At 59.5% G+C, this 115,343-nt stretch carries 93 protein-coding genes and 9 pseudogenes (2 of these 102 cut by a window edge); 45 read left to right on the forward strand and 57 right to left on the reverse strand.

The features are described from left to right. The 3 genes from BFE01S_RS44305 to BFE01S_RS15555 form a co-directional block, all read right to left on the reverse strand. Nucleotides 1–560, reverse strand: partial view of a sulfotransferase family 2 domain-containing protein gene (locus BFE01S_RS44305; RefSeq protein WP_042337721.1) — the beginning only. Its footprint begins 1,465 nt before the window's first position; only the first 560 of its 2,025 coding nucleotides appear in the window; its start codon is at nucleotides 558–560; its stop codon lies off the left edge, out of view. A 141-nt stretch (nucleotides 561–701) separates the two neighbouring features. Further along, complete coding sequence (locus BFE01S_RS15550; protein ID WP_028226322.1) at nucleotides 702–1,880, reverse strand: polysaccharide biosynthesis/export family protein; 1,179 nt, start codon at nucleotides 1,878–1,880, stop codon at nucleotides 702–704. Between the two features lie 224 nt (nucleotides 1,881–2,104). Next, the gene (locus tag BFE01S_RS15555; protein WP_245621108.1) at nucleotides 2,105–3,424 is read right to left on the reverse strand and encodes a glycosyltransferase family 4 protein; all 1,320 of its coding nucleotides are present in this window, start codon (nucleotides 3,422–3,424) and stop codon (nucleotides 2,105–2,107) included. Nucleotides 3,425–4,003: 579 nt separating this feature from the next. On the opposite strand from BFE01S_RS15555, the gene BFE01S_RS38735 reads away from it, so the two are divergent. The 4 genes from BFE01S_RS38735 (at nucleotide 4,004) to BFE01S_RS38745 (ending at nucleotide 9,329) form a co-directional block, all read left to right on the forward strand. After that, nucleotides 4,004–5,200, forward strand: a complete 1,197-nt coding sequence (locus BFE01S_RS38735; RefSeq protein WP_042337722.1) for a glycosyltransferase family 4 protein — start codon at nucleotides 4,004–4,006, stop codon at nucleotides 5,198–5,200. Nucleotides 5,201–5,281: 81 nt separating this feature from the next. Further along, entirely contained in the window at nucleotides 5,282–6,712 is a 1,431-nt protein-coding gene (locus BFE01S_RS15565) for a mannose-1-phosphate guanylyltransferase/mannose-6-phosphate isomerase (protein ID WP_028226324.1), read from the forward strand. Between the two features lie 120 nt (nucleotides 6,713–6,832). Then, complete coding sequence (locus BFE01S_RS38740) at nucleotides 6,833–8,191, forward strand: capsule biosynthesis protein (protein ID WP_042337723.1); 1,359 nt, start codon at nucleotides 6,833–6,835, stop codon at nucleotides 8,189–8,191. A gap of 70 nt (nucleotides 8,192–8,261) precedes the next feature. Next, entirely contained in the window at nucleotides 8,262–9,329 is a 1,068-nt protein-coding gene (locus BFE01S_RS38745) for a phytanoyl-CoA dioxygenase family protein (protein ID WP_042337724.1), read from the forward strand. Between the two features lie 82 nt (nucleotides 9,330–9,411). Here the strand turns inward: BFE01S_RS38745 and BFE01S_RS38750 are convergent, their stop codons facing one another. Further along, nucleotides 9,412–11,223 (reverse strand): capsular polysaccharide export protein, LipB/KpsS family, encoded by a 1,812-nt coding sequence (locus tag BFE01S_RS38750; RefSeq protein WP_169742633.1) that lies wholly within the window; start codon nucleotides 11,221–11,223, stop codon nucleotides 9,412–9,414. Nucleotides 11,224–11,528: 305 nt separating this feature from the next. Between BFE01S_RS38750 and BFE01S_RS15585 the strand changes: the two genes are divergently transcribed. Both BFE01S_RS15585 and BFE01S_RS15590 read left to right on the forward strand, forming a co-directional pair. Beyond that, nucleotides 11,529–12,353 (forward strand): formyltransferase family protein, encoded by an 825-nt coding sequence (locus BFE01S_RS15585; protein WP_028226325.1) that lies wholly within the window; start codon nucleotides 11,529–11,531, stop codon nucleotides 12,351–12,353. 485 nt (nucleotides 12,354–12,838) lie between these two features. After that, nucleotides 12,839–13,348 (forward strand): GAF domain-containing protein, encoded by a 510-nt coding sequence (locus BFE01S_RS15590; RefSeq protein WP_028226326.1) that lies wholly within the window; start codon nucleotides 12,839–12,841, stop codon nucleotides 13,346–13,348. Here BFE01S_RS15590 and BFE01S_RS15595 read toward each other — a convergent pair. After that, entirely contained in the window at nucleotides 13,345–14,121 is a 777-nt protein-coding gene (locus tag BFE01S_RS15595) for an AraC family transcriptional regulator (RefSeq protein WP_042337726.1), read from the reverse strand. The genes BFE01S_RS15590 and BFE01S_RS15595 overlap by 4 nt on opposite strands. 99 nt (nucleotides 14,122–14,220) lie before the next feature. Here BFE01S_RS15595 and BFE01S_RS15600 point away from each other — a divergent pair, with 99 nt between their 5' ends. Beyond that, complete coding sequence (locus tag BFE01S_RS15600; protein WP_028226328.1) at nucleotides 14,221–15,147, forward strand: DMT family transporter; 927 nt, start codon at nucleotides 14,221–14,223, stop codon at nucleotides 15,145–15,147. 47 nt (nucleotides 15,148–15,194) lie between these two features. On the opposite strand, the gene BFE01S_RS15605 is transcribed toward BFE01S_RS15600, so the two are convergent. After that, a complete protein-coding gene (locus tag BFE01S_RS15605; protein ID WP_245621109.1) occupies nucleotides 15,195–16,106 on the reverse strand; it encodes a LysR family transcriptional regulator in 912 nt (303 codons plus the stop codon). 109 nt (nucleotides 16,107–16,215) lie between these two features. Between BFE01S_RS15605 and BFE01S_RS38755 the strand changes: the two are divergent. Both BFE01S_RS38755 and BFE01S_RS41905 read left to right on the forward strand, forming a co-directional pair. Then, nucleotides 16,216–16,770, forward strand: a pseudogene (locus BFE01S_RS38755) (oxidoreductase); the annotation flags it as partial. Nucleotides 16,771–17,014: 244 nt separating this feature from the next. After that, nucleotides 17,015–17,407, forward strand: coding sequence for a hypothetical protein (locus tag BFE01S_RS41905; RefSeq protein ID WP_028226330.1), 393 nt, complete (start codon nucleotides 17,015–17,017; stop codon nucleotides 17,405–17,407). Between the two features lie 510 nt (nucleotides 17,408–17,917). Here BFE01S_RS41905 and BFE01S_RS43040 read toward each other — a convergent pair. The 4 genes from BFE01S_RS43040 to BFE01S_RS15630 are packed head-to-tail and all read right to left on the reverse strand — an operon-like array spanning nucleotide 17,918 to nucleotide 20,689. Next, a complete protein-coding gene (locus tag BFE01S_RS43040) occupies nucleotides 17,918–18,238 on the reverse strand; it encodes a 2Fe-2S iron-sulfur cluster-binding protein (protein ID WP_084169898.1) in 321 nt (106 codons plus the stop codon). A gap of 56 nt (nucleotides 18,239–18,294) precedes the next feature. Then, complete coding sequence (locus tag BFE01S_RS15620; protein ID WP_028226331.1) at nucleotides 18,295–18,678, reverse strand: nuclear transport factor 2 family protein; 384 nt, start codon at nucleotides 18,676–18,678, stop codon at nucleotides 18,295–18,297. After that, nucleotides 18,678–19,898 carry a cytochrome P450 gene (locus BFE01S_RS15625; protein WP_028226332.1) on the reverse strand — a complete coding sequence of 407 codons (1,221 nt, stop codon included), beginning with the start codon at nucleotides 19,896–19,898 and terminating at the stop codon, nucleotides 18,678–18,680. The genes BFE01S_RS15620 and BFE01S_RS15625 overlap by 1 nt, the downstream gene beginning before the upstream one ends. A gap of 29 nt (nucleotides 19,899–19,927) precedes the next feature. Then, a complete protein-coding gene (locus BFE01S_RS15630) occupies nucleotides 19,928–20,689 on the reverse strand; it encodes an SDR family oxidoreductase (RefSeq protein ID WP_052420910.1) in 762 nt (253 codons plus the stop codon). Between the two features lie 271 nt (nucleotides 20,690–20,960). On the opposite strand from BFE01S_RS15630, the gene BFE01S_RS15635 reads away from it, so the two are divergent. After that, nucleotides 20,961–21,749 (forward strand): TetR/AcrR family transcriptional regulator, encoded by a 789-nt coding sequence (locus tag BFE01S_RS15635; protein ID WP_084169900.1) that lies wholly within the window; start codon nucleotides 20,961–20,963, stop codon nucleotides 21,747–21,749. Between the two features lie 102 nt (nucleotides 21,750–21,851). Here the strand turns inward: BFE01S_RS15635 and BFE01S_RS15640 are convergent, their stop codons facing one another. From BFE01S_RS15640 to BFE01S_RS15700, 13 genes and pseudogenes are all read right to left on the reverse strand, one after another. Further along, on the reverse strand, nucleotides 21,852–23,000 hold the full coding sequence (locus BFE01S_RS15640; protein ID WP_028226335.1) for an acyl-CoA dehydrogenase family protein: 1,149 nt from the start codon (nucleotides 22,998–23,000) through the stop codon (nucleotides 21,852–21,854). Between the two features lie 14 nt (nucleotides 23,001–23,014). Beyond that, the gene (locus BFE01S_RS15645; RefSeq protein WP_028226336.1) at nucleotides 23,015–24,211 is read right to left on the reverse strand and encodes an acyl-CoA dehydrogenase family protein; all 1,197 of its coding nucleotides are present in this window, start codon (nucleotides 24,209–24,211) and stop codon (nucleotides 23,015–23,017) included. A gap of 132 nt (nucleotides 24,212–24,343) precedes the next feature. Beyond that, nucleotides 24,344–26,464 (reverse strand): 3-hydroxyacyl-CoA dehydrogenase NAD-binding domain-containing protein, encoded by a 2,121-nt coding sequence (locus tag BFE01S_RS15650; RefSeq protein WP_028226337.1) that lies wholly within the window; start codon nucleotides 26,462–26,464, stop codon nucleotides 24,344–24,346. A gap of 237 nt (nucleotides 26,465–26,701) precedes the next feature. Next, nucleotides 26,702–27,676 (reverse strand): NAD(P)H-dependent flavin oxidoreductase, encoded by a 975-nt coding sequence (locus tag BFE01S_RS15655; protein ID WP_028226338.1) that lies wholly within the window; start codon nucleotides 27,674–27,676, stop codon nucleotides 26,702–26,704. A 35-nt stretch (nucleotides 27,677–27,711) separates the two neighbouring features. Continuing rightward, entirely contained in the window at nucleotides 27,712–28,662 is a 951-nt protein-coding gene (locus BFE01S_RS15660; protein ID WP_028226339.1) for an electron transfer flavoprotein subunit alpha/FixB family protein, read from the reverse strand. Between the two features lie 34 nt (nucleotides 28,663–28,696). Beyond that, nucleotides 28,697–29,446: an electron transfer flavoprotein subunit beta/FixA family protein gene (locus BFE01S_RS15665; protein ID WP_028226340.1), complete on the reverse strand. Its 750-nt coding sequence runs from the start codon at nucleotides 29,444–29,446 to the stop codon at nucleotides 28,697–28,699. Nucleotides 29,447–29,488: 42 nt separating this feature from the next. After that, nucleotides 29,489–30,265, reverse strand: coding sequence for an enoyl-CoA hydratase (locus BFE01S_RS15670; protein WP_028226341.1), 777 nt, complete (start codon nucleotides 30,263–30,265; stop codon nucleotides 29,489–29,491). Nucleotides 30,266–30,273: 8 nt separating this feature from the next. Continuing rightward, the gene (locus BFE01S_RS15675; RefSeq protein WP_028226342.1) at nucleotides 30,274–31,056 is read right to left on the reverse strand and encodes an enoyl-CoA hydratase-related protein; all 783 of its coding nucleotides are present in this window, start codon (nucleotides 31,054–31,056) and stop codon (nucleotides 30,274–30,276) included. Between the two features lie 9 nt (nucleotides 31,057–31,065). Further along, nucleotides 31,066–31,284: pseudogene (locus BFE01S_RS15680) on the reverse strand (SDR family oxidoreductase); the annotation flags it as partial. Nucleotides 31,285–31,355: 71 nt separating this feature from the next. After that, the gene (locus BFE01S_RS15685) at nucleotides 31,356–32,123 is read right to left on the reverse strand and encodes a glucose 1-dehydrogenase (protein WP_028226344.1); all 768 of its coding nucleotides are present in this window, start codon (nucleotides 32,121–32,123) and stop codon (nucleotides 31,356–31,358) included. Between the two features lie 154 nt (nucleotides 32,124–32,277). After that, nucleotides 32,278–33,504, reverse strand: coding sequence for a CaiB/BaiF CoA transferase family protein (locus tag BFE01S_RS15690; protein WP_042337731.1), 1,227 nt, complete (start codon nucleotides 33,502–33,504; stop codon nucleotides 32,278–32,280). After that, nucleotides 33,504–33,983, reverse strand: coding sequence for a MaoC family dehydratase (locus BFE01S_RS15695; protein WP_028226346.1), 480 nt, complete (start codon nucleotides 33,981–33,983; stop codon nucleotides 33,504–33,506). The genes BFE01S_RS15690 and BFE01S_RS15695 overlap by 1 nt, the downstream gene beginning before the upstream one ends. Before the next feature lie 33 nt (nucleotides 33,984–34,016). Then, a complete protein-coding gene (locus BFE01S_RS15700; protein WP_028226347.1) occupies nucleotides 34,017–35,180 on the reverse strand; it encodes an acyl-CoA dehydrogenase family protein in 1,164 nt (387 codons plus the stop codon). Between the two features lie 191 nt (nucleotides 35,181–35,371). On the opposite strand from BFE01S_RS15700, the gene BFE01S_RS15705 reads away from it, so the two are divergent. From BFE01S_RS15705 to BFE01S_RS15715, 3 genes are read left to right on the forward strand one after another with little or no spacing between them, the layout of a single operon-like run. Further along, entirely contained in the window at nucleotides 35,372–36,520 is a 1,149-nt protein-coding gene (locus BFE01S_RS15705) for a CaiB/BaiF CoA transferase family protein (RefSeq protein WP_028226348.1), read from the forward strand. Between the two features lie 11 nt (nucleotides 36,521–36,531). Next, nucleotides 36,532–37,398, forward strand: a complete 867-nt coding sequence (locus BFE01S_RS15710) for a MaoC/PaaZ C-terminal domain-containing protein (RefSeq protein WP_028226349.1) — start codon at nucleotides 36,532–36,534, stop codon at nucleotides 37,396–37,398. 15 nt (nucleotides 37,399–37,413) lie between these two features. Next, nucleotides 37,414–38,205, forward strand: coding sequence for an enoyl-CoA hydratase/isomerase family protein (locus BFE01S_RS15715; RefSeq protein WP_042337733.1), 792 nt, complete (start codon nucleotides 37,414–37,416; stop codon nucleotides 38,203–38,205). 170 nt (nucleotides 38,206–38,375) lie between these two features. On the opposite strand, the gene BFE01S_RS15720 is transcribed toward BFE01S_RS15715, so the two are convergent. The 3 genes from BFE01S_RS15720 to BFE01S_RS15730 form a co-directional block, all read right to left on the reverse strand. Continuing rightward, nucleotides 38,376–39,170, reverse strand: a complete 795-nt coding sequence (locus BFE01S_RS15720; RefSeq protein ID WP_028226351.1) for a crotonase/enoyl-CoA hydratase family protein — start codon at nucleotides 39,168–39,170, stop codon at nucleotides 38,376–38,378. A 65-nt stretch (nucleotides 39,171–39,235) separates the two neighbouring features. After that, nucleotides 39,236–40,129, reverse strand: coding sequence for an IclR family transcriptional regulator (locus BFE01S_RS15725; protein ID WP_245621111.1), 894 nt, complete (start codon nucleotides 40,127–40,129; stop codon nucleotides 39,236–39,238). A gap of 89 nt (nucleotides 40,130–40,218) precedes the next feature. Further along, on the reverse strand, nucleotides 40,219–42,330 hold the full coding sequence (locus tag BFE01S_RS15730) for an acetate--CoA ligase family protein (protein WP_028226353.1): 2,112 nt from the start codon (nucleotides 42,328–42,330) through the stop codon (nucleotides 40,219–40,221). A 196-nt stretch (nucleotides 42,331–42,526) separates the two neighbouring features. Between BFE01S_RS15730 and BFE01S_RS15735 the strand changes: the two genes are divergently transcribed. The 11 genes and pseudogenes from BFE01S_RS15735 to BFE01S_RS15770 all read left to right on the forward strand — a co-directional run bounded on the left by BFE01S_RS15735 (nucleotide 42,527) and on the right by BFE01S_RS15770 (nucleotide 52,652). After that, on the forward strand, nucleotides 42,527–43,681 hold the full coding sequence (locus BFE01S_RS15735; RefSeq protein ID WP_052420887.1) for an acyl-CoA dehydrogenase family protein: 1,155 nt from the start codon (nucleotides 42,527–42,529) through the stop codon (nucleotides 43,679–43,681). Between the two features lie 35 nt (nucleotides 43,682–43,716). After that, complete coding sequence (locus tag BFE01S_RS15740) at nucleotides 43,717–44,856, forward strand: acyl-CoA dehydrogenase family protein (RefSeq protein WP_028226355.1); 1,140 nt, start codon at nucleotides 43,717–43,719, stop codon at nucleotides 44,854–44,856. Nucleotide 44,857: 1 nt separating this feature from the next. After that, entirely contained in the window at nucleotides 44,858–45,661 is an 804-nt protein-coding gene (locus BFE01S_RS15745; protein WP_028226356.1) for an enoyl-CoA hydratase/isomerase family protein, read from the forward strand. Between the two features lie 299 nt (nucleotides 45,662–45,960). Further along, on the forward strand, nucleotides 45,961–46,359 hold the full coding sequence (locus BFE01S_RS46735) for a GFA family protein (protein WP_084169902.1): 399 nt from the start codon (nucleotides 45,961–45,963) through the stop codon (nucleotides 46,357–46,359). 136 nt (nucleotides 46,360–46,495) lie between these two features. After that, nucleotides 46,496–46,927 carry a DUF5372 family protein gene (locus BFE01S_RS46555; RefSeq protein ID WP_407668218.1) on the forward strand — a complete coding sequence of 144 codons (432 nt, stop codon included), beginning with the start codon at nucleotides 46,496–46,498 and terminating at the stop codon, nucleotides 46,925–46,927. 202 nt (nucleotides 46,928–47,129) lie between these two features. Beyond that, a pseudogene (locus tag BFE01S_RS46560) lies at nucleotides 47,130–47,954 on the forward strand (hypothetical protein); the annotation flags it as partial. Nucleotides 47,955–48,626: 672 nt separating this feature from the next. Further along, nucleotides 48,627–49,922 carry an NAD(P)/FAD-dependent oxidoreductase gene (locus tag BFE01S_RS38765; protein WP_052420888.1) on the forward strand — a complete coding sequence of 432 codons (1,296 nt, stop codon included), beginning with the start codon at nucleotides 48,627–48,629 and terminating at the stop codon, nucleotides 49,920–49,922. After that, nucleotides 49,894–50,223 carry a 2Fe-2S iron-sulfur cluster-binding protein gene (locus tag BFE01S_RS15760; protein ID WP_028226357.1) on the forward strand — a complete coding sequence of 110 codons (330 nt, stop codon included), beginning with the start codon at nucleotides 49,894–49,896 and terminating at the stop codon, nucleotides 50,221–50,223. The genes BFE01S_RS38765 and BFE01S_RS15760 overlap by 29 nt, the downstream gene beginning before the upstream one ends. A 160-nt stretch (nucleotides 50,224–50,383) precedes the next feature. Further along, nucleotides 50,384–50,938 (forward strand): cupin domain-containing protein, encoded by a 555-nt coding sequence (locus tag BFE01S_RS38770; RefSeq protein WP_042337735.1) that lies wholly within the window; start codon nucleotides 50,384–50,386, stop codon nucleotides 50,936–50,938. A 100-nt stretch (nucleotides 50,939–51,038) separates the two neighbouring features. After that, nucleotides 51,039–51,257: a hypothetical protein gene (locus tag BFE01S_RS44310; protein ID WP_156967025.1), complete on the forward strand. Its 219-nt coding sequence runs from the start codon at nucleotides 51,039–51,041 to the stop codon at nucleotides 51,255–51,257. Between the two features lie 219 nt (nucleotides 51,258–51,476). Next, entirely contained in the window at nucleotides 51,477–52,652 is a 1,176-nt protein-coding gene (locus tag BFE01S_RS15770) for a porin (protein ID WP_156967026.1), read from the forward strand. Between the two features lie 167 nt (nucleotides 52,653–52,819). On the opposite strand, the gene BFE01S_RS15775 is transcribed toward BFE01S_RS15770, so the two are convergent. From BFE01S_RS15775 to BFE01S_RS15805, 7 genes are all read right to left on the reverse strand, one after another. After that, nucleotides 52,820–54,838, reverse strand: coding sequence for an oxidoreductase (locus tag BFE01S_RS15775; RefSeq protein WP_028226359.1), 2,019 nt, complete (start codon nucleotides 54,836–54,838; stop codon nucleotides 52,820–52,822). 1 nt (nucleotide 54,839) lies between these two features. Beyond that, nucleotides 54,840–56,204, reverse strand: coding sequence for an MFS transporter (locus BFE01S_RS38775; RefSeq protein ID WP_042337737.1), 1,365 nt, complete (start codon nucleotides 56,202–56,204; stop codon nucleotides 54,840–54,842). Nucleotides 56,205–56,341: 137 nt separating this feature from the next. Then, nucleotides 56,342–57,598, reverse strand: a complete 1,257-nt coding sequence (locus tag BFE01S_RS15785; RefSeq protein ID WP_028226360.1) for an MFS transporter — start codon at nucleotides 57,596–57,598, stop codon at nucleotides 56,342–56,344. A 337-nt stretch (nucleotides 57,599–57,935) separates the two neighbouring features. Further along, nucleotides 57,936–59,174, reverse strand: a complete 1,239-nt coding sequence (locus BFE01S_RS15790; RefSeq protein WP_052420890.1) for an MFS transporter — start codon at nucleotides 59,172–59,174, stop codon at nucleotides 57,936–57,938. Nucleotides 59,175–59,315: 141 nt separating this feature from the next. Next, a complete protein-coding gene (locus BFE01S_RS15795; RefSeq protein WP_028226362.1) occupies nucleotides 59,316–60,152 on the reverse strand; it encodes an enoyl-CoA hydratase-related protein in 837 nt (278 codons plus the stop codon). Nucleotides 60,153–60,238: 86 nt separating this feature from the next. After that, the gene (locus tag BFE01S_RS15800; protein ID WP_245621120.1) at nucleotides 60,239–61,048 is read right to left on the reverse strand and encodes an enoyl-CoA hydratase/isomerase family protein; all 810 of its coding nucleotides are present in this window, start codon (nucleotides 61,046–61,048) and stop codon (nucleotides 60,239–60,241) included. After that, on the reverse strand, nucleotides 61,045–61,899 hold the full coding sequence (locus BFE01S_RS15805; RefSeq protein WP_042337740.1) for an enoyl-CoA hydratase-related protein: 855 nt from the start codon (nucleotides 61,897–61,899) through the stop codon (nucleotides 61,045–61,047). Before BFE01S_RS15805 ends, BFE01S_RS15800 begins: the two co-directional genes overlap by 4 nt. 187 nt (nucleotides 61,900–62,086) lie before the next feature. Here BFE01S_RS15805 and BFE01S_RS15810 point away from each other — a divergent pair, with 187 nt between their 5' ends. The 7 genes from BFE01S_RS15810 to BFE01S_RS15840 are packed head-to-tail and all read left to right on the forward strand — an operon-like array spanning nucleotide 62,087 to nucleotide 69,820. Further along, on the forward strand, nucleotides 62,087–62,887 hold the full coding sequence (locus BFE01S_RS15810) for an enoyl-CoA hydratase/isomerase family protein (protein WP_028226365.1): 801 nt from the start codon (nucleotides 62,087–62,089) through the stop codon (nucleotides 62,885–62,887). 40 nt (nucleotides 62,888–62,927) lie between these two features. Then, nucleotides 62,928–63,701 carry an SDR family NAD(P)-dependent oxidoreductase gene (locus BFE01S_RS15815; protein ID WP_028226366.1) on the forward strand — a complete coding sequence of 258 codons (774 nt, stop codon included), beginning with the start codon at nucleotides 62,928–62,930 and terminating at the stop codon, nucleotides 63,699–63,701. 16 nt (nucleotides 63,702–63,717) lie between these two features. Then, entirely contained in the window at nucleotides 63,718–64,866 is a 1,149-nt protein-coding gene (locus BFE01S_RS15820) for a thiolase domain-containing protein (RefSeq protein ID WP_028226367.1), read from the forward strand. 2 nt (nucleotides 64,867–64,868) lie between these two features. Beyond that, nucleotides 64,869–65,276 (forward strand): Zn-ribbon domain-containing OB-fold protein, encoded by a 408-nt coding sequence (locus tag BFE01S_RS15825; RefSeq protein ID WP_028226368.1) that lies wholly within the window; start codon nucleotides 64,869–64,871, stop codon nucleotides 65,274–65,276. An 8-nt stretch (nucleotides 65,277–65,284) separates the two neighbouring features. Then, the gene (locus BFE01S_RS15830; protein WP_028226369.1) at nucleotides 65,285–66,433 is read left to right on the forward strand and encodes an acyl-CoA dehydrogenase family protein; all 1,149 of its coding nucleotides are present in this window, start codon (nucleotides 65,285–65,287) and stop codon (nucleotides 66,431–66,433) included. A gap of 23 nt (nucleotides 66,434–66,456) precedes the next feature. Then, the gene (locus BFE01S_RS38780; RefSeq protein ID WP_042337742.1) at nucleotides 66,457–67,629 is read left to right on the forward strand and encodes an acyl-CoA dehydrogenase family protein; all 1,173 of its coding nucleotides are present in this window, start codon (nucleotides 66,457–66,459) and stop codon (nucleotides 67,627–67,629) included. A gap of 7 nt (nucleotides 67,630–67,636) precedes the next feature. Continuing rightward, nucleotides 67,637–69,820, forward strand: a complete 2,184-nt coding sequence (locus BFE01S_RS15840; protein WP_042337744.1) for an acetate--CoA ligase family protein — start codon at nucleotides 67,637–67,639, stop codon at nucleotides 69,818–69,820. A 151-nt stretch (nucleotides 69,821–69,971) separates the two neighbouring features. On the opposite strand, the pseudogene BFE01S_RS44315 reads toward BFE01S_RS15840, so the two are convergent. Continuing rightward, a pseudogene (locus BFE01S_RS44315) lies at nucleotides 69,972–70,121 on the reverse strand (IS110 family transposase); the annotation flags it as partial. Between the two features lie 361 nt (nucleotides 70,122–70,482). Between BFE01S_RS44315 and BFE01S_RS43065 the strand changes: the two are divergent. The 3 genes from BFE01S_RS43065 (at nucleotide 70,483) to BFE01S_RS44320 (ending at nucleotide 73,933) form a co-directional block, all read left to right on the forward strand. Then, nucleotides 70,483–71,460 (forward strand): TauD/TfdA dioxygenase family protein, encoded by a 978-nt coding sequence (locus tag BFE01S_RS43065; RefSeq protein ID WP_169742635.1) that lies wholly within the window; start codon nucleotides 70,483–70,485, stop codon nucleotides 71,458–71,460. A 92-nt stretch (nucleotides 71,461–71,552) separates the two neighbouring features. After that, on the forward strand, nucleotides 71,553–72,974 hold the full coding sequence (locus BFE01S_RS15855) for an aromatic ring-hydroxylating oxygenase subunit alpha (RefSeq protein WP_028226373.1): 1,422 nt from the start codon (nucleotides 71,553–71,555) through the stop codon (nucleotides 72,972–72,974). 629 nt (nucleotides 72,975–73,603) lie between these two features. Beyond that, nucleotides 73,604–73,933 carry a DUF4286 family protein gene (locus BFE01S_RS44320; protein WP_156967027.1) on the forward strand — a complete coding sequence of 110 codons (330 nt, stop codon included), beginning with the start codon at nucleotides 73,604–73,606 and terminating at the stop codon, nucleotides 73,931–73,933. Here the strand turns inward: BFE01S_RS44320 and BFE01S_RS41910 are convergent. The 12 genes from BFE01S_RS41910 to BFE01S_RS38795 form a co-directional block, all read right to left on the reverse strand. Then, nucleotides 73,902–74,741 (reverse strand): SDR family NAD(P)-dependent oxidoreductase, encoded by an 840-nt coding sequence (locus tag BFE01S_RS41910; RefSeq protein ID WP_052420892.1) that lies wholly within the window; start codon nucleotides 74,739–74,741, stop codon nucleotides 73,902–73,904. The two genes, BFE01S_RS44320 and BFE01S_RS41910, sit on opposite strands and share 32 nt — an antisense overlap. Before the next feature lie 27 nt (nucleotides 74,742–74,768). Continuing rightward, on the reverse strand, nucleotides 74,769–75,542 hold the full coding sequence (locus tag BFE01S_RS42340; RefSeq protein ID WP_028226374.1) for a fumarylacetoacetate hydrolase family protein: 774 nt from the start codon (nucleotides 75,540–75,542) through the stop codon (nucleotides 74,769–74,771). Between the two features lie 305 nt (nucleotides 75,543–75,847). Beyond that, nucleotides 75,848–77,305 (reverse strand): carbohydrate porin, encoded by a 1,458-nt coding sequence (locus tag BFE01S_RS15870; protein ID WP_028226375.1) that lies wholly within the window; start codon nucleotides 77,303–77,305, stop codon nucleotides 75,848–75,850. Nucleotides 77,306–77,527: 222 nt separating this feature from the next. Further along, nucleotides 77,528–78,517: a TauD/TfdA dioxygenase family protein gene (locus BFE01S_RS15875; protein WP_028226376.1), complete on the reverse strand. Its 990-nt coding sequence runs from the start codon at nucleotides 78,515–78,517 to the stop codon at nucleotides 77,528–77,530. 825 nt (nucleotides 78,518–79,342) lie between these two features. Then, nucleotides 79,343–80,086, reverse strand: a complete 744-nt coding sequence (locus BFE01S_RS38790; protein WP_084169974.1) for a 2-oxo acid dehydrogenase subunit E2 — start codon at nucleotides 80,084–80,086, stop codon at nucleotides 79,343–79,345. A gap of 111 nt (nucleotides 80,087–80,197) precedes the next feature. Then, a complete protein-coding gene (locus BFE01S_RS15885) occupies nucleotides 80,198–81,964 on the reverse strand; it encodes an FAD-binding protein (RefSeq protein WP_084169917.1) in 1,767 nt (588 codons plus the stop codon). Between the two features lie 131 nt (nucleotides 81,965–82,095). Beyond that, nucleotides 82,096–82,326: a biotin/lipoyl-containing protein gene (locus tag BFE01S_RS15890; protein ID WP_028226378.1), complete on the reverse strand. Its 231-nt coding sequence runs from the start codon at nucleotides 82,324–82,326 to the stop codon at nucleotides 82,096–82,098. A gap of 310 nt (nucleotides 82,327–82,636) precedes the next feature. Beyond that, nucleotides 82,637–84,007 carry an MFS transporter gene (locus BFE01S_RS15895; protein WP_028226379.1) on the reverse strand — a complete coding sequence of 457 codons (1,371 nt, stop codon included), beginning with the start codon at nucleotides 84,005–84,007 and terminating at the stop codon, nucleotides 82,637–82,639. Between the two features lie 105 nt (nucleotides 84,008–84,112). Beyond that, complete coding sequence (locus BFE01S_RS15900) at nucleotides 84,113–85,801, reverse strand: FAD-binding protein (protein WP_052420896.1); 1,689 nt, start codon at nucleotides 85,799–85,801, stop codon at nucleotides 84,113–84,115. Further along, nucleotides 85,798–86,823, reverse strand: coding sequence for an alpha-ketoacid dehydrogenase subunit beta (locus tag BFE01S_RS15905; RefSeq protein WP_042337747.1), 1,026 nt, complete (start codon nucleotides 86,821–86,823; stop codon nucleotides 85,798–85,800). The genes BFE01S_RS15900 and BFE01S_RS15905 overlap by 4 nt, the downstream gene beginning before the upstream one ends. Beyond that, entirely contained in the window at nucleotides 86,823–87,809 is a 987-nt protein-coding gene (locus BFE01S_RS15910; RefSeq protein WP_028226382.1) for a thiamine pyrophosphate-dependent dehydrogenase E1 component subunit alpha, read from the reverse strand. The genes BFE01S_RS15905 and BFE01S_RS15910 overlap by 1 nt, the downstream gene beginning before the upstream one ends. A gap of 343 nt (nucleotides 87,810–88,152) precedes the next feature. Further along, on the reverse strand, nucleotides 88,153–89,538 hold the full coding sequence (locus BFE01S_RS38795; protein WP_052420897.1) for an aromatic ring-hydroxylating oxygenase subunit alpha: 1,386 nt from the start codon (nucleotides 89,536–89,538) through the stop codon (nucleotides 88,153–88,155). A 535-nt stretch (nucleotides 89,539–90,073) separates the two neighbouring features. On the opposite strand from BFE01S_RS38795, the gene BFE01S_RS44325 reads away from it, so the two are divergent. The 3 genes from BFE01S_RS44325 to BFE01S_RS15925 all read left to right on the forward strand — a co-directional run bounded on the left by BFE01S_RS44325 (nucleotide 90,074) and on the right by BFE01S_RS15925 (nucleotide 93,900). Further along, nucleotides 90,074–90,211: a hypothetical protein gene (locus BFE01S_RS44325; RefSeq protein ID WP_156967029.1), complete on the forward strand. Its 138-nt coding sequence runs from the start codon at nucleotides 90,074–90,076 to the stop codon at nucleotides 90,209–90,211. Between the two features lie 287 nt (nucleotides 90,212–90,498). Beyond that, nucleotides 90,499–91,197: a TetR/AcrR family transcriptional regulator gene (locus BFE01S_RS41920; protein ID WP_028226383.1), complete on the forward strand. Its 699-nt coding sequence runs from the start codon at nucleotides 90,499–90,501 to the stop codon at nucleotides 91,195–91,197. A 1,074-nt stretch (nucleotides 91,198–92,271) separates the two neighbouring features. Continuing rightward, nucleotides 92,272–93,900, forward strand: coding sequence for an electron transfer flavoprotein-ubiquinone oxidoreductase (locus tag BFE01S_RS15925; RefSeq protein ID WP_042337749.1), 1,629 nt, complete (start codon nucleotides 92,272–92,274; stop codon nucleotides 93,898–93,900). A gap of 826 nt (nucleotides 93,901–94,726) precedes the next feature. Here BFE01S_RS15925 and BFE01S_RS15930 read toward each other — a convergent pair. After that, nucleotides 94,727–95,605 carry an aldo/keto reductase family oxidoreductase gene (locus BFE01S_RS15930; protein WP_028226385.1) on the reverse strand — a complete coding sequence of 293 codons (879 nt, stop codon included), beginning with the start codon at nucleotides 95,603–95,605 and terminating at the stop codon, nucleotides 94,727–94,729. Nucleotides 95,606–96,356: 751 nt separating this feature from the next. Between BFE01S_RS15930 and BFE01S_RS45835 the strand changes: the two genes are divergently transcribed. Then, entirely contained in the window at nucleotides 96,357–96,722 is a 366-nt protein-coding gene (locus BFE01S_RS45835; protein ID WP_245621121.1) for an ATP-binding protein, read from the forward strand. Here the strand turns inward: BFE01S_RS45835 and BFE01S_RS43075 are convergent. Next, a pseudogene (locus tag BFE01S_RS43075) lies at nucleotides 96,716–97,204 on the reverse strand (aminopeptidase P family N-terminal domain-containing protein); the annotation flags it as partial. The gene BFE01S_RS45835 and the pseudogene BFE01S_RS43075 overlap by 7 nt on opposite strands. Then, nucleotides 97,191–97,418 (reverse strand): annotated as a pseudogene (locus BFE01S_RS43080) (transposase); the annotation flags it as partial. The pseudogenes BFE01S_RS43080 and BFE01S_RS43075, both read right to left, overlap by 14 nt. A 55-nt stretch (nucleotides 97,419–97,473) precedes the next feature. On the opposite strand from BFE01S_RS43080, the pseudogene BFE01S_RS43085 reads away from it, so the two are divergent. Next, nucleotides 97,474–97,983, forward strand: a pseudogene (locus tag BFE01S_RS43085) (Mu transposase domain-containing protein); the annotation flags it as partial. 209 nt (nucleotides 97,984–98,192) lie between these two features. Here BFE01S_RS43085 and BFE01S_RS15945 read toward each other — a convergent pair. The 5 genes from BFE01S_RS15945 to BFE01S_RS44330 all read right to left on the reverse strand — a co-directional run bounded on the left by BFE01S_RS15945 (nucleotide 98,193) and on the right by BFE01S_RS44330 (nucleotide 104,914). Then, entirely contained in the window at nucleotides 98,193–99,164 is a 972-nt protein-coding gene (locus BFE01S_RS15945) for a TraB/GumN family protein (RefSeq protein WP_084169924.1), read from the reverse strand. Between the two features lie 3 nt (nucleotides 99,165–99,167). Further along, complete coding sequence (locus tag BFE01S_RS38810) at nucleotides 99,168–100,481, reverse strand: TolC family protein (protein ID WP_169742636.1); 1,314 nt, start codon at nucleotides 100,479–100,481, stop codon at nucleotides 99,168–99,170. Nucleotides 100,482–100,524: 43 nt separating this feature from the next. Next, nucleotides 100,525–101,814, reverse strand: coding sequence for an HlyD family secretion protein (locus BFE01S_RS15955; protein WP_028226388.1), 1,290 nt, complete (start codon nucleotides 101,812–101,814; stop codon nucleotides 100,525–100,527). Beyond that, nucleotides 101,811–104,015, reverse strand: a complete 2,205-nt coding sequence (locus BFE01S_RS38815) for a peptidase domain-containing ABC transporter (protein WP_063834420.1) — start codon at nucleotides 104,013–104,015, stop codon at nucleotides 101,811–101,813. The genes BFE01S_RS15955 and BFE01S_RS38815 overlap by 4 nt, the downstream gene beginning before the upstream one ends. A gap of 89 nt (nucleotides 104,016–104,104) precedes the next feature. After that, complete coding sequence (locus BFE01S_RS44330; RefSeq protein WP_156967031.1) at nucleotides 104,105–104,914, reverse strand: hypothetical protein; 810 nt, start codon at nucleotides 104,912–104,914, stop codon at nucleotides 104,105–104,107. Nucleotides 104,915–105,424: 510 nt separating this feature from the next. Here BFE01S_RS44330 and BFE01S_RS43090 point away from each other — a divergent pair. Together BFE01S_RS43090 and BFE01S_RS43095 are read left to right on the forward strand one after the other, a co-directional pair. Then, nucleotides 105,425–105,667 (forward strand): annotated as a pseudogene (locus BFE01S_RS43090) (IS3 family transposase); the annotation flags it as partial. Nucleotides 105,668–105,725: 58 nt separating this feature from the next. Continuing rightward, nucleotides 105,726–106,194 (forward strand): annotated as a pseudogene (locus tag BFE01S_RS43095) (DDE-type integrase/transposase/recombinase); the annotation flags it as partial. Between the two features lie 81 nt (nucleotides 106,195–106,275). On the opposite strand, the gene BFE01S_RS44335 reads toward BFE01S_RS43095, so the two are convergent. After that, on the reverse strand, nucleotides 106,276–106,491 hold the full coding sequence (locus BFE01S_RS44335; protein WP_156967032.1) for a hypothetical protein: 216 nt from the start codon (nucleotides 106,489–106,491) through the stop codon (nucleotides 106,276–106,278). A 346-nt stretch (nucleotides 106,492–106,837) separates the two neighbouring features. Next, the gene (locus BFE01S_RS38820) at nucleotides 106,838–108,145 is read right to left on the reverse strand and encodes an MFS transporter (RefSeq protein ID WP_084169929.1); all 1,308 of its coding nucleotides are present in this window, start codon (nucleotides 108,143–108,145) and stop codon (nucleotides 106,838–106,840) included. A 329-nt stretch (nucleotides 108,146–108,474) separates the two neighbouring features. Here BFE01S_RS38820 and BFE01S_RS15990 point away from each other — a divergent pair, with 329 nt between their 5' ends. From BFE01S_RS15990 to pruA, 4 genes are all read left to right on the forward strand, one after another. Continuing rightward, nucleotides 108,475–109,629 carry a porin gene (locus BFE01S_RS15990; protein ID WP_028226391.1) on the forward strand — a complete coding sequence of 385 codons (1,155 nt, stop codon included), beginning with the start codon at nucleotides 108,475–108,477 and terminating at the stop codon, nucleotides 109,627–109,629. 186 nt (nucleotides 109,630–109,815) lie between these two features. Next, nucleotides 109,816–110,700, forward strand: a complete 885-nt coding sequence (locus BFE01S_RS38825; RefSeq protein ID WP_063834421.1) for an N-formylglutamate amidohydrolase — start codon at nucleotides 109,816–109,818, stop codon at nucleotides 110,698–110,700. Between the two features lie 75 nt (nucleotides 110,701–110,775). Next, nucleotides 110,776–111,777 (forward strand): LysR family transcriptional regulator, encoded by a 1,002-nt coding sequence (locus BFE01S_RS16000; RefSeq protein WP_028226392.1) that lies wholly within the window; start codon nucleotides 110,776–110,778, stop codon nucleotides 111,775–111,777. 235 nt (nucleotides 111,778–112,012) lie between these two features. Beyond that, nucleotides 112,013–113,623 (forward strand): L-glutamate gamma-semialdehyde dehydrogenase, encoded by a 1,611-nt coding sequence (gene pruA, locus BFE01S_RS16005; RefSeq protein WP_028226393.1) that lies wholly within the window; start codon nucleotides 112,013–112,015, stop codon nucleotides 113,621–113,623. 92 nt (nucleotides 113,624–113,715) lie between these two features. On the opposite strand, the gene BFE01S_RS16010 is transcribed toward pruA, so the two are convergent. Beyond that, a protein-coding gene (locus BFE01S_RS16010) for an electron transfer flavoprotein-ubiquinone oxidoreductase (RefSeq protein ID WP_028226394.1) crosses the window boundary here: on the reverse strand, nucleotides 113,716–115,343 show its 3' portion. It continues 46 nt past the right edge of the window; 1,628 of the gene's 1,674 nt are visible here — the last part of the coding sequence; the start codon falls outside the window, past its right edge; its stop codon occupies nucleotides 113,716–113,718.

The raw sequence follows: 115,343 nt of genomic DNA on the forward strand, positions 1-115,343 counted from the left end.
ACGATAGATGCCACTGCCGCCAGAAAATCAGGTAGCCGCTCATACAGTCCCCACACATCGTATTGCCGGATATTCTCAATGGCAACATCAATCCTTTCGGCATCCGTACGAAATGTATGGCCCGTTATTTTAGAAAAATGACTAACGTAGGGGTTATTGATATACGGAACGAGGAGATCAAACGCCTCCATATCAGGGACACTTCCATCAAGCTCCACAAACCTGCTGACCTGGTCCCACAATCCGGGCAACAGCACCGCGTCGTGGTTCTTGAGCACAAAGTAAATCCATGAAAGCGCCCGATCGAGAGGCTCCCGCACACACGTGAGATATTGATACCTCGGATCGAATCCGTTCCCCTCGAACTCGACATGAGCGGAAATTACTGGGTATTCTCCCCCGTAATTGCGGATGAGTTCTCGATGCCGGCCAATCAAATTAGACGTAACACTTCCGCTTCCCAGCGCTTTGAAAAGCCATGCGTTGACAGCTTGCCCGGCCGTCTTGGGCAAGTGATCAAAGACAATACGTCCAGAAAAAACCTGCGATTCCGCTCTCACTCTACCCCGCTTCCCGTTTCTTTTAGCGTTTCACCTGTCCGATTGCGTCAGTCTTACCGAGACCGCCCCAGGGAAATCGTCGTTCATTCAAGTGCCTCGTGAAGCACCGTCACGAGGCACATTAACTCAATGAGCATGCCGTTACTTAAACGTCTGTACCCCATTCACCACCGGATAAACCACGGAGAACACGAGATTCAGCACCTTCTGCATTTCCGTCACTGGCGCATTGGACACATACAACAGATCCCTGTTGTCCATCATGAAGCTCTGGGCAACGAAGAACGAGTTCGGGTCGCGAAGGTCGATGCGATAGATCACAGGAACCTTGCCGTCAACGGTAGTACGAACCGGCTGATCGGGCCAATTCTTGAGCGCCTGGGGATCTTCAAAACGGAAGATGAATACACCCCGCGCATTCGCACGCGAGTCATCCAGTCCGCCCGAACGAGCCAGTGCCTGGGCCAGCGTGATCCCCTGCGCCTCGAAGTTGATTTCTTCGTTCTTGCCTGTCGCACCAAGCGCCGTGAAACTGTAGGGCTGGAATAATGCCGTAACGACGTCGCCCGCCTTAAGTGGAACATTCTGCCGCGGATCCCGGATCACTCTCTGCAAAGGCTCAGCCGCCACGGTATCGCCGCGCGTAACCTGAATCATGATCTTGTCCACGGGCTGCTTGACCCCGCCGGCCGTTGCGAGCGCATCCAGCACACGTTCGCCGCGAGCGCTCAGCGGCATCCGCGTGCTGGCACTCACGTCACCCACCACGGTGACGTAAGATGTCTCATTCTTGGCCAGACGTACCAAAACCTGCGGATCGTGCGCGATATTCTTGAGCCGCTCCGCGATATAGGCCTGCAATTGCGACGGCGTCCGTCCGGCGGCGCGGACTGCACCAACAAACGGCACGCTGATATCACCGGAACCATCAACGATCTGAGACGGCAATGTGGTTACGCGAGCACCGCTGGGCGCACCAACGGACGAAGTATCCGCCGCCCCTCCGCCAAACAGCGTAGCGGGTGGCGCTTCCCAGATCGATACTTCAACTGTGTCGCCAACCCCCAATTGCTGCTGAAACGCGGTGCTCGTGCCCAGAACCGAAGAAAAGTCGGCGTTGTTCCGCTCTGCGTAAAGCGTGCGAGCAACCGAATCGGTCACGTCGACAATCTGGATGCCATTCGGGTTGCCGCCCGCTACCGCGTCGTTCACCTGCGCGCGACTGGGGCCCGAGTTGGATATCCACGACGAGCAGGCGCCCAGCCCGCTCATCACGCCAATCAAAACAGCCAGTCCTACCCCGCGATATAAACTTTGCATTTATTGATAGTCCAATCACTCAAAAGGCGCCGACGATAGCTGCTCGATGCACCGTTCACTTGTCCATCGAGAGCACAATTCGCCGGACCGCCCAGCCAGGCCAGTGCATGCCGGCTCCCGTCACGCCAGCCACAAAGACATTGTATCTGTGTTAAATGTCACCAACAAAACTGCTCCTGGGCGCCAAAGCTGGCGACGACTCCAACCAGTTCGCCAGGCACACTCTACAAAACCTGGCTGTACATCGTGCTTAGCCGCGCCTTATAAGCGTCCGGCTCAAAGAATCGAGCACGCTCAATGCCCTTCTCCTTTAATTGCCGGCGCAAATCCCGATCTTGATCGAGCATCCGCAACCCACCAGCCATGCTGGCCACGTCATAGGGATCGACACACAAGCTCGCATCCGCCGCAATCTCAGGCAATGCCCCGCCAGTCGAACACAGCGTCGGCGTACCAAGTTGCATGGCCTCCAGCACCGGAAGACCGAAACCCTCGTATAGCGAGGGAAAGACAACGGCCTTGGCCGACCGGATCAAGCTGATCAGAAATGCGCGCGGCACGTAGTCAAAAACGCTGATTCGCCGCCGAAGCTCCGGCCGCCCCTTGAGTATCTCGTTGACGAGTTTCATTTCCTCATCGGACTTCCATGCGAGCGAGCCCACAATGACGAGTCGCGCATCCAGGTGCGCGGACAGGAAGGCTTCGACCAGACGACCAACATTCTTCTTCGGTTCAATAGCGCCAAAGAAGAGAAAGTAGCTTTGCGGCTCGAGGCCAAAAATACCTTCTACCTCGGATTCTGCAACCTGCTGGTCTTTTGATTCAGCCCAAGAGGACACATCGACTGATTGATACGAGTTTGAGATCCGGTGCTCCGGCGTTCCGAAAAGATCAACAATATCGGTTTTGGAGCGCTCGGAAACAGTGCAAACGTGATCGGCAGTTTCAAGGCATTGCTTGATTAGCTGATAATAATATTTCTTGTTGTCCAGCGTGGTGTAAGGCAGTCTCAACGGAACCAGATCGTGGATCGTATAGATATTCGCCGCACCCGCCACCCTCACCGGCAACGGGTAGGTCCAGTGCATCACGTCTGGTGTCTCGGGCAGCGATATCTCAAGAAATTTGCCGAAGCACTTGAAGTAACGGCGTGCCGCGTTGAACAGATTGCAGACGTTGAATATCGCCGCCTTGCGGGGTAGCCGGTCAACGAACTTGCGTGTCTCCACTTTGCCACTCTGGGGAATATCCATTGCGCGGAATCCGAATGGCGTTGCGGCCATCTCCTTCAATACATCACGCGCTATTCCGCCCAGCTTTTTCTCGCGTTGTTCCCCGCCGAAGTAGTCGAAGAACAGAACCTCTCGCAACAATGGGGAAAGGCGACTCGCAAGCGGAGCCCCGTATACGGTGGAAACGCCCCACCCCATTTCGTGGAGGTTATCGGCCAGATTTCTGGCGTAGGTCGCAACGCCGGTCCCGCGCTGAAGAACAAGGTTACGTCCATCTATCCCCACCACGCGCATCGCTTTTGCCTCTAACATAACCTATCGAAAAGGCAGGACACACGGAACGGGATCATAAGTCCGGCTCTTCCAGTATCTCTTCTCGAATCCGCTGCCGGCAGATGGTCGGCTTCGCCCACTATCTGAACATCCGTATTCCGCTCGCCAAAAAAGGGCGGCACAGGATAATTGCTCCGCTGCCCGCGGACCAAGGTCCTATGATGCCTCGCTCCTCATGGATTTGACCGGCACCAGAAAATCACACAGGCACCTTGCAGGCAGCCAACGACTTGCCGCGCATAACCGCAGCACTTCATTTCTTGAGCAAGCCTCGATGGATTTCGAAAGGATGCCTTTACCGACTTAGGCGACCCTCAACGATGACGCGAAATCGTTGCACAACCCGCCAACCCCATGGCGACCAGTCAAAGGCCTTATCGTGCTTCGCGCTCGCCGACTCGATGACGTTTCAAAGAGACAAAATTCATATCGCGAGAACGGCGAGCATTGTCGCACGCCGGAAGTTAAAATAGAATACGACGTGGTAAAAAACCACGCATCAGCCATACACAATGTCCGTGCGACTCGAGCGGACTACCACACTTCTTTTTCGATCCTGTGTCAACCATCTTTCTGGACATCTCGCGGCTGGTGTTCCGCCTGTATAAGGGGCTGCTCCCAACCGGGATTGACCGGGTCGGGCTCGCCTATATTGAAAGGTATGGTAGCCGTGCTCGTGCCGTGCTTAGCGGCCGCGGATTTTCCACCTTTTTGACGGAAAGAGACTCGCAGCACGCATTTGATCTCCTTCTGTCGTCAATTCGCAGTCGTAGTGCACTTCGCAAGATTGTTGTGCGCGCATGCACCAACCAGCTACGCAGTCAAAATGGCGGACGCGGCATTCTCCTTCACACAAGCCATAACGGCATGGAGTATCCGCGGTATTACGGCACGATGACGAAGCGAGACATCCGCTCGGTTTTTATGGTGCACGATCTCATTCCGATGACGCACGCGGAATATTGCAGACCGGGCATCGATGAGGCGCACCGCCGGCGTATTCATACGGTGCTACAGCGCGCGGATGGCCTGATCGTCAACTCCACCGCAACGCTCGACGAACTGGCCACCGAAGCGAATCGGGCCGGTCTGCCCTTACCTCCAGGCGTGGTGGCGCATCTCGCGCCTGGAAATGCTTTGCACGCCCCCGGTGAACGCCCCATTGAGGCCCCTTACTTCGTCATGCTCGGCACGATCGAGCCGCGCAAGAATCACTGGTTCATGCTGCATGTATGGCGCCGTCTGGTCGAACGGCTCGGCGCGGCGGCACCCAAACTCGTCGTAATCGGCAATCGCGGCTGGGAATGCGAAAACGCGGTCGATATGCTCGAGCGCTGCTCCGGCTTGCAAGGCGCCGTTATAGAGGAATCGGGGTGTTCGGACGAACGGTTGGCTGCATGGTTTCATCACGCCCAGGCCCTGCTATTTCCGTCATTCGTCGAAGGGTTCGGGATGCCGATCATAGAAGCACTTGCAATGGGCACGCCCGTCATTGCAAGTGACCTTCCTGTCTTCCGCGAAATTGCCGGGGATACGCCCGATTTTCTCGACCCGCTTGACGGTCCCGGTTGGCTCTCGCGCATCGAAGCCTACGCGCGACCCAACAGCCACGAACGGGCCGCCCAGCTGGCAAAAATCGAAGCTTTCCGGACTCCAACCTGGCAAGAACACTTTTCCTGCGTCGACCGCTTCCTTGACACGCTTCATTCAATAAACCAGCCCGCTGCATTTCCAGACATCCTTCGCCGCGTGTAAGGCAGGCATTCAGAGAGCATATTTCTGCGAATTTTCGCAGACAGTTATATAACCAGACTTTTGATACGGGGATTGCAAAAAGTGAATGTATTTCCGGTAATTCTGTGCGGCGGAAGTGGTACGCGTCTATGGCCCATGTCGCGCGGCGGCTTTCCCAAGCAATATCTGAAACTGACGAGCGACTGCACCCTCGTTCAGCAAACGGCACAGCGCCTGAGCGGCATCACGGATATCGCGCGCCCCATCGTCCTGACCAACAACGAGCAGCGCTTTCTCGTCGCCGAGCAGCTTCGCCAGGTCGGCGTCAATCCGTCTTCGATCGTCCTTGAGCCGGTGGGGCGCAATACGGCACCCGCGATTGCTATCGCGGCAATGCTGGCGTTGCAGCAATCTCCCGATGCTGTGCTTTTGGTACTGCCGTCCGATCATGTGATCGGCAATGAATCGGCTTTTGTTGCTGCGGTCAATGCCGCTACCCGGCTTGCGCACGACCGGTATCTCGTGACCTTCGGGATCACCCCGACCGAACCGAATACGGGGTACGGCTATATCCGCACTGGTGCAAACCTGATCGATGGCACGTCGGCATACGCAGTGGACTCGTTTGTGGAGAAGCCCAACGCAGAAACTGCACAACGCTTCGTCAGCGAAGGCAACTACTACTGGAACAGCGGCATGTTCATGTTTGCCGCATCCACCTACCTGGAAGAGTTGCGCCGTCACGAACCCGAGATGGCTGCGCATGCCGAGCAGGCGTTGAAGGCCGCTAAACTAGACAACGATTTTGTGCGTCTCGACGCCGAGGCGTTCAGTGCATGCCCCAACGTCTCGATCGACTACGCAGTCATGGAGCGTACGGAACGTGCCTCCGTCGTTACAACGTCCGACCTTGGCTGGAGCGATATCGGTTCGTGGAGCGCACTGGCAGCACTCGGCCATGGTGACGAGAACGGAAATACGCTGCTGGGCGACGTAATGACCGACACAATGACGAACTCGTATATCCGCGCCGAACACCGTATGGTCGCCGCGATCGGGCTCGATAACGTCGTGATCGTGGAAACCGCGGACGCAGTGCTCGTCGCGCACCGCGACAAGGCTCAGGACGTCAAGAAGATCGTCGAAGCGTTAAACGCCTCCGGCCGCCAGGAGTCAGTCACGCATCGTCGCGTCGTGCGCCCCTGGGGCTCATATGAAGGCATCGATCAAGGCGAGCGTTTTCAGGTCAAGCGCATTGTCGTCAGTCCGGGTGCCCAGTTGAGCCTGCAAATGCACCACCACCGCGCTGAGCATTGGATCGTCGTGCGGGGAACGGCGCTTGTGACCAACGGCGAAACCGAGGTCCTTCTCACTGAAAATCAGTCTACGTACATTCCGGTTGGCGTTACGCACCGCCTGATGAACCCGGGCAAGATTCCGCTCGAGCTGATTGAAGTCCAGTCGGGCGCCTACCTCGGCGAAGACGACATCGTCCGTTTCGAAGATACCTACGGTCGAGTCGCCACTGCCTGAGGCCGGCGACATCCGGCACGCCAGCACACGCCCCTCTACCACCAGAAACAAAAGGGGCGGCATTTCACCTATCCCCGGGACTCCCGGGGCAACCGTTGCCAGATGTTCGGGGATTGACACGTGGCCAAGCAATGCTTCTTGTTCTTACAAGGACCGATTTCGACGTTCTTCAGCAGGCTTGGCGACGCGTTGAGCGCGGAAGGCCATCGTGTCATCCGGGTCAACCTCTGTTTCGGCGACTGGCTCATGTGGCGCCGGGCCGGCGCCATTTCATACCGCGGCAGTTTCGAACATTGGCCTGCGTTCATCGAAGACCTGATGGAACGCGAAAAGGTCACCGACCTGGTTTTGCTCGCCGAGCAGCGTCCTTTCCATAGAGTCGCAATCGCTGCGGCGGCCAAAAAAAATATCCGCGTCACCGCAACCGATTTCGGCTATCTGAGGCCGGACTGGATTACTCTCGAACCGGACGGCTTGTCCGCTCTTTCGCGATTCCCGAGGACGCCGGAGGGCATCCGTCGTCTGGCACGGGCGGTACCGGCCGCGGACCTGAGCCCCATCTATGCCGACAGCTTCCCCCGGCAGGCTGTGCTCGAAGTCGCCTACAACATCCTTTCCTGGTTGCTGTGGTTCCTCTATCCCGGTTTTCGCAGCCATCAAATCCACCACCCCGTCGTCAATTACATTTCGACAGGCTTGCGATTGTTGATGCGGCGGCGCCGAAGCGCATCGGCGGATGGCGAAATCGCAGCGCTTCATGAAGGCACGCGCCCCTGGTTCGTCTTTCCGATGCAGATGGAAGTCGACTATAGCCTGCGCGCCTATTCCACATTCCCCGATGGGGTTGCGGCGCTGGAAACGGTCATCACCTCGTTTGCACGGCATGCGCCCCGCGATGCCGTCCTGGTCGCGAAGCTTCATCCGCTCGACCCCGGCGTTCGCCGATGGAAGCGCATTATCGAAGGCATTGCCGCGGCAAAAGGCGCAGCAGGAAGAGTGAAATTCCTTGACGGCGGCAATCTGGAGCGATTGCTCGAGGGCGCACGCGGTGTCGTTATGGTGAACAGCACCGTCGGCATCTGGTCGATTCGGGCCGGCATCCCGACGATGGCGCTAGGCGCTGCGATCTTCGACGTTCCGGGTCTCGCATGGAACGGTACGCTCGATGCGTTCTGGCAAAAATCGCCGCCCCCCGACCCCGCACTGGCCGAAGCTTTTTTCCAGGCACTGGCCGGTACGATCCAGATGCGCGGCGTCTACTATCGGGATCCGGGCTTGCAAGTCGCGGTCACGGAAGCGGTCAAGCGACTGGACGCCAAGGCACAACAGCGCCTCCTCGCCATGCTCGAGCCTCGTGCAATGCCCAATGCCAAGGCGCCTCGCGCGGCGATCGTGCCATTTGCGGCTCCGGTAGCAGCCGAGACGGAAGAGCTGGATGCCGAAGCGGAAGCAATGAGTGCTGAAACCCTGTTTCAATAAATCGCGAGAGAATCGACTGCAGCCCGGTCGTACAGCAGCGACACAGTCCTTTTCCAGGGAGTCCAAAACAATGAAGCCGTATCAGTGGCCAATGCTGGTTGTCTATGCGGCCGCCATTTTTTCCAAGTCAAAGTCGTTCCGGGACAATCCGGTCATCGGCAGCACCTCTCTGAACAAGATGGGGTTGCATCTGTTTCGACGCCGGCTGGCATGGCGCATGGGTATCCGCCGGCGCGCCCAGCTTGCCTCGCTGATTACGGCGGAAGACCGCGCTGCCATCGATCGCGACGGTTACATCGTCAAGCGCGATTTTCTCGACCCGGAAACGTTCGAGAAACTCCGCAACGAAATTCTCGGACTCCAGACCGAGGCGCGCGAGGCCGTCATCGGCGACACCCTGACCCGGCTGATTCCGCTCGACGGCCGGAACATGGGGAAAGTACCCGCAACGCGCTCGGTGCTCGAAGGGCCGGCTTTCAACAATCTGCTTGCCTATGCCGGCTCGTTCAGGCGTCGGCCCCGACTGTTTGTCCAGACGGTATTCACGCGGGTCCTGAAAGATGCGCCGCCCGACGTCCAGTCGTTCTTCCACAGTGACACCTTCCATCCCACCGTGAAGGCGTGGCTGTATCTTGAAGACGTGGACCCGGCCTCGTGCCCATTTACTTACGTACCCGGTTCGCACATTGCCAACCGCCGCCGGCTCGCCTGGGAGCGCAGGGTTTCGCTGCATGCAGCCACGAGCCGCGAGCCGCTAACGGCGGAAGGATCGTTGCGCATCACGGAGCAGGAACTGGCTCGCCTTCGATACCGGGTGCCCGAAAGTCTCGCTGTCGGCGCCAATACGCTCGTCATTGCGGATACAAGCGGTTTTCACAAGCGTTCGCCCAGTGCCGATCAGGCCCGGCGAATCTCGATCTGGGCATACAGCCGCAGCAATCCGTTCCTGCCTTGGGCCGGCGGCGATTTCACGCGAGCCTTCCCCCGCCTCCATGGCTGGGGGCTACACCTCTTCTGGTTCGCGCAAGACCTCGTGAAACGGATGGGTAAAGCGCGCGGAGGATGGCGCTGGGTTGGAGTGCGTACACCGGCAACACCGCCTGCGCTCGATACCGGCGGTGGGCCCCGCCGGGGTTAAGCCCGCAAACGCCGGCCAGACCAGTTGGTCTGGCCGGATGGCAAACCGGAATCAACTAGAGAAACAGTTCGTACTCCTGCGCTCAGCGAAGTCCAAGAATGCGGCGTAGCTGCCCATAGGCCTGGCGCGCCAGAATACGCGGACCGCTCACCCATAGCGAGCGATCCTCCAGCCTCTCGAGCAATACTTCCGCCGGACAGGGCAGCTGGGTAACGGGGTCGAGGTAGTGGGGATAAAGCAATAGCGTACCGGCAACGAGTTCGTCGAGTGTCAGAGTACGGCTGCGGCGCGTCAGCGGCGCCTTGTCTTCGGTCAAGCCCCAGCCGGCGTAGAACGGTTGACCGAATACCACCACGCGACGGCCGCGAAGCAGCGCTTCGAATCCGGTCAACGACGTCAACACATGAACCTCATCGACTTCATCGAGGAGTGCCGGCATCGAAATGTCACGCACGACTTCGTTGGCAAACCGATGCGCGTCTTCATCGCGTACGATACCGGCGCGCTGGCCTGCATCGACGTCCGGATGGGGCTTGTAGATGATCCACGCGTCCGGCGCAACTTGACGCGCTTCGACCAGCAAAGCCAGGTTGTCGCGAATCGCACCACCGCCGAGCACGACGGAGCGATCATCGCTAACCTGCCCCGGCACCAGCACCACACGTTGCCCAGGCGCAGCGCGGCGCGGGTGGGCAATGCAGTCTCCCGTGTTGTACTTGCTGATGCGCTGCCGAATCAGGGCCTCGCGCAAACGCGCGGCACGCGCCACCAATGAAGGCGAAAAGTCCGTCTCTTGCAGAATACTTTCCAGATCGCTTGGGCGGCTCGGATCGAAGTAGATTCCGCGCCGATCCACGACGAGCGAATAGGGTGGCGTCGAGTTCGCCCCTAAACCGACCGACCGGACGAACCCGTCTTCCACCTGCCAGATCGCGACGTTCGCCTTGCTCGCCTGCTCCGTGAGATCTGCAGATATCAGCGATGACCAGGCAAGCACTGCCCCTTCGCGTGCCCGAGCCTTGTCGACCGCTACCGTTGCGGTATTGTCGAGCGTGAGCGTGCGATCGGTGTTCAACAGTGTCATGACTTCGCGCCGTTTCCACCACGCGATGCCGAATACGCAGCCTATGCCGCGCGTCGCCTCGGACAAACGACGCCATTCCGCCAGATAGTCGATTGCTTCTTCCGCCGAACTCGCGCGGCCGTGAAACGGATCGGCATGGCGCGCGGCCGACAATAGTGCGGCGCAGGCAAGCGCGCCGGGCGAGCGTGTGCCGCGGCGAGGAACGCCAGGCTCGTCTTCGGTGACACCCCAGCCGCTAAACGCTGACTGCGCATGGCAGACGAGGCGCTTGCCGGTTGCCAGCGCCAGTAGCGCAATTGGAGTCTCGCCGCCGACATGAATTTCGTCGACACAGTCGAGCAGCGGCCACGGATCACATGGTGCAATTATTGCGGCGCAGCCCAGGCGCTCGGCTTGCGCGGCGACGATGGTCGTGGGGGCCAGCACCACCACCCGCGCCGCGTCGTGTCGCGCCAATACCGTCTGCAACATGCGGGAAGCCTCGGCTACGGCACCCGGCAAACAAATCAATACATTGGCCTTTCGCGGCAGTTTGGGCGTTTCGGCCCAGAATGAGCCACCCACCCGGGCGCGAGCCAGTTGCGTAAGCAACGCCGCGCCCCTGGCGTCTTTGTCGGCGCCCACATCCTGTACGGCTATTTCCAGCCATGAATCAAGGCGTGCACTAATCCAGGGAGAGCCAATGCGAAACGGCGGGGTTTCCAGCTCCGTCTGAACGACATGCGTCCGATTCCAGCCGGGATTGCCATTTGCCGATGACGCCAATTCGGGAAACAAGATCAGCAGATTTTCTGGTTGCCTGTCGGCCATCCCTCGTCCTTCATTCCTTCGTGCAGACCAGTTGGCATTCAAGCCAGTAGAACCGCTCCGCATACGCCACAGACTGTTTGCAGGGCTCGCGCGACCACGCGTAATCCGGCGAGTCGCAATAATAGCGAGATTCTGTTACTAGAGGAAATACACTTTCGGCTGATTCAAGCAGGAGAGGACAAACGCACCGGATGCCCCTACACTTGCCCACAATCCTCCATTGCCCGGCGGTCCCGCCACCCGGTCCGAACGGCAGGGCGGATCAATCTTAATCGACGCAGATACCCACACAAGGAAGCATCGCTTTGCGCATCGCCCTCTTCACGCTCGAAAGCCTGGCTAACGCAACGGCCGTGCGCCGCTTCGTTGCGGCGCATGAACACGACCTCGTGCTGGTCGGTCTCTCGGACCCGTTCCGGAAATCGATGGGGGGCTCGCTCGGCCAGACCTTGCGCCATTTGAAGCGCTCCGGACCAAGATTCCTGCCTTATCTTGCGGCCAACTTCAGCTTGCCGAGACTGCGAGGCGCGCTGCCCGGGTCGCGCGGGAACGGCAAGGCGGAGGACCAGCCTTTAAGCGATCTCTGCGCAAAGCTGAACATTCCGACGACCGTGGTCAGTGCCGTCAACAGCGACGAGATCCGTAATCGGCTGCGTAGTCTGAATGTCGATCTCCTGGTCTCGTTTCACTTCGATCAGATCTTCGACGCGCAAACCCTTGAAATTGCACGCCTTGGTGGCATCAACGTGCATCCCTCGCTGCTGCCGCTGCATCGCGGCCCCGTGCCGACACTCTACGCGCTGCTGGAACAGCCGCCGCTCTTTGGCGTGACGGTGCACCGGCTCGTACCGCAAATCGACGCGGGTCCTATCCTCGCGCAGGAACAGGTCGCGTTGCCCGCGAACACCACGGCGCTACGCGCGGCGAGCCTGTTGCACGAAAGGGGCGGCGAATTGCTGGAAGGGGTACTGCAGTCCATCGAGGCGGGTACAACCACGGAGCAGGCACCCGCCCCGCTCCCCTACTGCCATTTCCCGACCTGGCCGCAGTTGCGCGACCTGTCCCGGCGCGGTCTGAAAGCTGCCGATCTTGCCGATATTCGGGCTGCACTCAACCTCTCGATCCGCTAAACCAGCCGGCGCAGTCCGAAGCCAACCACCGGACGCATCGCTTCGAGACGTCCCGCTGCGTCACGCATCGTTTCGCAGCGGGCACGCTCTCCCACGCATTTGCGGCATCGCGAATCGCTGGAACAACGTCTTTTCGACTCCCCGCTCCCCACGCATTACCGCTTCGCCAAAAGCCTTCGCATTTCTGCGGTGCACCATGCCGTTGAAAAAGTTCGCGCATGGTGCGATTTTCAATGGCGTGAGCAAACTCGATTTCCGGTCACAAAGGCCTTGGCACCACAAGCAATAATGTCATTCAAATTGCATATTTAATGCAGGCTACCGGCCAACCATTTCAGGAAGTTGCGCAGTCCAGGCATTCTTCACGCGTCAGTCCTTTCCCGGCGCCGCGCGAATCGCCCCCCAGGCAAAACCACCCAAACTCCCCTAAACTGGCGCCCTGACCCGATGCACCACCACCCGTGCATCCCCAACCCGGTACCGCCATGTTTTCCCTCTCCGAAACCCTCCCCGCCGACAAGGCCGCCCTCTACGCCACGCTGGCCGCCCAGGCCCGCGCATTGATCGAAGGCGAATCCAGCCTGATCGCCAACGCAGCGAACTTTTCCTCGCTCGTGTTCAACTCGCTGGAGGGCCTCAACTGGGCCGGCTTCTACTTCTTCGATGGCACCGAGCTCGTCGTCGGCCCGTTCCAGGGCAAGCCGGCCTGCGTGCGCATCGGTCTCGGCAAGGGCGTCTGCGGCACGGCTGCACAAACGCGCGAAACCCAACTGGTCCGCGACGTTCACGCCTTCCCCGGCCACATCGCCTGCGATTCGGCTTCGCAATCGGAAATCGTCGTGCCGCTCGTCGCGCCGGACGGTTCGCTCATCGGCGTGTGGGACGTCGACAGCCCGCTGCTCGCGCGCTTCGACGACGAAGATGCGAAGGGTATGGAAGCGCTCTGCCGGACTTTCGTCGAATTCGGCTGGCAGGCAGCCGCGCGCGCAGCCTAACGGTAAAACGCGGACGGTGCGATCCCGAAGTGCCGTCTGAACATCGCCGCGAAGGCGCTCTGGCTCGTGTAGCCATGATCGAGCGCCACGTTCACGATTTTCTCGCCGTGCGCGAGCCGCTCCAGCGCGAGAAAGAGCCGCGCGTGCTGGCGCCAGCGGCCGAACGTCATGCCCGTTTCGCGCTGGAACGCGCGGTGCAGCGTGCGTTCGGCCATACCTAGCACATGCGCCCACTGCGCGATTTCGTGAGCCTGTTCCGGCGCTGCAAGCAGGGCGTCGCACAGCCGGCGCAGCCGCTCGTCCTCGGGCCACGGCAAATAAAGCGGCAAGCGGGGAATCGCGGTGAGCTCCGCCAGCAGCAGGTGCATCAGCAATTCGTCGCGGCTGCCCGCCGCGTAGTCGAGCGGCACGTCCACCGCCGCGAGTATCAGCTCGCGCAGCAACGGCGGCACATCGACGACACAACTGCCTTGCGGCAGTCCCGCCGTCGCACCCGGCTCGACGAACACGGTGCGCATACGTACGTTGCCGCTCATGCGCACTGTGTGCTCGAGGCCCGCGTCCAGCCACACCGCCCGCGTGGGCGGCACGACCCAGCGGCCCGTATGCGCCTCGATCAGCATCACCCCTTCGATCGCATAGAGCAGTTGCGCGCGGCGGTGCCGGTGGGGCTCGATAAACGCGCCGTGCGGGTAGTCCGCGGCAAGCGCCGCAACGGGCATCGGCGTGTCTTCGAAGCGGACGTGGACGTCGCGGGGCGGGTGCTCGATCATGGCTGGCATTTTTGCGATAGCTTTCGCCATTTTAGCGCGAGACCGTCCCAGCATCCGGCGGGCATCATCGGGGCTCCCTTTGTTATCCGGAATGCGCCGATGCCCTCGCTCTACGCCCTGTTCCCCCTGATCGCGATTCTTCTGTGGTCCGGCAACGTGATGGTTTCCCGCCTCTCTGCCCACACCATCGACCCGTATGCGATCACGTTCTGGCGGCTCGCGCTCGCCGTGGCCCTCATGAGCCTGTTCGTGCTGCGGCCCGCCTGGCGCAATCGCGCGGCAATCCGTCCGCAATTGCTCAAGCTCGCGTTTCTCGGTCTGCTGGCGATGGCGCTGTTCCAGTGCCTTTCTTACGAAGCGGCCAAGACCACCACGGCCACGAACATGGCGATCATGACCGCCCTCGTCCCCCTCCTGACGATGCTGCTCTCCGTCGCGCTGCTAGGCGAAACGCCCACCGCGGGCATGCTGTGCGGCGGTGCGATCTCGTTCGCGGGCCTCGTCTATCTCATCACGGGCGGCTCGCCCGCCGTTCTGCTCGCGGGCGGCGTGCATCTGGGCGATCTGCTGATGCTGGCCGCCGCGCTGGCCTACGCGCTCTACAGTGTCCTGCTGCGGCGCTGGCACGTGGGCCTGCCCTCGTGGCAATCGACTTATATCCAGGCCATCGCGGCGTTGCTCGCCATGTCGGTGCTGATGCTGCGGCTGCCGTTGCACGAAGCGTTGCCCAACCGCGCCAGCCTGCCGCTGATCGCCTATGCGGGCGCGCTCGCTTCCGTCGTGCTGCCGTTCTTCTGGATGCAGGGGGTGAAGCATCTCGGGCCGAACCGCTGCAGCATGTTCATGAATCTGCTGCCTGTCGCCACGGCGGCGCTCGCGGTGGGTGCATTCGGCGAGCAACTGCATGTCTGGCACCTCACGGGAGGCGGCATGGCCCTCGCCGGCGTGCTGCTCGCGCAAACCTGGCGCCAGCCGCTCACGTGGCGTGCTTCGGGTGAGGGGGCGAGCGAGACTCAGGGCTCCTGAGTGCGGCACGAAGCGGGACGTACCTTTCTCAGGCGAGGACCTCTACTTCATAAGGATTGCAAATCTTCGCCTGCCGGATGCTCGCGCAGAAATTCCACAAACGCGCGCAACGGCGCGGGGAGATGTCTGTGCCCCGGATAGTAGAGAAACGGCCCGGAAAAATTCTGCCACCAGGGTTCCAGTATCGGCTCCAGTGCCCCGCTATCCAGATGCGAACGCAACATCCCCTCGAACAGATGCACGACGCCGGTGCCCGCGAGCGCCATGCTGATCGCCAGATCGACGGCCGCACCGGGTCTGACCACCAGCGGCCCGCGCGGGTCCAGCCGCACGACCTCGCCCGCACGCTCGAACTGCCAGACGGCCATGGCGCCGCCCGAAAACTGGGCTCGCAAGCACGCATGTTCCAGCAGTTCGCGCGGGTGGGAGGGGCGCCCGTGCACATCGAGGTAAGCCGGTGCCGCTGCCGTCGCGAAGCGTTGCACGCGCGGCCCGATTGGCACGGCAATCATGTCCTGCTCAAGACGTTCGTCGTAACGGATGCCCGCGTCGCAGCCAATCTCCAGGACATCGACGAATCCGTCCTCCACCACCACTTCCACGCGTATCTCGGGATACGCCCGGTAGAAGGACGCGAGGATGGGTGGCAGGATAATCCGCGCAGCGCTCGAAGGTACGTTCAGCCGCAGCGTGCCCACCGGCCGTTCGCGAAAGCCGTTCAGCACGTCTAACGCCGCCTCCATTTCTGTGAAGAGCGGTGAGAGCCGTTCGAGCAGGCGCTGCCCTGCCTCGGTGGGCGCCACGCTCCGCGTGGTACGGTTCAGGAGGCGCAGACCGAGCTTCGTCTCGAGCCGGCGCACGGCGGTGCTGAGGCTCGAGGCCGAAACGCCCGCCACCCGAGCCGCGTCGCGGAAGCCACCCGCCCGCGCAACCGAAACGAAGGCGGCCAGGTCATTCATCTCCGGAGACATTGTTCACATTCTTGAACGGCCCGTGCACATTTGCGCGGATTATCCAACAAGGGGAATCTTGCCATACTGCACGCATTCATTTCCAGGGAGAAACACCATGGCGAATTCCGCACCCGTCAGCACCTACCCGTTCGCGGGCCGCACCGTCAACCGCATGGGCTACGGCGCCATGCAGCTCGCGGGTCCCGGCGTGTTCGGGCCGCCCAGGGATCACGCGACCGCCGTAGCCGTGTTGCGCGAGGCGCTGGCGCTGGGCGTCGATCACATCGACACGAGCGACTTCTACGGGCCGCACGTTACCAACCACCTCATCCGCGAGGCGTTGCATCCGTATCCGGACAATCTGGTGATCGTCACCAAAGTGGGCGCCGTGCGCGGCAGCGATGCATCATGGCTGCCTGCTCAGGAGCCCACCGATCTCCAGCGCGCGGGGCACGACAATCTGCGCAATCTCCGGCTCGACGCAATGGATGTCGTGAACCTGCGCGTCATGGACAATGTTCACGCGCCAGGCGAAGGCTCGATCGAGCGCCAGGTCACCGCGCTCGCGGAGCTCAAGGAGAGGGGGCTCGTGCGCCACGTGGGTCTGAGCAACGTGACGGCAACGCAAGTGGCCGAGGCCCGGCGCATCGTGCCTATTGTCTGCGTGCAGGGCTAACAGCAATCCCTTAGTCTCCCCAAGACCCACCAGCAACGTGAGGAGAAACGAAGGCTCATGTCCTGGCGCCCCCGACGCTCCCCTACACATTGTTGGCAACGCGTGGTGAAGCCGGGTGTACCGTAATTGCACCAGGAGAAGCCTCAAATGAACAGCACGGAATGCGCAAATGTGCGCCCTTTGAAACCGTGGAATTGCATTCCTGCTCGGTTCCGGTGAGACGGCCGTTCATTCCGGTATGGCAGGCAGCTTTTATGCGATCGTGACGGCGTTCGGCATGTTCGCGCTCGACGTCATCGCGAGAAAGCTCAGGCACATCGGCGTACCAATCTGGGAGGCACTCGGAAACCAATACGGCCCAGTCGTCCGCAAAGCCGTCGCGCTTCTTTCGCTTGTATGGATATCCGGCGTACTCGCAGCACAAATCCATGGCAGTGTCGCCGTACTCTCGACTGCAGGACTCCTGACGTACCCGGCATTGCTAGTCACCGCCGCTGTTCTGCTGGCGATTTCCTCCGTTAATCTTGGTGTCGCAGCCTGGATTTTCACGGTGTGCCTGCTCTGCAGCAACCTGGCACTACTGCATGCCCTCGTCATATCGGACGGCTTGTCGGTCTACATCCGTGCGTGACCATCGTTCATCCGCGAAGTACAGACCGCACCTCCCATTGAAACGCTTGCCACCGTTATCGCCATTGGACTCCTGGTCATCACCGGATCCGACTATCAGCAGTTTGTCATTTCGGCACGTCGACCGGCAGATGCGTGGCTTGGCTGCATCCTCGCAGGCATCTTTCTTGGCGTTGTCGGATTTTTACCCGCCGCGACCGCTGCACTCCACTTCCTAGCCGCTCCAACCGGGTCGAGCAAACTATCATGCGCTTCGCTCTTTTATCTGATGATAGGACGAGAGCAATCAGGATAGGAATGGGGCAAAGAATTTTTTCTTAAAAGCAATTGATACAGTCGTAGCTTAAGATGGGTGTTTTTGCATCCTTGCATTCAATATGCCTCATGTTCGAGCCGTTCGTATGGACGACATGCTGCAGTTGGGCTGCGCGCCCGATTAACTTGCCGAATTGGCTGGTAAATGTTTGGCCGGAAGGCACACACCGCATGAGTTGACTCCCGGTCGCAAAAGCTACGTCTGCGACCGCGGTAACCGGACGACCAACCCGTCAAGTGCGTCGGTCATAACAATTTGACAGGTCAGGCGACTGGTCTCATTAGCGTCGATGGCACATTCCAGCATGCCGCGTTCACCTTCATCGGGCGGCGGCAACAGTTCGCGCCATGGCGGATCCACATAGGCATGGCAGGTCGCACAAGCGCAGGCACCGCCGCAGTCCGCCAGAATACCTTGAACCCCGTTTGCAACGGCGGCCTGCATTACGGTCTGGTTAGACTCGCAGGAAAGTCGGTGCTCGCGACCGGAATATTCAATAATCGTTAGTGTGGGCATCTGCTACACAAAAAAAGAAAGCAACATAGGCGGTTCGAAGAACGTGGCCGGCCCGATCATGGGTGCGCCCCACTGACCGGGCCATCAAGGAAAGTTCTAATACGCTCGATATGGCCGTCATCCGAGACCTCGAATATCTCGATGACCGAATTCTCCATGACACGGGCATCGGGGAGTAGAACGCGCACGCTCATGTGAACTGCCGCCCATTTCCCGTTGGCAATGATCCGTATGGGCTCCAGGGTAATGCGTCGGCCCGACGATTCGACCGCATCGAAAATGCCGGCAAACACCGCCCGTCCGCGCCGCGGTAGCGCATCGGCCGGCTCTATGAGTTCAACGTCCTCGGTGAGGCAGCCCAGCCAGCTCTCCCTGTCCCCGGCACTGAACGTTTCGGCATAGCGGCGTGCCGCTGCAGCCACATATTCTGGCGCTTGCATCACCGCTCTCCTTCCATTTCGCGGCGGCGCCGCTGCCCGGGTGTAAATGTCACGTGCAGATGACTCATCCCGCGGTTCAGACTCGAGTAACGCGTCACGCCGCCTGGAACCAGCTCAAAGTCTGGCAGGCGTTCGAGCACCTGCTCGATCATCACCTTCAGTTCGACAAGAGCAAGATAGCTGCCAAGGCATCGATGAGGTCCGTGGCCGAACCCCAGATGCCGATCCACAGCGCGCTCGGGCATGAAGCCGTGTGGATTCTCAAAGGCTGAAGGATCGTGGTTAGCCGCAAGCCAGCTGAGCAGGACGACGTCCCCCTTGCGGAACTGGTGTCCCCCGAGTTCCACATCCTCCTTGACCCCGCGCGAGTGCTGCGGCACAGGGCTGATTGTGCGCACAAACTCCTTGACCACTCCCGCGATGCGCGACCGGTCCTCGAGAAGAAACCGGCGCAAATCAGGTGACTGGCCGATCATTTCAAAAACATACCCACCGGCATTGGCCGTGGTATCCAGTCCGCCCAGAATCAGCAACAGGACCAGGCCTCGCCATTCCTGCCTTGTGATCGGCCGTCCCTCGATGGAGAAATCGAGCAGCTTGCTCGGAATGTCCTCTCCAGGGTGCTGGCTGCGCAGGGCGTACAGATCCGCAGTCAGTTGTACAAGGTTGTCCATTGCCTCAGGATTTGCACTGGCAACCAGCGCACTGGCCCAACGCTGGCATTCGCGTCGCTGCTCAGGGGGCAGGTCCAGAAGCTCGCCGATCAGAACCGACGGAAGCTCAATACTGAACTCATCCGACAGATCGGCCGTCCCGCTTTCGATAAATCGGTCGATCAGATCGTCACAGATATTCCGTACCTTTTCTTCCATCGACGCCGCGAATTTAGGCGAAAACAGCTTCTGCAACGGCATGCGGAAATCACGATGCCTTTGCCCGTCATCATTGATCATCGGTATCGGCAGCATTTCATGCAGCGTGCCCATACTTGGAAAGCCGGCGCCCGGCCCATGTTCCAGCGATGACGAAAATCGCGGATCCGAGGCCGCGGCTACGCAGTCCTCGTAGCGGGTCAGGACGTAAAACCCGCCGAATTCCTCACTTCGCCCCACCGGACACTGCTCCCTTAACGAGGAGAGCACCTGCGGCGCGTCGGCACGGGCCGAAAGCTTGATGTGGTCGTACGTTTGCCACGAAAAAGGGCATTGCTCGCTACTCATGAACGTCTCCTCCGTTTTTTAGAAGGTTTTCAGACTGGCGCTTCGCCGCGCAACAATACCTCCGAGCCCCCATCCACAAAGGGGATCTGTCCAACTATGAACCGTGCGTCTGCACTGGCCAGAAAGGCGAGCAACGGAGCGATATCGGCTGGCTCCGCATAATCGGCGACCGCGAGCGGCGTTGCCCTGGCAAGCTTGTCGCGACCCTCGCCCGTCGACAGTAACGGCTGCGCCATCGCCGTCTTGATCGTGCCAGGCGCGATGCCATTCAGAAGTACACCGCGATCCGCCCATCCCGATGATATGGCAGTCCTGCGAACCCACCGCGCAAGTGCCGCCTTGGACGATGCGTACGCGAGCGCTCCCGTCTGCATTGCTCGTTCCCTTGCGCGCAGTTCGTCTCCTGCCAGGCATAAATCCATTAGTGCGGCATCGACAGGGTGTACCGACGCAATTGACGTAACCACGACTACCCTTGGGGAAGCAGACGCCTGCAGCAAAGGAAGAAGTCTGCCGAGAAAGCCCGCTACTCCGAAGAAATTGACGCTAACGATTTTTTCCGGATCGACGGGAGGGGCAACCCCGGCGCAACAAACGACGGCATCCAGGACATCGCAACTTCGCGCAATCCGTTCGCAAAGCAACGTCCGCTGCTCGGGCACACCCAGGTCCGCCGACCAGTCACCGCCGTGTACGTCAACCTGGAATGGCCGCCATCCCAGCGACTGGACATGGTTCACCAGCGCAGTGCCGATGCCGCCCGACGCACCCGTAACCAGAATATTTCGCATCACTAACCTATTGTGAAAAGTGCCGGCTGCGAACGGTTTAAGCACCATACATTCCGCGAGCCAGTATCCCGAGCCAAATGCGCCTGGGTACGTCCCCAAGCACTGCCTTAGATTGTACTTACTATCTAGTGAAGTTCAAGCTTCGCATCCGCATTCGGCATCCAGAAAAACCCGTATGCCAATTTCAAAATAATGCTGGTTCCTGCTATCGTCTCGGACACCGACCTCGCGAAGCCGTGTAGAACGACTCGCAATCATCACCAGTTCAACCATGACCAACCGGAAAACACAGGCGCAGGCCACTCTTGACGAGCGGGACGCCGTGCCGCCGAAGCGGACAAGACGCAGCACGGCCGAGGTCCGCCGTCTTATCATGGAAAGTGCGCGCGAACTATTCGCGACCGTGGGATACGGGCGCGCCAGCATCCGCGCCATCGCCGAACACGCGGGCGTGCTGGAGCACCTTGTCTACCGGAACATCGGTGGTGGCAAGGCCATGCTCTTCGAGCAGGCCGTATTTCTGCCATTCGAAGCAATGCTGGAACACCATTATCAGAATACCTGGGCCGTGCGGCGACCTGACATGGAGGGTGCCATTGAGCGCACGCGCAGCTATATCGAAGAGCTATACGATCAACTGCGTGCCGACCGGCAACTCTGGCGAGCGCTCGTGCTGGCAATCCAGACACACCAGAACGAACTCGACCATCTGCTCGGCGATGGCTCTCCCCTGCTGCGCTATTTCGAGCGTCTCGTCGATACCGCTCGCCCATCGATTGGCGAAATGGGCTGGAAGATCGATATCGATATCGCCGTGCGGATCACGTTCGGCTCCGTCTTCACGATGGCACTTTTTGACGATCTTCTATTTGGCACAAAGCAGCCGGACAAGAATGCACTGATCGATGAGATGACGTCCTATGCCCTGTTCGGGGTCGCGCGCAGGCCTTCTTCGGATGAGCTCACCTTGCACACACAATCAGGTCGCGGTCACGACAGTCCGGCCGACGGCCGCAATACTATTTCGGGCAAAAGAAAACGCTCAGGATCCAGCCGTTGATTTCGCGCGATCGCGCATCGCGCCAGCAGCCTCGCATCTACCGGAAGGACGTGGGATTGTATGCACTGGCATTCGGAAGAAGGTATGCGCTCCCGGGCAAAATCAGAGAGGCAGCACTTCCGCGCCGTTCGCGAACGAAATGTACCGCTCCAGATGATGGTCCTGATCACCAAGCTGGTGATCTATCATCACGAGGCGCTTTGCGTAGTGCGATAGCGGCAGTTCCCACGTCATGCCAATGCCACCGTGCAACTGGATCGACTCTTCTGCTACCCGTGCGCCGGTGCGCCCAACTGTGTATTTGGCTGCAGAAAGCCCGCGCTCGCGTTCGATTCGCGGCGCCATGATAATCGCTGCCGCGTTGATAACCGCCGAACGAGCCTGTTCGATCTCAAGCAGCACGTCGGCCATGCGATGCTGCAGCGCCTGGAAGCTGCCGATGGGTGCATCGAACTGCCTGCGTGTACGGAGATATTCAAGCGTGTAGTCGCGCGTGACGTCCATTGCCCCCACGGCCTCCGCTGCGAGCGCGAGCACCCCGTATCCAGTCGCATGCTCAAGGGCCGGAAATCCGTGGCCCTCCTCGCCGACGAGCGCATCCATGCTTATCTGCACGTTCTCGAACGTGATATCGGCCGCCCGGCCGCCGTCTATCAATGGATATCCGCGCACATGGACACCAGGTGCGTCACGAGGTATCAGGAAGAGCGAGATGCCTGCCTCGTCGAAGCTGTTGCCGCTGGTACGCGCGGACACGAGCAGCACATCGGCGTGCTCCGCGTGATGCACGACGCCCTTCGCTCCGTTCAGCACCCAGCCGTTGTCGCGCTTTTCAGCGCGCGTCATCACGCGCGACACCTCGTAATGCGAGCCCGGCTCATCGTGCGCGAATGCGGCGAACTGTGAGCCGTCGATAAGCGACGCGATTCGCGCTCGCTGCGCAGCGCTGCCCTGCTGCGAGAGCGCCCGGCCAACGATCAGCGTATCGAGGAAGGGTTCGACCACGAGCCCACGCCCGAGCGATTCGAACACGACGGCAATATCGAAACCATGGCCACCAAATCCTCCATCCGCTTCGTCAAACAGTGCGCCGATCACGCCGAGCTCCGCAAATTGCAACCACAGGTCGCGGCTCAAGCCTTTATCGGACCGGGCAATACGGTCACGCACCGTGAAGCCGTACTGTTCCGCGATGAAGCGGTTCAGCGTATCGGCAAGCATCCGGCGGTCTTCAGTGTGCTGGAAGTCCATGCGACGTTTTTCCCTTACAGACCGAGAATCATCCTGGAAATGATGTTCTTCTGGATTTCGTTGGAGCCACCGAAAATCGACAGCTTGCGGTTATTGAAGTACTGTGCCGCAGCACTTGCCGCCTCGTCGGGGCCGACCGCCTCGGCCTCGTAGCCGTCATCGAGCGCCTCTTCCATGAAGGGCGTTGCGTACGGCCCCATTGCACGACGCAGAAGCGATGAGATTTCCTGGCGGATTTCGGTGCCTCGAATCTTCAGCATCGAACTCTCAGCGCCCGGTGCGCCACCGCCCGCCACGGCCGCGATCACACGCAGGTTCGTCGTCTTCATGTTTTCCAGATCGATCTCGACTCTCGCCAGCCTGGCGGCAAACTGCGGGTCTTCCGCCAGCGGTCGGCCATTGCGCTGTACCTCCTGCGCGACCCGCTTAAGGCGAGCGAGCGCGGCCACCGAAAATCCGACGCCCGCGAGATTCGTACGCTCGTAGGTGAGCAGATATTTTGCGTAGGTCCAGCCCTTGTTCTCTTCACCTATCAGGTTATCGACGGGCACGCGCACGTCGCTGAAGAAAACTTCGTTGACCTCGTGCTCGCCATCGAGCGTGATGATCGGTCGAACCTCGACGCCAGGGGTACGCATGTCGATCAGCAGGAAGCTGATTCCTTCCTGTTTGCGCACATCGACGTTGGTGCGCACAAGACAGAAAATCATATTTGCGTAGTGACCAAGTGTGGTCCACGTCTTCTGGCCGTTCACAACATAGTGCTCGCCGTCTCGCACCGCGCGCGTTTTCACGGACGCGAGGTCTGAACCGGCACCCGGCTCAGAGTAGCCCTGACACCACCAGTCAGAACCGTCAAGGATGCGTGGCAACCAGTAGCGTCTCTGAGCCTCGCTTCCGTATTTGATCAGGACCGGCCCAAGCATGTTGACGCCGTAAGGCACGATGCGAGGTGCACCTGCAATTGCGCACTCGTTCTCGAAAATGAACTTTTGTACCGGAGTCCAGCCAGGTCCGCCATACTCCACCGGCCAATGGTTCGCGAGCCAGCCGCGCGCATTGAGAATCGCATGCCACGTTGCCATATCCTCACGCGAGAGCCGAAGCCCGCTCCGCACCTTGCCGGTGATGCGCTGCGGCAAGCGTTCGTTTAAAAAATGGAGGACATCGCTGCGAAACGCTTCCTCTTCATCGGTGAAACTGAGATCCATCTTCCATGTTCCTTACCAGGTTAAGCACCTTCTTCAGGCGGGCGTATCCGTTCCTGTGACCGGCACACCGGGCGCAGCTATCCGTGCAGGTGTCCCCACGCCCGGTTTGAGACATAGGACAGCCGTGCAAAATCACTCCATTCCGTTAAGACTGCTGAACTTTGCACCGCGCTCCACCAGTTTCACAAGCAACGGCGAAGGGCGCCAGAACAGCGGGTCGGCCTTCGCGAACTCCCGGATGTCGGCGAGCACGTTAGCGAGGCCGACCGTATCGGCATACTTCATCGGGCCGCCGCGATAGCGCGGAAAGCCATAGCCGTAGAGGAAGGTCACGTCCACGTCGAGGGGGCGCAGCGCGATCTTTTCGTACACGACGTTCGCGCCTTCGTTGATCATCGCAGCCATATAGCGACGGATGATTTCCTCGTCGCTGAAGTTGCGCGGCGTGATGCCCGCGCGCTCACGCTCGGCCGCGATGATCGCTTCTACTTCAGGGTCGGGCGTGCCTATTCGTGCGCCTTCTGCGTAGCGATAGAAGCCGCGGCCCGTCTTCTGGCCAAACCAGCCGCGCTCGCAGAGGCAGTCGGCAATCTGCACATAACGTGCCTTCGGATCGCGCGTGGCGGCGCGGCGCTTGCGTGTCGCCCAGCCGATGTCGCCGCCCGCAAGATCGACCACCTGGTAAGGGCCCATCGGAAAGCCGAAGTCGCGCACGGCCCGGTCGATCTGGTACGGCGAAGCGCCGTCTTCCATCATGTGATCGGCGGCTGTGCGATAGACCCCGAGGATGCGGTTGCCGATAAAGCCATCGCAAACGCCCGCGCGCACGGGCACCTTGCGCAGCTTCTTCGCGAGCCCGAACGCCGTGGCGACGACGTCGGACGAGACCTGCTTCGGAACCACTACCTCGAGCAGCTTCATGATGTTCGCAGGCGAGAAAAAGTGCAGGCCCACTACGTCCTGCGCTCGCGTGATGCTGGCCGCGATCGCGTCAATATCGAGATAAGAGGTGTTAGTTGCGAGCACGGCGCCGGGCTTGCAGACACGATCGAGCTCGGCGAACACGGCCTGCTTCACGGCCATGTCCTCGAACACCGCCTCGATCACGAGATCGACTTGCGCAAGCGCATCGTAGGACGTGCTGCCGGTAAAGCGCGTGAGCGTCTTCGCCTTTGCCTCGGGTGTCACGCGACCCTTCGCAATCAGGCCGTCATAGACCCTCTCGACATGCGCCCGGCCACGCGCGAGCGAAGCGTCATCGCGCTCGATCATCGTGACGGGCAGGCCCGAATCGAGTATCGCGACGGCGATGCCAGCGCCCATTGTGCCGCCGCCGACCACTCCCACGGTCACGACAGAACGCGGCATCGCGTTCTTTGTCTCCGGCGCTTTCTGCACTTCACGCTCCGCGAAGAATGCGTGAACAAGCCCCGCACATTGAACACTATCGAGACATTCGAGGAACTGGCTGCGCTCAAAACGCATGCCGGTTTCAAACGGCTCATTCACTGCGGCCTCAACGCAATCGACGATCTTCAGCGGCGACAGCAGACCGCGACTTTTCTTCACGGTATCCGCGCGCGCCGCAGCAACGGCGGCTAGCGCAGCGTCGCGGTCGGCAAGCCCTTGCGCGTTGCGTGTACGACGCACGGGCGCGCGGGAGGCGAGCAATTCCTGCGCGTAGGCGAGACCTTCGGCAAGCACGTCATCACTCTGCCCCACACGATCCACTAGCGAGAGCTTTCGCGCTTCCTGCACGTCGACATGACGGCCGCTTAGCATCAACGATAATGCCGCCTCGGCACCCATTAAACGTGCCGCCCGTTGCGTGCCCCCTGCGCCGGGCAGCAGGCCGAGAGTCACTTCAGGCAGGCCCAGCCTGGCACCTGCGACAGCGAGCCGGTAATGCGCAGCGAGCGCGACCTCCAGGCCGCCGCCGAGCGCCGCGCCATGAATGGCTACAATGACAGGCTTGGGACATGCCTCGATACGGTTGCATACATCCGGTAGAGCAGGCGGCAACGGCGACTTTCCGAATTCGCGCATGTCCGCCCCGCCGATAAAGGCGCGGCCCGCACCAACGACAAGAACTGCGTGTGCGGCGTCGTTCGTTCTCGCATGATCGATTGCAGCAGCAAGGCCGCGCCGCACGTCCACTCCCAACGCATTCACCGGTGGGCTGTCGATCGTGACCACGAGCACTTTCCCGTGCAGTTGATACGTTACAGGTAGCGCTGAAACATCAAATTCCATTATTTTCTGCCTCCAGATGTCCGCTTGCCGCCTTGCCGGAGCCCCGTTACGACGCCCGCGCCCTCGCTTCCCGTTGTGGAAATCATCCGGCTGTCTGACCAGCTTTCCCCGAAATCCCGCGGCGACTCAAGACGAGCCAACGGAACTGTCCAACGTCACGCCAGAATGATCCCTGCGTCGAGCACGAATCCGGCTGGCTGCGGACAATCTTCATGCACAGCGCCACCAGGCACTGGGTCAGTCGTCCATTTCTGCGGTGCGTTTGCGCAGGATCTCCGTGCATTGCGAAACCATGCGCGCCAGCAGTTCCTCACACGTGGGGATGTCGTCGATGAGCCCGACTACCTGACTCGCCCAGACAAGCCCCGCGTCGGGATCACCGCTTTCCAGACCCGCGCGCCCCCTCGCACCCGCGACGAGATGATGGATGTCCTTGAACTCGCAGCCGCCCGGTCGCATCTCGATTTGCACCACTTCTTCGGACACCGCATTTTTCAGCACGCGCCCCGTATTACGCAGCGTACGAAAGATCAGTTTGGTATCGCGCTCGGAGGCGCGCACCAGCGCCTGTTTGATGTTTTCGTGGATGGGTGCTTCCCGGGTCGCGCAAAAGCGCGTGCCCATGTTCACCCCTTCTGCTCCGAGAACGAGTGCAGCGGCAAGACCGCGGCCGTCCGCAATACCCCCGGAAGCAATCAGCGGCACCTTGACCTTGCTTGCCGCAGCCGCAAACAGAACCAGTCCGCCGACGTCATCCTCGCCAGGGTGCCCGGCGCATTCGAAGCCATCAATGGAGACGATGTCGACCCCGTGGCGCTCGGCCGACAGGGCGTGCCGTACCGACGTGCACTTGTGGATGATCCGGATGCCGGCGGCCTTCGCCCGTGTGACAAAACGCTCCGGACTGCTCCCGGCAGTCTCCAGGATGCCTACCTTGCCCTCGATGACCGCGTCGAGGAACGCGTCGTACGGAGGCGGTGACGCCGTCGGAAGCACCGTAAGATTGACACCGAACGGCTTGTCCGTCATCGTCCTGCAGCGGCGAATTTCTGCCAGCAACGCGTCAGGGCTGGGCTGCGTCAATGCTGTCAGGATGCCAAGCCCGCCAGCATTGGAAACCGCCGACGCCAGTTCGGCGCGGCCTACCCACTGCATGCCACCCTGAACGATCGGATAGCGGATCCCAAGCAACTCAGTAACCCGGGTTTTCATGGCTGCACTCCTTTTTTGAATAGCCAGTACGAAATTCAGTTCTTCAGTGCAGCCACCAGTTCCGGCACCGCCTCGAACAAGTCTGCCTCCAGCCCATAGTCGGCGACTCCAAAGATCGGCGCCTCCGCATCCTTGTTGATTGCGACGATCACCTTCGAATCCTTCATGCCGGCCAGATGCTGAATCGCGCCCGAAATACCAACCGCGACATACAACTGCGGCGCGACGATCTTGCCGGTCTGGCCGACCTGATAGTCGTTGGGCACATAGCCCGCATCCACCGCCGCGCGCGAGGCGCCCAGCGCCGCGCCCAGCCTGTCAGCCAGCGGTTCCAGGACCCTGGTGTAGTTCTCGCCGTTGCCGAGACCCCGGCCACCCGAGACGATGATCTTTGCCGATGTCAGTTCCGGGCGGTCCAGCTTCGTCACCTCACGGCTCACGAATTGGGAAAGACCGGTATCGGCTGCCGCTTCGATCTTCTCGATCGTTGCACCGCCGCCTTCGGCTGCCACGGCGTCGAAACCCGTCGAGCGAACGGTGATGACCTTGACCGGGTCTTGAGATTGAACCGTTGCGATTGCGTTGCCGGCATAGATCGGGCGCTCGAACGTATCCGCGCCATGGACCGCCGTAATATCGCTAATCTGTGCCACGTCGAGCTTTGCCGCGATACGAGGCGTGATGTTCTTCCCGTACGCCGTGGCGGGAGCGAGGATGTGGGAGTAGTCCTTCGCGATGTCAAGCACCATCGTTTCGACGTTTTCCGCGAGACCCGCTTCGAGCTGCGGTGCGTCGGCCAGCAACACCCTGGCTACGCCTGCGATCTTTGCAGCGGCATCCGCCGCATCTTGCGCGGTATAACCCGCCACCAGCACATGCACATCGCCGCCGGCGAACCTGCTCACCTCGTGTGCCGCAGCCACCGTGTTCAGCGTGGCAGTCTTCACCGACGCGTTGTCGTGTTCCGCAATTACCAGAATCGTCATTTATTTCGTCTCCGCTTTCCCGTGATCCGTGAGATCACAGCACCTTGGCTTCGGTCTTCAGCTTCTCGACCAGCGTGGCCACATCCGGCACCTTGATGCCGGCGCCACGCTTCGGCGGCTCGGTCACCTTCAGCGTCTTCAGACGCGGCTTGACGTCCACTCCGAGGTCTTCAGGCTTGAGCATCTCCAGCGGCTTCTTCTTCGCTTTCATGATGTTCGGCAGCGTGACATAGCGCGGCTCATTGAGGCGCAGGTCGGTCGTCACGACAGCGGGCAGTGTCAGCGACAGCGTTTCCGCACCGCCATCCACTTCGCGCGCCACGGTGGCCTTGCCATCAGCAACCGTCACTTTTGAAGCGAACGTGGCCTGCGGCAAGCCCGCCAGGGCGGCAAGCATCTGCCCCGTCTGGTTCGAGTCGTCGTCAATGGCCTGCTTGCCCAGGATCACGAGCTGCGGCTGCTCCCTGTCCACCACAGCCTTCAGTAGCTTCGCCACTGCGAGCGGCTGAAGCTCCTGGTCCGATTCGATCAGGATGGCGCGGTCCGCGCCGATTGCGAGCGCCGTGCGCAGCGTTTCCTGCGCTTGCGCGACACCGCAGGAAACGACGATCACTTCCGTCGCGATGCCCGCTTCCTTCAGGCGTACCGCCTCTTCGGTAGCGATTTCGTCGAACGGATTCATCGACATCTTCACACTGGCAAGATCAACGCCCGTGCCGTCCGACTTCACGCGAACCTTGACGTTGTAATCCACGACCCGCTTTACGGGAACAATGATTTTCATAAGGAATGCAACAGAAATGTCTGGTCAACCGTGCCCGCGCCCTTACCGGCCGCGGAAAACGGGCTTACGCTTTTCCATGAACGCCGCCATGCCCTCTTTCTGGTCTTCGAGGCCGAAGGTGGAATGGAACAGCCGGCGCTCAAAGCGGATACCTTCCGCCAATGTGGTCTCGTACGCTCGCGCCACAGCCTCCTTTGCCATCATGACGACGGGGCGCGAGAACGCTGTAATACGCGTTGCGGTTGCCACAGCCTCTTCGAGCAACTTCGCCGCAGGAATGACGCGCGAAACCAGGCCGCAGCGCTCCGCCTCGGCGGCATCCATTGTGCGTCCAGAGATAATCATCTCCATGGCCTTCGACTTTCCCACCAGGCGTGTGAGACGTTGTGTGCCGCCCGCACCTGGTATCGTGCCAATCGTGATTTCCGGCTGTCCGAATTTCGCGTTGTCGGCCGCAAGAATGAAGTCGCACATCATCGCGAGTTCGCAGCCGCCTCCCAGGGCATAGCCGGCCACTGCTGCAATGACCGGCTTGCGAAAGGTAGACAGCCTCTCCCACGTCGTGGTGATGAAGTCCGACGTATAGACGTCCGCGTAGGACCAGTCCCTCATCACGCCGATATCAGCGCCCGCCGCAAATGCTTTTTCGTTCCCGGTGAGAACGACAGCGCCGACAGACGCATCTGCCTCGAGCTCGTCAAGCACATGCTGGAGCTCAGATGTCAACTCTGGCGAAAGCGCGTTCAGAACCTCGGGCCGGTTAAGCCTCACGACAATGACCGGCCCCCGGGCTTCCAGCAATAGATGCTTCAGAGTCATCGCACGCCTCACTCCGGACGGAAGCGGGGCTTGCGCTTCTGCATGAATGCCTGCACCCCTTCGTGCGACTCCTCACTCTCGTAGAACAGCGCGAGCGTCTGCATACCCAGACTGCCAATACCTCGAATCGACTCCGAATCAGCGTTGAATGAACGCTTGGCAATGGCAAGAGCCGTAGGGCTCAGGGCAAGCATCTCCTCGCACCAGCGGTGCACTTCGGCATCCAGCTCTGCTGCGGGAACCACCGCGTTCACAAGACCCCACTCGAGTGCCTCCCTGGCCGTATATCGCCGGCAAAGGAACCAGATCTCGCGCGCACGCTTTTCACCGATGATGCGAGCCAGATACGCGGTTCCGAAGCCAGGGTCGACCGATCCCACCTTCGGCCCGACCTGGCCGAACTGGGCGGTCTCAGATGCGATTGCCAGGTCGCAGCACGTCACGAGAACGTTTCCACCGCCGATCGCGTATCCGTTCACGCGGGCGACCACGGGCTTCGGTACATCGCGAATGGTCGTCTGCAACTCTTCGACCGGCAGGCCGATTACGCCTCTCCCGCCGTAGCCGCCGTCGTGCGACGACTGGTCTCCACCAGTGCAGAAAGCCTTCTCACCGGCCCCCGTCAGCACGATAACCCCGACCGACTTGTTCCAGCCGGCCTCGTTAAGCGCGTGAATCAGTTCCTCACAGGTCTGCGCCCGGAAGGCGTTGTATTTCTCCGGACGATTAATCGTGATGCGGGCAACGCCGCCCGTAACTTCATACAGAATGTCTGAGTATTGACTGGTCATACTGGCTCCTTAGCCATGCATCGTCAGGCCACCGGAGATGCTGATCACCTGCCCGGTTGCAAACACGGAATCGTCGCTCGCGAGGAAGGCGACGATACCTTCCAGGTCCTCGGGGCGCCCGAGGCGCTTGAGAGGGATGGCGCGCTTGAGGCCCTCGTATACCTTTTGACCGTACTCTCCCTCGCCAACGAAAGATTGCAGCAACGGCGTATCGGTCGGACCGGGACAATCGTGATGCGGGCAACGCCGCCCGTAACTTCATACAGAATGTCTGAGTATTGACTGGTCATACTGGCTCCTTAGCCATGCATCGTCAGGCCACCGGAGATGCTGATCACCTGCCCGGTTGCAAACACGGAATCGTCGCTCGCGAGGAAGGCGACGATACCTTCCAGGTCCTCGGGGCGCCCGAGGCGCTTGAGAGGGATGGCGCGCTTGAGGCCCTCGTATACCTTTTGACCGTACTCTCCCTCGCCAACGAAAGATTGCAGCAACGGCGTATCGGTCGGACCGGGACAAACCACGTTGAGCCGGATGTTGTTTCGCGCGCACTCGCGTGCCATCGTTTTGGTGAACGCGATCACTCCACCCTTGCACGCGGAATACACGGCTTCTCCTGACGAACCTACCCGACCTGCATCGGACGCGATATTGACAACGGACCCGCCATCGGCCGCGACCATGTGGGGTAACACCGCCTTATGCAGGTTCAGCGGTCCTTTCAGATTGATCGCAATAAGCTTGTCCCAAAGCTCGGGGGAAGTCTCCAGGAAGGGTTTGGCAACATCCCAGCCGGCGTTGTTCACCAATGCATCGATCTTGCCGAAGCGCTCAACTGCCCTAGCAACGGACGCCTCGACGACCGACAGGTCGGTGATGTCGGTGACCAGATGCAGAATCGGCCGGCCAAGCGGCGCGAGTTCTTCGGCAAGACGGGTGAGCCGGTCCGCATCCAGGTCCAGCGCCACGACCTGGGCGTCCTCTTCCACGAACCGCCTGCACAATGCACGTCCAATGCCACCAGCCGCGCCCGTCACGATGACAACCTTCTCCTTCAAGCCACGCATGATCCTCTCTCCTCTGTGATTCCATCCTGGTACCTGTCGCCCGAACTCCATTAGACGGATGTTCCGGTCACGACCGCATGCACATATCCATTCCGGGAGCAGCCCATCGACCTTCCACGCCGGTCTGGCTGCTCATCAAGCGTTTATTCGCAAGTCAGCTAGCCGTTGACGTCGTAGTCCCCGCGATACGCGCAACCTCTTCGGGTTCGTAACCGACCTCGGACAGGATTTGCCCGGTATGCTCTCCTAACCGGGGCGGAGGCAGCCGATAAGTACCCGGCGAAACTGAAAAATGAACTGGAATAGCGGTCATCACGAGCTCGCCTTCGCTGGGATGGTGATATTTCCGGAAGAACCCCGTCTCCTCGAGATACGGATCGGACAACAGGTCCTTCAACGAATTCACCGGACCGTGCGGCACGTCAGCTTCGACGAATCGCGCCTCCCAGTACGCCGTCGTTTCGTGCTGCAAGGCATCCGCGAGAACACCGTACAGTTCGTTGATGTGGCGCATCCGCACGGTCATGTCGGAGAACTTCGGGTCGTTGAGCAACGCCTCCTGCCCAACGACCCGAAGGAGCTTGCGCCACTGCACATCGTTGACTGCGAGTACGCAGATGTACCCATCCTTCGTCGGATAGGGCCTGCGGTGAGGCGAGAACATCCGGCTATAGCCAATACCCTCCTCCTTGCTACCCAGGGCTCCCTCCCAGAGATGCTCGAAGAGGTTGAACTGGAGGAGCGTTTCCAGCATGGGAACCTGGACGTGCTGACCTTGCCCGGTGCGCTCCCGATGCAACAACGCCATGCTGATCGATGACGCCAGGACATAACCGCAGAACTTGTCGGCGATTACGGTCGGGAAATAGCGTGGCACTCCGTCCGGACCCGCGTTGATGGAGGCCAGCCCGCTTGCCCCCTGAATCACGTCGTCAAATGCAGGATCGTCACTTTTGGGCCCGGCCGGGTTATAGCCTGGCGCATTGGCGTACACGATGCGCGGATTACGGGCACGAATCTGCTCGTAACCGATTCCGAGCCTCTGCGCTGCCGTGTCGCGCATGCTATGAACGAATACGTCGGCGGTTTCGACAATCCGCAGCAACGCTTCGAGACATTCCGGCCGTTTCAGGTCCAGTACGATGCTGCGCTTGTTGCGATTCATGATAAGGAAGAAGACGGACATTGCCGGATTACGGCTCGGTCCATTACGCCGGTTCTGGTCTCCTACCGGCGCTTCAATTTTTATCACGTCTGCACCCATGTCCCCCAGGATCTGTGTCGCAATGGGGCCAAGCACGTTGATACTGAGATCGACCACCTTCAGCCCGTGCAGGGGGCCGTTGCAGGACGACTGCGCGTTCAGATCCCGGTCGCTCATTATTCAGCCCTGTAGTTCTTGCCTTTGACAAGGCGTAGAGGCTTGTAGACCTGCACGACCGTCCCATCCTGCTTGACGATCCTGTTTAGCGAACGCACCAGGCCGAGTCCGGGGCGGCTCCTGCTCTCGCGGGACTCCAGCACTTCGCATTCGACGTGGATCGTATCGCCGGCAAACACGGGCGCCTTGACTTCCTGCTCCATCGAGAGGAACGCGAACCCTACGCCCTGCATGACATACTGCGTCAAAATCCCTTCGGCGAAAGTGTAGACAAGCGCTCCGGGTGCAAGCCGACCCTTGATCCTGGACTCGTGCTTCTGAAACTCGACGTTGGTAAAAAGCACTTCAACCATGCCAGTGCAGTTGACGAAGTTGATAATGTCGGTCTCCGTTACCGTCCGGCCGATCGTCCGGAACTTGCGTCCGACGGGCAGGTCCTCCCAGTGGATGCCAATGCCAACCGTTTCGATGTCTTCCATGGTCGCTTCCTGTGGATTCTGTTGTTTGGATTACTAACTACGCGCGACGCGGCCGAGCAGGCTGTCGGCAATAATGTTGCGCTGGATCTGGTTGGTGCCCTCGATAATCTGGACGACCTTCGCATCCCGAAAGTAGCGATTGATCGGATATTCAGCCGAAATGCCGGCTGCGCCAAACAGTTGGACAGCGTCGGTCGCAACCTGCATGGCAACATCCGAGGCGTGACACTTCGCCATCGCCGCCATAGGCGCTAGTGTTTTTCCGGACACGCCGGCGTCGGCCATCGTGGCCGTGCGATAGACGAGCTGGCGAGCGGCCTCCGTTTTCATGGCCATGTCGGCGAGCATCCAGCGCACACCCTGGAAGTCCGATATCTTTTGACCAAAGGCCGTGCGATTCGCAACGAACTCAATGGAGTGGTCGATCGCACCTTGAGCGATGCCGATGGCGCGTGCCGCAATGATCGGCCTGCTGCTGTTGAGCGCTTCCATCGCCACCTTGAAGCCCGCGCCGCCTTCGGTGCCAAGACGCGCCGATTCCGGCAAGCGGACCGAATCGAAGAACAAGGGACATGACGGCACGCCGCGCGCGCCCATCTTGTCCTCCTCCTTACCGATCGTGAGCCCCGGCGAGCCCTTCTCCACGATGAAGAGGTTGATGCCGAGAGGCTGGCCCGCTTCATCGAGCGTTTTTGCCGCAACGAGGATGAAATCTGCAAGCGGTGAATTCGAGCACCAGATCTTTGAGCCGTTCAGGACGTATCCGTCACCGTCCTTGCGGGCATGGGTCTTGATGCCTGAAACGTCGGAGCCACTTTGCGACTCTGTGAGCGCCAGTGCCCCGCGCAACTCGCCCTGTGCCAGTCCGGGCAGCCAGCGCTGCTTTTGCTCCGCGGTACCCCCTGCGAGGATGGCGCCGAAAGGAACCCACTGCACAACAAGGAGGTAGGCCGTGTTGTAGCACACGCGACCAAACTCCTCGACGGCGATGCACGCCGAAAGAAGGCTGCCCGTCCCGCCATACTCCTCCGGAAACGGCAATGTGAACATGCCGAGTCCCTTGAGCAATTCGAACATGTCGTGCGGATAGGCCGCATCCCGGTCAATCTGGGCGGCGCGCGCCGCCACCTTCTCGCGCGCAACCCTGCGCACGAGTTCCTGGATCTGTCGCTGATCTTCGCTGAGTTCGTAGGTCACGTTTCTGTCTTTATATGAACGATGTTCTAAATCATAAACGACTGATCGGCCCATGGTCAAGGTGACAAGGGAAGTTACGGAGAACCCATATTCAGGTTAATCCCGCAATACTGTTTTAGCTACAGTGTATGCTGCGGATTGACTGACGCCTTGGTGCGTGTTTATTATTTAGAACGGAGTTCAGATTAACTATGACAGAGACCAACCAGACTCAGACAGGCGCAGCACGGACAGGTGGTGGCCCGCTACGTGGCGTGCGTGTTATCGAAATGGCCGGCATCGGCCCGGGTCCGATGTGCGCGATGCTGCTCGCCGACCTCGGTGCTGAGGTATTGCGCGTCGAAAGGCCAGGCGGCCTGAACGTGGGCATCGAACGGCCACTGCAGTACGACCTTCTGCGCAGGGGGCGACCGGCCATCACGGTCGACCTGAAAGACCCTGCGGGCGTGGAGACTGTCCTAAGGCTGGTGGAAAACGCGGATGCCCTGATCGAAGGTTTCCGCCCTGGAGTGATGGAGAAGATCGGACTCGGCCCAGACGTCTGCGCGGCTCGCAACCCCAGGCTGGTCTATGGCCGCATGACCGGATGGGGCCAGGACGGGCCGCTTTCCAGAGCCGCGGGCCATGACATCAACTACCTTGCCGTCACCGGCATCCTGAATGCAATCGGCCGGGAGGACGGGGCTCCCGTGCCCCCTTTGAACATCGTCGGCGATTATGCGGGCGGAGCCCTCTATCTTGCGGTCGGTCTGCTCGCTGCGATCATGCATGCTCGCAGCACCGGCCAGGGTCAGACGGTGGACGCCGCTATCGTGGACGGGGCAGCGCATTTATCGACCATGTTTCACGGCATGGTGGCCGCCGGACTGTGGCAGAAAGAGCGCGGCGCCAACCTGCTGGATTCGGGTGCCCCTTTCTACGACGTATATCGCTGCAGCGACGGCCTGTGGGTTGCAGTGGGGCCGCTCGAGCCAAAGTTCTTCGGGCAACTCCTGTCTGGGCTCGACATCGACCCCGCCTCCGGTGTCGGCCAGGATCCGCAGGACTGGCAGACCACACGTGAGCGCCTGGCCGATCGATTCGGTACCAGAACCCGTGACGAATGGTGTCGGCAGTTCGAGGATTCGGATGCGTGTATCTCCCCGATTCTGGATTGGGAAGAAGCGTCCGATCACCCCCATATGCGCGCGCGCGGCACCTTTATCGAGGTAGCGGGCGTTGTCCAGCCCGCACCCGCCCCCCGCTTTTCCCGCACGCCTTGCGCGACCCCTGTTCCTCCTCAGCCGGTAGACACCAATCACGATGCCGTGCTGGCTGCGTGGCTATCCTTGATCCTCTGAATGAGTCCACCATGCTGAACTATGAAGCCGTCAAGAATTACGATTTTCCGGAAGTGACCCATACCTATACCGAGCGCGACTCCATTCTGTATGCGCTCGGCATCGGATTTGGCGCCGACCCGGTACACCCCGGCCATCTCAGGCATGTCGTCGAAGGGGGACTGCGCACGGTCCCGACGATGGCAACCGTTCTGGCAAAACCGGACCGGTGGGCGACGGACCCCCGCACCGGCATCGACTTCGTCAAGCTCGTCCACGGCGAACAGGACGTCGTCATGCATCGCCCCATCCCGGCGGCAGGCACACTCCGGGCACGCAGCCAGATCGGGACGATCTGCGACAAAGGCGCTGGAAAGGGAGCCGTCGTGGAGGTCAGCCGCGAACTTCGCGATCAGGAGGGCGAGCTGTACGCGAGCGTACGGCAGACCGTATTCCTGCGGGGCGACGGAGGCTATAGCGAGCACTGCGGCAAAAGCGACGAACCCCCGGCAGCCCTCCCCGCCGCACCGACGACCCCGCCGGAACTGCAGGTAGACCTCGGCACGCTTGAACAGTCCGCCCTGATCTATCGGCTGTCCGGCGACCTCAATCCACTGCACAGCGATCCGGACACGGCACGCAAGGCGGGCTTCCCGCGCCCTATCCTTCACGGACTGTGCACGTATGGCATGGCCGCGCACGCCGCAATGCAGGCGCTGTGCGATTACGACGGAACGCGGATACGCCGGCTCGCCACGCGCTTCAGCAGCCCTGTTTTCCCGGGCGAGACCATACGGTTCAGGTTCTGGCGTCGTGCAGACGGCACCTATCAACTCGATGCATCCGTCCCGCAGAGAAACACCACCGTGCTGAGCCACGGCGTACTCGAACTCGCCTGAGACACCCCCAGTACCATGTCCACCATGAATACAGGTCCTCTTCTGGTCACGCTGCAAAAGCGCGACGGTATCGCAATCATTGAACTCAACAATCCCGCCAGACGGAATGCGCTAGGTGCGCAAGTACGTGAGTTGCTACACACGGCCGTGCGAACCGCCATCGACGACGGTGAGGTCCGGGCCATCGTACTGACTGGCGCTGGCGGCCATTTCAGCGCCGGCGGCGACATAACCGAAATGCGTGAGCGCAGTATTCTGGAGCACCGCAACCGATGGGATCTGCTGACCAGCCTGACACGCATGATTGCACGTGGTCCAAAACCCGTAGTCAGCGCAGTCGAGGGTAGCGCGATGGGCGCGGGCTTGTCCCTGGCCGCGCTCGCCGACTACGCGATCGCCGCGGACGGCGCGAAGCTCGGCGCGGCGTTTGTGCGAATGGGACTGGTACCCGATCTCGGCGCGCTCTGGAGTGTCCAGAGACGGGTCGGCCCCGCGCGGGCGCGGGAAATCCTTGGGCTCGGCCGCATCCTGTCCGCGGACCAGGCCGAGCGCGTCGGCCTGGTCAACGAAAGATGCGAAACGGGCAAGGCCCTTGAGCGGGCAATTGAGGTCGCGCGCGAATACGCTCAGCTGCCCCCCCTGGCAGCTGCATTGCTGAAGGCTGCGTTGGCGGAGGGCGCTGATACGCTTGACGCCGCGTTACGCAGCGAGATGGAGTGCCAGAGTCTTGCCATGACGACGGCGGACCATCGCGAAGCCGTTGCCGCTTTCCTTGAAAAGCGACAACCTGTGTTCACGGGGAGCTGATCTTCTCTGCCCGTACGGTCGACTGACTCGTCCCACCGCGAAGGGCCGTGCGCCGCGGCGCGGCGTCGTACAAAAAGGCCGCACACACCGGGAATTCCGGCGCCAGAGACGCCAATGCCGCGGCATCGGCCATGCTGCCGCGAGCGGGCGACAAAGTGCGCCCCCGCACTTCACGCTCCAGCGTATCTTGCCGGGCGCTTTTCAATGAATGCCCGCAATCCTTCCTGCGCATCTGCGCTGTTGTACAGGGTTTTCTGCGTGTACTCGATATGGGCGCACGCGGCCTGCACTCCGTTCGTCTGAGCGATGCGTGCATTTTCAATTATTGCCCGCACCGCAAGCGGCGCCTGAGCCGAGATCAATTCCGCCCATTCAGACGCACGGGCAAATTCCGTTCCGCGCGGTACAACCTCCTGGGCGAAGTTCAGACGGAACGCTTCTGCCGCCCCGAATTCTGCGCCGGTCAATAGCAGCTTCATTGCGTTACCCCAGCCGGCGCGCTCCACCATCCGGAACGTGGCTCCGCAGCCCGGCATAATGCCGCGCGCCGCTTCAAGTTGGGCAAACCTGCAATCCTCGGCACAGATTGCGATGTCGACGCTCAGCATCAACTCAACTGCCAGCGTGAAACTGATGCCCTTGAATGCTGCGACCACCGGCTTCTTTCTAAATGGCTCGCGAAGATTGAAGGGGTCAACTTCGTCGGGCGGAATCAGGGGTTCCCCACGCCTGCGCATTTCGGAAACGCCTGGCAGGTCCAGCCCTGCGGAAAAGTGATCTCCAAGAGCATGAACAAGGCCTACGCGCAGGTCACTGTCGCGCTCGAGACGGGTGAATGCCGCCGCCAGTTCGCGGAACATTTTCGGCGTAAAACCGTTGAGCTTCTCGGGTCGGTCTATACCGATGAGAAGGACGTGCGAGTTCTTTTCGACCACAATGCGCCCAGCCGGGTCGCGCGATTCCATCATGGGATACCCAGAGAAGAGGAACCGGGACGCCCCCTCACTGAGCGAGGTTCTCACCCGGCTTGTTAAAAAAGGCTCAGGTTACCCACCATTCCTGAGGCCTTGGACGCGACCTCTTTGACCGCCGATTTCAGAAAATCGAACTCGGCGCGAAAACGGTCAGTGGGACCAGCAACATTGAGCGAAGCAATACACTTGCCGTTCGCGTCGAACACCGGTGCAGCAACCGAAGCGAGTCCCTTCATATAAACATCGAAGGAGGACGATACGCCTTCGCTGCGAATGGTTGTGATCTCTTTCGTGAGCATGGGGCGGGTATACGTCACCGCCATGTTCTGCTTGAAGACTACCGTGGCAAGGTAGCGCCGCACCCAGTCGCGGTCCGCGTACGCCAGCAGCAACCGTCCCGCAGAACTCGCATAGAGTGGTCGTGAAGTACCAACCGGCACCTGGTAACGTATCGGATGCGGGCTTTCCAGTATCTCCACGTAAGTGATGACCTCCGCCTCAGGTACCATCACTCCCAGCATGACTGTCTCTTCAGTGCGCTGCGACAGGTCTTCCATGAACGGCCGGATCTGCTTCGGGAAATTCCATGCCGTCATGACGCCCGCTGCGAGGCGAAAGATGGATGGCCCCAATCGGTAGATCCCGCCAGAATGCGAAAGATATCCTTCCGCAACCAGCGGGCGAAGCAGGTTGAGCAGACTGCTCTTCGGTGATTCAAGCGCAATGCTCAGTTCAGCGAGCGAAAGCCCCTCGCGGGCCTGCGACAGGACATCGAACATGCGCAGGAGCCGCGCTAACGATCGCGGTCCCGAGTTCTCGGCAACGGCGGCCTCGGGAGGGTTTTTTTCAATAGATGCAGTCCTGGGCATGGCGAAGATTTCAGACGTTCGAATAGTATCGCGGGTAGGCGTACCCTGCGGCATCGGGAGAGCCTGATGCCCGGCAAGCATACCAGAACTCCGAGATTCGCCGCAGTTTTTAGAACGCCGTTCGAGAAGCTTCCTGCCGGAGCGTCCCCTCCTTCGCCCCGCACGCGGCGCTAACGCAGCACGAGGAGATTGTCGACAGCCACACAGCCCGCCGGCGATGCAAGTACCGGATTCAGATCGAGCTCGCCCAGCCGTCCACCCGCCGCCGCGCCAAAACGCGATACGGCGGCAATAAGGCTACACAACGCCCGACGATCTACGGGCTTTTTCCCGCGCAAGCCATTCAGCACCGCCGCGCCGCGCAGTTCGTCCAGCATACGCCCGGCTTCAGCTTCACTCACCGGAGCACGCCGGAACGCCACGTCCCGGAGTACCTCGATCAGGACGCCGCCCAGGCCGACCATCACAACCGGGCCAAAGACCGGATCCTGATTGAGGCCGACGACCAGCTCGACGGCATCGGGCTGCGAAATCATTTTCTGTACGATGACCCCATCGATGTGCGCTGTCTGATCGTATTGTCGAACGTTGTCCGTTATGCGGGTGAACGCCGCACGCACCGCCTCTGCATCGCGCAGGTTCAGCTCCACCCCTTTGGCCTCCGTCTTGTGCAGGATTTGCGGCGACTCGATCTTCAATACAACGGGAAAGCCAAGCTTCGCGGCCGCCGCTGCGGCAGCGTCGGCCGTTCTCGCGAGCGCCAGCGGCGCGACGGATACCCCGGCAGCCTTCAGCAACGCTGCAGAGGCCTCCGTCCCAACAACGCCAGTTGAAGCAGGAAGCGTCAAGGCCAACCGTGCGACGTCTGCGAGCGCCGTTTCCCTGCCATGCCTGTCTGCTTGCCAATGACGCCGCATTTCGGCGTGGCGTACGAGCGCCGCCACTGCGTCGACCGCCGGTTCAGGGCCGCGCAGCACTGCGACATTCGCTGCGGTAAGTCGCTGCACCGCGTCGTCTTCGGCCCCAACCCAGGATAGAACGAACGGCTTCTGCACACGGGCTCGCAGGTCCGAAAAGGCCTTCACCATGAAATCGACATCCCGTGTCGATCCCATCCAGGCGATACCGATATCAACGTTCGGGTCGTTCAGCACGAGTTCGAACGCTTCGCAGACCAACCCGGGACTGAACATCCCGACCGCTGTGACATCCACGGGATTTGCGAAGGACCCGAACTCCGGCAGGATACTTTTGAGTGCGGCTGCGGTCTTCTCCGTGAGGACAGGCACCTGTAATCCCGTTTCCGCGGCACGATCAACCATCATCGCACCCGCCCCGCCCGAGCGCGTGAGGATGCCCACCCGGTTCCCGTCTGGCATCGGGCAACCGGAAAACGCGCTGGAAAAATCGAGCAGTTGCTCGTCACTTCGCGCGCGGATGACGCCATATTGCCGGGCCACGCCGTCGAAGATCGCGTCGGAGCCAGCCAACGATCCCGTGTGCGATGCGACGGCCCTGGCACCAGCGTCCGTGCGGCCAAGCTTGGTCAGAACGAGAGGTTTCGCTTCCTGCTGCGCCTGCTCCGCCATTTCGACAAAACCAGCGCCATTGCGCACGCCCTCCATAAATCCCGCACAAACCTTGATCCGGGAATCGGCCATGACCTCCTTCATTGCCTCCACGAAGCCAACGTCCGCCTCGTTACCGATAGTCACCAGATAACCCACATGGAGGCCGCGTTTTTTCCCGACGCCAATCGTGGAAGTGCCGAGGGCGCCCGACTGGGTGACCATGCCGATCGGGCCACCCGGCGTCGGCTCCAGCGCAAACCTGGCGAACGACGCCATGACCTTGTCGAAGGCGTTCACCATCCCGAGACAGTTAGGGCCCAACACCCGAACGCCGGTCTCCCGTGCAACCTCGGTCAATTCCTGCTGAAGTGCAACACCCTCCCCTCCCACCTCCGCAAAGCCCGATGCGAATACAACCGCGGCCCCGACGCCTTTCCGCCCGAGCGCGCGAATGCTTTCAATCACCCGTGTATGTCCAACGGTGACGACCGCAAGATCGACCTCTGCGGGAATTTCCTCCACGGTCGCATAGCATTTCAGCCCCGCAATTTCCGTGTATTTCGGGTTAACCGGGTAAATGGGCCCGGTATAGCCTTTGTCGAGCAGCGCTTTCAGCGGAATCCCATTGAGTTTGCTGAAGTCCTCCGAGGCCCCCAGAATAGCAATTGAGCGCGGCTTCAGGAGGGCCGCCAGGTTCGTGCGCTTCGTCATGGTTTCTCTTTCGCTCCTCTACCCATATCATTCTAAAATACAAACTCTGTTCAGTATTGTTCTGCGCACACGAAAAGTCAATCGTACCGCAGGGTGATCGCAATTGCGCAGGGAACCTGTCTATTGACAGTATTGCGACCACATCCTAGTATCGAACACGATCCTTGTAAACCAACGACGTTCATATATTCGAATCATGACCGCACAGCAGAGCAATCCGCCGAACTCAGGCATCGACTTCGCCGATCCCGTGGATGACAACGACGATGTCTCGAGCCTGCTGCTTGAGGCCGGCGATCGAGCCTTCACGGATCTTTGCACGAAAGAGTTGCTCGATCGCGCCGAGGAAGGCGAGTGGCCCGCAGAGCTATGGAAGCAACTCGATGAGCTCGGGTTTTCAAAAGCGGTGTTACGCGAAGAGGACGGGGGCGCAGGACTGAGCGTGGTCGATTCGATGCGCCTCGTTCGCCTGGCAGCTCAGCATGCTGTACCCCTCCCGCTTGGCGAGACCCTGCTCGCAGCATGGTGCCTGCGCCAGTCGGGGCTCGCTGTGCCCGATGGCCCGCTTGCCTTCGGTCCGCTTGGGCCGCCCGGGGATCTGCGGCTGGAGGCAGATGGAGAACACTGGTGCCTGTCGGGCGTCATGCGGCGAATTCCGTGGGGCGATCGCCTTTCGGCAGCCGTGCTCCTGCTGGCCGCAGAGGACGGTATCAATGTTGTGCGAGTGGCGCGCGAGAATTATTGGGTGACCGGGCACAGCAACATCGCCGGTGAGCCGCGATGTGACCTGCATTTCGAAGGAATCCGGTTGACGCGCGATGACGTACGCCGGTGGCCAGCAGCATCGTTACCGATCCATCAGCCCGACCTGGCACTCGTTCTGGGCGCCATGCTGCGCGCGCAGCAAATGGCGGGAGCACTTGTTCGCGTGCGGGACCTGGCGGTCCGGTATGCATCGGAACGCGTGCAGTTTGGCAAACCCTTGAACAGGTTGCCTGCCGTACAGCAGAATCTCGCGATCATCGCAGGCCATGCCGCCGCGGCCAGTGTCGCCGCTGATCTGGCGCTTGATGCCCTTGCCTCCCCGAACCAGGATCTCACGGATTCCATTGCAATAGCCAAGATCCGGACGGGAGAAGCGGTCGGGATTGCCGCCCGTCTTGCGCACCAGGTACACGGCGCGATGGGCTTCACCTACGAGCACCAGTTGCATCACTACACCCGACGACTGTGGGCATGGCGCGACGAATGCGGCAACGAACGCCAATGGGCTGTATTGCTTGGGCGGCATATCGCGGCTGCCGGACCCGACGCCCTTTGGAGCTACGTAACGCGAGTAGCCAGGCTCTGATCAGATAAGACAAAGCGGTTTCAAGAGGATTACGAATGAACTATTCTTTCGAGCTTCCCCCTCGCTCTACAAAACTGGACGCCCTGCGTGAGGAAGTTCGCGAATTCCTGATCAAAAATCTGTCCAGTATTCCGATGCACATGCGGGCTCGTTCGTGGCACGGATTCGACGCCGAATTCAGCCGGAAAGTCGCCGAGCGCGGTTGGGTCGGTATGACGTGGCCCAAAAAGTACGGTGGCCAGGAGCGCACCATGCTCGAGCGTTATGTCGTGCTCGAGGAGATGGTGGCTGCGGGTGCACCGGTGAATGCGCACTGGACCGGTGATCGACAGAGTGGGCAACTCCTGTTGCGGTATGGGACCGACCATCAAAAGGAGTCGATCCTGCCGAAAGTCGCGCGCGGAGAGATTTTTTTCTGCATCGGAATGAGCGAGCCCGACGCCGGATCAGATCTCGCGAATATCCGCACTCGGGCCACACGCGCTCCCGGCGGGTGGATCGTAAATGGAACCAAGATCTGGACATCGGGCGCGCACCAGAAACATTACATGATTATGCTTGCCCGTACACGTCCCCCCGAAGATGATCGGCATGCAGGCATGAGCCAGTTTATGGTGGATCTGGGTTTGCCGGGCATTGCGGTACGGCCTATCCGCAACATGGCAGGCGAATTGCACTTTAACGAAGTTGTCTTCACTGATTGTTTCCTGCCGGACGACTGCCTGGTCGGAACAGAAGGCGACGGCTGGAAACAGGTAATGAGCGAGCTCTCGTTCGAACGAAGCGGACCGGAGCGGTTTTTGACTGCGCAGATCCTGCTTCGCGAGCTTGTGCGAATTGCGGGTCAACAACCAGGCGACGAGGTTTCTGCCGCCATTGGCTCCCTTGTTGCTCATCTCGCTACGCTCCGTCGAATGTCTTTCGCCGTGGCGAGTGCGCTGCAGGACAAACGCGAAGTCGGCACCATTGCGTCAATTGTCAAGGATCTGGGCTCCGTCTTTGAGCAATCGATTCCTGACATTGCTCGCCAGGTACTTTCGCTGGAGCAGCTTCAGGACGAGGAATTCCAGGACGTGTTCCGCTACACGATGCTGGCCTCGCCTTCGTTCTCCATCTACGGCGGCACACGCGAAATCCTGCGCAGCATCATTGGCAAATCCCTGCAGGCGGCATGACATGACATCAGACAGCGGATCACCCACTATTCTCTACAGCGAAGAGGGTCATGTCGCGCTTTTGACACTCAATCGGCCGGACAGACTGAATGCATTTACCACGCCCATGGTACAGCTGTGGGCCGAACTGCTGGAGCGGGCCGAGGCAGATTCAAACATTCGTGCAGTGGTGGTCACTGGCGCGGGGCGTGCGTTCTGCACCGGCGGTGACACCCAGGAGATGGGCGCATCCGAGTCCAATACTCCGCTCACGATCAAGCGCCGACTGACCGACGGCGTTCAAAGAATCCCACTTCAACTGGAACGGATGGTCAAACCCGTCATTGCTGCGGTAAATGGCCTCGCAATCGGCGCCGGCATGGACCTGGCTCTGATGTGCGACGTGAGGTTCGCGGCAGACAACGCGAAGATGGCAGAGTCGTATGCGCGAATCGGCCTCGTTCCCGGAGCGGGAGGTGCCTGGTTTTTGCCGCGTCTCGTCGGCACCGCGAAGGCACTGGAGCTGTTCTGGAGTGCAGAAAACATCGATGCTTCAGAGGCGCTGCGCCTTGGCCTCGTCAATCAGGTTCATCCGGGCGACGAACTGCTCCAGCGCACCATGGACTTCGCGCAGCGCGTTGCATCTGCCCCCCCCTTGGCGGTGCAGTTGATCAAGCGCACGGTTTATGAGAGCGTCCGCCTTGATCTGCGGGCCAGTCTGGATCTGGTCTCTTCGCACATGACGATCGTGCGAAACAGTGAGGACCATGCCGAGGCGCTCGCCGCGTTGAAGGAAAAGCGCGAGGGCAGTTACCGTGGGCGATGAAACCGCAGGTCCGTATCCGTCCAGGAATCCCTCGAATGGCAAGTGCCACCGATTTCGCAGAAACTTCAGTACGGTCGGGAATAGGGATCGTCGTGGCGCCGATACGTGGTGACGTCTTCGCCGTTGAGGGAATATTGCGCGCGACAATGGACTGCCGCCGCGGGGCTTCGGCGCTGCGTAAGCGTTGAGGCAGTGCCGTGTTGACTGATGTGAGAAGATGGCGCACGCGGATTCTGTAAGAGCGATAGAATCAGGTTACGGACGTCGCACAGAAACTGGATTGTCGCCGGGGGCGGTTAATGATACGAACCTATCAGGGCTCGTGCCACTGCAAAACAGTGCGCTTCGAGATTGACGCCGATATAGACCATGTCCGTGTGTGCGACTGCTCTGTCTGTGCGATGCGGGGCGCGTTAATCCATCGCGTTCCTGCTGATGCATTCCGCCTTCAAACGCCGTTAGATAATCTATCTGTCTATCGCTGGGGTTCACGAACCGCGGCGGACTATTTTTGTCCCACCTGCGGAGTCTTGCCATTTCGCAAGCCAAGCGCTCCTACTGCCGAGGAAGCAGCAAACGGCCTGGCTCCCTTTGATGGCTGGGCGGTGAACACTCGTTGCCTGGAGGGTTTCGACCCATCGGGCGTGCCAGTGAGGACAGTGCGTGGAAGCACGCTCGTCATCAGGCAGTCCCGATAGACGACCTCAACGACTCACGACAAGCAGTTGGATACCGATTACTTGGGGACCGTTAGCGAGTCGCGCTGCCTTGGCCGGACGCAGACAGCAGAGGCGCAACGTTACAGGGCAGCAGTTCATCGCCGCGGTTGATCGCATGGTCGGCGATGCCCGCGCACAAAGCGCAGATACGTCTCAGGATCGATGCCGTTTTGCGCCTGGCTCAGGTACACGACGCCGCCATCGGCGCGCGGCCAGACAAAGGGCCCGCGCTCCAGACGTTTGTAACATCGCTCGAAATGCAGGCCTTGTTGATACCTCGACGCCGCTTGTCCGCGTAACTCATCCCTTCCATCGATTCATTGGACGGCAGCTCATCTGCGTTGGCGAGCGCTATAACCGCCCCGGCAAGCGTCTCTTGCTACGCATCGACGACAAGAGCTTCTGCTCCGCACCACCGAGGTGGATCGATATGAGCGAACCTGATCCTGAAGTCCCCATGGGGAAAGAACGTGCGCTGTTCACAGTCGCGGACTTGATGGAGCTGGCTTGCCTTCGTGACACGTCTCTCCTCGCACACGCGAGCTGATAGCGCCAATTAGCTGTACGCCTAATTTTGCGGCATACGTAAAGTAATTAATGTCGCAATTGTTCTACGTACTGCAGATGAAGTCTCGTCCATACGTTTTTTACGCTGTGTAAATTCACCATGATTGCAGGTGAAGTACGAGATGTTGCGCCGCGTCTCCGTCGCGAAGGCATCGGTGACATAGGTTTCCGACGAATACGGCGTCTCACGACCGACCTTCTATCAGGCCCGCACGGACTTCGAGGAGGGTAGGATCGCAGGGCTGGTGCCGAGGAAGCGAGGACCGCATGGTCCACACAAGACTCAGGGTGACGTGTTGGCGTTTCTCAAGACACGGCCCGTCCTTGGGGAGCCGATTCGGGCACGTGAGCTAGCAAGGCTGGTTCGGAAGAAATTTGATCTCGATGTGCATCCAAGAACGATTGAGCGTGCCTTCGGTGTAAAAACCGGCGGAAGAACCAGAGCCGATGCCAGACCGCTAATGCTTGGCCCTTCATTACGCATCCGGACGTTGCCGACACTGATTTCAATAGCCCCCGGCGGTGCTGTGACCGGCGCTGGAATCGATGCCAGTGGTGCGACCTTGGTCACTGCTGCATCGATCTTTACGGGAAGCAGATCAGCGGGATTGTATTCACCTGCGTGCAACGCCCGGTGCCATTTGAACACCAAGTTCGTGTTCAGCCCGTGTTCCATCGGCTGGCGTGCGACCGAAACGCCGGGCTCGCTCGCCAGCCTGGCCTCGCGCCGGAATTCGAGCGGATTTCTGATCAGACCGTCGAGACGGTACGTCTGGACTCGCTTACGGCACTACGCGGGCCTCGCAACCCGAGGTTCGATGGTGGTCTGCCAAGCCGCCGTCGATGAGCGGGGTGGCTTCGACCGGGCGCTCAAGGCTAAAGGATGTCGTGGCAGTCGACGCGGTCAGCATCACCGCGAGCCGGATACCGCTGTGCTGCAGCGACGAGATTTGCGTTACACCGGTTACGCACGGTCCGTGGGATTGGGTTCGATTTTTTTGACCTGAGCCCATGGCGCGGATCGAAGAAGAATCGACGAGGACGCGAGACCCCTGGAGTTGATCGGCAGCGCGTAGCCGCACGAGCACAGCGACTTGTACAACCGGCCTCAAGCCCACCGCCTGCCAGTCACACAGGCGCCCCCAACCACTCGTACGCTGCCGCAACCCGCCTCGTGAGGTAGTAGGTCCTACTGCGGGTCGGTCTGCAAGACCAGGCTTGCGGCCGGGCCTACCTTAGACACGGCATGCACAAAAATGTGAACTTCGTTCTACGAATTCCTGATCTCATTCATGTCTCGTGGTTTACCCTTGACGCAACTTAGAAACCAAGTGACCGCCCCTCCTGATCAGCCTTGATTTCAGTAGAAATTCCGCAATTTTGGCCGAATTACACGATTAAAATTGCATAAATCGCCATATTTTCTGCACCAACGCTCTTCTTCGTCATCCACCGGCTCGTCCACCCGGCGGTTGAACCCCGGATTGACAGAAGAATTTTACGCGCCAGTATACGAACATTATTCAATTTTTTGGAATCGTCGGGTAGGCACCAATCGGTGGTCGCGAGAAGTGGAGCGCCCAAAGACTCGCGCCGCATCGCGCGGGACGCCCTTGGTGGGTCTGGACCTGAGGCGAGACTCTTCGCCCTGATCCTGCGCTATCCTGGAGGAGACATATATGGGTTTGCACTCGGTGTCGAACACCGATTGTCACGTGGTTATAGTCGGAGCGGGACACGCGGGCGTCAATGCTGCGTCGCTGCTGCGTCAGAATGGTCACGCCGGCAAGATCACGCTGGTCGGAAATGAAACCGGTCTGCCGGTGCAGCGGCCGCCGCTGTCAAAGGCTTACCTGAAAGGCCAGACGGCCCTCGACACCATCCTGATCAAGCCGGCTTCTTTCTTCGATACGCAGAAGATCGATTTACGCACTTCGACCCGCGTCACCGCACTCAATCCTGAAAACCATTCCGTTGCCCTCGGCGAAGAACTCCTTACATACGATGCCCTGGTTCTCGCCACAGGTGTGTCGCCTCGACCACTGCCGGGTTTTCGGAGCTCCCCGTCAAGCAATGTCTTTCAACTCAGGACTGCCGACGACAGCGAAAAACTGAAGCGCGTTATTGGGGCTGGTCGGCACATTGTCATCGTCGGCGGTGGCTATATCGGTCTCGAAGTAGCGGCGTCCGCGCGGGCACTGGACGCACAGGTGACGTTGATCGAACGCGAAACACGGCTGCTGGCCCGGGTGGCAAGCAATCAACTGTCCTCGCATTTGCGGGGTGTGCACGGCCGACAGGGTGTCAGGGTGCTGACCGGCGCACACATGGAACGCATCGATACCGGCCCGACAGGTGACGCGCGTGGAATTCTGCTGTCCGATGGGGAGTACATCGCGTGTGACGCCGTACTGGTTGGTATCGGTGCCGTCCCGAACGACGCCCTAGCCCGCTCTGCGGGAATTGTCTGCAACGATCAGGGCATCGTGGTCGACAGCAACGCCCGTACATCCGCCCCGAACATCTATGCGATCGGCGATGTTACCTGCCGCCCGGTTCCTCTGTTCAATGACCAGCAGATCAGGCTCGAGAGTATCCAGAGCGCGACTGAACAGGCACGCCAGATGGTCCATTCCGTGCTCGACAAACCACCACCCGAACCGGAAGTCCCGTGGTTCTGGTCCGATCAGTACGACCTGAAACTCCAGATCGCCGGGCTCGTAGCCGGTACGGACACGACAATCGTGCGAGGAGACCCATGCAACGATCGGGTCGCTTTCTTTCATCTCCGCGACTCGCGCGTTATCGCGGTGGAAGCAGTCAACAGTGCACCCGAATTCATGGCCGCCAAACAGATGATCAAGGCCGACTGTATCGTCGCCCCTGCGTCGCTGGCGGATTCCTCCAGGTCCCTCAAGGACATTCTCTCTGCTTCCCTACCCACCAATGACGATCATCGTATTCAAGGCAGTTGACGGCGAGGAATTCCGCGTCGAGGCAGCGGGCGACGCATCCGTCATGCAGGCAGCGACCAACAGCAACGTTCCCGGAATCGATGCTGAGTGTGGCGGCGCATGTGCCTGCGCAACGTGCCATGTATATGTCGATCCGGCCTGGGAGAGCAGGCTCGATGGCGCCTGTGAAGCCGAACGGTCAATGCTTCAGTTCGCCGGAGACGTGCGTGACAACTCCCGCCTCGCCTGCCAGTTGACGATACATGATGCGCTGGATGGACTTGTCCTATGGCTTCCGGCGAAAGCCGGGGACCGGCTGTGAACAGCAGGGGGCGATCCGTGACCGACAAGCGTCCTGGGGCGCACAGGAAGAACCCAGGCAGCTTTGTTACCTTGCGATCGAAGCAACCTCGTTCCTCCTTCAGTCTATCCAGACCATCTGCTGAAGGATTCGACATACCTTCATAAATCAGGAGATCAATATGAGCAGTGCAGATGAAGTCCACAGCGCTACGCCGGAGCGCCCGCGTCGGGGCATCACCATCTTCCGCGAACTGGAAGCACCACGGGTACATGAAACCGGCGCAATGGTCCACCATGGCTCACCCAAAGGCCAGGACGGGATTCAAAGGATGAGGGTAGCCGGTCTGGACGACGGAAACGTACTCAAGTGCCTGTACAGATCGACCGATCCCAACGGCTTTACGCTGGTCTACGTCTGGTTCAAGGGCAATTTTGCGCTTCCAGTGCACACCCACAACACTGACTGTCTCTATTACATCATCTCGGGAGAGATTCATATGGGAAAAAACGTGCTGACCGCCGGGGACGGTTTTTTTCTCCCAGCCGAGACACCCTACAGTTATCACGCCGGACCACAAGGTGTGGAACTGCTTGAGTTCCGCGCGGCAACCGAGTTTGACATCGTCATCCGCGACGGGACGGAACGTGGATGGGAACATCTGGTCTCGGTGTGTGCCGCCAATCGCGAACTCTGGAAAACCCAGCGCCCACCTACACGTGAACCGAAAGTCTGAGAAATCAGGCTTCCGGTTCACGTCGGCCATGCGGGTGGCTGCGATGAACTGAGGTTCGAACTACTTCAATACCTGGCGACAAAGACATAGTGGATAAGACATGAGCAAGGAGAAAAATATTTATATAGGAATCCTTCATTCGAAGGCAGACACCTCTGACGCGGAGCACGGCGAATCTACGTATCGGCATTTTGGCATGCGTGTCAGCAGGCTGCCTGCGATCGAAGCTCGCTGGCGAATTTGTACCCAGAAAGCAGATGCAAGCCGCACACCATCTGCAACGCAACAGCCTTATCCGTCTGCCACCACGGGTGGCTGATCTTATTCGCGTAGCAAGATCAACATAACCGCACTGTGTCCTGATCGGGGCACTCGTTCCGGAATCGCGGATGTCGGGAGGCGAAAGTGGATTTCACGTGACCGTATGTATGCAGTCTGTACGGCATCACCTCGCGCAATTTAGCCGGCAGAGGGACTTTCGTTACGCCGGATCTGTCCGGATACATCAATTCAAAACATATGTTTCGGATTACATATCATGAAGATAATTCAAAAAAAATCGTCGGCCTTGCTGGTGGTGTTGGGCGCAGCTTCGTCCGCGAGTCATGCTCAAGGCAGCGTTACGATTTACGGCATTATTGATCAGGCGGTTCAGTACACCTCAAACGTGGCCGGCGGCAGGAAAGTCGCACTGGATTCCCTGGCGGGTCAATACGGCAGTCGCCTTGGACTCTCCGGATCGGAGGATCTTGGCGACGGCCTCCACGCGATCTTCACGCTCGAAAACGGGCTTAACATCAATAGTGGCTCGATTCCACAAGGGGGAACCCTTTTCGGCAGACAGGCCTACGTTGGACTGCAAAGCGACCGGTTCGGGGCACTGACATTTGGCCGCCAATACGACAACATTCTGTACTTCACCTGTCCGCTCACTGCGGCATGTATGATCGGTGGTGCCGTGTCAGGGCCGCCGGGCGATACGAACAACACATATATTGACCTTCGCTGGAACAATTCGGTCCGTTATATGAGTCCGGCCTATCGAGGATTCACATTCGGCGCGGAATATGCGTTCGGCGGTGTGCCTGGCAATTTCACCAAAAGCAGCGGATATAACTTTGGCGTGGGATACGCTATGGGGCCCATCAAGCTCGGTGCAGCATTCGCGTATTTCAAGGATCCGGCTTCGACACCTGGCTCCGGGCTCTTCACGGGAAATGCTAGCGGGAGCTCGCCGGTTACATGGGCATTGAACAAAGCTTATGCGAATGCTCAAGCATGGCAATCGGCGGTCTTTGCTGCAAGCTACATCGTGGGTGCAGTAACGTTCGCAGGATCCTATTCCAACGTGCAGTATGCCAATCTCGGGTCGGCCTTTGCCACGCAGACCGCGATATTCAATAACTTTGATTTCGGAGCAAAATGGCAGATAACGCCGGCCTTCTCTTTGGGTTTTGCGTACGACTACATGATCTCTGACGCCGTGCAGACTTCAGGCGGGAGAACGGTGGGCAATCAGCACATCAACCAGTTGGCGATACAGGGAAACTATTCGCTCAGCAAGCGGACGTTGCTGTATCTTGGAGGGAGCTACCAGCGCGCCTCGGGAACGTCGTCGCTCGGTACACCCGCTGTAGCCAATATCGACAATCTTGGTGACTCGTCCAACAACCATCAGATTCTCGTACGCGCGGCTATCCAGCACAAGTTCTGAACTGCGGCCTGTATTGCGACCGCATTGCAGCACGCTCGGCCTGGGCCGGTGATGCCACCGGCCCAGGCGTTATGCGAGCATCGTCATTGCAGCCACAAGCATCCTGAGCGGGTTATTCAACATGACGCTCTCCCGTTACTTACACAATCGGTCCCCGAATCCAGGCGTCACATGGCAAGTGCCATCCTGGTTGCCTCGTCGATCGCGCGCACGGCATCCAGCTCGCCAGCAGCGGCCGCGCCGCCAATGAGTTGCGGTCTCAGTCCGTGGGTGAGAAGTTCGGCGTACAGGCCGCGGTTCGACTCCTGCCCGGCACAAAGCACAACGTGGTCCACCTGCAGCACATGGGGCTCGTCGCCGACCCTATAGTGCAGACCTTCGTCGTCGATTGCGTCATAGGTCACCCCCGCTGTCATCGTGACATTTTCGCGACGCAGCTTCGTTTTCAGGATCCACCCGGTCGACTTGCCAAGGCGCTGCCCAAACGGCTCGGCACTACGCTGAAACATATGCACGCTGCGCCGTGACGCCTTCCGAATCGCGGCTGCGCTCACCCCTCCCTTTCTCCGGTTCGTGCGATCGACACCCCAGTAACTGAAGAACGAATCCGCATCAAGTGACTGCGCCGGATCACCAACCAGAAATTCCGCGACGTCAAAGCCGATTCCTCCCGCGCCGATAATGGCGACCTGCTGGCCGGCCACCTCTTTGCCCGTCAGGACATCACGATACGAAAGGACCTTGCCATGATCGATGCCCCGGATAGCAGGAATCCGCGGAATAACGCCGGTCGCAAGCACGATATTGTCGAACCTGCCTTCCAGGAGCTGCGTGAGCGTCGCGAACTCGCCCAGATGCAGTATCACTCCGAGTTTGCGGAGTCGAACCTCAAAATACCTCAACATTTCCGCGAACTCGGCCTTGCCCGGTACCGACTTCGCGAGATTGATCTGGCCACCCAGTTGCCGCTCGCCTTCGAAGAGCGTGACATCATGCCCGCGCTCGGCCGCATTGACGGCATACGCCATTCCGGCTGGGCCACCACCGACAACCGCAATGCGCTTCGCCCGATGAGTCAGTTTGATCTTCGGAAATTCGAGTTCATGGCCCGCCCTCGGATTTACCATGCAGCTTGCCGTTCGTCGGGTAAAAATTGCGTCAAGACAAGCCTGATTGCACGCGATACAGGTATTGATTTCGTCCGATATTCCAAGGCGGATTTTTCTTGCGACCTCCGGATCGGCCAGAAGAGGCCGCGCCATCGAAACCAGATCAGCGGTTCCCGTAGCGACAAAGTCCTCTGCGTCGTGCGGTGTGTTGATCCGGTTCGAGGCAACGACCGGAATGCCGACAGCCCGCTTCACGTTGCGGACCGCGTCACGCCATACACCGCGCGGCACAGTCGCAGCAATCGTAGGTATCGCCGCCTCGTGCCATCCCATGCCCGTGCTGATCAAATCCGCGCCGGCTGCTTCGACCCACCCGGCGAACGTAGCGATTTCGTCGCCGGTCATTCCCCCCTCCACCAGATCGATCGCTGAAATCCGATAAATCAGCAAGGGAGCACGGCCAAGGCGCGCCCGCACGGCGCGTATCACTTCGAGAGGAAACAGGAGTCGCCCCTCAAAGCTGCCGCCAAACTCGTCAACGCGCCGGTTGGTCCGCTCCGCCGTAAACTCATTGATCAGGTATCCTTCTGATCCCATGATTTCAACGCCGTCGTAACCGGCGCCCACGGCCAGTTCCGCAGTCCTGGCGAAGTCCTCGATCGTGCTGCGCACCTGCACCGTGTCGAGTACCTGAGGGGAGAACGCGTTAATTCGCGACATGCCAGCCGATGGCGCTACACAGCTCGGCACCCGGGCGTATTGTCCGGCGTGCAGGATCTGCAGGACGATCCTGCCGCCATGCTCGTGCACGGCGCGCGTAACCATGCGATGGTCCGCGATCTGTTTCGCGCTATTGAAAATGGGCCCCCCGGGCTCCATAACGCCTTCCGGGCTCGGAGCAAAGCCCCCGCTGACGATCAGGCCCGCCTCCCCCGCCGCGCGCTCGGAATAAAATGCCGCCATGCGTTCATACGGACGATCCAGTGTTTCCAGGCGGGTATGCATTGCGCCCATCACGATCCGGTTGCGTAATACGATCGAACCGACCGTGATCGGTGTGAGTAATTTTCCAGTCATCTCACCGCACGCCCGGGATCGCGTTACCGCGCTTGACCGCTTCCGGAGAGCCGGCGCTGCGGATAATACCCAGCAAGAAGAGCGACACGGTCGCGACGATTGCCGGAATCGTCAATGTGAGAATGATCTCACGAAGGTGCATGCCCACCGCCATCATCGCCCCTCCGGCCATTGAGCCCAACGCCGCTCCAATCCGTCCGATCGCGTTGGCCCAGGACACGCCGGTCGATCGACTGCTCGTCGGATAAAAACCCGCGACGAGCGCGTATCCGCCAATCTGCCCACCGCTGACAAGAAAGCCGAGCGCAAAAACAGCCAGTACAATCAGGCTCCTCATATTTCCCGACAATGCGCAAAGAACGATCATCGGTATTGAAGCCAGATAGGCCCACGCCAGCACGCGCTGAGGATTGAACCTGTCCATCTGTCGCCCGAGCCAGATGCTCCCCATCGCAGCCCCGACCTGATGCATCATCGATATCAACGCGGCGGCCTCGAGAGACATGCCAGCACTCGCCAGCAACACCGGCATCCAGCTCGTCAGAAGATAGATGATTAGCAGGCTCATGAAAAACAACGTCCAGATAAGCAACGTGCCCGCCACTACACCCCGTTCGAAAAGCGTTCTCACGGGGGATCCTTGCACCTTCTCGTCGGCCAGCAACTCCGGAACGGCGGTACCCGGTGCGACGATCCTCGATACTATTTCGGCGACCCGCACGACTGCACGCTTCTTGCCCAGTAGCAACAAAAACCTGATCGATTCCGGAAGGTAGACCATAAGAAAAGGCAGCAGCAATAACGGCAGAAGCCCGCCTGCGATAAACACGCCCTCCCAGCCAATTGTGTTGACGAGTTGCGCCGTCAGCATTCCACCTGCTGACGCACCGATCGTAAAGCCGCAAAACATCAGCGTCACATACCCTGACCGTTTCTCCGTCGGGCAATATTCGGACGTTAGCGTGATCGAATTCGGCATCGCGCCGCCGAGACCCACTCCCGTCAGAAACCGCATCACCACCAGAAAATGCACGTCCGGCGAAAACGCCGATAACAGACTGCTGATACCAAACAGGAACACGGATGCGACGAGCACAGTCTTTCGTCCATGCCTGTCCGCCACTGGCCCGAGGAGAATGCCTCCCGCCATGGTCCCGAACAGTCCCGCGCCAAAGACTGGAGCAAGCGCGGCCGCAGTCAAGTGCCAGTGATTCCGGATCGCCGGGCCGATGAAGCCGACACATGCCGTGTCAAGACCGTCCAGCGCAGCGACCAGAAAACAAAGGAAAATTATTCGCTTCTGATAGCCAGACACCGGCTGCGAATCAATGAACTGGTCAATACGTTGCTGCCTGTTATCCTGCATGGTTACCTCTTCAGCTGCGTTCCACGAAAATTTGCGCAAAGTGCATGACGAAGTGTGTGAGCGTGAGTTCCGGTCTACAGTCGCGCGCACGGTGTTCGTCAATCCCGTCTTCGCCCGGCTGCCTCGCAAGGAATCGCTCAGTCCCCGGTCGCCCCCCGCGGACGACGATAGATCGATCCTTCACGAACCGTCAGAACCAGAATGCTCGACACGAGTGGCGCAACAGCAAGTGTCACGAAGGAAAAAAAGAACGAGGAGGTTTCGTGAAGAACGATTCCAACCACGATAGGCATGAGCACAGCCGATATCTGCGTAGCTGCCGTGCTAAGCCCAACGGCACTCGCTGCAAATTCAACCCCCACCAGCTCCGTCATGATGGTCACAATCAGGGTGATCCAGCCAAAAGACGCAAATCCGATTACCGCTGCCAGGATCCACATTAGCGGCAACGAGGCGAGGCGACCGAAGACCACCAGGCATACAAACATCGTCAGGAAAACGCCGGACGCCAGCCACTTTCTGGGACGGCCCAGCCAGTCAGAGCATGCTCCGATGACAGGTGGACCAATAATCGCCGCAATACCATAGATCGCAGTGACACTGCCGGCCTGAACAAGCGTATATCCAAGCTGCCGGTGCATCAGCGAATTGGTCCAGAAGAGAAAACCTGCAAGCGCCCAGTTACCCCCAAATCCAGCAAGCGACACCAGCCAGAAATCCCGGCTCTTCAGCAATAAACCAAAAGAACCGATACCGTGCTGCACATTCGCCGAAACACCTCTCCTGGGCGCTTCGCGCAAAAATACAAAGCAGACCAGAGACACGCCAATTGTCACGATGCCGAGTATCCGGTAGATACTGTCCCAGCGGACATGCTGAAGCATCTGGGGAAGCACCAGGTTCGCCACGACGATGCCCGTCGGCGAACCTGTGCTAACCACACCGATTGCCCTGCCCCGATGCGTCGGGGCATACCACTGGGACACGATCTTGATGGCGGTGGAAAAATCCACACCCGCTGCCAGTCCCATGAGTAACTGAACCAGCATGCCAGAAGGTACAGATCTCACTATGCCGAAGAGGTAGGTGAACACGCCCAGACACAGAACGGCGGACGGCAGGATGAAACGAACGCCGAACCGGTCGGTTGCAATGCCATTGATCGCGTTGGCTATGACATAGCCAACGAAAAACGCAGTGACAAAACCGCCCAATGCGGCAGTTGGAAGATGAAACGTGTCACTGGCGGTTGTCGCCACGTTTGCCCACGCGAGCCGATCCATGTACGTCATGAACATTGCAATCCAGGCAAGCGCGAGAACGATCCACCTGTAGCGGGAAAGTGAATCGCGGCTCGTGTCTTCCATCGAGCTTGATGCTTTCTGTTGCAACATACCGCCTCCACTTCCGCGCCCCTGACGCCGGTGGCCCGACATGCAACCCCAGTCGCATGCGCAAGGACACGGATAGAATTGATCGCGTTATCAGCACTGCCGAACCAGAAACTCCAGAAACTCCGGGAAAGCATTTCGTCACGATATGCCTGCCTGGCCCTCTCGCCTCCGCTTGGCAGCGTCGATACAACAACCTTCGCGCCCGGCAAACGACACTATCGATGGCCGCAACGGCGATCCGCGAATCGCTCCCCCAACTATCGGACAGAAGTCCAGAAACGGGCTAACCCGGGGGCGCGTCTTTTCTGGTCCCGACCCAGGCAGTCAGTATCGACAGCTACGATCCGCGTTGAATCAACCCTTCCCGGAGAGTCATGACCAGAATTACGGATACGAGCGGCCCAGCCGCAAGCGTCAGGAACGCGAGAAAGAACGAAGATGTCTCGCGGAAAACAATCCCGACCGCAACCGGCATAATTACGCCAGCGAGCTGGGCGAACGCATTGTTCAGTCCAACAGCGCTCGCAGCGAGGTCAACCTCGACCAGTTCGGTCAGCATCGTCACAACGAGTGTGAAACAGCCTACCGAGCAGAATCCGAGCACCCCGGCGACGATTGCCATCGTCCGCAGCTCCGTGAGCCCGCCAAATACCACCAGGCATAGGGTGATAGCAATGAACACTACTGCCGCCAGCCATTTTCTCGGGCGGCCAAGCCAGTCCGAGCATGCGCCGAGTACCGGAGGTCCGACGATTGCGACGGCACCATAGACCGCAGCCACCACACCGGACTGCACGGCCGTGTACCCCAGATGCTTTTGCATCAAGGCGTTCGTCCAGAACATGAAGCCGGTGAGCGCCCATACGCCGCCAAAGCCTGCGAAGCATACGATCCAGAAATTCCGGTTGCTCAGAAAAGGAACAACGTCGCGCAGGCTACTTCGTGATACGGGTGCAGACGCTGTTCGGGGCGCGTCGCGCACAACAAGAAAACAGATCAACGAAACGACAATGGTTGCGCTGCCAAAGATGCGATAGATACTGTCCCAGGAAAAATGCGGCAGCAACGCAGGAATTAGCGTATTGGCAGCGACGATCCCCGCCGGCAATCCGGTGATCACAACACCGATCGCGCGGCCCCGGTACTGTGGCGTGAACCATGCAGAAACGATCTTGATGCCGGTGGCGAAGTCCACACCTGCTGCAAGGCCCAGAAGACACTGAACCACCATGCCGGCGGCGACGGTTCTGACCTCGCCGAACAGGTACGTAAATATGCCCAGGAACAGGACCGAACCTGGGAGGATGAAACGTACGCCAAACCGGTCCGTCGCGACACCGTTGATGGCATTTGCGACGACATAGCCCACGTAGAACGCGGTGACGAAGCTGCCCAACGCGGCAATCGGCAAATGGAAGGCTCCGGTTGCGGCAGTCGCAACGTTCGCCCAGATGAGGCGGTTGACGACGCTCAGGAACAGGACACTCCACCCTACAAGAAGGACGACCCAACGGTAGCGCCGGACCGGTTCGACGCTACTGTCGCCGATCAACGTTGATGCGTGTCTTTCTAACATGTCGTCTCCAATTTCATTTTTTTAAATGGAACGGCCCACCGAAACTCCCGGAACTGCGTTAAACGTATCGCCGGATGACAACGCCCGGCCTGGTCATCCAGGCTCTTTGCCGCGCGCAAGGCGATTGTCTGCAACGTGGGATCAGGGTGCTTCCGGGTCGGGACTACGAACGATCGGTATGTCGGTATCGTCATGCTGGGCAGGCAGCGGATGAAATGCGGGGGCGCGCCGCTCACGCAGACTCGCTGCCCCTTCCGCGAAGTCGACGCGGTGCCCCGGAAGATGTCCCAGGGCCTTGGCCCGATCTTCAGCCTCGATACGGGTTCCGGACCAGTCGGCATGCACCTGGATCTTGGCATCTGACATTGCGATCGGCGAGCAGCAGGTGGCAAGTTCCCGTGCGTAGCTGATCGCATGGTCAAGCAGTTCTGCGTTCGGCAATACCCGGGAAACAAGGCCCATCTGAAGCGCCTCGTCGGCGTCGAAACGGCGGCCGGACAGAAGAAGATCCATTGCACGGCCATGCCCGATAATGCGCGGCAACAGCCAGGAGGATCCGTATTCTGCGTTCAGCCCCCGACGGACGAAAGCTGTGGTGAAAACCGCGCTGGCAGCTGCGAAGCGTACGTCGCAATGCAGCGCCTGAATGAGCCCAAAGCCGGCGCATCCACCGTTGATTGCGCCAATCAGGGGCTTGCGAAATGTGGCCGCATGCGTCATGCGGCGCCCCTTCGCGGGCGTCCGTCTCGCGCCCGCAGCGGACTGGGCGAGCGACTCTCCATCCATGCCGGAACAGAAGCCCCGCCCTGCTCCCGTAACGACGACAGCGCGGACCTCGGGATCGGCGTCTGCTTCGTCAAGCAGATCGAAATACTGGTCTCCAAGCGGGTATGTCCATGCGTTCAGTTTTTCGGGGCGGTTGAACGTAAGAATTGATACAGGGCCTTCGCGGCGAAGCAGGACCAGATCCTGTTCCATCAGAAACTCCGGATTAACGAAAAAAGTGCCGTACAAGCTGCACGTACAGAGTCAGGGGTACTGGCGTACCGGAGGCCGCGCGCGCGTCATTTCCCGCTCCACTTCGGAGCACGACCTTCGAGTCGCGCGCGAATACCTTCCATACGGTCCGCGCTTCTGTAGGGGCTGGGACCCGGATCCAGCGCAAGAGCGGTCTCCAGAGGCAACGCAGCGCCATGTCTCGCAAGCGCCTTGACCCGCCGCACCGACAGCGGTGCATTTGCACCTATCGTGCGTGCGACTGCCAATGTGGCCCCCAGCACTTCCCCGGCAGGAACCACATGGTTAAGCAGCCCGATCCGCTCCGCCTTCGCCGCGTCGATGAGTTCGCCCGTCATGACCATTTCCAGGGCAATAGCAGGCGGAACTACGCGCGGCAGCATGACCGAACCAAAATGTGCGCCCAGTCCGATCTTCGCTTCGGGTAGGCCGAACTTCGCGTCCGGATGCGAAATCCTGACGTCGCATGCCAGTGCGAGCTCGAGGCCGCCACCGATGGCGCTTCCGTTCAGCGCGGCCAGCACCGGCTTGGTGAGCGCATGCACGATTTCAAACAGACTTCGCTCGACTCTTGAAGCCGGTGGACGAAAGCGCCTCCCCTCCAGGTCGCCCTCGCGCATCTCCTTGAGGTCCGCCCCGGCGGAGAATACTCGTGCGCCGCCACCTGTCAGCACCATCACATCGATCGACTCGTCTTCTTCGGCGTCCAGCACGGCCCGGCTGTACTCAAGTATCAAGGCGCGCGAAAGCGCGTTGGCATGTTCAGGACGATCAACGCAGAAAATCCGGACACGTCCGTCGTCGCGAACGCTCAGCCCAGCGGCCGCCAGAGATGTCGACGCAGACGCGGGCATCATTTCCACCAGGCGTTCACGAAATCAAGATCCCGGCTCGGCAGACTCTGGAAAGCGGGTGCCCTCTTCTGCACGAACGCCTGCGCGCCCTCCCGTGGATCGCCAAGCTGCATCAGGCCGGTGAGGCCGCGCGCTTCGAGCGAGGCCGCCTCCGACGGGTGCTGTGCCGCCAGCATGCGCCACATCAGCCGCCGGCTGATCGCGATCGCACTCGCGGAGGTGCCCGAGGCGATCTCGCGACCGAGTGCAAGGGCGCGAGGCAGCAGTTCATCAGGCGTACAGATAGCAGCAGTAAAGCCACCGTCGTGCAGTTCGGCCGCGGCCAGCATCCGGCCGGTCGCCACCCACTCCACCGCACGGGAAATGCCGACGACGCGCGGCAGGAAGAAACTGGAGCAGCATTCGTTGCAGATGCCGCGGCGGGCGAAGATGAAACCCACCTTCGCGCTCTGCGAGATCAGGCGGATGTCCATTGCCGCCAGAAACGACGCGCCAAAGCCGACCGCTACCCCATTGATGGCGCCGATCACCGGCTTCTTCATGTCGAAAAGACGAAAAGGGATCTTCGACGAATGGTCCAGCGCCACATTCCGGCCGGTCGCAGGGTCGCCTTCGCGGCTCGACCATTTGCCCGGGCCACTCAGATCCGCCCCCGCGCAGAAGGCCCGCCCGGCGCCCGTCACAACAATGGCACGTACTTCATCATCTTCGTCCAGACGCACAAGGGCCTCGTGGATCGCATCCAGGGTTTCCCGCGTCACCGCGTTGAGCACCTCGGGCCGGTTCAAGGTCAGAACAGCCACTCCCTGGTCGATGGTGACCAGCACCTGCTGTGTCGAAGTATTCGGTTCCATGCTTCCAGAATATGAATGGAGTTCTATAAACTACTCTCAAGCAACCTCTCTTGAGCATCGCCCCTACATACCGGATGATTGTGAATACCGGCCTTTCGGTCAAGGGCTGAGAATCCGTATTGACAGTCCCTGCATTCAATGTATTATCCGAATATCATTCACATAAATGCACAAGACAGACGAGACAATGTACGACAGCTACCACAATCTCGAGGTAACACTGGACGGCAGTGTGGCCACCGTTACGCTCAACCGTCCCGACGCATACAACGCGATCGATATTGCCCTGCACGACGAGCTGGAGCGCCTCTGGCCGGATCTCGCGAGGGATGAGCGGATTGGCGCCATCGTCCTGACGGGTGCAGGGAAGGCCTTTTCTGCGGGGGGCGACCTCAAGGGAATGGCGCAGCGCGCAGGAACGCCCGAGAATTTCCGGCGCTCGCTCGGCGTTCCCGCCCAGACACGGCGTCTGTGGCAAAACATGCTGGAAGTCGGGCCGCCCATCGTTGCCGCGATCAACGGCGACGCAATGGGGCTGGGCGCCACGCTCGCGTTGATGTGCGACCTCACGGTGATGTCCGAGTCAGCCCGGATTGCCGACTCCCACGTGAAGGTGGGACTGGTCGCGGGAGACGGCGGCGCAGTCATCTGGCCGTTACTCGTGGGCGCATCCTGCGCCAAGGAAATGCTCATGCGCGGCCGCGCCGTGAACGGGAAAGAAGCGCGCGAAATGCGCCTGGTGAACTACGCCGTTCCCGCCGACCAGGTGCTGAACGAGGCAAAAAACATCGCCGCGGAACTGGCAGCATTGCCCCGATGGGCGGTCGCGTGGACCAAGCTGTCGGTGAACAAGCAGATCAAGGCCCAATTGAACGACGTGCTCGACGCCTCCATTGCGTTCGAGATGCTGACCCTGGCGACGGACGACCACCGTGAGGCAGTCACTGCCTTCGTCGAAAAGAGGCGCCCCGACTTCAAGGGCCAGTGACAGCTCTTCTTCTCAACTCTTTGAAATCCGAACTATTACCATGAGACAACTTGTTGATTTCTCCGGCCGCAACATCATCGTGACCGGCGCGGGCCAGGGCATTGGCCTGTGCGCCGCGCAGCTTCTCCATGAACTCGGTGCCAATCTGGCGTTGGTCGAACGCAATAAAGAAACGGCGCAGGCACTTCGCAAGGACTTTGCTCCGGAACGGACCTTGGTGCTGGAAGGCAGCGTAACGGACCGCGACTTCGTTGAGCAGATGGTCTCGACCGTGTCGGTCCAGTTCGGCGGGGTCCATGGCCTGATCAACAATGCCGGCATCACGCGCACGGCAATGATCGAAAAAATGACCGCTGATCAATGGCAGCAGGTGATCGACGTCAATCTCACCGGCGTGTTCAACTGCCTGCAGGCGGTGGGCAAAGACATGATCGGGCGCAACAAGGCGGGCGACGAGGCGCCGGGAGCGATCGTGAACATTTCGTCCGACGCCGGTCGCCGGGGCACGATCGGACAGATCAACTACGGTGCCGCCAAGGCAGGCGTCCTCGGTCTCACCATGAGCGCGGCCCGCGAATGGGGCCGTTATGGCATTCGTGTGAATACGGTGAGCTACGGTGTCGTGGAAACGGAGATGACCGAGGTCATCCGCGGTGAGAAGTTCCGCGAGCGCTCGCTGGCATCCATCCCGCTCGGCCGCTTCCTCAAACCTGAGGAAGCAGTCCGTTCTGTCGCGTTCCTGCTGTCCGAGGCTGCCGTCCACATCACAGGACAGCATCTGTCGGTGAACGGCGGCTCGCACATCGGCTTCTGACCTTCCGGAGCAGGCATTGAGCATTCGAGGAAAAGCATACATTGCGGGAGCGTGGGAGCATCCGCTACGCAAGGCAGACGAGAAGACGGTCGCGCAGCTGCACATGGAGTGCGCCCGGGGCGCGCTCGAGGATGCGGGGCTCACGTTCGCCGATGTCGACGGTTACTTCTGCGGCGGCGACGCGGTCGGAATGGGTCCGCTCTCCATGGTCGACTATATGGGACTGAAGGTCCGACACGTCGATTCCACCGAAACGGGCGGCTCGTCGTACCTGGTTCATGTCGCCCATGCTGCCCAGGCGATCGCCCTGAACAAGTGTAACGTTGCCCTGATCACCCTCGCGGGCAAGCCGCGCAGCGAAAAACCCAGGCCGTCGGCGCCCACGCCCGAGGGCGCGTTCGAGCTGCCTTATGGTCCCATTACGGTCAACATGTATGCACTGGCCGCGATGCGTCACATGCATGAATACGGGACGACGGCGGAACAGCTCGCATGGGTCAAAGTGGCCGCATCGCATCATGCCCAATATAACGAGCATGCGATGCTCCGCGATGTGGTGACGGTCGAGGACGTCGTCAATTCGCCGTTGATCTCGGACCCCCTGCATCGTCTCGACTGCTGCGTGGTCAGCGACGGCGGTGGTGCGCTCGTCGTCACGCGGCCCGAGATCGCACGCAGCCTGCAGCGTCCCTTCGTCAAGGTCATTGGCGCGGGCGAAGCACCCAGAGGGCAGAACGGCGGTCAGGTCGATCTCACCACTACCGGGGCCGCCTGGTCCGGACCGCGCGCTTTCGAGGAAGCTGGCGTGCACCCCGCTGATATCGACTACGCATCGATCTACGACAGTTTCACAATTACCGTGCTCCTGCAGCTGGAGGATCTCGGTTTCTGCCCGCGTGGTCAGGCAGGTCGTTTCGTCGCCGACGGCGGTTTGATTTCGGGGTCCGGGCGCCTGCCCTTCAATACCGATGGCGGGGGTTTGTGCAACAACCACCCTGCCAATCGTGGAGGCATCACAAAGGTGATCGAGGCCGTGCGTCAGCTACGTGGCGAAGCCCATCCCAAGGTGCAGGTGCGCGATTGCCGGCTCGCACTGGCTCAGGGCACCGGCGGCTCGCTGGGCACACGCCACGGAAGCGCAACTCTCATCATGGAGCGCGAGTAGACATGTCGACGCCCTATCAGGATCGCCCCATTCCGGCGCCGCTGAAAAACCCCGAAAACCGGGAGTATTTCGAGGCGGCCGGCAATGGCAGGCTGCTCGTCAAGCATTGCCCGGACTGCGGCAAGTCTCACCATTACCCACGCAGCTTCTGCCCGTTTTGCCACTCTCCCCGCGTCGAATGGCGCGAGGCATCCGGACGCGGAACCCTCTATACCTACACCGTGACCCGGCGAGCAGGTCCGACCCCGTACGCACTCGCCTACGTGACCCTCGAAGAGGGTCCCACCATGCTGACAAACATCGTTGATTGCGATCTCGACAGCCTCTCGGTGGGACAGGCCGTCAAGGTGGTATTCAAGGCGTCCGAAGACGGGACGGCCGTACCCATGTTCACCCCTGTTCTTTCCTGATCCCCGGCATGACGAACTGGAATCTGTTGAGCGACGAGGAGTTTGCGCGGGCCGCGACCGACTTCGTCGAGCGCGCATGTCCGCCGGAACTCCGGCATCTCCCCCATCGTCCCCGCTGGGAAAAGTCTGCTGGCTGGTATCAAGCCATGTCCCGCGAGGGATGGCTTGCACCGGGATGGCCGGTCGAGTTCGGCGGCATGGGGCTGGAACCGTCCAGGCACCTGATCTATCTGGAAATCTTCGAACGCCTTGGGACGCCTGCAGTGGCACCGCAAGGCATAGTCAACGTGGGCCCGGCGCTTATCGGTTTCGGCACAGACGAGCAGCGACAGGAGTTTCTGCCGAAGATCCTGTCGGGCGAACATCGATGGTGTCAGGGCTTCTCGGAGCCGAACGCCGGCTCCGATCTCGCCAGCGTACGCACCGAAGCACGGCCGGACGGCGACGGATACATCATCAACGGACAGAAAATCTGGTCGACCGGTGCCATTGACGCCAACTGGATGTACGCCTTGGTGCGCACGGACAAAAGCGTCCGAAAACAGGCCGGCCTGAGCTTCATCATGTTCCCGATGGACCAGCCAGGCGTGACTGTCCGTCCGATCCGCACGATTTCCGGCGGCGAGGAGTTCTGCGAGGTGTTTCTGGACCATGTGCGCGCCAGCGCGGCGCACATGGTTGGCGGCCTCAATAATGGCTGGAAAGTCGCGAATGGTCTGCTCGGATTCGAGCGACTATGGTCGGGATCGGCGCATCAATGCCGGCAGGCGCTGGTGCGCCTCAAGCAGGTTGCGCACGCTGCGGGGAAATTGCAGGATCCGGCCTTCCTGCGGCAGATCACGCGTCTCGAACTCGACGTACTCGATCTGGCTTCCTGCTACACGCGCTCAACGCGCAATCTCCAGGTGACGCGGCGTGTCGGTTTCGAGGCGTCCATGCTCAAGATCTGGGCCACTGAAACCTGTCAGCGCATCGGGGAACTGATGATGGAGGTTGGCGGCGACGCGGTACTGGTGCAGGACGGGACCGACTTCGATGGCCGGCACCTCGATGCACTCACCCCATTTCTGGAAGCGCGAGCGCCCACCATTTATGGTGGCACGGTTCAGATCCACCGCAACATTCTCTCCAAGAACGTATTGAACCTGCCCAACTGAGGCAACCAGGAAGGTCCACACCCATGGGTGCAACCCAGTATATTCAGTACCACGAAACCGACGAAGTCCGTATGGTGCGCGAAAGCGCACAGAAGTTCACTGCCGCCCGGACTGACCACAGACGAACGCGTGCGCTTCGTGCGCAGACACCCGCGTACGATCCGAACCTGGTGGCAGAGATGGCTGGGCTCGGATGGCTGGCGATCACGGTTCCCGAAGCTCATGGCGGTCTCGACCTCGGCTTCTGTGCGCTTGGCACAGTTCTGGAAGAAACCTCACGCGGGTTACTCTGCGAGCCGCTTGTGCGCGCCGCACTCGCTGCACGACTCATCACCCTGAGCGGAAACGACGCTGCCGCTGCAGAGATGCTGCCAGCCATTGCTTCGGGCGAGGCAATCCCGTCCTTCGCCTGGCAGGAGAGCCCCACCGGCGACGATCTGCTTCGGACAAGCGATTGCCGCACTCGCGCCGATGACGATGGAAACGGTTATCGCCTGAGTGGGTGCAAACATTTTGTCGATGTCCCGGCCGATGGCGGTTTTCTCGTGACTGCGCACGATGCTACCGGCATTGCGCTGTTCGCTCTGGATGCGGGTGCTCCGGGGGTGCTGGTGCAGACCCGCCGACGAGCGGACGGCGCGCTTCAGGGTACGCTGACCCTGGAGCAGGCACCGGTACGCCATGTGCTCGCGCGAGGCAATGTGGCAGCCCTGGCGCTGGAGCGCGCGCTCGATGAAGCGGCGGTCATGGTCTGCGCGGAGTTGTGCGGCATCATGACTTTCGCTCTCGACACCACACTGGAATTTATGCGCACCCGCGTCCAGTTCGAGCGACCTATCGGCAGTTTCCAGGCACTGCAGCACCGTGTTGTCGATCTGTATATCCAGCGCGAACTGGCCTTCTGCGCCTACAGGGATGCGGTGGAAATTCTTGAAACGCCTGCCTCGCCGGAAGATCGGCGGCTTGCCGTCAGCCGTGCCAAGAGCCGTTGCGCCAGTGCGGCAACCCGTGTCACCCTGGACGCCATCCAGCTACACGGTGCAATCGGCTTTACCGACGAGCACGACATTGGCCTGTACCTGAAACGCGCCATGACGCTCGCGGTTCAGTACGGCAGCGCCGACACGCATCAGCAGCGTTGCAGGCAGGTGTTGTTTCCCGAATATGAAGAACTGCGCACTCTCCCGACGGACTAACCAAAGCATGAACAAAGCACATGAAGACGTTGCTTCGCTTGCGTCCACCACTCCTGCCAACCGTAACGTCTATCGCTACGCCGATCTGCGACGCGTTCTCGCACCCCGCAGCGTCGCGGTACTTGGCGCGTCCCCGCGTGCCGGTTCGTTCGGAGAACGGACGCTGAAAAACCTGGCCGGTTTCCAGCACCCGGTTTACGCCGTCAACGCCAAGTACGACGAGATTCTCGGCCAGCGCTGTTACGCGTGCGTCGCGGACCTGCCCGAAGTGCCCGACTGTGCCTTCATCGCGGCCAATCGCGATGCAGTGGAATCGCTGGTGCTCGAATGTGCGGACGCCGGAGTCGGTGGCGTCGTCATCTATGCTGCAGGCTATGCCGAGACCGGCAAGGAGGAACGGCTGGCCCAACAGGAGCGCCTGCGACAGATTGCGCGCAAACGTGACATCCGCATCATCGGCCCCAACTGTATCGGCGTCTTCAATTTTTTTGACGCGATGATCGGCAGCTTCGCTCCCGGTATCCGGCTCGCGGGCCAGCCTGCCCCCCACGCCGTGGGCATCGCAAGTCAGTCAGGCGCGATTGGCATTGCCATGCTGCAGGCAGCGGAGGCCGGGGTCTCCTTCAGTCATATCCTGACTTCCGGCAATTCCGTGGATGTCGACGTCGCTGACTATGTCGCGTACCTGGCGGAGGCTCCTGAATGCCGTGCCATCGGCTGTCTCTTCGAGGGCATGGCGCAGCCCGCTCGCATGCTTGAGGCAGCGGCTATTGCCTGGGAAAATGACAAACCTCTGGTCGTCTTCAAGTTGGCGACCGGTGAACAGGGCGCGCAGGCGGCCATGTCGCATACCGGTTCGCTCGCCGGTTCGCAGGCAGCCTACGCGGCGGCTTTCGAGAAAGCCGGGGCCATCATGGTGGATAACTATGAGGCACTTGTGGAAACGACCGCTTTCTTTGCGAAGGCACCTCGGCCGCGTGCGCGCGGCGTCGCGGTCGCCTCCACCTCCGGTGGCGCTTCAATCATGGCGGCAGACAAGGCCGAAGTTCATGGTGTGCCGCTGCCGCAACCCCACGAGGCTAACCAGACGATTCTGGATGAGCATATTCCGGAATTCGGCTCCGCCCGCAATCCCTGTGACGTGACCGCGCAGGTGGTCAACAATCCGTCGTCGCTCGGTGCGGTTGGCGACGCACTGCTGCGGGACGACCATTACGGCGCGCTGATTCATCCCAGCGCTTTCGCGGCCGACTTCAGCGCGCAGCGCATGACCCTTTTCAACGAAATGGCACTACGCCACGGCAAGCCCGTCTGCATTGTATGGCTTCCGCTATGGCTGGACGGACCCGGGGCGCTTGAGGCCGAGAAATTGCCGGGCACATCGCTGTTCCGCTCAATGGACCGCTGCTTTGCTGCATTGGCCTCCTGGCATCACCGGGAAGACAGGCGTCAACGGGAAGCCACTGACGTTGTCCCTTCCTGGGTCGATGACGGCGTCCGCCAGCGTGTCGCGCTCAAGCTGCAGCAATGCGGCAACAAGGTTCTGACCGAACGGGAAACAAAGGACGTTCTGTCCGCTTATGGCGTCCCTGTCGTCGAAGAAGCCCTGGTCCACAGCGCAGATGAGGCGGCTGTACAAGCCTCTCGTGTCGGCCTGCCAGCCGTACTGAAGGTGGAGTCGCCGGATCTGCCGCACAAGACGGAAGCGGGGGTGATCCGCCTTGATCTCCGGACGCGGGAGGACGTAGAGGCGGCCTATGAAGAGGTCATGGCGAACGCACTGAAAGTTGAACCTTCGCCGCGCATCCACGGCGTGCTGGTACAACCCATGGTGCCCCCCGGTCTGGAAATCATGGTCGGCGCCAGGGTTGATCCGCAATTCGGCCCGCTGATCGTCGTCGGGCTCGGCGGGATCTTCGTGGAGTTGATGCGCGACACCGTGGTCGATATGGCGCCCGTGTCGCCTGCGCGTGCCAGAGAGATGCTGGCTCAGCTCAAGGGACACGCTGCCCTGAATGGGTTCCGCGGCAGCGAACCCGTGGATCGCGAACGTCTATCGGAGATCATCTCCCGGCTCTCGGTGTTTGCAGCGGACCACCGCGATCTCATCGCTGAACTTGACGTCAATCCACTCATCTGTGCGGGATCGCGCGTCGTCGTGGTCGACGGCCTGATCGCACGGGGGTCATAGTCGCACATGATGCCGGGAGCCCGCCGACAAGGCGGGACATCATCGTCCTCGAACGTCTGCCCTGCCCATGCCAGGGCAGCTTCAACAGCCTTGAGCTGCCCTTGAAGAACCTCAATGACGGCAGCGAGAGGATTGTGACTACCCTGCCGCTTCGCTGCGCAAGCACCTGGGCAGGCTGAGCCAGAGCACGCGCGTCAATCCGGTCGGTTTTCGCGAGATTTCCCATTGCCTTCGCGAAGTCGCTGGCTTGCCGGGGATTCACAGTAGCAACTGCGTAGCCGGCGCTTTGCAACGCACAACCAACCGCCGCATCGTCTGAGAGGCGTTGTTCGTGGACCGCATGTTCATGTCGGCCCAACATCAGCAGCTTCCGAATGGCCATCGCCGGTCGAGCCCTGCTCCCGGCGATCGTCGCATGATTTTATCGGGTAGCTGCTGCGTTCCCCACACCAGGTTTTGACAAGCGAGGCGATGAAATGCCGTGCTTATCAAAGCAGCCGACACTCGACTGCACAAGCGTTGAGTTAGATCAATCTCTCCGCCTCTCGGACATTCAAACGTTAGATAGTACATACTATCCTGAGATATCAGCAGCCGAAAGAAAGCCCAAACCATCGATAGATGTAATAGAAGCACTTTCCAAAACAATCCTGGAGACATCCATGCAACGTAATATCCAGTTCACCTCCAGCGTCATGGCTGTGGGGGCGACAGTTCGCGGCATTGACCTGAACCAGCCGCTCACAACGGACACGCACGACGCACTCTATGATCTGTGGCTCCAACATGGCGTGCTTGTCTTCGCCGACACACCGGCAACGAACGATCAGCATCTAGCCCTTAGCGCTGTGTTCGGCGAATCGGAGCAACACCCGTTTCCCGAGATTCTTTGTCCCGAAGAACCACTTTTGATTGAACTTGGCGGACGCAACCGCGGAACGGCTTTTCTGTACAACGGCAACGAACTGCGACTCGGACGCCTTCCTTGGCACCGTGATACTGGCTACGTTCCTGAGGTATGCAAGGGCGCGATGCTGCGTATGCTCAGCATTCCTGATGAAGGTGGAGAGACCGGCTACGCCGACACGGAGAAGGCATACAACCATCTGCCTGAAGGACTGAAGCGCCGCATCGAAAATCTTGAAGCCAAAGTTTCGCTTCGTCTGGGCCCGTTCACGCAACAACGCCCTGGCGCATTCTGGACCACCGTGCGTTATCCCACTCCGGAGGAATGTCCTTACCCGCAACAACCTCATGCGCACAGCAACGCGGTACATGAGCGCTATCCAACCGTTGTGCATCCGGTTGTAATGCGCCATCCCGAGACAGGAAACCCCAACATCTACCTGAGTCCCACCTATGTCGACGAATTCCTCGGGCTATCGCATCGTGAAAGCGAATATCTGCTATCGGAATTGACGGGCTATATGCTCGATCCGTCTGTAATCTACATACACCAATGGAAACCGAACCAGCTTGTTGTGTGGGACAACCGAAGGATGTTGCACGCAGCGTATGGATACGATCCCAAGTACAGCCGACGAGGCTTGCGGACGACGATGAAAGAATCGCTCTGCAGTGGACGTTACTACGAATCTCTTGCGGCCGATTTCAAACCCGCAACGTTGATCGCCGACTAAGCGGACCGTTGAGGCCGGTGGGAAACGCCGACCGTCGCAACCCGGCCCGGCATAAAAATCCGGGTCGCAGAACTATCCACGGAGACGAACACATGAAACCGCAGTTCCAGGCCGACCCGTTCCGTCCACATGCTATAAGCAAGGCTGATCAGATCCCCGCCACGCGCTATTACGACCCGGAATTTTTCCAGCTTGAACAACTTCGCTTATGGCCGCGCGTTTGGCAGATGGCATGCAGGTTTGAGGAACTTCGGGATGATGGCGACTTCGTTGAGTATCGTCTTCTGGACCAGTCTTTCATCATCGTCCGCGTGGACCGTCATACCATAAAGGCGTATGAAAACACCTGTCGCCACCGCGGAATGCGTTTGTGCGAAGACAGGGGTAATGCCAACAAAGGATTCAACTGCCCGTTTCATGGCTGGCATTGGAGCACAAGCGGCGATTGTGTCCGGGTATTCCAGCAGTCGTATTTTAATGACGAAACCATCCGTGCCGCAGACATCCGGCTAAAAGCCGTTCGATGCGAGATTTGGGGAGGGTTCGTGTTCATTAACCAGAACCCGGATGCTGCACCGCTGCGCGAGTCGCTCGGAACGTTTGCGCCGATGCATGAGGCCCGGAACGTGGACCAGTTGCATGCCCGGTTCTGGATAGCCGTTCGCGTTCCTGCGAACTGGAAAGCCACGCTGGAAGCGTTCATGGAAAGTTACCATGTATCACGAACGCATCCCCAACTAATGGCGGCACTCGACTCACCGGTTGATGATGCCGAAAGCGCAGCCAGCAACGGAGCCAACACAGCTCAAGCGGTCCGTTACGCATCCTATCGTAACGGCCGCGAAGTCATAACCGGCAATATCTCCTATCTGAAAAATCTCAGCGAAGGCATGGGGCACGCGATGGTTATTGAGCGTGATATCGAGGTCGCGGAACGCATACGTGACATTGACATACCTGAAGATCCCGCCTTGGCAGGAATAGCCTGGCGCCGCGCACTGAACGATGCGATTTATCAGGAAGGTCTCCGGCTTGGACTACCAATGCCCGACCTGAACAGCCTGCCGGACGAGCTCAATTCGCCGGTAAACTATGCGTTCCCGAATTTCTTTCTTCTCCCCTTCTTCGGAAACATGGCTTCCTATCGTGTGCGGCCACTCACTACCGAGACGTCGCTGATGGAGATCTGGGGTCTTGAATTCTTCCCGCCGGGAGCAGAACCGCCCCGACTAACAACCCCTAAGGTACTTGAAATAGGAGACCCGGAAATTCCGTTGATTCCCGCTCAGGACTTCGTTAATTTACCGCGGCAGCAAGATGGCATGCATGCAGCCGGATTTGATGTATTGCGTCTCGCATCGAGTAACGAGGGACTCTTGAGCAACTATCAGCGCCTTATTGACGGCTACATACAAGGTGTTTCCGAAAAAGATCTTCTGCAAGGCATCACGAAAGTGTCTGGACCGATTGACGCCCCGATCAAAGACCTGGGCCTGCCAATGTCGGGCCTCTGACTTCTGCCTTTTCGCTTTTTGCTATGCTTGAACCCGGAGCCTGGGCCACCCCGGGTCATGCACGACAACACGGACGCGGACAGGCAAAGTAATTCAGCAAGACCTTCGCTGTTCTCATACACCGGGAAGTCCTTGTCGAAAGTTAGCCGCCCTGTCTCCGCGGAATGCCAGCGTCGATACTGCCCACGCCAGGCGTCGACGCCACATGCATAATTGCCCAATGACCTAACAGCAGCAATTCAATTGGCCGTCGCAGATTGGCGGATTGGGAACTGTCTGGCCCGAGCCGGTCACCACTGGCGATACTCTGAGTCGTGGTCTCCATACACCAGGCACCCGCTATGCGTCCGACGCAAGAGCGTTAAGGAAATGGGGCATGCGTTTGCAAAACAACAATCCGGCGGCGTTCACGACCCTGTTCAGGCGTGCTCTTGGGACGTCACCTCACGCGTACCTAGATAGCAACCGCAGCTCATAGTCACTGGGGCTGTATGCACCCGATCGCCTTGGCCGACGTGAAGTGATACGATCAATTCAGCACTTTCGCAGCGCCAAAAGATGGCTACACATTTCTGCTTCAACCCGAACGCTGCGCCTAAGTACGCATGTCGATATAGAGGAATTTCATAATGCCTAGCTTCCTGTTGATGGTAGCCAGCAATCCGAAAGCCGGTGGGGACGACGCCTATAACGAGTGGTACACCAACCAACACATTCCTGACGTTCTCAAAGTCCCTGGCTTTGTTGCGGCGCGACGGTACCAGACGATAGATCACGACAAAACATCGCAAAACTACCTTGCGCTGTATGAGATCGAAGCCGCGAGTTTCGAAGATGCGCGCGCATCGCTGACGAAACACGCAAAGGAGATGTATATCGCCCGCGAATTCGATCGGGACAGTCTCTTGGTAGTTGGCTATGAAGCAATTACAGAACGTATAGTTCGAACGTCTGGTTAATTTGCGCGACGCTCCTGATCCCACACGCTGCCGACATCGCCCGTACGGCCCGTTCACGAAGCGTGATCATCCTGCTTTCCGGTGAAAGCATGAAAACCACCGCGCCGGCCACGTCTTCGGGCTCGTTGACTCGACCGATCAGAATTGGCAAGGTCCGGATAAGCGTTTGCGGATCAGTGCGCATCATGGCCGTGCGCGTCGCACCGCGCGCAACAAAGTTGATTCGAACACCGTGCGCTGACGTCGACAACCCCAATACTCGCAATGCGCTCGTTAGAGCGGCCTTCGAAGCACAGTAGGCTGCGAGATCACGCTGCGGATGACGGGCTCCGATCGACGTAACCGCGCAGATCGCGCCTTCCCGCTGCCGCTGAATTAGCCGACGTGCAACGGCCTGTGCCGCGTAGAAAGAGCCGATCATGTTGACCCGCATCACGCGCTCGAACATCTCGGGCGTAGTATCCAATGTAGGGTGATGTTCAAGTATCGACGCGACTAGCGCCAGGCGATCGACATCGTCGAACTCTTCAACCAGATCGGCGATCGTCGCTGTGTCGCCGAGGTCGACCCTCCGCGTGAGGGCGTGGACCCCGCTGGCTTGCAAATCAGTGGCTAGCGCCTGGGCTTTCTCAACGTTGATGTCAGCCAATACCAACTTGCGCGCAACGGCGGTTTCCGCAAGTTTGCCCGCCACCGCCGCCCCAATCCCCTGCGCGGCGCCGAGGATAAGGATTGAGCCTTCACAGGAGTCAGGTCTACTCGACATTTTACGATCCGTGATGGTTGTGGTTTCACGGAGCCAGGCCATCAGGGTAGTCCCGTCTCCAGTGCGTAGCTAGCACACTGGATTCGCGAGCATCCCAAGGCCCTCTATGTCAATCTCGACCTGGTCTCCGGGATGTAAGGGTTTGCTTCCGGGAGGCGATCCCGTAGCGATCACATCTCCTGGCACCAGGCTCATCACGGAAGAGATATAAACCAGCAACTCGTGACAACTCCAGATCATGTCCGAGGAGCGGTGATCCTGCCGCAGTTCACCATTCACGCTGCACCGGATACGCACATCGGACGGATCAAAGCCCGTCTCGATCCACGGCCCCAGCGGGGCGAACGTGTCAAAAATCTTCCCGTCGACGAACGCATTCGATCCACGAAAGGCCGGCTTGTCATCCATCTTTCCGCCTGTGACATCGTTGATGCAGGTATAGCCATAGATGTACTGAGCCGCCTCATCCACCGCGACATTCCTGGCATGTCGGCCGATCACCATCGCAATTTCGCTTTCGTGATTGAACGGTACGGCATCCGGCCACTCGCGTGGCAATACGATGGGATCGCCCGGGTTTGTGCAGGTGGACGGTGGCTTGACCCAGAGGAAAGGCCGAGCCGGATGAGGACGACCAGCAAGGTGAGCACGATAGTTGGGTCCAACGGCAACTATCTTTGACGGCTGCACGGGAGTGAGCAACCGCTCGTCGCTCAGGCAAAGATGCTTCGCATTCGGCACGGGGCGAAACTCGGGAAATGCGCCCTCAAGCGGCACGATCCGGTCGTCCACGAGTTCGCCAAAGCGCGGTCCTTGCGGAGATTGATAACGTATCAGTTTCAAAACTGCCTCTCTTCGAAGAAAGTCGGACTCGATCTTATCGCCGCGACAGAACCATCCCGGCGCCGGCTCGATCGTCCCCCGTAGTCTGTCAACAGCCAAAAGCGGACCAAGGTGCCGCAGACTGATTGCCCATTCCCGACTGAAGGACACCGGTGCTCAACCCGCGCTTCGTATCGATTCAGATCTTCGCCACCGCCCGCCCGGAAAATGCACCGAACGGTTGTGGCGCGATTTTCTCTCCAATGCCACTCGAGGTAACCTCGAATGACCGTAGATAAATCTTGATCCGACGTAGCGATTTCCCCTTAGAACAGAAAAGTCAGGTTGGCGGTCACAACGAGCGCACTTCCGGTGTCCGGCGCATAGGTGATGGGCGTCGGATTGTTGGTGTAACGAACGCCCACGCCCGCATACACCCCACGATACACCTTTGCTTTGTAGGCCAGAGTGAATGTCGTGCTGCTGGAATGAGTCAGGGAACCGGCAGCCCGTGACGCAGCCTGCGCATACGGGCTGAATGAGTTCCTGTCGATGATGAACGAGTACGTGTCCTGTGGCCGGCTGGCGAACGGGCCGACCGCATAGAATCTTAATTCATATGTGCTGTCAATTGCCGTAAATTCCGAATTGCCTCGCTGAACAGAGAAGCCGGCAAACAGACCTCGATAAGGTGCGGAGGCAGAAAATCCATATACTTGCTGATCACCCATGAGGTACCACGCGTATTCACCCGTTGCGCGCCCGCCGTTCTTGTAGTCGGTGTACAAACTATTGTTATGTATATACCCGGCTCGGTACCAGCTTTGCATTCTGCTCGCTGTTGGTTCGGTCTTGTAGCCCAACTCGTTAATTAACAGAGTCCGGGCGTTCTTTATGTGCCACTTAAGCGATGATGGATTCTCGAGGTTTTCCTGCCCATATCCGTCAGGACTGGAGGCGGCCTGCACCCCAAATTTGTCATAGATCGCGTCGGTCAAATGAAACGTGAGATTCACTCCTGGGCGCGATGCCAGCGAGCTCGACAACCCGGCCTCCGCGGGCACTGTTCCGGAAGCCCCGAAAATCACATTTGTGATGTTCCCCGCGATGTAGGGACCGTAGAATTCGAAATCGTTGCCCAGGTAGCCGAGCTTGGCCTCCACTCGCTTATTGAAGAGTGTCTGGTAGTAGTAGAGCTGTCCCAACGTGAGGACGTCCGGCGTCCCCGCAGTCCAGTTGGTCCGGATCCAAACTCCGTCGACCACAATCTGCCCGTCCGGAATGCCGTATCGCGAGAGATCCGCGACGACAGCAAGGTTCGCTGTCGCGATGTACGTGTTTCTCTGGCCATCGTAGCGCTGCTTTCCCGCTGGGGGACCACTTCCCGCTGAGCCACCAAGCACGTTGTCCTCAACGTGGCCTACCCAGAACCCCTGGTAGCCAATTCCGTTCTCCGCGAGCATTCGGCGGAAGCTGTTGTCCCCTGTCAGGGTTCCGGCGGGCGGCGGGAAGTCGACAAAAATGCCCTTGATACGGACGTCTGAGTAAAGATCACTTCCACTCGCAGGCGCGACGGGAACGGCTGGTACAGAAGCCGGGGCCGTCTCCGCCACGACTGTCGGCGCGGTTGGCGGCGTCGCCGGCGCTGGGTCCGCCGTCACCGTCTGGGGACTTTCGGCTAGCGCTCCGGATTCGTCTTTTGCCGGTCCAGTGCTGGCCGCCATTGCACCTTGAACGCTCAGGAGGGCCAGCACCATCACTGCCAGGTTGCTGCGCAGCCTCATATTTCCATTCGTTCTACTTACGATCATCTAGTGTCTCCATTTTTGTAATACTCTTGTAGATTTCCGATTGCAACAGCGTTTCGTGCGCTCTGTCGCGACAGCCTCCCCGCCCTCTTAAGGGCGAGTTTCAACGTTTCCCGCTTCCTGGCAGGTCGCGTAGTATCGGTGTGCTAGCGGATGCCGGTCGACCAGGCTCGCCTGGAGATACGCTCCCTGAGGCGTTCAGTCGTTGATGTTCGCAGCCGGTAAAAAGTCTTCTGCCGGTTTGGCAAAATAGCGCCCACTTCTGAGTGCACCCGCCAAGGTCGTGCGCAGTCCGGTCCGGTGATACTGCGGATCAAACCCCATCGCCGCATGCAGGAAGCGGCGGTTGTCCCACAGCATCACGTCATTCGGGGTCCAGTGATGCGCGTAGACGTTGGAGGGATCGGCGAGATATCCAGCAAGCTCTGCGAGTAACGCGTCGCTTTCCACCTGGTCCATACCGATGAAAGTATCGATATACGTCGGACTGATATAGAGGCTCTTCCGGCCTGTTTCAGGGTGTTGAATCACGACCGGATGCACTACGGATGGGTAACGATTGATGATCTCTTTCCCCGCCCACAACTGTGCGGAGCCCGAGAACTCCTCGGGGGTTGCCGGACGCACACTGTGCCAGAGTGCACCTGGGCGGGACTGCTGAAAGGGCCCCATGCGCAGCGTTGCCTTGAACTCCAATTTGTCGATCCGCTGCTTCGTTGCCTCGGGCAACTGGTCATAAGCCTTCTGACTGTCTGCGAACAGGGTCTCACCATCTTTCGGCGGCACCTCTACCAAACGCAGTAGAGCCCCCTTGCAGATCTCTAGCGTGTATGCGGTATCGCGATGCCAAGGCAGTCTCCCCTCGCGCAACTGATCTCCATCGTATACATATGCACTCGCGGAGCCACGCCGCGAGCCACCCAATTCGATCAGGTAAGGCTCGTCTTTCGCGCGGATTTCCGGCATCGGATGCATTTCCAGCTTACCAAAGCAGCGGCTGAGTGCCAGGTGCTGGGCATTAGTCTTTACTGCTTCACGGAAAAGCAGAATGCCGTGCTCAAGCCAGGTCGCATACAGGGCAGCGCGTGTGGCATCGGAAATTGGCTTCTCGAGATCCAGGCCGACGATTTCAGCGCCGACCCGCATGGGCTTTACCGAAAATCCCACCGCGGTCATACCGTTAGTCATACCTACCTCTTCACAGTTCAGTGCTGACTCCAGCCAGTTCTCACATCGCTGGAGCCATACACAAGTCACGAAAAAAACTGTTCACCCGGACATGCCGTCGCAGGACGCATGCGCTATCGGACAGCGCCGCAGAAGCGAAGGAAATCGCTCTCCTCACGGCGCGGCAGCGCATTCGCTGATGAACAAGGCGATAGGAAAGTCGTCACGAGGATTTAGCGGGGCGGTTTCCGGCTATGCCATAGGCGTAACGTATCCGCACCGGCCGCAGATCGTGCCAACTCAAAACAGAGCAGGTAATGGGACCGGCGATCCGTAGACTGGCGATGCCGCGACCGGCGGCCAACGCAACGTTCAGGTGGCATTTCGTCTCCGTAATCTTTTCTCTCTTGACGCGGCCCCATCCGGCTCGATACCGGTGAACGCCAGCATGCAGAACTGCCGTCGGGCAGCTGCCCGAGACACATTATGTATCCATATGTGTATATGTTAGTTACTTCTTGATGGTTGTCAAGAACGTGCCTACCCGAATATCGGAGGCATCCTGCCACCGGCGAGCCGCCGGCACACGGTTGAGATTCCAGCCGTCAGTAGCGCGAATCGGGTACAGAGCTGCACCTATGGAACGACATGCGAAAATGGCGCTTCCCGGGATTTTCATCTGACCGACATCCTCGATGTACCGGGAAGATCAGAAACGCCTCGAATCCGGCGCAAGCCGCTATCTTCAACGGGTCAATGCTTTTCCTGGTTTTCCGCTTCGCAAGCCCTGGCGAAGTCTACGGATAGCAATGGTCCGTTTTTAGCGCAGACCTTGAGATTGCAGATCTATGCGAGGAAATCCTCAGTTTCGAGCCGTTCAGCAATGAAGCGGACGAAGCGCGCGGCGTCAACACCATTGATCACACGATGATCATAGCTAAGCGATAAAGGGAGCATCTGCCGCCAGCTGAGATTTCCATCGATGTCACGGACCGCAGTCTCGCGCGTGCGGGTTACGCCGAGAATGGCCACTTCTGGCGCATTGACGATCGGAGTAAAGCCCGTCCCCCCGATATGACCGAGGGAGGTCACGGTCATACATCCCCCAGACATCTGGTCCATCGGCAGGCCCTTGGACTTCGCTTTGCTGGAAAGCTCAGCGAGTTCGGTTGCAATCTGGGTTACGGACTTGGCATCACAATCCCGGATAACAGGTACGAGCAGTCCCCCGGGGGTATCCACGGCAACGCCAATGTGGATATAGGATTTCAGGACGAGTTCGCCCTTGTCGTCCAGCGAGGCGTTGAATTGTGGAAACTCCCGCAACGCCATAGCCAACGTTTTCACGATCACGGGAACCAGGGTCAGCCGGACCGCGCCGTCGACGTTGTGTGCCTTGCGTCGAGCCTCGAGCTGGCTAACGTCCGCTTCGTCCTGGTGAGTAACATGCGGAATCATCACCCAGTTGCGGGCCAGAAAACTAGCCACCAGTCGCTGTATCTTGGACAGGGGCTTACGTTGAATAACACCGAACTGACCATGATCAACTTTCGGCCAGGCAGCCAGATCTTTTGCCCATTGCTCACTCATGGTTGCACAACTCCTCATAAGACATGTAAAGGCACCCGTGCGTCCGATGCATTCATTGGATTTTTCGCTTGCCAGCACGAAGAACGAATGACGTGGAAAATCCCGTAGCGCTCACCGCGCCTCGAGGTCCGCTGCAGACCGTTCCATGCTCGCGGCCCGTCCCGCCCTTCGCCCCGAAAACACACAATCGGCAAGCGACATGCCGCTGATGTAGCCCCCGGAGCACAAGCCAACGGCCACTCGACCTGCCGCATAAAGGCCTGCAATCGCTTCGCCGCCTTCAGTCAGAACCGCCCCGGTTTTTTCGTCTACCCGCAGACCGCCGAGGGTGAACATTTTTGAGAAGGAGAAGCGGTTCGTCACAGCCAGGTTAAGGGCAAAATAGGGGGCATCGCTGATTGGGCGAAGATGATCAACAAGCTTGCCGAACGGGTCCCGGTGAATACCTGACGTACGGTTATACTCAGCCAGCGTTAAAGCCAGTCTGTCGGGTTCGATACCCAGTTTTCGGGCCAGGCCGCGAATACTGACACCCCAGCGAGTTCCACCCGCGACGATGTTCAGCAAGGTCGGCGCGTACAGAAGTTTGAATTCGGCGCGCGGTGCCGTGACGCACTGCCAGAGTGCTCGCAGGAAACTGTACCGGTCGAGGATCAGCCAGGCTTTGCCGCCCGGCTGTTTTGCGATTGCCGCACCAAGGTCGCCTGTGTAAGCGTCTTCATTGAGGAAACGTTCACCGTGTTGATTCACGGCGACTCCCTCGAGCAATGCCGCTGGCGGCGAGATCGACCGGTTGATGAAGAAGCTGTCGGGGCGGGAGACGGTTCCCCCTACGGAGCAGCCAAGGTCCATGCCGCTTCCGTCGTCGCCAATGGACCCCAGGCGCACAATGGCGCTTAGATGGGCGGCAACGAACGGTCGAACCTCTGCGATCTTCTCGCGGTTAAAGACGAACCCACCAGTCGCCAGGACAACGCCGCGCCGCGCCCGGATCCGAACCAGCTCCACCTTCTGCTCGCATTCCATCTTGCGGCAAGCCTCGATGTCACGCTCCTGGGCTTCCGGATCCAATGGCCTGAGTGGCGTCACGGAGTCGAAGATGGCCTGGTGCGAGGCTGTGTCCGCTTCAGCGACGGCTTGCGCTTCCACACCGATCACGCGCCCTGCCCGGTCCACGATCAGGCGCGTAACGGGTGCGTGACGGACAACGTCGATTTTCCGCCTTTCGACGGCATCCCTGAGCGTCCCGAAAAAAACATTACCCGTATAACCCTTCCCGAGTGCTCTGTGACCGCGTGGAGCGGGCCGTGCGCCGATCTTCTGTGCCAGCTGTTTTTCATTTCCCGAATAGTAGAGGGAATATTTCTCGGGCGGGTAGAAAGTCTTTTCCTTAAACACAGTACCGGTTAGCGGCATGCCGTGGTCGATCAGCCAGTCGACATCGGCCGCACTGCCTTCACAGAACCGGCGTAGTGTCTCCGGCTCAACGGCATCACGCAGTTCAACTTTCAGATACCGATACATGTCCTCGATGTCGTCGTCAACGCCTTCACGCGCCTGAACACGGGTCGCTCCCGCGTAGACGATGCCGCCACTGTAGGCAGTCGCACCGCCACCGTTGAAGCGATCGAGCACGACTACGTCCGCACCTTCCTCATGCGCCTGGAGAGCCGCGCACGCACCGGCCGCACCGAATCCCACAACAACGATATCGACCTCCCTCGTCCAGTCGATATCTGCTGGCGTGTCGACGTAAAGCGGAGCCTCCGCGACTGAAAGCGGTGGTCGGTGCGGAGTTCCATCCGCAGGCAGACTATCGTCTTGCTTCGAAAACATAGCAGGTCCGCCGGCAATACCTTCAACCGATTCTTTATCCATGACCTAAACTCGCTCTTTGTCAGCCACACCCCGGAAAGCACATGCGTCGAAATAGCTGGCCCCTCGTAACGCGCGCCAATCATCGCCGGTCTTCGAGCTGAAGCCGCATACCGGATCCTGCCTGCCACGTCCTATTCAATAATTCCAATCACCGTACCCACGGCATAGGTTTCCCCCAGACGGCCGATAATCTTCAGTCTGCCGGTGGCTGGACTTTCAATCTCATTCGTCGACTTCTCTGCCTCGATAGCGTAAAGGGGATCGCCCTCCTTTACATTAGCCCCGTCTTCTGCCAGCCATTCGGCAAGAATCCCCTCACTCATTTCGAAGCCAAGTTGGGGCACAAGAATTTCCGTCGCCATTGAATTTTTTTCCTTCCGCTGAATAAATTAAAAGGCAAAATTTTAAAAAATATCGATCGAAATTACACGCACGCTGATCGCTCCCGCTTACCGATGCCTCGGGTGATATCCTGCATACGCAGGACATTGAGGCGATGCGGTTCCAACTATCCGGTCAACGGGTTCGACATCGAGTCTGGCCGTCCTGCAGCGTCGAATTACGGTTACAGAGTCATCTGTCACCCGGCAACCATGGCGATTGCTCGACATCTGGCAATGTCCTGCTGCTGCAGCAAGCAGACGGATCGCCAGTCAGCGCCGCAGACTCGACTCATTTACGCCAGACGGCAGCTTCCGCTACTGCCTTGCGCATTGGCGCACAGGCGAGCCAGAACAGCACAGCCGCGATCGGCGCCATGATCAACATTGAGAGAGTGAGACTGTCGCCCAGCCGTGCCTCGTCTCGAAAGATCAGATCAGTACATCCCGCAACCAGCATTGGTCCAAACCCGTAACCCAGTCCAGAGGAGACCAACAGAAAGATACTGGAGACTACACCGCGAAATTCACTGGGTGTCGTGAGCGGAATCGCCGCTCCTATCCCAGCTACGCCAAGACACATGAAGGTCAGCGCCACAGCGACGAGGAACATTGAATACGTACTCGCATGCACTGCCAGGATAACGAAAGATCCGAGCAATAAGGCAATCACCATTAACACACGCATATGCGCGTCTCTTACACCGCGACGATGATGTAGATAGTCAATGATCTGCCCAATGAGTAACATGGAAATACAAACTGCCACCACAGAGAACATTGCGAAGGTAAAGCTGATCTGGGCAATCGGACGGTGAAAGTGGCGAACGGCATAAGTCGGCGCCCAGGAGAGCCACCCGATTGCACACATGAGGAGCGAGCCATACCCAAAAAACATGGGAGCGTAAAACTTCCCTTTGTTTTTCATATACCCCAGTGCACTCGCCAGCGACGCACGTGATTCGGGTTGCAGACGTTCACGCCGCTCGGGTTCGGGAAAGGTCAGGACAAGCGGTAGCACGAGAAGAGACGGCACCGCCGCAGCCATGAAGACGATCTGCCATGTTGCGTAATGCCCCCCGAGGAAGGACAGACCCGCGCGGGGAATTGTCGCCAGCATCAGGCCGCCGAGCGCGAATCCGACACCATTCCCAATGGTGGCACCCATTCCAAAGATCGAGAACGCAAGGCCCTGCCGTCTATGCGGGATTGCATCGCCGATCAAGGAATACGCAGCAGGCGACAGCGTAGCCTCGCCCGCTCCCACAGCCAGCCGCGCGAGAAGCAGATACTCGAGACCATGAGTCAGACCGCAACAAAGTGTCGCGATCGACCATACGAAGACACCCGCCAGAATCAGCATTCGACGGGACCATCGATCGATCAGATAACCGAGGGGTACGCCCAGCACGGAGAAGAAAACGGCGAACGCCAATCCTTGCACCATGCTGATCTGGAAATCGGAGATGTGCAGGTCAGCTTTGATCATCGGAATCAACAGACCGACGATCATGCGATCCAGTTGCGACGTCAGATAAAGCAGCACCAGCACACCAAGCATGTACCAGCCGCGCACGGCGGCCACCGGCGCCGACTGCGACAGTCGCCCTGTCGTCTCCGTCCGACCTGCAGCGACTTCTTTGCCGTCAATGTCCATCAACATGATCCTCCTCCTGGAAACACGCGGCACTTTTCCTTGCCGTTGCTTCGTCGTCAGTTATTCTTTCGTCGTCCGTTTTACAGGACGTCTCGGCGCATGCAGGATTTGTCAGGTTCCAGTCGCCTCATGCCCCACCTGCTGCCCGTTCATACTTGCCGCTTGTGCCGCACGTCTTCCGGAGAACACACAGTCCGCCAGCGACATACCGTTGATATAGCCAGCCGCGCACAGGCCTGCAGCGGAATGTCCCGCCGCATATAATCCAGAAATTCTCCGCCCCGCCTTATCCAGAACAGAACCGGTGTCTTCGTCGACCTGCAGTCCGCCCAGCGTAAATGTCTTCGCAAACGAGAGGCGGTGGGTGACGGAGAGGTTGATAGCGATATAAGGCGCCCTGCCTATCCTATGCAGATGCTCACCCTTCTTGCCCAGCGGATCTGTACCGCGCGCAGTCGCGCTATTGTTCGCGGCGATGGTAGTGGCGAGCGCCGCGGGAGACACGCCAGTCTTCCGCGCAAGGCCGCGCACGGTCATCGAGTAACGGGTTCCACCAAACAAGATGTTGAGCAGCACAGGGGCATAGATCATCTTGAACTGTGCCCGTTTAGCCCGAACGCACTGGTAAAGGGCTGACATCAACTGCGAGCGGTCAAGAATGAGCCAGGCCGCCGCGCCCGGCTGACGGGCCATCTCCATACCAAGATCACCAGGGCTAGCGTCCTCGTTGACAAAACGCTCTCCCTTACTATTCACGGCAATTCCGCCAAGCAAAGCCTGGGGGGGAGCAATGGAGCGGCTAAGGTAAAGATTTTCCGTCTTCACTGCCACGCCTCCAGCTGACACACCGAGGTCTATGCCGCTGCCATCGTCCCCGATCGATCCGAGACGCACCAGCACGCGATGATTTGCCGCCACCATCGGCTGTGTCTCCCGCAGCTTTTCCGCGTTGAAAACGTACCCGCCGGCCGCAATGATCACTCCACGGCGGGCGCGAATGCGCACAGGAGGCTGCTGCTGGTCCAGCTCGAACCGCCGGCATTCCTCGATGGCTCGATCCTGCGCTGCAGGTTTGAGCGGCTTGTGAGGCGTCACCGATGCGAAAAGAGCCCGATGTCGTTCAATGGCGTCCGTCGCGATGGGCCTGGCTTCTACCCCGATCACAGCGCCGCTGGCGTCAATGATCAGGCGCGTAACGAGCGTATGCGTCAAAGTTGAAATCCGCGCCTGGGCGACTGCTTCCTTCAGCACACCAAAGAACACGTATCCGGTAAATCCGCTGCCCGCGGCCCGATGCCCCCGCGGGGCGGCGCGTGCCCCAGTTTTCTGCTCAAACAGTCTTTCGTTACCGCTGTAGTAGAGCGAACTCGATGCTGGAGGATAGGAGGCGTTGCCTGCAAACAAGTCGCCACCATAAGGCATGCCATGCCGGACCAACCAGTCGACGTCGGCCCGGCTACCCTTGCAAAAACGATCCAGGGTCTTCGGGCTCACAGCGCCGCGAAGTTCGACCTCAAGATACCGACGCATCGCCTCAACGTCATCCTGGACACCGGCGCGCTCCTGGATACTGGTGCCGCCCGCGTAGAGAATGCCACCGCTATAGGCCGTCGCGCCTCCTCCGTCGAAGCGGTCAATCACCAGTACGTCAGTTCCCCTTTCATGCGCCTCCAAAGCAGCGCATGCCCCCGCTCCTCCGAAGCCGACAACAACAATGTCTGCCTCGCGCTCCCACTTCACGTCGCCAGCCTCGCTGACCCGTAACGGACCAAGCGCGACAGAAACACCGGGGCTGGTCATGACGCCGCCATCGCGCGGGCAATGTCAACGATGCGCGCCTGGCTCGGCACGAACGCCGTCTCGAGCGGCTTCGAGAAAGGCACCGGACAGTAAGCGCTTCCAAGCCTCTCGACAGGGGCCTTCAGCAAACCAAACAGCGCGTGCCCCACTTCGGCAGCGATTTCCGCTCCGACGCCGAACGGCGTGACCGCCTCGTGCACCACCAGCAACCTGCCCGTCTTTCTGACCGACTGAAGCACCAGTTCGCGATCCCACGGCGATACCGTGCGCAGATCGATGACCTCTGCCCGCAACCCTTCATTCGCGAGTGTGTCGGCCGCAGCCAATGCTTCCACCACCATGCGCGAATAGGAAACGATGGTCAGATCCTGCCCCTCCCTGACAACGAGCCCCTTGCCGAGCGGGACCCGCTCGCCGGGAGTAATCGCCCGGCCCCAGGCCGGGGCGCGATAAGAAGGCATGTTTTCGATGAACAGAACCGGGTCAGGATCGTCGATGGCAGCACGCAGCAGCCCATAGGCATCTGCCGGGTTGGACGGGGCGACCACCTTCATGCCCGCCGTATGAGCGAACCAGGCCTCGAGATAGTCGCAATGCTGACCACCGCTGCCTCGTCCCGCACCGGTCATCGTGCGGATGGTGATCGGCACGCTCGTCTGGCCACCCGACATGAACCTCAGCTTCGCGGCATGATTGACGATCATGTCCATGGCGACAGTCGTGAAATTCATCAGCATGATTTCCGCGACGGGCTTCCAGCCACGAATCGCGGCACCGATCGCAGCGCCGACAATGGCCTGCTCCGAAATCGGAGTGGAACGGACACGCCGAGTGCCGAAGCGTGTTTCCAGGCCACGCGTTATGCCTACGATACCTCCGCCTTCGCGGTCACCCACGTCCTCGCCAAGAACAAGGACCTTCGCATCGTCGTGCATCGCATCGGTCAACGCCATGTTGATCGCCTGAAGCAGATTAGGACTTTTCTCCTGCGTCCTGGTGCGCTCTATAAGTTCGGTCGCCATTACGCCAACTCCTCTTCAAACACGTCGCGCTTAAGTTCCGCGGGCTCCGGCCACGGACTTGCGAGTGCAAAATCAACGGCTTCATCCAGTTGCGTCTCGATACCGGCCTCGATTGCGGCGAGTTCTGACTCCGTCGCCACACCACTCTCGATCAGCTGTGCGCGAAAGATGGGATACGGATCGGCTTCGATCGCGGCTGCCTTCTCGGCCTTGTCCATATAACTATCGTCGTCTCCGAAGATGTGCCCGTGGAACCGGAACGTCATCGCTTCGATAAGAGTCGGTCCCTCGCCCGCACGGGCACGCTCGACTGCTTCCCTCGCGAACGCGTACACATCGGACGGGCTGTTCCCGTCAACCCGCGCCGCCGGCATCGAATAGGCTATGCCACGATCGGCGATCCGGTCCGCGGAGGTTCCGCTTTCGTAGGCGGTATGTTCGGCAAAGCGGTTGTTCTGGCAAACGAAGATCACCGGAAGCTTCCATACGGAAGCCAGGTTGAGGCTTTCGTGAAAAGCACCGATGTTCGACGCACCATCGCCAAAATAGGCAACCGTCACCCGATCGTCGTTCTCCAGTTGCGAAGACCAGGCAAGGCCGTTTGCAATAGGCAAGGACGACCCCACAATGCCGGTCGTGACCATGAGGCCTTTGGCGGGATAGGTCAGGTGCATCGGGCCGCCCTTCCCCTTGCAGGTACCGTCGACGCGCCCGGCAAGCTCGGCCCAAAGGTCCTTGAGGGGCAACCCCTTCGCCAGCATGTCGTGGATACCGCGATAAATGGTGCAGATGTAGTCGTCATCCGTGAGGCACGCTGATATCGCCGACGGAATGACTTCCTGGCCGCGGTAGCTGTAATACGGCATCACCAGTCGCCCCGAGCGGATAACCTTGCGCGCGCGCTCATCGTTACCCTTGAGCAATGCCATCCGTCGAAAAATGTCGAGCTGGACGGCCGCTGGAATGGCAAAATTCCCTGAAATCATATCGCTTCCCTTTCCATGGCCAGTTTAAATTGGAGTCCTTACGTATCAGATACCGGATCTCCTGTCACACCGGATACATCAGATGAACCCGAGACGATCGAATACAAAAACCACATTCTTTCAGGTCGTTAGTTTGGCCATGTCCGACGACGAGAAACGAGAACGACACGCGTAGAACGCCAACCTCAGCGGCTACGCAAAGCTCAAAGTGAAGGTGCGGGAAAATCGATGCGACAGCGCCTGCAGCCGATGCCGGCGGAACGCATACCTCATCAGGAAGCTTCCACAGGCCCGCCCCGGCAGTCTCGCAGAGAGCGACCACACCTGTAAGCCAGGCCTATGCTCAGGCCCACCCTCCCGTGAGGTAGGCCGCAATTCCGCGATGCATGTTGTAGATCTGTCGCTCCTGGACCGGGTTCAGCCTTGACCCCTTGAATGACGAGCAGCTCATACCGGCCTGCACCCGTTCCATATTGCTCAGGTCCTGATAGAGCAGTGGCGGAATGTCGGCCCGGTGCTCCCGATAGTTCTCGTAGTATTCGCGCTTGAAAGAGGATGCAGCAGCCGGGGCAACCCGTAACATCGCCCACATGTCCAGCAGGCATCTTCCGGGGTCAGCACCATGAGGCCGAGCCCGCATCACCAGACTCGAATCGACGCCGAACACCAGAACCATGTTGGGAAACAGGCTCCAGTCAACGCCTAACTCTGCCATATCCTGCGCGGTGAGATCGTGCCAACCAGCACCCTCATCGATCGCCTGCTGCCGCAGTCGGGCCGCATACGCCTTCATCACATCGATGGGGTCTGCCTCAGGACCAAATCCGGCCACCGCTTCCGCAACGATCGATGCACCGCGACTGCTTGTCGTGCCTACTCCGCCAGTCTCCCTGGCAATCCGTTGGATAGCGGCTGAAAAAGCCTCGGCAAAATGTTCGGGTTCCGGACGTCCCGTTTCGATGGCGGGCATGCCGAAAGGGCGACCACCGCGATTTGTGTGGCTACCGTGCTTTCCCCGCTCCCGGCTTGTCGTGACCGCGTCAAGAAATGGCAGCGTCTGAAAATGAGTCGAGGGAACGTGATAACTTTCCATGAACGATTCAATCGCAACCTTCCAGTTGCACTTGATCTCCATGGTCTTGTACCACGTGAAACGCATCTTCTCGAACTCGAGCCGACCGAGGTTTTCCGGCACCGGATCGATAAACTTCTCGAAAGCCTCGCATCCAGCATCAAAATTGATGAAAACGAAGCCGCCCCACCGTCCGACCTTCACCTCAGCAAGACCTGCTTCGCCATGCGACAGGCCACCGCGACAGTCCCAGTCCTCAGCATTGCGGATGTAGGTGTTCTTGCCCTGAAGATCCCAGCGCCAGCCATGGAATGGGCAGTAAAAGCGCGTGACGCTACCGCATTGATGGTCAATCAGTTGGCGACCGCGATGCGGGCAGGAGTTCTGATAAGCCTTGATATCGGCCTCGCCCGTGCGGACGACGATCACAGATTGCCCCACGATTTCGTAGGTCACAAAGGAGCCGATTGTGGGCAGTTCTTCCTCACGGCACGCCATCTGCCACGTGCGCATCCACAACATTGCGGCTTCCTGCCGGGCAATCTCGGCGGAAAAATACACATCTTTGCGAATGAAGTCGTCACGCAAGGTACCCGACGTTTCCGTCTCCGCCGAATGCCCCGTCTCATCAACTGCGTGGGCGTGTTCTTCCAGCACAATCGTCTCCTATATATGGCTAGCGCTCACAAGTACGCTTAAGAGCGCCGATGAAATGCGTGTGCCTTGACAGTGAATCGCCCAAGCGGACGATACCCGTCTTTATGTATCCATATGTGTGTATCTTATTTATTTCTTGAGACTTGTCAAGAAACTTGAGCGGCGCCCCGCCGTGGCTCCGTCAGCAACCGGTGCCGACGTCCGCCGGCTGGTGCATTCCCGAACCACTTGGGTAATCTGCCTTGAGCGCGAACCTTGAGCGCGGAATGAGATTAATGAGGATGGCGGACATACATCGGACGGGGGCAGAAGGCCATCATCGATCACAGGCGACAGAAATCAGCCTTCTACCGCTGCTTCCCGGGAGGTGTTGCCAGTGCCGGTAGTCCTGCGCAAACGGAAGCATCTGGGTGTCGCAAGATCTCGCGCGGATCTCCACGAGGACGAAACACTTGGTGCCCCTATCGTCGGGGAGAGCACCTGGACTTAGTTCTGGCATGGGACAAAAGTGCCTCCACCAAGCCGACACTCGCGTATGAAGAACAAAAAAAACAATGCCATTGCCATTGCTGCGGCGTCGCCCGAGCAGCAGTGCATCGAACACCGCTCGAACTCTGTGGTCTTGACGGGACACGACGCGGCAGCCCGCCCCGAAACCACCGGACTTTTATGATTCGGCTTGCATGCCATCTCCGTGTCTTGCTTTATCGGCATGCACCTATCGGCTTGAAACTGCGGCAAGTGCGTATACTTAGGCCATCACTGTCGAACCTCTCATTACCACCCTATGTACACATCGACGTTCACTTACTCCACTTCAAAATCCTTGTCAAGCCCCGGATCATTGCGCTGCCCAGCGAGCGCCCCAAGCAATGGCGACCGAGGCTTTGTCGCCACATCCAGTCCTCGCCAGAGTCGTCCAGCGACACCGCGACACAACTCGACGCCGGGAGCCACACGATGAAGAAAAATACGACGGTGGCAATACCCGATGCAGAGGCTATGAAACGCCGGGCCAACGGCATCCGGACACACGCCAGGTTGCTCGAATGCGCGGTATCACTCTGGGCGGAACTCGGCCTGACAGGTGTAACAATCAGCGCACTCGCGGAGCGGACCGGCCTGACCCGTCGTACCGTCTACCAGCATTTCGAGAACCGCGACGTTCTGCTCGCGGAAATGAAAGATCATCTGGATGAGGAACTTGTGAAGCTTGCCGCCGGGCATGCATCCGCGTTTCCCGATCCCTACGGCATGGTCGCAGGATTGGCGGCCGATAATCTAGACCTGGTCCGATCGCGCATCCTCGATATGATTTCCACTGACGCAAACGACAATCCTCTCGTCATGGATACGATCAAGTGGTTCCGCGTTCTCGAAACACGTGGCCAACTTAGGGACGGCATCGATCCAGCGCATGCCGCGATCATCTGCCTGTCGATGTGGTTCGCCGCGACTCTAGCGGTTTCGCTCGCGGCGACTCCAGCCGAGCGTCGCGAACAGGCTAAACGCTTCAGCAGGACATTCGCCGATGTCATGAGCCGCGGGGCGTTTGTGGAAGGTTACCGGCCTGGCTCTCACGAGCCCCCCATGCCATCTCAGCCTCGGCCAGGCCGCAGGCATCGTGCCGACGAGACGCCGCAGGACGATAAACGGTGATTGCAGGAGATGCCCCATATCTTGGCGCGCACAACCTTTCTCATGAAGACACTGGACGGCCCATGACCTTCCGGGGGCGATACTAAAGAGGCAAGAGCCGCCACCATTTCGTGCTCGTCAAGTTCGCCACACAAGCCTTGGAAGTTCATATATAGGAATATTGTTTATTAAATTCATCCTGCTCACTCCTAGAGAGCAGGATGATTTCGTTTAAATCGTGCGAATCGCACATGACGCTCGGAGCGCACCCGCTTGTCCACGGTGACATTGATCTCTGACGTTCTGCGCGACTTCCATCAGGTCGAGGTCGACATCGCTGCGACCTATACCGACATGGTCAATACGTGCCATGGTAGAGCAAAACCTCACGACGAACGCAACTGCCCCATCCAACGAAGTCATCTGACTGCCCACGTGCGAACGGGACCGCTCCCGCATCCGCCTCGTGGACCGCGAGAGCTTGCCCCTGAATTCATATTGTCGTACACTGTTCAATATTGAATACGATTATCCGGTTGGGTATGATCACTCTGCCAGTGAGTTGCGGTTGTTTATGGTGGAGCATGAATTGTCACCGCTGACCGTATCAGGGCTCCGAAAAGACCGATTTCGCGAGGCATGATGCGCCCGGGTCGATCGGGACGAGCGCACGGTTAAGGGCTTGCCAGCAAAGTAGGGAGTAGCGCATGGGTAACCGAGCGAGATCGTTGCATATGCTTGTAGAAAAGTGGTGCGGAAGCGGGGCCGCGGGCCACGCCCGCGTCAGGCATTTCTGCCATTCCAGAGAAAAGCTGTTGCGTTATGTCTGTGTCGAGATCTCTCGTCCGTCGGGAGCGGTCGCAATCATATTTTTTCGACATGCCGACGGGTCGTGGTGCGTATTTCCCCCTGACCGCAAGCGTCCTGCGATGGGCGTTCGCCTTGCGAGAGACGCTCCTGCTGCAGATATTCACCACAACACGCGCGAAGCGAGAATCGCGTAGGGCAAGAGAGATTACAAGCAACAAATGGAGATGAAGTCCGGTGTCAATCCCAACTATCCTTGAGGGTGATTTCGCTAGCGAGCGCGATTCCATGGAGTACGACGTCGTAATTGTCGGTGGCGGCCCTGCGGGCCTATCCGCGGCCATCCGCCTCAAACAACGTGCGGCGGAGAAAGGCATCGAACTCGGCGTATGCGTACTGGAAAAAGGCTCGGAGATCGGGGCTCACATCCTGTCGGGCGCGGTCATGGACCCTCGCGCCATCTCCGAACTGATTCCCGACTGGAAGGAAAAAGACGCCCCCCTGAACGTCGACGTGACCGAAGACCGCTTCCTGTTCCTCACGGAAGCGGGCGCGAAAGCGGTGCCGAACTGGGCACTCCCAGACAACTTCAAGAACCACGGCAACTACGTGATCAGCCTCGCGAACGTCACGCGCTGGCTGGGCCAGCAGGCCGAGACGCTGGGCGTCGAGATCTTCCCGGGCTTCCCCGCGGCCGAAGTGCTCTACAACGAAGACGGCTCGGTCAGGGGCGTGGCCACCGGCAACATGGGCGTCGGCAAGAACGGCGAGCCCACCGAAAACTTCCAGCTCGGGATGGAGCTGCACGCGAAATACACGCTCTTCTGCGAAGGCGCGCGCGGGCATCTGGGCCGTCAGCTGCAGGACCATTTCAAGCTGCGCGACGGGTCCGATCCGCAGGTGTATGGCATCGGCATCAAGGAGCTGTGGGAAATCGCGCCGGAGAAGCACAAGCCCGGCCTCGTGATCCACACGGCCGGCTGGCCGCTCGAGAACGACACCTACGGCGGCTCGTTCCTCTATCACCTCGACAACAACCAGGTGATGGTCGGCTTCGTGGTCGGGCTCGGCTACCAGAATCCGTATCTGTCGCCATTCGAGGAATTCCAGCGCTACAAGACGCACCCGGAAATCCGCAAGTTCCTCGAAGGCGGCAAGCGCGTGTCGTACGGCGCGCGCGCGATCACCGCGGGCGGCCTGATGTCGCTGCCGAAGCTGGTGTTCCCGGGCGGCGCGCTCGTCGGCGACGAGGCGGGCTTCCTCAACGCGTCGCGCATCAAGGGTTCGCACGCGGCGATCAAGACCGGCATGCTGGCCGCCGACGCCGCATTCGATGCCGTACAGGCCGGCCGTAGCGGCGACGAGCTCACCGCCTACCCTGAGTCGTTCAAGACCTCGTGGCTGCACACCGAGCTCCACCGCGCGCGCAATTTCAAGCAGTGGATGAGCAAGGGCCTGTATCTGGGCGCGCTGATGGTCGGCATCGAGCAGAAGCTGATGGGTGGCAACGTGCCGTGGACGCTGCATCACCAGCACTGGGACCACGAGATGCTGAAGCCGGCGTCGCAGTGCAAGCCGATCGACTATCCGAAGCCAGACGGCAAGCTCACTTTCGATCGTCTATCGTCCGTGTTCATCTCGAACACGAATCACGAAGAGAATCAGCCCACGCATTTGACGCTGAAGGATCCGGGCGTGCCGGTGAACGTCAACTGGCAGACGTACGCAGGTCCGGAATCGCGCTACTGCCCCGCTGCCGTGTACGAGTTCGTGAAGAACGGCGACGGCAGCGACCGGTTGCAGATCAACGCGCAGAACTGCGTGCATTGCAAGACCTGCGACATCAAGGACCCGACGCAGAATATCGTGTGGGTCACGCCGGAAGGTGGTGGCGGCCCGAACTATCCAAACATGTGATACGTCAAGGCGGATCTACCAGTGTTCCGCCTCAGAAATAGATTTAATAATCATCGGGCTGCAAATAAGGGGGCAGGCGCGTGACGACCACGTTGGCCATTTCGTCGAGCGAACCCATGCCCGGCAGCGGTTCCCACCCACCGCTATGGCTACGAAACACGGCGCCGTATCGATTGCCGCCGAGCTCGGTTACCCGACACCATCTTGCCCTCGAACAGCGACATTCTGGCCAACCGAACCACTAGCGCGGCCAAACTTGGGATTAGTAGATCGTCGCTTACGGGATCTCTGAGTTCCGTGGAATTGTCGTCTTCTGAATCGTTTTCACGCATTACCTGCTGCTCATTCGCAGCACTCCCGGAGACTTCGCGCATGGTCATGTTAGACGCGCCAGCGGCTTTGTACCTGACAAATGTCAGCACGCAAACGCGGCACGCTTATAGGTCGTTGAGCAGTCTGTGTTTTCTGCTCGGTCAATATACCGACTCTAACGAGCCAGTCAAGGACGTGACTTTTCCAAGAATCTAGTTTCTAGTTTACTGACCTCAGTGGACCACCTCTCGAGCTTCGAAGTCTTTGGTTCGAAATTTCAATGGTCCCACCCTCCCGTTCTGCATGAAATCTTCGGTCGACTTTGTGCACCTCATCTAAATATATGCAACCTGCATATTTTTGGTTTTCGGTTCTTCGCGTGCTACTCGCGCGCCCCTCGTTGGCGGCTTCGGTACGGAGGCATCAGTTGGAGAGGACACAGGAGGCCGGTGAGCAGCGGCTACTGTGCGGTTCCCCGCGCGCGGGCGCCGGTCCAGTGCCTCCGCCTATCCGCTCACTTCTGCATTTTGCCAATCGCGTCCAGTTGCGCTAGCACCTCACCGGAGAGGTCGAGCGTCTGCGCTGTCATGTTCTCGCGCAGGTGCGCCAGCGACGATGTCCCCGGAATCAAAAGAATATTTGGCGCCCGGTGCAGCAGCCACGCGAGCGCGACGGCTATCGGCGTGGCGTCGAGTGATCTTGCAATATCTGACAGCGCTGTGGACTGAATTGGCGTGAAACCGCCTAGGGGAAAAAACGGCACATACGCGATACCGCGTTCCGCCAGCGCATCGATCACCGCATCGTCGTCACGGTGCACGAGGTTGTAGTGATTCTGGACACAGACTATCGGCGCGATCTTTTCTGCATCGTTGATCTGCTTCGCCGTCGCGTTGGAGATGCCAATATGGTGCACGAGCCCGCGCTCGCGCAGCGCGGCGAGCGCTTCCATTTGCCTTTCGACGGGGCCTTCGGCGGGCTTGTGGACGTCGCCCATGATGCGCAGATTGACCACGTCGAGCGCGTCGAGCCCCAGATTGCGCAGGTTGTCGTGCACGGCGCGCTCGATATCGGCAGGCTCCAGCGCGGGCAGCCAGGCGCCCGTGCCGTCGCGTACCGCGCCCACCTTCGTGACGATCGTGAGATCGTCGGCATAGGGATGGAGCGCCTCGCGGATGATCTGGTTCGTCACGTGCGGGCCGTAGAAGTCGCTCGTGTCGAGATGGTTCACACCGAGCGCGAGCGCCTCGCGCAGCACGGCCACGGCTGCCGCGCGGTCCTTCGGCGGCCCGAATACGCCGGGGCCGGCTAGCTGCATGGCGCCGTAGCCCAGGCGGTTAACGGCGCGGCCGGCGAACTCGAAGGTACTCTTAGGGGTGGACGGTTGATTCATGGCGTTCTCCTAGGAAAGGGATCGCCTCAGTATGAACTTCCCCGCGCTGTTGGATAATCGGGATAAATTTGCACGGGGCGTTCGAAATTTTGCACAATTACATGACGGTCAAACGGGAAACTCGCATGTAATCACATCGGCTTGCATTGTTCCCGAGGCCGTCAAAGAACACTTTGGAGACATGCCAACTGAAGAACTTTCCTCCGCTTTGCGAGTGTTCCCGAGCTACATTCGGACGGAGGTCCAAGCAGCATTGCTTGAATACTTCAAGGCGTACCAAACGCGCCTTCTCGGTATCAATCGAGCACACGAAAGCTTCATGCCTGCGCGAATCTCCGGTCTCTTTGTCGAACCGCGAGGCTCAGTGTCGGCGGACTTCGCTCTGACGCCAGTGCGCTACGAATCTATCGACGTAGGTGAAGACGAGCCGGTCGAAGGGCTGGATAACGCTCCCTGGCTGGTAGACGACCAGTCGAATCTTCGTGCAGCCGTTCTTTTCACGCGCTTCGAACCTGTGCGAGGTCCTCGCACCCTTAATGTCGAAATTGCGTTTTCTCCGTCATCGGAGAGCGCGGCGTTCGTGAACCGCGCGTTCGAGACCATCGAGCAAACACTTTTGAAGACCAAACTCTATCGGGGGAAGGTGCTCTCGTTTGAGGACAAAGAGACCTACATCGGGCAGACCAAAGGCGTCACAGTACATCGCCTGAACACGGTCCGGCGCAAAGAGGTGATTCTTTCACCCGCCACGATGGAAGCGCTTGACCTTCACATCTTCCAGTTCGCGAAGAACAGGGCAGCACTTGCGAAGCTCGGTCACTCCCAACAGAAGGGAATCCTGCTTTACGGCCCGCCTGGAACCGGAAAGACACACATCATTCGTTACCTCGCGTCCAATCTAGAGCATCACACGACGCTGCTCATCACGGCTGGACAGGTCGCGGCGCTCGATGAGTATGTCAACCTTGCAAAGCTACTCCAGCCCTGCATCATCGTTATTGAGGATGTGGATTTGATTGGCAGGGACAGGACGCAGATGTGGTCTGCGTCGGCTGGGCTCTTTCGCGACTTGAACAGCGTGGTTGGATTGACTCCTTCCACGACCTTGACGCATTGAGGCACGGCCCGGACGAACTCGTATGTGACTCGGGCCGGGTCTACCAGAAGTGCCGCGTCAGGGGCTAAGGCCGAGAGCCCGAGCCTCGCGCCATCATACGGGACAACATAAACCCCATCCGACTCAAGCCCTTTGCGGATGTCGGGTGGGACTTTGACGTCGTCGATGAAAAGCATCACGCTCTGCAGTCCAACCAGGGCGTGGGCGACGAAAACCGGGTTGTAATTGACATCAGAACCGCGAAGGTTCAGCAGCCACCCGAGGTCATCGAGCGTAGAAATCAAGTGCCACTGCGTTCCCTTATCCAACATGGCGGCGCGCAGGGCAGCAAGCTTTTCAATGCGGTCTCGAGTCGCAAACGGAGTGTCGTGGACGTAGACGGTATTCGGAGGTCCTGCCGGACGCTCAGCCCAGACCACCGCCAAGAGGTCGACATCAGTACGCAAGCACAGGCGGGCCTTAGAGTGGCTAACACAAGTCATCCACGAAGCGGGAACAGATGACAGCAGCAGCGAGAGAGAGCAACGCAATATGAATGTCGAGACGACGCTCGAAGCGAATGCGCAGTTTGCCGAAGCCGGCAAACCAGGCATGCGTGCGCTCGACGACCCAGCGATGTCGTCCAAGTCGCTCCTTGCTTTCTACCCCTTTTCGGGCGATACGAGCCGTGATTCCGCGCTGCTTCAGGTGGCGCCGGTGCTTCGTGTGGACCGATGCAAGGTAAGCCGCGACGCGCGAACACTTGGCTCGAGAGGCGTGGCTGGCCTGCCATCGGCGCGCCTTCGAGTGATTTGGCGGCAGCCCCGGGGCGAATCATCATCGACAACGCGAAATGCGCGATCCCCAGGGTATGCACGTACGCCCCCGAGGTCCAGCGCTCCTACGCGGGCCTCGCTGAAGGATATAGCTTCAGGATCAATGCCTGTCCCCCGGCACGACCCGCAGAAGAAGGGCGTCGTTGAATCGGGCGTCAAATACGTCCAGAAGTCCTTCATGCCGCTGCGCGCGTTTCGTGATCTGCCGGATGCCAATCGGCAACTGCGCGAATGAATCATGCAGGAAGCCAGCGTTCGTGAACACGACACGCAAACAGCCGCTCGCGCGCTTCGCCATCGAGAAGCTGCTGCTGACGGCGTTGCCCGATGTGCCGCCGGTGCTCGCAGCATGGTCCACGGTCACCGTTCATCGTGGCGCTCACATCCAGCATCACAAGGCGCTCTACTCGGTGCCGTTCGCTCTGGTTGGCAAAACGCTGTGGGTGCCCTTCAACGCCGCGCCCGATGCCGATGGGCCATTCAATGCGTATTCCGGCGGACGTGATCATGATGCCGGAATGAGCGATCACGGGACCGAAACGGGTGATCACGTAGCCCACTGCGCGAGGATCGGGCTGACCATCTCACCAATCTCAAAAAACTGTCCGAACAAGCGTCGCCACCTCTGTTTGCCCCCAGGTTTCCGCATCGTCAGTCAGTAAGCATCGCCTGTAGACCCGACACTTACCGAATCTGGTATCACGGGGAGCTTTTCCAGGTTAACCCGCTGGACCCGATAGCCCTCGTGTTCGAGCAAAGGTAACATCGAAGACGCTCCAATCAGATGCGCGGCCCCAACAGCGACAAGGATTGGCCCTTTCATCGACTGGATACGATCACTCATCAGGGCTGACATGAAAAGCGATGTCCCCAGGGCGTACATCAAATCACTTGCCTGCTTCAGTTGAGGGACATCGCCCGGCTCCATCGGCCGTTCGATATCCACCGCAAGTTCATTGATATCGGCCTGCCTCCAGTCCTTTGCAATATCTCGTATGAGGTCATTGTCCACGGGCCGGTCAAATCTCTTGCAGGCTTGCAGCAACCCCACAATCTGGAGGCGCTCCGGCACGGCGCCAAGGTACTTGCCGTTTTCCTCCGCAGTAATGAGCGTTGAAAAATTCCTGTGCGTGGCTAGCGCCGCCTGAGTTATCCGCTCCTCAAAACCCACATAAGCGGGCGGAGTTTTCACGCGATGCATGACAAGCAGCGTCATCGCCCACGGTTTAAAACGAGTGAAGACGTTATAAGGAAGCTGTGCTTTATCCGCGCACGCGTGCAATGCATCAAGATTCTCTAATCCGACATAGTTCTCCAGACTGTCTGTCAGGGGATACATCTCCTGCTGCAGGATCGCAGCCTTCTCCGCTTTACTGACGCCGGAAACCGGCGATTCAATTACGACAGAGTTAACTCGCGTCAACGCCTGGGCCAGGACCGCATCGATATCCTCAGCCGGGTCGGGTAGAACATGCACGGTTGGCATCAAGAGCAAAAGAGGCCGCCCTGGCGCGCTGGCCTCCCAGAATATTCCTTCAGAAGCCTGTGCTCCTAACATACCGAGCGCGCAAACCACGAGGCAGCCTATGCGAACCATGACGTGCCCGCCTTTATTTCGTGCACGCATCTCTCATTCTCCTTGTTGCGCATCCAGCAAGCTGTTCAATTGCTCGATATCCTGCTCATCAAGCTCTCCCGTCACATCCTTCAGACGCACACCCCACATCAACGCTGTAATACGAGCCTCATAGTAGTTCCGCTGCTGGGAGTACAAGCGGTCCTCCGCAGCTAGCACGTCGGAATTCAGCCGTACGCCTTTTCGATAGGCCTTGATGTTAAATTCCACGGATGACTGCGCCGAGCGCACAGCTTGCTGGAGCGCTGCGACCCGGGTGCGTCCCCCTTCGTACCCGAGGTAGGCCTGCTGAGCCTGTTGCGCTGCATTCTGACGTGCCACCCCCAGGTCGTCTTCCGCCTTGTCTTCCAGGGCAAGGTTCTCGCGCGTCAAGCTTTGGCTGGACAATCCATCAAAGAGCGGAATCGTAATTTGAATCCCAATCCGGGCGGAAGATGCCGCTGGCCCGCCGGTGATGAAATTGTCCTGTCCGTTGATATAATTGGCGTTGCCCCGGCTGAACGACGCAATGGCCGTCACTGTCGGCAAGGTGGCGTAGCGCGTCTTCAACGTGCGTGTATGCGCCCGAGCCACCTCAAGCTGCTGGATTCTGGCATCAAAACTGTTGTCTCGGGCAAGGGCAGCCCATGCCGACGCTTCGGCCGGGAACAAGCCGGGCAACGCCTGGCTAGCCGTCAAACCTGCGAGTTCCCCGAGAGGCCTCCCGACAATGCTTGCAAGTTGCGCTTCGCGCTCCTGTAGCGCATTGACCATATCGACTTCGTCCGCCTGGGCTGCCGCAACGCTTGCCTCGGCATCCTGAACATCGACCACGGTGCCGTTGCCGAGCCTGAAATTCTCCCTAGCTACTTTCTCCTGCTCCTGTAAAGCAGCCAGGTGTTCTCCGGCTGCTTTTCTGTCCTCCTGCGCACTCAGTACAGAAAAATAGGCATCACACAAGCGAAGAATCAGGTTGCTCTGACTCTTCGCGTAGATAATGCGGGCCTGTTCGACCTCAAGATTGCTGTCTCTGAGGTCCTGGAATGCACCCCAGTCAAATATTGTCTGGGACAGACTAAATGTAAAGCCATCTGTCCGGTAGTTCGGGAAAAGAGCGTTCTCCTGGTCAACGTGACCGTTAATTGCGCTACCGGATGCTCTAACAGACGGCAACCAGCGTGACCGGGCTTCCGGGTACTTCATCTCTTCCGCACGTAAGAACGCGGCCGCCCCTTGCACCGTTGGGTCGTAGCCAATCGCTGACTGATACAGGCTTTGCAGGTCCGATGAGCGGGCTGTTACGCCGATACCAAGCATCGCCAGACCCAACAGAGCCGTACTTATCCTGCGCCGAATTCTCCCGCCCCCCGCGTTAGTGCGTATCCTGGGTTTCATACCGGCCCGTGAGCGAATAAAGTGGTTCGAGCATCCATTCATAGATTTTTCTCGTCTCGAGCATCAAATCCGCGTCAAGCTTCATGCCATCCTGTAGCCTCAAATCTTCCCCGTTGGCGTGGACGCTTTGAGCATCCAGTGCTACCGTTACGCGGTAAAGTCCCTCATGTGCTTCACCCAGCTCCTGCAAAAGCCCCGGCGCCAATGCTGTGCGGGACACTTCGGTCACGTGCCCACCGTACTGACCAAATTTCTGGTATGGAAACGCGTCATATCGCATATTCACTGGCGTACCCACCCTGATAAATCCGATCGCTCGACTGGGTACGTACAGATAGGCCTCCATGCGGGCTCCCTGGGGCTCGATACTCGTCAGAAGCGTCGCAGGCGAGACCACGTCGCCCGCGTCGGTCAATGGTGTCGTCGCAATCCCGTCAATCTGGGAGTTGACCGCCACCTGTCGATGGACATCATTTGAAATACCTTGCTCCTTGAGCTCGGAAATTTGCCGGTCAAGTTGCGAGAGCTGGTTCTTCTCATCGAGCGGTGCGTTCTGGAAGTCACTTCTCGCTTCGTCTAGCGCGGTGGAGACGTCGACAGCATTTCGGGAGTCAGTCGCCAGCTTGCCCTTCTCGTCAAGCAGTTCAGCTTCCTTGTCGTCCAGCTGCGTCTGGGGGATAAATCCTTCTGCTGCCAGTTGCCGAAGTCTGCCGACATTGCGCTCATCGACTTGCACTTTCATGGCCTGAAGTTTCGCTGCCGCACGGGCTTGCTCCAGCGACTCTCCAAGCGTTCGGACCTTCTCTTTCAATGTCCGGTAGGACTCGGTGTAGATAGCTTCCTTTCGAACCCTTTCGCCCTGCAACTCGTCTACACGCAATGCAAGCTGCTGCGCAATGGCACTCTCCGCCCCGCCCTCGGAAGGTCGATTGGTTTCGGTCGACAGGATAAAGAGCGGTTGCCCTACACGAACAAGCTCTCCTTCAGTCACCAGCCGCTTGACGACGGTCCCTTCTACTTGCGGGTACACCTTGGCGACAGCAAGGTCCGAGGCCACATTACCTGACACTGTTTCTCGCCTCGTGTACGTGCCCAAGATGGCGAACGCAACTAGCGCAAGCGCCGCGATCCCGGCTGTCGCGGTATAAGCCCACACCCCCGGTGGCCGCGCCAGCACGATGGTGCCCTGGGTATGCTCCAGTTGCGCTGCGTACACCTCCGAGCGGAACAGGTCCCTTTCAGTCGACCGCTCGTCGTCCGTTTTCATGTACCACCTGCAACGGAGGACGGACTATTGACCGCATGCACAACAGGAACCACCACCGCAGATGTTCCCAGCGTTGAGGGAAACGTCACTGGCGTAAATGTGGTGTTTCCTTTGGCGTCGCGTGCCATCCGCAGAACCCGGTCCGCCGCTCGTATCGTCTCCTCCCGGTGTGCGATGACCAACCGCGTAATATTGAGCGCCTTAATGGCATCGTTGACGATGGATTCGTTTTGTGAATCAAGATGACTGGTCGCTTCGTCAAGAAAGAGGATTTGGGGGCGCTTGTACAACGCGCGGGCCAGCAACACCCGCTGCTTTTGCCCACCGGAAAGCGCCGAACCCATGTCGCCCACGAGCGTATTGAAACCCATCGGGAAGGTCGCAAGGTCTTTCAGGAGCGCCGCCTTGTCCGCACACTCCCGAACCCAACCCATGTCCATATCATCGTCAAAGAAGCTGATGTTCTCTGCAATCGTCCCGGCAAATAGCTGATCCTCCTGCATGACAGCCCCGAACATTTGCCGGTATCTAGAAATACCGACATGCTTCAGGGCAATGTTGCCCACGAAGACCGCGCCACCCGTTGGCGTCAACAGCCCTGTCAGGAGTTTGAGCAGGGTCGTCTTCCCGCAACCACTGACTCCCGTAATAGCGACATGTTCACCTGGCCGGATATGGAGCGAGGCGCCCACCACCGCCGGTTTCTCGCCTGTTCCGTACCGATACGAAACGGAACTCAACCGGATGCTGGGTTCAACCTCCTCCAATGATACCGGTGCCACAGGGCGGTCTTCCTCGGGCTTTTCCAGCACAATATCGGCAAGCCGCCGGGTCTGGATACCCAATATCCTTAGTTCATAGAACTTGTCGACAAGGCTGCCAGCCCGAGTTGTAAACTGTTCACGGTAGGCAACAAACGCAAGCAGCATCCCAAGCGTAATCTCCTTGTCTATTACTGCCATTGCCCCGAATGCGAAGACCAGTAGGCGTTCAGCCCGAAAAATCAAGGCATTGAAGCTATGAAATATGAGCAGGAGTCGCTGCGTTCTCAGTGCCGCATTTTTTTGACGAACAATGAGGTTCAACCATCCGGTCATCCGTGTTGTACCTTTGTCGAAGAGCCGTACGCTTTGAATCCCACGAATGGTCTCTATCAGGTGACTCTGCTGTTTGGAATCGAAAATAATCTGGCTTTCGGTGGCGAACTGTAACGACGCAAAAAGGCCGATTCGCAGCACGATATACAGGACGAGCGCGGCTACCGTGATAAGTGACAGCTTCGGATTGAAGACGAGCATCATGACCAAGGTGCCAATCGACATCAACCCGTCAAGAATCGCCTCCACAAAGCTGGTCGTCAGTGTCCCCTGTATGTTGTTAACGCTCGACGCGCGCATGATGATGTCGCCTAGGTGCCGTCGTTCAAAGAACGACAACGGCAAACGCACAAGATGGGAGAACGTTCGCGTCAACCATTGCACGTTCAGCGTGGTCCCCATGTAAAGGACCGCCCATGCGCGCAAAATTTCAACCAACGTTTGCAACAACCATAACAAGCCGAACCCCGCCGAGAGGGTGGCCAGTAGTCCCACATCGGCACTCGCTATCGCATCGTCCACGACCCATTCATTGAAAAACGGTGTGGCGAGTGAAAACACTTCGATGACAAGCGCCAGCAGAAATATCTGCCCGAGCGATTTTCCCAGACCTATAATGCGTCCGGTCAAAGTCCGTATCTTGACGCGACGTGGGGCGTTCTGCCGTTTGAAGTCAAAATCGGGGGTAAGTTCTAGCGCAACGCCGGTGAACGCGTCATTCAGCTCCTTGCGCGTAACGATACGGCGACCAAATGCCGGGTCACAAATCTCAACCAAATCTCCTTTCACGGCCTCGAGGACCACGAAGTGATTCAGGTCCCAATGCAAGATGCAGGGCATCTGGAGATGCGACATCTCATCGATATCGAGCCTCAAAGGCCGCGCCGAGAGCTGTAGCCCTTTTGCAACATCCATTAGCTGTCGAAGTGTCGCGCCCTTCAGCGAGACGGCATATGCCGCACGCAGGGTTCGCAGGTCCGTCTGATGTCCATGATACGCGGCGATCATGACAAGACACGCAAGCCCGCACTCGGCCGCCTCACTTTGCAGGACTACCGGCACGCGCCGTCTGAATCCGAACTGAAGCGTATACACCGTCGCCATGCGCATTCCCCGACGCATAAATACGAGGCTTTGTCAGCCTCGCATCAGGTACCCGTTATCGTTGTTCAACCGCAATATTTCTCGGTCGCTCAGGCCAATGCAGTCTCGTCGTCACTGGTGTCCGAGTCGGTATCGGAGCCTGCGTCACTATTTACTGCATAGTCTCCATCCGAATCGCTTGGGTCGTCCTGCGACGAGCTCGCCGCCTGCTCAGCCATATCTGTCGTCGTCTGATCGCCAGACGACACAGTCGTGGTATCAACCGAGGTATTGCCACTGTCCACGGGCATTGACGACGAATCTCCGTTCCCATTATCAGCCGTCGTTACATCGCTGGAGGTCGTCGTATTGTCCGTGTCCGAGGTTTCGCTAACACTCGGCTCCGTCGTGGTTGTGGATGACGTCGTAGTCGACGAGGTGTCGCTATCCGTTGAAGTTGACGACGAAGTGATCGTCGACTCGTAGGCGGGTGATGAGTCGTAGGAAGGGGAGGCATCCGAACCCGTGTTCTGGGTCGGCGTGGTGATAACCGTACCGGTTTGCACCGTGTTTGATGACGAGCCACTACTGCTGCTACTGGAAGTCATGGAGTTCACCAGACTCTGGCCGGCATCCTCTGCAACGCCAAGCGCCGCAGTCGTTGCAGAAGACACAACACCATTTACCATTATGCTGGTCGCAGAACTTTTCGTCACACTTTGAGTGATGCCACCAGCGATGCCACCTGCCCCAGCTCCTAACGCCTGGTTCAAGGGGCCCAACGTTGTGCTCAACGGTGTACTGCTACTGCTGCTTGAGCTACTCGAACCAGTGGAAGTGCTACTGGCTGAACTGGCGCTGCTTACAGTAGCTGCACCGCCTCCGACAAAATCAAGCTCCACTACAGATAATTCACGCATGACCTTCTCCGTTTTGATAAAGCATGTCGTGATACACCTTGGGTAAATTCACAAACAACTTCCGGCACCGCATTAGGAGAATATCCAACCAGACCAATCACCTCCACCCTCTTAAATCACCCCTACAAAGCAGACGATAGCTTTGTAAGGCTTGACAAGGTTTGCGAAGGAATGCCTGACTTTACACAGCCACTATATGGGAATGTTATCCAATTAAAGCAACAAAAATAGAAATAAATCACTCATTGCAAATGTCTTTCTATTTCTTACACAAATGCTGTATTTTGAAAAATTAAAATCCATCATGCATATCCAAGTCAGAAAACGTTTCATTTCTGAAACTCGCCCGGTCAACGGCAGAAAAATCCGGCAAATTAAAACGCATGTGAGATTTCCACCGAAAAGCACATACAGAGAACCATTGGTGTGAAACACGGTTTCTAATTCTCTGGCAGTAAGTGTTCAGGCGAAACCGATTTGAAATTTGGTGCCATAGCCAGCAAGTAGGTTGCTAAGCTGATTCGCTCGATGTCGCGCAAAGGGTGCTCACCCGACAATGCGGCCTGCAAAGGCTTCTTCGGGCAGCTGAAAACGGAGCTGTTCTATCCACGGGACTGGAAGGCTACAACCATTGAGCAATTCATTGAGGTAGTTGATTCCTACATCTACTGGTATAACGGAAAACCAATCAAGATCTCGCTTGGCTCACTCAGTCCCATCGAATACCGAGAGAGCCTCGGACTTGCGGCATAAACAAGTCCAAGATTTTTGCCGCACCCCCGGTGGGTCAGTTTTACATTGGCGCTAACAGCTATACGTGGCCTTCGTGATCGACGTGTTCGCTCGCCGTATTGTCGGCTAGCGCGTCAGCACCTCCATGACTACGGAGTTCGTTCTGGATGCACTTGAACAGGCGCTTTACGCGCGGCACCCGGGCGACGACGGAACCTTGATACACCATCGGACAGAGGGTCCCAATACGTCAGCATTCGCTACAGCGAAAGGTTAGCTGAAGCGGGCATCGAACCGTCGGTCGGCAGCCGGGGCGACAGTTTGACAACGCCCTGGCTGAAACGATCAACGGCTTATACAAGGCTGAATTGATTCATCGCTGCACCTGGAAAACTCGGGAATCCGTTGAACTGGCAACGCTGGAGTGGGTGGCCTAGTTCAATCATCGTCGGTTGATGGAACCGCTCGGCTATATCCCGTCCGCCGAAGCTGGGGCAAACTACTATCGGCAACTTGAAACAGCTACCGCTGAACCCGCATCAACTTAAGCCAACCAACCTCCACGATTCCCGGAGCGGTTCACCCAAGCGACAACCTGTTCGTATTCAGTACGGGCAGGCTGGGCGACTTCACGGTTTTATCAGCACCATCGTGCTCGCCATGATCGCGCTGCTGGTCGAGTACGCATGCTTCACCTCTTTTCGCGCCTGTGCCCATGCACTTCGCTCAGGATGATTCCGATCGCGGTGCCTGGACTGCGGGTCAATCTTGCGAGCGTCTGGCTGCTGAGCGGCGATCATCACCGGCATAGCTACGGACACAGTCATAACGGTGAGTGCGATCATGAAGAATAAGCGCGTCGCAGGGCAGCGCGGGCGCATTCGCTCTGTCAGTCTTTGAAGATGGGTGTCGCCTGTCTTCCGTATTCCGTCCCAAACAGCTTCCTCGGAACAGAACGCCATGTAGTTTCGGTTACAGCGGTCCGCCCCGATGGCACGCGTGAGACCTTCGCGTTTGCCGATCGCGGTGGCTATATAAAGTCGAAGAACGACATTCGCACTTTAAAACTTAGCCGCTACCGTTGTTATGTGGGACAACAATTCTTTGTATGAAAAACTGTGGGTCGCCCCCCATAACCTCACCGAGTGTGCGTCCACGCGTCTTCCGCAAATCCTCTCCTGGTGGGAATGCCTAGCCTATTGCCTTTCTGCCGCTTTTCGTCGCCCATGCCAGCAACAGGCACGATAGCGCGTTGAAAGCGAATATGCCCTTTGCACCCATCACAGTCATGAGCACAGATGCGATGGGAGGCCCTGTCATGCCGCCCACCGAGAATAGCACCAGCAACAGAGAAGAAATCGCAACACGATAGTGAGGATCGATACGGTCGTTGGTGTCGCCCGCGACAAGTCCATACTGCGTGAACGTCACCGCGACATAGGCAATTGCGCCAATCCAGAGAAACGCGCCTTCCTGAAACAGCATGAGTGCCACGCTCAGCGCCGCCGAAAGCAACGCTATGCGATAGACCAGCTCACGCCGCGCATAACGGTCGGAAAGCCGCCCCATGGGCCGCTGGGTAAACAATGCACCGAGCAGGCACACGCCCATGAATAGCGAAAGATCCGACCTGGCAAACCCAACGTGCACAAGAAACACTGGCATCAACGAATAAAAACTGCTGTAGAGAAATCCCGTGAGAATGCAGCCCGGAACCGCAAGCGACGTTGCCCCGGTCAACGCTCGCAAGACTTCGATCCAGTTGTGCGCGCGCATTGGGTTGACCGGGTCGCCATCCGCCATTTTTGGCCAACCCGATAGCAGCGACACGGGAATGATCGCCGCGGCGAAAAGTGCCGAAGCAAGACCAAATCCCGCCGTTCCGCCAGGGCTGCCGATATTCAGCATCAGTTGGCCCATGCATAGCGAAAAGTAATTGATGGTCGTATAGGTGCCGAATATGCGACCTCTATTGGCATTCGAAGCCGTGCCCTGAATCCAGCTTTCGATGGACGAAAACAAGCCCATGAACGCGAAGCCCGTGGCGAGCCGAATCAGCGCGAGCGTCGCCAGCGATTCAAATGTTCCGAATGCTTGCGTCAGAATCGCAGCAAGCGCGGCGAACGCAATGAATACGCGATGCTGACCGAACCGGTCGATCAGGCGTCGCGCGGTAAATGCACCGAGTAAAAAACCCAAGTAATAGCAGGACTGGATGAAGCCGACCACGAGCGTGGATTCGCCATGACGCAGGATGCGCAGTGGAATCAGCGTCTGGAACAGCCCGTTGCCGAGAATAAGAAACGCTGCGCCGAGCAGGAGACCTGCGAGCGTACGGTATTCGCTGAGCGTTTGCATGGGTTTGGCCGACAACGGTGCGTCGAGTGCGTCCGGCGAACCTGCCGATGCCGTGTGCTCATAAGGCAATGCACTGGGGCGCGCGCCGTGTTGCGCGTTGTAGCGGACTACCGCGCTCTCGTCTCCTCGTGCTTCCGTCATTCTCACCGTCCGTCGAACCGTTGCGGTGAGCGTGGTCCAGAATGCAAGCGCGCGTGAAATTCATCATCAAACGTGATAGAAAAATTAAGCGCGTGTGATGCTCGCCTGCATCGGCATGACCCAGTTGCGGCATCACATCGACCAACACGAACCACGCGAAGATCGCTCCACACCGCTGCTGCCGCGCGAATATCACACGCGCTTATTTTCAGAATAAGTTGCACTGTCCTCTACGCGACCGACTATTTTGACTTCCCTACTCTGCGAGCGGCTGACGTCACCCACTGCTTCGCTGGCGTCCTTTTCATTTCAACCGCAGAGACCAACACATGCAAAAACATCTTTTTGCAGCGGCAATTTCGCTCGCATTCGCCACGGCTGCACACGCCCAAAGCTCCGTCACGCTGTACGGCTTGATCGACGTCGGCGTGATCTACGCCAACAACGCCGGTGGCCATAGCCAGTATCAAATGGGCAGCGGCAACATCCAGGGCAGCCGTTGGGGCCTGCGCGGCACGGAAGATCTCGGCGGCGGCCTCAAGACGCTGTTCGTGCTCGAAAACGGCTTCAGCGTGACAAACGGCAAGCTCGGCCAGGGCGGCGACGAATTCGGCCGTCAGGCGTACGTGGGACTTTCTTCGGCGAATCTCGGCACGGTCACGCTCGGCCGTCAGTACGACTCGGTCACCGACTTCACCTACATGTTCGAAGCCGCCAACGTGTGGTCGCCATATTTCGGCGCGCATCCGGGCGACCTCGACAACCTGAACGGCACCAATCGCGTCAACAACGCGATCAAGTACAAGAGCCTCTCGTACGGCGGCTTCACGTTCGGCGGCCTCTACAGCCTCGGCGGCGTGGCGGGCCAGTTCAACCGCAACCAGATCTGGTCGCTCGGCGCAAACTACGCACACGGGCCGCTCGTGCTGGGCGTGTCGTACCTCAACGCGAAGGACCCGAACTACTCGTACTTCGGCAATAACTCCACGTCGAGCACCGCGGCGTCGAACATGACGTCGAGCCGCGTGTACTCAGGTTATGCCTCGGCGAAAACGCAGCAGATCATCGTCGCCGGCGCGCAGTACACGTACCAAGCCGCGACCTTCGGCCTCACGTACAGCAACACGCAGTTCAAGGACATCGGCGCACTCGCAGGTCTGCCCGCCACGGGCGCGGGCGGCGACGCGAAGTTCCACAACGTCGAAGCGAACTTCCGCTACCAGCTCACGCCCGCACTGCTGCTGGGCGCGGCTTACGATTACACCAAGGGCTATGGCGTGAACAGCGCGAAATATCACCAGGGTGTGATCGGCGCCGATTACTTCCTCTCGAAGCGCACCGACGTGTACGCCGACGCGGTGTATCAGCATGCGTCCGGCACCGATTCTACCGGCGCGAAAGCGGTGGCGAACATCAACTTCCTCTCCGCTTCGACCACGCAAAACCAGGTCCTGGCGATTGTCGGGATGCGGCACCGCTTCTAACGCCGCCTCCAGCGGCCGCGAACGCCGGCATGTTTGCGTAAGCAGCGCTTATGGTTAGGAACAGCGCCGCTTAGGCACCGGCGTTTCACCGCGGGTTCGGCTACCGTTGGGCAACGCGCGCCGCGCCCGAGGCTGGCGCGCCGCTGCCTGCGAATCACGCGCGCAAGCGAACCCGAGGTATTGAACATGCAGAGCCTGGCTTTCGGGCACGTTTTTCGTGCCGATTCACCGCTTGTCCTCGTCACGCCGCATAGCGGTAGCCGCATTCCCGGCGAGTTGCTGGACAACGCGTCATGGGCCGCGATCGAGGGACGTATGGCCGATCCGGCGGGTCTCGCGCTCGAAGCGCTCGCCGAAAAGCGCGGCATCACCACCATCGGCGCGCGCTATCACCCGTGCGTGATCGACTTCAACGTGGCGACGGAAAGCCGTCCGCTGTCGCTGCGCCTGAGCCGCAGCGGCCTGTGCCGCACGCATACGTCGCGCGGCGAGCCGCTCTACGACGACTCTCACCCGCCTTCCGAACGCGAAGTCGAAGCTCGCGTCGATCACTACTGGAGACCCTTTCATGCCGCCGTGGCAGCGGAAATCGCGCGCCTGCGCGGCCTGCATGCCAACGTGCTGCTGCTCGTCTCGCACGCGAGCTACTGGCTTTCGCCATATCGCAACCAGAGCGGCGCGCTCGACTGCAACATCGGCAGCAATCGCGGGCGCTCGTGCGACCGCCGGCTCGTTTCCGCGCTCACCGACACCGTGGGCGAGCACGGCCGCTCGTGGGTCGTGAACGGCAAGGTCGCCGACGTGTTCGCGGCGCAGCATTACGGCGTGCCGGGCGAAGGCGTGCATGCCGTCGAAATGGAGATCGCGGGCCGCTGGCGCAGCGCACTCGAATACGAGCGCGAACAGCAGGAAGGCGCCGAAGCCACGGCCACGCTCGGCGCGCTGTTGGATGCGCTGGAAAACGCGCTCGTGCGCCTGCCCACCGCGCCCGCCGCCGACGCAACGACCTCCGCATCGACATCGCCCCGCGCGCCAGCGACGCCCGCCCACGCCGACCGGTTGCCGAAGTAAACGCCATGCGCCTTTCCCCAATAGAGGCACTCAGGCAACCGTGTTAACATTTTGGCTGTCACGTCGCAGGCGACCATGAAAGAAAGCGCACCTGAACATTATCCGGACTGGGATCTGCTCGCGAGCTGGGTCGCCGTGGTCGAATCGGGTTCGATCTCCGACGCGGCAAGCCGCCTCGCCATTTCGCAAGCGGGCGTCTCGCAACGCATCAAGGCGCTCGAAACCATCCTCGACACCACGCTGCTCGACCGCGCCACGCGCCCCGCGCGCCCCACGGCCGCCGGTCAGCGCCTGTTCGAGCATGCCACGGTGCTGCTGCAAGGCGCGGACCAGATGGTCGAAGCCGTGCGCAATGTCACGCGCGCGAAACGCGTCGTGGTGCGGCTCGGTTGCGTGGATTCGTTCGCGGCCACCATCGGCCCGATCATCATCAAGGCGCTCGCTGGCACTTCGCATCAAATCCGCTTGTGGTCGGGCATCACGCCCACGCTCGATGCGCAGCTCGACGCGCGCCAGCTCGACATGGCCGTGACCACTACGGAGCTTTCGCAGGCACCCGGCATTCGCCGCCAGAAGCTCTTTTCCGAGCCCTATGTGGTCGTGCTGCCGCGCAGCTTCGAAGTGGACCGCTTCACCACGCTCACCGAACTCAGTCGCCAGTTGCAACTGATCCGCTACAGCGCACGTTCGGTGATCGGCCAGCATATCGACGCGTATCTCGCCGCCAACGCCGAAAACATCGAGCGGACCTGCGAATTTGACGCCACCGACCCGATGCTGAGTCTCGTGGCCGCTGGGCTCGGCTTCGCGGTAACCACGCCGCTGTGCCTGTGGCAGTCGCGCCATTACGTGCCCGACCTGCGCGTGGTCGCGCTCTCGTCGTTCTCGCGCCACGGCCGGCCGTACCAGGGCCTGAGCCGCTCGTTCTTCCTCGCCTCGCGCGAGAACGAACTCGGCCATCTGCCCGCCGATCTCTACGATCTGCTTAAGCGCGCGTTCGAACGTCAGGTGTCCCGCGATATCGCCAAGGCGCTCGCGCTCGCGCCCGAGGAAGTCTGTATCGCCGATGAGGAATGACGCGCGCGGCGTCCTGCGGCCTCGCGTCGGCCTGTTCCGGCTTGTTCCGGCTTGTTCCATAACGCTCGCCGATCCAAAGCATAAGTCGAGGTTTAGCAACGCTGCGCGCACCGCGTAGCCGCTAGTCTGGACACTGAGCCTCGCCTTCGGCGACGAGCGGCGCGCCACCGCGCAGCGCCGCTCGCAAACCGCAACGCCGGCGGTGTTTTCGAATCCCCTTCCCTAAGGAACCAGTGTGATTTCAGGTCCTCAATTCCCGCTGCCCGCGAACGAACCCGAACTGCATTTCGGCACGGGCACGCAGGCGCAAGCGGAACTGCGCAAGTCGCTCGAACAGCGCGACGTCGTCGAAATTCCCACCGTGATCGACGGCCAGCGCTATTACTCGAACGATGTCGTGGAAGTGCGCGCGCCGCACGACACGCAACGCCTGCTCGCCCGCATTCACCGCCCGACCGAAGCGCAGATCCAGCAAGCGGTCGCGAGCGGCAAGCGCGTAGCGAAGGACTGGGCCAAACTCACGCATGCGAGCCGCGCCACCATCCTGCATCGCGCCGCCGACATCATCGCGACGCGTTCGCGCATGAAGATCAACGCCGCCACCATGCTCGGCCAGAGCAAGACCGTGGAAGAAGCCGAGCCGGACAGCGCCTGCGAGCTGATCGACTTCCTGCGCTTTAACGCCTATAACGCGCAGCGCGTGTACGCCGAGCAGCCGATGTCGGTGGCCACGGCCGCGAATCGCACCGACTGGCGTCCGCTCGAAGGCTTCGTCTATGCCGTGTCGCCGTTCAACTTCACGGCCATCGGCGGCAATCTGACCACGGCGCCCGCGATCATGGGCAACACCGTGTTGTGGAAGCCCTCGGAAAAGTCGGCGCTCGCCAACTACATCTTCTTCGAAGCGCTCGAAGAAGCGGGCCTGCCGCCGGGTGTCATCAATTTCGTGCCGGGCGAGGCCGAACTCACCACGCGCGTGGCCATGGCCTCGCCCAATCTCGCCGGCATTCACTTCACGGGGTCGTCGGCCGTGTTCCAGTCGCTCTGGAAAGGCGTGGCCTCGAAGGTCGACTCGTTCCGCACCATTCCGCGCCTCGTGGGCGAAACGGGCGGCAAGGACTTCGTGCTCGCGCATGCCTCGGCGCATCCGTCGGAAGTGGCCATCGCCCTGATTCGCGGCGCGTTCGGCTATCAAGGCCAGAAGTGCAGCGCCGCTTCGCGCGCTTATATTCCGCGCAGCCTGTGGTCGCAGGTGCGCGACGAACTGCGCGCGCGTCTCGCCGAGCTGAAAGTGGGTGATGTGGCCGACTTCAGCACGTTCATGGGCGCGGTGATTTCCGAAGCCTCGCACCAGAAGCTCAGCCGCGTGCTGGCCGCGGCGAAGGACGACTCGGCCGTGACCTTCGTGAGCGGCGGCAAGACGTGGACGGAACCGGGCTATTTCGTCGAGCCGGCCGTGCTCGAAGTGAGCAACCCGAAGCACGCGCTCATGACGGAGGAACTGTTCGGGCCGATTCTCTCGGTGTTCGTCTACGAAGACAATGCGTGGGACGACACGCTCGCGCTGATCGATTCGACGAGCCCCTACGCCCTCACCGGCTCGATCTTCTGCACCGACCGCTTCGCGCTGCATCAAGCCGAAGACGTGCTCGTCAACGCAGCGGGCAACCTCTACCTCAACGACAAGCCGACGGGCGCGATGATCGGCCAGCAGCCGTTCGGCGGCGGCCGCGCGAGCGGCACGAACGACAAGGCCGGTTCGTATCTGAACCTGCTGCGCTGGGCCTCGCCGCGCGTCGTGAAGGAAACTTACCTGCCCACGCGCGAGTGGCGCTTCGGCGCTTGAATGAACGCGTAAGCGCGCGGTGGATATCGCATCCCGGCATCCGTCGGGATGCCTTGAAAAAAGGGCTCATCGTCACGATGAGCCCTTTTGCTTTACATGTTCGGATAGTTCGGTCCGCCGCCGCCTTCGGGCGTGACCCACACGATATTCTGCGTCGGGTCCTTGATATCGCAGGTCTTGCAGTGAATGCAGTTCTGCGCGTTGATGACTAGCGCGCGCCCGCCCGCCGGCGCTTCCGTGAACTCGTACACGCCCGCCGGGCAGAAGCGCGCTTCCGGCCCCGCATAACGGTCGAGATTCACGCGCACCGGCACGCTCGCGTCCTTGAGCGTAAGATGCACGGGCTGGTTTTCTTCGTGGTTCGTGTTCGACAGAAACACCGAGGAGAGCCGGTCGAACGTGAGCTTGCCATCGGGCTTCGAATACTCAATGGGTTTACATTGCGCCGCCGGCTTTAATGTTTCGTTATCCGAATGATGATGATGCAGCGTCCACGGCACGCGGCCGCCCAACACCTTCTGTTCGAGACCGACCATCATGCTGCCGACGTAAAGTCCCTTGCTCATCCACTGCTTGAAGTTGCGGGCGCGATGCAGTTCTTCCTTGAGCCAGGATTGCTCGAAGGCTTGCGGATACGCGCTGAGCGTATCGTGGCTGCGCCCCGCTTGCAGTGCATCAAACGCGGCTTGCGCGGCCATCTTGCCCGACGCAATCGCCGCATGGCTACCCTTGATGCGCGAAGCGTTGAGCATGCCCGCTTCGCAGCCGATCAACGCGCCGCCCGCGAACGCGAGCTTCGGCATCGACATGATTCCGCCGGCTGCGATCGCGCGCGCGCCATACGACACACGCCGCCCGCCTTCGAGAAAACGCCGGATCGCGGGGTGCGTCTTGTAGCGCTGGAATTCCTCGAACGGCGACAGATACGGATTCGTATAGCCCAGCCCCACAACAAAGCCCACCACCACCTGGTTGTCGTTCAGGTGATAGAGAAACGAGCCGCCGTACGTGTCGCTTTGCAGCGGCCAGCCGGCCGTGTGGATCACGAGACCAGGCTGGTGCTGCGCCGGATCGATCTCCCAGAGTTCCTTGATGCCGAGGCCGTAGACTTGCGGATCGGCGTCTTGATCGAGCTTGAAACGCGCGATGAGTTCGCGCCCGAGATGGCCGCGCGCGCCTTCGGCGAACAGCGTATAGCGCGCGTGCAGTTCCATGCCGGACTGGAAGTTCGCGGTCGGTTCACCGTCCTTGCCCACGCCCATGTTGCCCGTGGCCACGCCGCGCACTTCGCCGTGTTCACCGTACAGCACTTCAGCCGCCGCGAAGCCCGCGAAGATTTCCACGCCCAGCGCTTCGGCTTGTTCCGCGAACCAGCGCGTCACGTTGCCGAGGCTCACCACGTAATTGCCGTGGTTCTTGAAGTTGTCGGGGAGCAGCCAGTTGGGCACCGGCTTCGCGCCGCTTTCGGAGAGAAACAAAAAGCGGTCTTCGGTCACGGGCACGTCGAGCGGCGCGCCGCGTTCCTTCCAGTCGGGAATCAATTCGTCGAGCGCGCGCGGGTCCATGACCGCGCCCGACAGCGTGTGCGCGCCGATCGCCGAGCCTTTTTCGAGCACGCACACGCTCACTTCCGCGTTGCGTTCCTGCGCCATCTGCTTGAGGCGAATGGCGGCAGATAAACCGGCCGGCCCTCCACCGACGATAACGACGTCGTACTCCA

It is taken from the genome of Paraburkholderia ferrariae NBRC 106233, from assembly GCF_000685035.1.
GTDB classification, from domain to species: Bacteria; Pseudomonadota; Gammaproteobacteria; order Burkholderiales; family Burkholderiaceae; genus Paraburkholderia; species Paraburkholderia ferrariae.

What these genes read in the sequence shown, in the direction of transcription:
- BFE01S_RS15930 (WP_028226385.1), bottom strand. Translation starts at nt 95,605, where the DNA reads ATGAATCAACCGTCCACCCCTAAGAGTACCTTCGAGTTCGCCGGCCGC.
- BFE01S_RS15900 (WP_052420896.1), bottom strand. Translation starts at nt 85,801, where the DNA reads ATGACCAGCCCCGGTGTTTCTGTCGCGCTTGGTCCGTTACGGGTCAGC.
- BFE01S_RS15910 (WP_028226382.1), bottom strand. Translation starts at nt 87,809, where the DNA reads ATGATTTCAGGGAATTTTGCCATTCCAGCGGCCGTCCAGCTCGACATT.
- BFE01S_RS15670 (WP_028226341.1), bottom strand. Translation starts at nt 30,265, where the DNA reads ATGACTCTGAAGCATCTATTGCTGGAAGCCCGGGGGCCGGTCATTGTC.
- BFE01S_RS45835 (WP_245621121.1), top strand. Translation starts at nt 96,357, where the DNA reads ATGGAAGCGCTTGACCTTCACATCTTCCAGTTCGCGAAGAACAGGGCA.
- BFE01S_RS15745 (WP_028226356.1), top strand. Translation starts at nt 44,858, where the DNA reads ATGACATCAGACAGCGGATCACCCACTATTCTCTACAGCGAAGAGGGT.
- BFE01S_RS15620 (WP_028226331.1), bottom strand. Translation starts at nt 18,678, where the DNA reads ATGCAAGCGCCAGAATATGTGGCTGCAGCGGCACGCCGCTATGCCGAA.
- BFE01S_RS15760 (WP_028226357.1), top strand. Translation starts at nt 49,894, where the DNA reads ATGACGATCATCGTATTCAAGGCAGTTGACGGCGAGGAATTCCGCGTC.
- BFE01S_RS38815 (WP_063834420.1), bottom strand. Translation starts at nt 104,015, where the DNA reads ATGGCGACGGTGTATACGCTTCAGTTCGGATTCAGACGGCGCGTGCCG.
- BFE01S_RS15650 (WP_028226337.1), bottom strand. Translation starts at nt 26,464, where the DNA reads ATGGAATTTGATGTTTCAGCGCTACCTGTAACGTATCAACTGCACGGG.
- BFE01S_RS15945 (WP_084169924.1), bottom strand. Translation starts at nt 99,164, where the DNA reads ATGCGTGCACGAAATAAAGGCGGGCACGTCATGGTTCGCATAGGCTGC.
- BFE01S_RS15605 (WP_245621109.1), bottom strand. Translation starts at nt 16,106, where the DNA reads ATGAATGACCTGGCCGCCTTCGTTTCGGTTGCGCGGGCGGGTGGCTTC.
- BFE01S_RS43065 (WP_169742635.1), top strand. Translation starts at nt 70,483, where the DNA reads ATGCAACGTAATATCCAGTTCACCTCCAGCGTCATGGCTGTGGGGGCG.
- BFE01S_RS15720 (WP_028226351.1), bottom strand. Translation starts at nt 39,170, where the DNA reads ATGGAATCGCGCGACCCGGCTGGGCGCATTGTGGTCGAAAAGAACTCG.
- BFE01S_RS15595 (WP_042337726.1), bottom strand. Translation starts at nt 14,121, where the DNA reads ATGATCGAGCACCCGCCCCGCGACGTCCACGTCCGCTTCGAAGACACG.
- BFE01S_RS46735 (WP_084169902.1), top strand. Translation starts at nt 45,961, where the DNA reads ATGATACGAACCTATCAGGGCTCGTGCCACTGCAAAACAGTGCGCTTC.
- BFE01S_RS15695 (WP_028226346.1), bottom strand. Translation starts at nt 33,983, where the DNA reads ATGGAAGACATCGAAACGGTTGGCATTGGCATCCACTGGGAGGACCTG.
- BFE01S_RS41920 (WP_028226383.1), top strand. Translation starts at nt 90,499, where the DNA reads ATGAAGAAAAATACGACGGTGGCAATACCCGATGCAGAGGCTATGAAA.
- BFE01S_RS15830 (WP_028226369.1), top strand. Translation starts at nt 65,285, where the DNA reads ATGACGAACTGGAATCTGTTGAGCGACGAGGAGTTTGCGCGGGCCGCG.
- BFE01S_RS44310 (WP_156967025.1), top strand. Translation starts at nt 51,039, where the DNA reads ATGAGCAAGGAGAAAAATATTTATATAGGAATCCTTCATTCGAAGGCA.
- BFE01S_RS15655 (WP_028226338.1), bottom strand. Translation starts at nt 27,676, where the DNA reads ATGAAAACCCGGGTTACTGAGTTGCTTGGGATCCGCTATCCGATCGTT.
- BFE01S_RS38745 (WP_042337724.1), top strand. Translation starts at nt 8,262, where the DNA reads ATGAAGCCGTATCAGTGGCCAATGCTGGTTGTCTATGCGGCCGCCATT.
- BFE01S_RS15810 (WP_028226365.1), top strand. Translation starts at nt 62,087, where the DNA reads ATGTACGACAGCTACCACAATCTCGAGGTAACACTGGACGGCAGTGTG.
- BFE01S_RS15740 (WP_028226355.1), top strand. Translation starts at nt 43,717, where the DNA reads ATGAACTATTCTTTCGAGCTTCCCCCTCGCTCTACAAAACTGGACGCC.
- BFE01S_RS44320 (WP_156967027.1), top strand. Translation starts at nt 73,604, where the DNA reads ATGCCTAGCTTCCTGTTGATGGTAGCCAGCAATCCGAAAGCCGGTGGG.
- BFE01S_RS41905 (WP_028226330.1), top strand. Translation starts at nt 17,015, where the DNA reads ATGGCAGGCAGCTTTTATGCGATCGTGACGGCGTTCGGCATGTTCGCG.
- BFE01S_RS15675 (WP_028226342.1), bottom strand. Translation starts at nt 31,056, where the DNA reads ATGACCAGTCAATACTCAGACATTCTGTATGAAGTTACGGGCGGCGTT.
- BFE01S_RS15990 (WP_028226391.1), top strand. Translation starts at nt 108,475, where the DNA reads ATGCAAAAACATCTTTTTGCAGCGGCAATTTCGCTCGCATTCGCCACG.
- BFE01S_RS15715 (WP_042337733.1), top strand. Translation starts at nt 37,414, where the DNA reads ATGTCCACCATGAATACAGGTCCTCTTCTGGTCACGCTGCAAAAGCGC.
- BFE01S_RS15635 (WP_084169900.1), top strand. Translation starts at nt 20,961, where the DNA reads ATGACCAACCGGAAAACACAGGCGCAGGCCACTCTTGACGAGCGGGAC.
- BFE01S_RS46555 (WP_407668218.1), top strand. Translation starts at nt 46,496, where the DNA reads ATGGTCGGCGATGCCCGCGCACAAAGCGCAGATACGTCTCAGGATCGA.
- BFE01S_RS41910 (WP_052420892.1), bottom strand. Translation starts at nt 74,741, where the DNA reads ATGGCCTGGCTCCGTGAAACCACAACCATCACGGATCGTAAAATGTCG.
- BFE01S_RS15660 (WP_028226339.1), bottom strand. Translation starts at nt 28,662, where the DNA reads ATGACGATTCTGGTAATTGCGGAACACGACAACGCGTCGGTGAAGACT.
- BFE01S_RS15800 (WP_245621120.1), bottom strand. Translation starts at nt 61,048, where the DNA reads ATGATGCCCGCGTCTGCGTCGACATCTCTGGCGGCCGCTGGGCTGAGC.
- BFE01S_RS15705 (WP_028226348.1), top strand. Translation starts at nt 35,372, where the DNA reads ATGACAGAGACCAACCAGACTCAGACAGGCGCAGCACGGACAGGTGGT.
- BFE01S_RS15790 (WP_052420890.1), bottom strand. Translation starts at nt 59,174, where the DNA reads ATGTTAGAAAGACACGCATCAACGTTGATCGGCGACAGTAGCGTCGAA.
- BFE01S_RS15855 (WP_028226373.1), top strand. Translation starts at nt 71,553, where the DNA reads ATGAAACCGCAGTTCCAGGCCGACCCGTTCCGTCCACATGCTATAAGC.
- BFE01S_RS44325 (WP_156967029.1), top strand. Translation starts at nt 90,074, where the DNA reads ATGAAGAACAAAAAAAACAATGCCATTGCCATTGCTGCGGCGTCGCCC.
- BFE01S_RS16000 (WP_028226392.1), top strand. Translation starts at nt 110,776, where the DNA reads ATGAAAGAAAGCGCACCTGAACATTATCCGGACTGGGATCTGCTCGCG.
- BFE01S_RS15645 (WP_028226336.1), bottom strand. Translation starts at nt 24,211, where the DNA reads ATGGATCTCAGTTTCACCGATGAAGAGGAAGCGTTTCGCAGCGATGTC.
- BFE01S_RS15735 (WP_052420887.1), top strand. Translation starts at nt 42,527, where the DNA reads ATGACCGCACAGCAGAGCAATCCGCCGAACTCAGGCATCGACTTCGCC.
- BFE01S_RS15725 (WP_245621111.1), bottom strand. Translation starts at nt 40,129, where the DNA reads ATGCTTGCCGGGCATCAGGCTCTCCCGATGCCGCAGGGTACGCCTACC.
- BFE01S_RS15600 (WP_028226328.1), top strand. Translation starts at nt 14,221, where the DNA reads ATGCCCTCGCTCTACGCCCTGTTCCCCCTGATCGCGATTCTTCTGTGG.
- BFE01S_RS15955 (WP_028226388.1), bottom strand. Translation starts at nt 101,814, where the DNA reads ATGAAAACGGACGACGAGCGGTCGACTGAAAGGGACCTGTTCCGCTCG.
- BFE01S_RS15665 (WP_028226340.1), bottom strand. Translation starts at nt 29,446, where the DNA reads ATGAAAATCATTGTTCCCGTAAAGCGGGTCGTGGATTACAACGTCAAG.
- BFE01S_RS44335 (WP_156967032.1), bottom strand. Translation starts at nt 106,491, where the DNA reads ATGATCGCACTCACCGTTATGACTGTGTCCGTAGCTATGCCGGTGATG.
- BFE01S_RS15785 (WP_028226360.1), bottom strand. Translation starts at nt 57,598, where the DNA reads ATGTTGCAACAGAAAGCATCAAGCTCGATGGAAGACACGAGCCGCGAT.
- BFE01S_RS15555 (WP_245621108.1), bottom strand. Translation starts at nt 3,424, where the DNA reads ATGTTAGAGGCAAAAGCGATGCGCGTGGTGGGGATAGATGGACGTAAC.
- BFE01S_RS15825 (WP_028226368.1), top strand. Translation starts at nt 64,869, where the DNA reads ATGTCGACGCCCTATCAGGATCGCCCCATTCCGGCGCCGCTGAAAAAC.
- BFE01S_RS15805 (WP_042337740.1), bottom strand. Translation starts at nt 61,899, where the DNA reads ATGGAACCGAATACTTCGACACAGCAGGTGCTGGTCACCATCGACCAG.
- BFE01S_RS15870 (WP_028226375.1), bottom strand. Translation starts at nt 77,305, where the DNA reads ATGAGGCTGCGCAGCAACCTGGCAGTGATGGTGCTGGCCCTCCTGAGC.
- BFE01S_RS38780 (WP_042337742.1), top strand. Translation starts at nt 66,457, where the DNA reads ATGGGTGCAACCCAGTATATTCAGTACCACGAAACCGACGAAGTCCGT.
- BFE01S_RS15885 (WP_084169917.1), bottom strand. Translation starts at nt 81,964, where the DNA reads ATGGATAAAGAATCGGTTGAAGGTATTGCCGGCGGACCTGCTATGTTT.
- BFE01S_RS15895 (WP_028226379.1), bottom strand. Translation starts at nt 84,007, where the DNA reads ATGTTGATGGACATTGACGGCAAAGAAGTCGCTGCAGGTCGGACGGAG.
- BFE01S_RS38790 (WP_084169974.1), bottom strand. Translation starts at nt 80,086, where the DNA reads ATGAGTGAGCAATGGGCAAAAGATCTGGCTGCCTGGCCGAAAGTTGAT.
- BFE01S_RS15770 (WP_156967026.1), top strand. Translation starts at nt 51,477, where the DNA reads ATGAAGATAATTCAAAAAAAATCGTCGGCCTTGCTGGTGGTGTTGGGC.
- BFE01S_RS15640 (WP_028226335.1), bottom strand. Translation starts at nt 23,000, where the DNA reads ATGGACTTCCAGCACACTGAAGACCGCCGGATGCTTGCCGATACGCTG.
- BFE01S_RS15685 (WP_028226344.1), bottom strand. Translation starts at nt 32,123, where the DNA reads ATGCGTGGCTTGAAGGAGAAGGTTGTCATCGTGACGGGCGCGGCTGGT.
- BFE01S_RS38775 (WP_042337737.1), bottom strand. Translation starts at nt 56,204, where the DNA reads ATGCAGGATAACAGGCAGCAACGTATTGACCAGTTCATTGATTCGCAG.
- BFE01S_RS43040 (WP_084169898.1), bottom strand. Translation starts at nt 18,238, where the DNA reads ATGCCCACACTAACGATTATTGAATATTCCGGTCGCGAGCACCGACTT.
- BFE01S_RS15840 (WP_042337744.1), top strand. Translation starts at nt 67,637, where the DNA reads ATGAACAAAGCACATGAAGACGTTGCTTCGCTTGCGTCCACCACTCCT.
- BFE01S_RS15875 (WP_028226376.1), bottom strand. Translation starts at nt 78,517, where the DNA reads ATGACTAACGGTATGACCGCGGTGGGATTTTCGGTAAAGCCCATGCGG.
- BFE01S_RS38820 (WP_084169929.1), bottom strand. Translation starts at nt 108,145, where the DNA reads ATGACGGAAGCACGAGGAGACGAGAGCGCGGTAGTCCGCTACAACGCG.
- BFE01S_RS15815 (WP_028226366.1), top strand. Translation starts at nt 62,928, where the DNA reads ATGAGACAACTTGTTGATTTCTCCGGCCGCAACATCATCGTGACCGGC.
- BFE01S_RS15625 (WP_028226332.1), bottom strand. Translation starts at nt 19,898, where the DNA reads ATGAGTAGCGAGCAATGCCCTTTTTCGTGGCAAACGTACGACCACATC.
- BFE01S_RS15550 (WP_028226322.1), bottom strand. Translation starts at nt 1,880, where the DNA reads ATGCAAAGTTTATATCGCGGGGTAGGACTGGCTGTTTTGATTGGCGTG.
- BFE01S_RS15925 (WP_042337749.1), top strand. Translation starts at nt 92,272, where the DNA reads ATGGAGTACGACGTCGTAATTGTCGGTGGCGGCCCTGCGGGCCTATCC.
- BFE01S_RS15710 (WP_028226349.1), top strand. Translation starts at nt 36,532, where the DNA reads ATGCTGAACTATGAAGCCGTCAAGAATTACGATTTTCCGGAAGTGACC.
- BFE01S_RS15730 (WP_028226353.1), bottom strand. Translation starts at nt 42,330, where the DNA reads ATGACGAAGCGCACGAACCTGGCGGCCCTCCTGAAGCCGCGCTCAATT.
- BFE01S_RS44330 (WP_156967031.1), bottom strand. Translation starts at nt 104,914, where the DNA reads ATGCGTGAATTATCTGTAGTGGAGCTTGATTTTGTCGGAGGCGGTGCA.
- BFE01S_RS15630 (WP_052420910.1), bottom strand. Translation starts at nt 20,689, where the DNA reads ATGCGAAATATTCTGGTTACGGGTGCGTCGGGCGGCATCGGCACTGCG.
- BFE01S_RS15690 (WP_042337731.1), bottom strand. Translation starts at nt 33,504, where the DNA reads ATGAGCGACCGGGATCTGAACGCGCAGTCGTCCTGCAACGGCCCCCTG.
- BFE01S_RS15775 (WP_028226359.1), bottom strand. Translation starts at nt 54,838, where the DNA reads ATGACTGGAAAATTACTCACACCGATCACGGTCGGTTCGATCGTATTA.
- BFE01S_RS38825 (WP_063834421.1), top strand. Translation starts at nt 109,816, where the DNA reads ATGCAGAGCCTGGCTTTCGGGCACGTTTTTCGTGCCGATTCACCGCTT.
- BFE01S_RS38770 (WP_042337735.1), top strand. Translation starts at nt 50,384, where the DNA reads ATGAGCAGTGCAGATGAAGTCCACAGCGCTACGCCGGAGCGCCCGCGT.
- BFE01S_RS15905 (WP_042337747.1), bottom strand. Translation starts at nt 86,823, where the DNA reads ATGGCGACCGAACTTATAGAGCGCACCAGGACGCAGGAGAAAAGTCCT.
- BFE01S_RS15890 (WP_028226378.1), bottom strand. Translation starts at nt 82,326, where the DNA reads ATGGCGACGGAAATTCTTGTGCCCCAACTTGGCTTCGAAATGAGTGAG.
- BFE01S_RS38765 (WP_052420888.1), top strand. Translation starts at nt 48,627, where the DNA reads ATGGGTTTGCACTCGGTGTCGAACACCGATTGTCACGTGGTTATAGTC.
- BFE01S_RS38750 (WP_169742633.1), bottom strand. Translation starts at nt 11,223, where the DNA reads ATGGCCGACAGGCAACCAGAAAATCTGCTGATCTTGTTTCCCGAATTG.
- BFE01S_RS15795 (WP_028226362.1), bottom strand. Translation starts at nt 60,152, where the DNA reads ATGGAACAGGATCTGGTCCTGCTTCGCCGCGAAGGCCCTGTATCAATT.
- BFE01S_RS15590 (WP_028226326.1), top strand. Translation starts at nt 12,839, where the DNA reads ATGTTTTCCCTCTCCGAAACCCTCCCCGCCGACAAGGCCGCCCTCTAC.